The 115,343-nt window shown below is 52.4% G+C and carries 108 protein-coding genes, 1 pseudogene and 1 riboswitch (2 of these 110 only partly in view); of the genes and pseudogenes, 14 read left to right on the forward strand and 95 right to left on the reverse strand.

Features of this window, described 5'->3' with window-relative positions:
• The 15 genes and pseudogenes from ACFOLF_RS00995 to ku form a co-directional block, all read right to left on the reverse strand.
• Positions 1-39: the beginning of a beta-galactosidase trimerization domain-containing protein gene (locus ACFOLF_RS00995; RefSeq protein WP_379113833.1), read on the reverse strand. 456 nt of this gene lie to the left of the window's left edge; the window shows 39 of its 495 coding nt (coding positions 1-39); the start codon lies at positions 37-39; its stop codon lies off the left edge, out of view.
• A gap of 71 nt (positions 40-110) precedes the next feature.
• Positions 111-1,577 (reverse strand): annotated as a pseudogene (locus tag ACFOLF_RS01000) (beta-galactosidase); the annotation flags it as partial.
• A 377-nt stretch (positions 1,578-1,954) separates the two neighbouring features.
• Positions 1,955-3,412 carry a DHA2 family efflux MFS transporter permease subunit gene (locus ACFOLF_RS01005; protein WP_210040789.1) on the reverse strand — a complete coding sequence of 486 codons (1,458 nt, stop codon included), beginning with the start codon at positions 3,410-3,412 and terminating at the stop codon, positions 1,955-1,957.
• A gap of 146 nt (positions 3,413-3,558) precedes the next feature.
• A complete protein-coding gene (locus ACFOLF_RS01010) occupies positions 3,559-4,152 on the reverse strand; it encodes a TetR/AcrR family transcriptional regulator (protein WP_210040787.1) in 594 nt (197 codons plus the stop codon).
• 234 nt (positions 4,153-4,386) lie between these two features.
• The gene (locus tag ACFOLF_RS01015; RefSeq protein ID WP_210040785.1) at positions 4,387-4,863 is read right to left on the reverse strand and encodes a DinB family protein; all 477 of its coding nucleotides are present in this window, start codon (positions 4,861-4,863) and stop codon (positions 4,387-4,389) included.
• Positions 4,864-5,135: 272 nt separating this feature from the next.
• Positions 5,136-6,083 carry a helix-turn-helix transcriptional regulator gene (locus ACFOLF_RS01020; RefSeq protein ID WP_210040783.1) on the reverse strand — a complete coding sequence of 316 codons (948 nt, stop codon included), beginning with the start codon at positions 6,081-6,083 and terminating at the stop codon, positions 5,136-5,138.
• 96 nt (positions 6,084-6,179) lie between these two features.
• Positions 6,180-7,334 (reverse strand): cation:proton antiporter, encoded by a 1,155-nt coding sequence (locus tag ACFOLF_RS01025; protein ID WP_210040781.1) that lies wholly within the window; start codon positions 7,332-7,334, stop codon positions 6,180-6,182.
• Between the two features lie 228 nt (positions 7,335-7,562).
• Entirely contained in the window at positions 7,563-7,811 is a 249-nt protein-coding gene (locus tag ACFOLF_RS01030) for a hypothetical protein (RefSeq protein ID WP_210040778.1), read from the reverse strand.
• An 86-nt stretch (positions 7,812-7,897) separates the two neighbouring features.
• Positions 7,898-8,794: a hypothetical protein gene (locus tag ACFOLF_RS01035; protein ID WP_210040776.1), complete on the reverse strand. Its 897-nt coding sequence runs from the start codon at positions 8,792-8,794 to the stop codon at positions 7,898-7,900.
• Between the two features lie 171 nt (positions 8,795-8,965).
• Complete coding sequence (locus ACFOLF_RS01040; protein ID WP_210040774.1) at positions 8,966-9,307, reverse strand: hypothetical protein; 342 nt, start codon at positions 9,305-9,307, stop codon at positions 8,966-8,968.
• A gap of 37 nt (positions 9,308-9,344) precedes the next feature.
• Positions 9,345-10,661, reverse strand: a complete 1,317-nt coding sequence (locus ACFOLF_RS01045; RefSeq protein ID WP_210040772.1) for a deoxyguanosinetriphosphate triphosphohydrolase family protein — start codon at positions 10,659-10,661, stop codon at positions 9,345-9,347.
• 120 nt (positions 10,662-10,781) lie between these two features.
• Positions 10,782-12,080: a 2-oxoglutarate dehydrogenase complex dihydrolipoyllysine-residue succinyltransferase gene (gene odhB, locus ACFOLF_RS01050; protein ID WP_210040770.1), complete on the reverse strand. Its 1,299-nt coding sequence runs from the start codon at positions 12,078-12,080 to the stop codon at positions 10,782-10,784.
• Positions 12,073-14,997, reverse strand: coding sequence for a 2-oxoglutarate dehydrogenase E1 component (locus ACFOLF_RS01055; RefSeq protein ID WP_210040768.1), 2,925 nt, complete (start codon positions 14,995-14,997; stop codon positions 12,073-12,075). The genes odhB and ACFOLF_RS01055 overlap by 8 nt, the downstream gene beginning before the upstream one ends.
• A gap of 242 nt (positions 14,998-15,239) precedes the next feature.
• Positions 15,240-15,743, reverse strand: coding sequence for a hypothetical protein (locus tag ACFOLF_RS01060; protein WP_210040766.1), 504 nt, complete (start codon positions 15,741-15,743; stop codon positions 15,240-15,242).
• A 268-nt stretch (positions 15,744-16,011) separates the two neighbouring features.
• Positions 16,012-17,103: a non-homologous end joining protein Ku gene (gene ku / locus ACFOLF_RS01065; RefSeq protein ID WP_210040764.1), complete on the reverse strand. Its 1,092-nt coding sequence runs from the start codon at positions 17,101-17,103 to the stop codon at positions 16,012-16,014.
• Positions 17,104-17,375: 272 nt separating this feature from the next.
• Here ku and ACFOLF_RS01070 point away from each other — a divergent pair, with 272 nt between their 5' ends.
• Positions 17,376-18,296 carry a LysR family transcriptional regulator gene (locus ACFOLF_RS01070; protein ID WP_210040762.1) on the forward strand — a complete coding sequence of 307 codons (921 nt, stop codon included), beginning with the start codon at positions 17,376-17,378 and terminating at the stop codon, positions 18,294-18,296.
• On the opposite strand, the gene ACFOLF_RS01075 is transcribed toward ACFOLF_RS01070, so the two are convergent.
• From ACFOLF_RS01075 to ACFOLF_RS01215, 29 genes are all read right to left on the reverse strand, one after another.
• A complete protein-coding gene (locus ACFOLF_RS01075) occupies positions 18,291-19,526 on the reverse strand; it encodes an MFS transporter (RefSeq protein WP_210040760.1) in 1,236 nt (411 codons plus the stop codon). The genes ACFOLF_RS01070 and ACFOLF_RS01075 overlap by 6 nt on opposite strands.
• Before the next feature lie 62 nt (positions 19,527-19,588).
• The gene (locus ACFOLF_RS01080; protein ID WP_210040758.1) at positions 19,589-20,422 is read right to left on the reverse strand and encodes a polysaccharide deacetylase family protein; all 834 of its coding nucleotides are present in this window, start codon (positions 20,420-20,422) and stop codon (positions 19,589-19,591) included.
• A gap of 66 nt (positions 20,423-20,488) precedes the next feature.
• A complete protein-coding gene (locus tag ACFOLF_RS01085) occupies positions 20,489-21,247 on the reverse strand; it encodes an ABC transporter permease (RefSeq protein ID WP_210040757.1) in 759 nt (252 codons plus the stop codon).
• 27 nt (positions 21,248-21,274) lie between these two features.
• The gene (locus ACFOLF_RS01090) at positions 21,275-22,114 is read right to left on the reverse strand and encodes an ABC transporter ATP-binding protein (RefSeq protein WP_210040755.1); all 840 of its coding nucleotides are present in this window, start codon (positions 22,112-22,114) and stop codon (positions 21,275-21,277) included.
• 44 nt (positions 22,115-22,158) lie between these two features.
• Positions 22,159-23,211 (reverse strand): ABC transporter substrate-binding protein, encoded by a 1,053-nt coding sequence (locus ACFOLF_RS01095; protein ID WP_210040753.1) that lies wholly within the window; start codon positions 23,209-23,211, stop codon positions 22,159-22,161.
• A gap of 60 nt (positions 23,212-23,271) precedes the next feature.
• Entirely contained in the window at positions 23,272-23,961 is a 690-nt protein-coding gene (locus ACFOLF_RS01100) for a cysteine hydrolase family protein (RefSeq protein ID WP_210040751.1), read from the reverse strand.
• Positions 23,962-24,302: 341 nt separating this feature from the next.
• Entirely contained in the window at positions 24,303-24,740 is a 438-nt protein-coding gene (locus tag ACFOLF_RS01105) for a disulfide oxidoreductase (RefSeq protein ID WP_210040749.1), read from the reverse strand.
• Entirely contained in the window at positions 24,740-25,453 is a 714-nt protein-coding gene (locus ACFOLF_RS01110; RefSeq protein ID WP_379113835.1) for a DsbA family protein, read from the reverse strand. Before ACFOLF_RS01110 ends, ACFOLF_RS01105 begins: the two co-directional genes overlap by 1 nt.
• Positions 25,454-25,591: 138 nt before the next feature.
• Entirely contained in the window at positions 25,592-26,653 is a 1,062-nt protein-coding gene (locus ACFOLF_RS01115) for an oxidoreductase (RefSeq protein WP_379113837.1), read from the reverse strand.
• Between the two features lie 170 nt (positions 26,654-26,823).
• Positions 26,824-29,250 (reverse strand): bifunctional diguanylate cyclase/phosphodiesterase, encoded by a 2,427-nt coding sequence (locus tag ACFOLF_RS01120; RefSeq protein WP_210040748.1) that lies wholly within the window; start codon positions 29,248-29,250, stop codon positions 26,824-26,826.
• A gap of 214 nt (positions 29,251-29,464) precedes the next feature.
• Positions 29,465-30,595, reverse strand: coding sequence for a response regulator (locus ACFOLF_RS01125; RefSeq protein WP_210040746.1), 1,131 nt, complete (start codon positions 30,593-30,595; stop codon positions 29,465-29,467).
• Positions 30,596-30,740: 145 nt separating this feature from the next.
• A complete protein-coding gene (locus ACFOLF_RS01130) occupies positions 30,741-31,520 on the reverse strand; it encodes a DeoR/GlpR family DNA-binding transcription regulator (protein WP_379113839.1) in 780 nt (259 codons plus the stop codon).
• A complete protein-coding gene (locus tag ACFOLF_RS01135; RefSeq protein WP_210040742.1) occupies positions 31,521-32,945 on the reverse strand; it encodes an ABC transporter substrate-binding protein in 1,425 nt (474 codons plus the stop codon). It abuts the gene before it with no gap.
• Between the two features lie 142 nt (positions 32,946-33,087).
• Complete coding sequence (locus ACFOLF_RS01140; protein WP_210040740.1) at positions 33,088-34,515, reverse strand: MBL fold metallo-hydrolase; 1,428 nt, start codon at positions 34,513-34,515, stop codon at positions 33,088-33,090.
• 69 nt (positions 34,516-34,584) lie between these two features.
• On the reverse strand, positions 34,585-35,445 hold the full coding sequence (locus ACFOLF_RS01145) for an HAD family hydrolase (protein WP_210040738.1): 861 nt from the start codon (positions 35,443-35,445) through the stop codon (positions 34,585-34,587).
• A 45-nt stretch (positions 35,446-35,490) separates the two neighbouring features.
• Positions 35,491-36,384, reverse strand: a complete 894-nt coding sequence (locus tag ACFOLF_RS01150) for a carbohydrate ABC transporter permease (RefSeq protein ID WP_210040736.1) — start codon at positions 36,382-36,384, stop codon at positions 35,491-35,493.
• A 14-nt stretch (positions 36,385-36,398) separates the two neighbouring features.
• Positions 36,399-37,475: a carbohydrate ABC transporter permease gene (locus tag ACFOLF_RS01155; RefSeq protein WP_210040733.1), complete on the reverse strand. Its 1,077-nt coding sequence runs from the start codon at positions 37,473-37,475 to the stop codon at positions 36,399-36,401.
• Between the two features lie 273 nt (positions 37,476-37,748).
• Entirely contained in the window at positions 37,749-39,191 is a 1,443-nt protein-coding gene (locus tag ACFOLF_RS01160) for a nicotinate phosphoribosyltransferase (RefSeq protein WP_210040731.1), read from the reverse strand.
• A 198-nt stretch (positions 39,192-39,389) separates the two neighbouring features.
• The gene (locus tag ACFOLF_RS01165; protein WP_379113841.1) at positions 39,390-39,911 is read right to left on the reverse strand and encodes a hypothetical protein; all 522 of its coding nucleotides are present in this window, start codon (positions 39,909-39,911) and stop codon (positions 39,390-39,392) included.
• A gap of 91 nt (positions 39,912-40,002) precedes the next feature.
• Positions 40,003-41,658, reverse strand: a complete 1,656-nt coding sequence (locus ACFOLF_RS01170) for a nucleoside recognition domain-containing protein (RefSeq protein WP_210040728.1) — start codon at positions 41,656-41,658, stop codon at positions 40,003-40,005.
• Entirely contained in the window at positions 41,652-42,779 is a 1,128-nt protein-coding gene (locus ACFOLF_RS01175; protein ID WP_210040726.1) for an NAD(P)/FAD-dependent oxidoreductase, read from the reverse strand. Before ACFOLF_RS01175 ends, ACFOLF_RS01170 begins: the two co-directional genes overlap by 7 nt.
• Positions 42,780-42,989: 210 nt before the next feature.
• A complete protein-coding gene (locus tag ACFOLF_RS01180; protein ID WP_210040724.1) occupies positions 42,990-43,457 on the reverse strand; it encodes a DUF1572 family protein in 468 nt (155 codons plus the stop codon).
• Positions 43,454-44,488 carry a DUF3500 domain-containing protein gene (locus tag ACFOLF_RS01185; protein ID WP_210040722.1) on the reverse strand — a complete coding sequence of 345 codons (1,035 nt, stop codon included), beginning with the start codon at positions 44,486-44,488 and terminating at the stop codon, positions 43,454-43,456. The genes ACFOLF_RS01180 and ACFOLF_RS01185 overlap by 4 nt, the downstream gene beginning before the upstream one ends.
• 136 nt (positions 44,489-44,624) lie before the next feature.
• Positions 44,625-44,798 (reverse strand): DUF2197 domain-containing protein, encoded by a 174-nt coding sequence (locus tag ACFOLF_RS01190; RefSeq protein WP_210040720.1) that lies wholly within the window; start codon positions 44,796-44,798, stop codon positions 44,625-44,627.
• Between the two features lie 106 nt (positions 44,799-44,904).
• Positions 44,905-45,450, reverse strand: coding sequence for a QcrA and Rieske domain-containing protein (locus tag ACFOLF_RS01195; protein WP_210040718.1), 546 nt, complete (start codon positions 45,448-45,450; stop codon positions 44,905-44,907).
• Positions 45,451-45,601: 151 nt separating this feature from the next.
• Positions 45,602-46,456 (reverse strand): alpha/beta hydrolase, encoded by an 855-nt coding sequence (locus ACFOLF_RS01200; protein WP_210040716.1) that lies wholly within the window; start codon positions 46,454-46,456, stop codon positions 45,602-45,604.
• Between the two features lie 723 nt (positions 46,457-47,179).
• Positions 47,180-47,320 carry a hypothetical protein gene (locus ACFOLF_RS01205; RefSeq protein WP_210040714.1) on the reverse strand — a complete coding sequence of 47 codons (141 nt, stop codon included), beginning with the start codon at positions 47,318-47,320 and terminating at the stop codon, positions 47,180-47,182.
• A 148-nt stretch (positions 47,321-47,468) separates the two neighbouring features.
• Complete coding sequence (locus tag ACFOLF_RS01210; RefSeq protein ID WP_210040712.1) at positions 47,469-48,143, reverse strand: CTP synthase C-terminal region-related (seleno)protein; 675 nt, start codon at positions 48,141-48,143, stop codon at positions 47,469-47,471.
• 120 nt (positions 48,144-48,263) lie between these two features.
• Positions 48,264-49,592, reverse strand: a complete 1,329-nt coding sequence (locus tag ACFOLF_RS01215) for a voltage-gated chloride channel family protein (protein ID WP_210040710.1) — start codon at positions 49,590-49,592, stop codon at positions 48,264-48,266.
• A 286-nt stretch (positions 49,593-49,878) separates the two neighbouring features.
• A riboswitch (Fluoride riboswitch) is annotated at positions 49,879-49,942 on the reverse strand.
• 208 nt (positions 49,943-50,150) lie between these two features.
• On the opposite strand from ACFOLF_RS01215, the gene ACFOLF_RS01220 reads away from it, so the two are divergent.
• The gene (locus tag ACFOLF_RS01220) at positions 50,151-50,306 is read left to right on the forward strand and encodes a DUF1540 domain-containing protein (RefSeq protein ID WP_210040708.1); all 156 of its coding nucleotides are present in this window, start codon (positions 50,151-50,153) and stop codon (positions 50,304-50,306) included.
• A 152-nt stretch (positions 50,307-50,458) separates the two neighbouring features.
• Here the strand turns inward: ACFOLF_RS01220 and ACFOLF_RS01225 are convergent, their stop codons facing one another.
• The 4 genes from ACFOLF_RS01225 to ACFOLF_RS01240 form a co-directional block, all read right to left on the reverse strand.
• The gene (locus ACFOLF_RS01225; protein ID WP_379113843.1) at positions 50,459-51,445 is read right to left on the reverse strand and encodes a D-alanyl-D-alanine carboxypeptidase family protein; all 987 of its coding nucleotides are present in this window, start codon (positions 51,443-51,445) and stop codon (positions 50,459-50,461) included.
• Between the two features lie 213 nt (positions 51,446-51,658).
• Entirely contained in the window at positions 51,659-52,747 is a 1,089-nt protein-coding gene (locus ACFOLF_RS01230; protein WP_379113845.1) for a sensor histidine kinase, read from the reverse strand.
• The gene (locus ACFOLF_RS01235) at positions 52,737-53,432 is read right to left on the reverse strand and encodes a response regulator transcription factor (protein ID WP_210040706.1); all 696 of its coding nucleotides are present in this window, start codon (positions 53,430-53,432) and stop codon (positions 52,737-52,739) included. The genes ACFOLF_RS01230 and ACFOLF_RS01235 overlap by 11 nt, the downstream gene beginning before the upstream one ends.
• A 51-nt stretch (positions 53,433-53,483) precedes the next feature.
• Complete coding sequence (locus ACFOLF_RS01240; RefSeq protein WP_379113849.1) at positions 53,484-55,283, reverse strand: ABC transporter ATP-binding protein; 1,800 nt, start codon at positions 55,281-55,283, stop codon at positions 53,484-53,486.
• Positions 55,284-55,462: 179 nt separating this feature from the next.
• Between ACFOLF_RS01240 and ACFOLF_RS01245 the strand changes: the two genes are divergently transcribed.
• Positions 55,463-55,828 (forward strand): glyoxalase superfamily protein, encoded by a 366-nt coding sequence (locus ACFOLF_RS01245; protein WP_210041017.1) that lies wholly within the window; start codon positions 55,463-55,465, stop codon positions 55,826-55,828.
• Here ACFOLF_RS01245 and ACFOLF_RS01250 read toward each other — a convergent pair.
• A complete protein-coding gene (locus tag ACFOLF_RS01250) occupies positions 55,797-56,795 on the reverse strand; it encodes a serine hydrolase domain-containing protein (RefSeq protein WP_210040704.1) in 999 nt (332 codons plus the stop codon). The two genes, ACFOLF_RS01245 and ACFOLF_RS01250, sit on opposite strands and share 32 nt — an antisense overlap.
• Positions 56,796-57,013: 218 nt before the next feature.
• Between ACFOLF_RS01250 and ACFOLF_RS01255 the strand changes: the two genes are divergently transcribed.
• Positions 57,014-57,793, forward strand: a complete 780-nt coding sequence (locus ACFOLF_RS01255) for an alpha/beta hydrolase (protein WP_210040702.1) — start codon at positions 57,014-57,016, stop codon at positions 57,791-57,793.
• A gap of 57 nt (positions 57,794-57,850) precedes the next feature.
• Here the strand turns inward: ACFOLF_RS01255 and ACFOLF_RS01260 are convergent, their stop codons facing one another.
• Together ACFOLF_RS01260 and ACFOLF_RS01265 are read right to left on the reverse strand one after the other, a co-directional pair.
• The gene (locus ACFOLF_RS01260) at positions 57,851-59,167 is read right to left on the reverse strand and encodes a beta-propeller fold lactonase family protein (protein ID WP_210040700.1); all 1,317 of its coding nucleotides are present in this window, start codon (positions 59,165-59,167) and stop codon (positions 57,851-57,853) included.
• Between the two features lie 183 nt (positions 59,168-59,350).
• The gene (locus ACFOLF_RS01265) at positions 59,351-60,331 is read right to left on the reverse strand and encodes a LysR family transcriptional regulator (protein ID WP_210040698.1); all 981 of its coding nucleotides are present in this window, start codon (positions 60,329-60,331) and stop codon (positions 59,351-59,353) included.
• A gap of 132 nt (positions 60,332-60,463) precedes the next feature.
• On the opposite strand from ACFOLF_RS01265, the gene ACFOLF_RS01270 reads away from it, so the two are divergent.
• The gene (locus ACFOLF_RS01270; protein ID WP_210040696.1) at positions 60,464-62,047 is read left to right on the forward strand and encodes a DHA2 family efflux MFS transporter permease subunit; all 1,584 of its coding nucleotides are present in this window, start codon (positions 60,464-60,466) and stop codon (positions 62,045-62,047) included.
• Positions 62,048-62,184: 137 nt separating this feature from the next.
• Positions 62,185-62,394, forward strand: a complete 210-nt coding sequence (locus tag ACFOLF_RS01275; RefSeq protein WP_210040694.1) for a DNA-binding protein — start codon at positions 62,185-62,187, stop codon at positions 62,392-62,394.
• A gap of 228 nt (positions 62,395-62,622) precedes the next feature.
• Here the strand turns inward: ACFOLF_RS01275 and alr are convergent, their stop codons facing one another.
• The 3 genes from alr to ACFOLF_RS01290 are packed head-to-tail and all read right to left on the reverse strand — an operon-like array spanning position 62,623 to position 66,267.
• Positions 62,623-63,756 carry an alanine racemase gene (alr, locus tag ACFOLF_RS01280; RefSeq protein ID WP_210040692.1) on the reverse strand — a complete coding sequence of 378 codons (1,134 nt, stop codon included), beginning with the start codon at positions 63,754-63,756 and terminating at the stop codon, positions 62,623-62,625.
• Between the two features lie 20 nt (positions 63,757-63,776).
• A complete protein-coding gene (locus ACFOLF_RS01285; RefSeq protein WP_210040690.1) occupies positions 63,777-65,180 on the reverse strand; it encodes a UDP-N-acetylmuramoyl-tripeptide--D-alanyl-D-alanine ligase in 1,404 nt (467 codons plus the stop codon).
• Positions 65,181-65,187: 7 nt separating this feature from the next.
• Positions 65,188-66,267 (reverse strand): D-alanine--D-alanine ligase family protein, encoded by a 1,080-nt coding sequence (locus ACFOLF_RS01290; protein WP_210040688.1) that lies wholly within the window; start codon positions 66,265-66,267, stop codon positions 65,188-65,190.
• Between the two features lie 218 nt (positions 66,268-66,485).
• Between ACFOLF_RS01290 and ACFOLF_RS01295 the strand changes: the two genes are divergently transcribed.
• A complete protein-coding gene (locus tag ACFOLF_RS01295) occupies positions 66,486-67,034 on the forward strand; it encodes an NADPH-dependent FMN reductase (protein ID WP_210040686.1) in 549 nt (182 codons plus the stop codon).
• A 6-nt stretch (positions 67,035-67,040) separates the two neighbouring features.
• On the opposite strand, the gene ACFOLF_RS01300 is transcribed toward ACFOLF_RS01295, so the two are convergent.
• The 13 genes from ACFOLF_RS01300 to ACFOLF_RS01360 all read right to left on the reverse strand — a co-directional run bounded on the left by ACFOLF_RS01300 (position 67,041) and on the right by ACFOLF_RS01360 (position 79,051).
• The gene (locus ACFOLF_RS01300; protein ID WP_210040684.1) at positions 67,041-67,697 is read right to left on the reverse strand and encodes a FusB/FusC family EF-G-binding protein; all 657 of its coding nucleotides are present in this window, start codon (positions 67,695-67,697) and stop codon (positions 67,041-67,043) included.
• A gap of 259 nt (positions 67,698-67,956) precedes the next feature.
• The gene (locus ACFOLF_RS01305; RefSeq protein ID WP_210040681.1) at positions 67,957-68,418 is read right to left on the reverse strand and encodes a nuclear transport factor 2 family protein; all 462 of its coding nucleotides are present in this window, start codon (positions 68,416-68,418) and stop codon (positions 67,957-67,959) included.
• Between the two features lie 267 nt (positions 68,419-68,685).
• Entirely contained in the window at positions 68,686-68,895 is a 210-nt protein-coding gene (locus tag ACFOLF_RS01310) for a hypothetical protein (protein WP_210040679.1), read from the reverse strand.
• Between the two features lie 152 nt (positions 68,896-69,047).
• The gene (uraH, locus tag ACFOLF_RS01315) at positions 69,048-69,410 is read right to left on the reverse strand and encodes a hydroxyisourate hydrolase (RefSeq protein ID WP_210040677.1); all 363 of its coding nucleotides are present in this window, start codon (positions 69,408-69,410) and stop codon (positions 69,048-69,050) included.
• On the reverse strand, positions 69,407-70,435 hold the full coding sequence (pucL, locus tag ACFOLF_RS01320) for a factor-independent urate hydroxylase (protein WP_210040675.1): 1,029 nt from the start codon (positions 70,433-70,435) through the stop codon (positions 69,407-69,409). The genes uraH and pucL overlap by 4 nt, the downstream gene beginning before the upstream one ends.
• A gap of 35 nt (positions 70,436-70,470) precedes the next feature.
• On the reverse strand, positions 70,471-70,980 hold the full coding sequence (gene uraD, locus ACFOLF_RS01325; protein WP_210040672.1) for a 2-oxo-4-hydroxy-4-carboxy-5-ureidoimidazoline decarboxylase: 510 nt from the start codon (positions 70,978-70,980) through the stop codon (positions 70,471-70,473).
• Entirely contained in the window at positions 70,977-71,180 is a 204-nt protein-coding gene (locus tag ACFOLF_RS01330) for a hypothetical protein (protein ID WP_210040670.1), read from the reverse strand. The genes uraD and ACFOLF_RS01330 overlap by 4 nt, the downstream gene beginning before the upstream one ends.
• A gap of 2 nt (positions 71,181-71,182) precedes the next feature.
• Positions 71,183-71,689, reverse strand: coding sequence for a (2Fe-2S)-binding protein (locus ACFOLF_RS01335; RefSeq protein ID WP_210040669.1), 507 nt, complete (start codon positions 71,687-71,689; stop codon positions 71,183-71,185).
• Positions 71,686-74,061 carry a xanthine dehydrogenase subunit D gene (gene pucD, locus ACFOLF_RS01340; protein ID WP_210041016.1) on the reverse strand — a complete coding sequence of 792 codons (2,376 nt, stop codon included), beginning with the start codon at positions 74,059-74,061 and terminating at the stop codon, positions 71,686-71,688. The genes ACFOLF_RS01335 and pucD overlap by 4 nt, the downstream gene beginning before the upstream one ends.
• Before the next feature lie 56 nt (positions 74,062-74,117).
• Complete coding sequence (locus ACFOLF_RS01345) at positions 74,118-75,071, reverse strand: FAD binding domain-containing protein (RefSeq protein ID WP_210040666.1); 954 nt, start codon at positions 75,069-75,071, stop codon at positions 74,118-74,120.
• 174 nt (positions 75,072-75,245) lie between these two features.
• Positions 75,246-75,794 carry a nucleotidyltransferase family protein gene (locus ACFOLF_RS01350; protein ID WP_210040664.1) on the reverse strand — a complete coding sequence of 183 codons (549 nt, stop codon included), beginning with the start codon at positions 75,792-75,794 and terminating at the stop codon, positions 75,246-75,248.
• Positions 75,742-76,812: an XdhC family protein gene (locus tag ACFOLF_RS01355; RefSeq protein ID WP_210040662.1), complete on the reverse strand. Its 1,071-nt coding sequence runs from the start codon at positions 76,810-76,812 to the stop codon at positions 75,742-75,744. The genes ACFOLF_RS01350 and ACFOLF_RS01355 overlap by 53 nt, the downstream gene beginning before the upstream one ends.
• A gap of 283 nt (positions 76,813-77,095) precedes the next feature.
• Complete coding sequence (locus ACFOLF_RS01360; protein WP_210040661.1) at positions 77,096-79,051, reverse strand: ATP-dependent DNA helicase; 1,956 nt, start codon at positions 79,049-79,051, stop codon at positions 77,096-77,098.
• A 192-nt stretch (positions 79,052-79,243) separates the two neighbouring features.
• On the opposite strand from ACFOLF_RS01360, the gene ACFOLF_RS01365 reads away from it, so the two are divergent.
• Positions 79,244-79,888 (forward strand): metal-dependent hydrolase, encoded by a 645-nt coding sequence (locus ACFOLF_RS01365; RefSeq protein ID WP_210040660.1) that lies wholly within the window; start codon positions 79,244-79,246, stop codon positions 79,886-79,888.
• Positions 79,889-79,938: 50 nt separating this feature from the next.
• On the opposite strand, the gene ACFOLF_RS01370 is transcribed toward ACFOLF_RS01365, so the two are convergent.
• From ACFOLF_RS01370 to fabF, 11 genes are all read right to left on the reverse strand, one after another.
• Positions 79,939-80,856: an aminoglycoside phosphotransferase family protein gene (locus ACFOLF_RS01370; protein ID WP_210040659.1), complete on the reverse strand. Its 918-nt coding sequence runs from the start codon at positions 80,854-80,856 to the stop codon at positions 79,939-79,941.
• A 28-nt stretch (positions 80,857-80,884) separates the two neighbouring features.
• Positions 80,885-81,538, reverse strand: a complete 654-nt coding sequence (locus tag ACFOLF_RS01375) for an ABC-2 transporter permease (RefSeq protein WP_210040658.1) — start codon at positions 81,536-81,538, stop codon at positions 80,885-80,887.
• Positions 81,539-81,540: 2 nt separating this feature from the next.
• Entirely contained in the window at positions 81,541-82,395 is an 855-nt protein-coding gene (locus tag ACFOLF_RS01380) for an ABC transporter ATP-binding protein (RefSeq protein WP_210040657.1), read from the reverse strand.
• The gene (locus ACFOLF_RS01385; protein ID WP_210040656.1) at positions 82,392-82,775 is read right to left on the reverse strand and encodes a GntR family transcriptional regulator; all 384 of its coding nucleotides are present in this window, start codon (positions 82,773-82,775) and stop codon (positions 82,392-82,394) included. Before ACFOLF_RS01385 ends, ACFOLF_RS01380 begins: the two co-directional genes overlap by 4 nt.
• Positions 82,776-82,953: 178 nt before the next feature.
• Entirely contained in the window at positions 82,954-83,346 is a 393-nt protein-coding gene (locus ACFOLF_RS01390) for a hypothetical protein (RefSeq protein ID WP_210040655.1), read from the reverse strand.
• Positions 83,347-83,424: 78 nt separating this feature from the next.
• Complete coding sequence (locus ACFOLF_RS01395; RefSeq protein ID WP_210040654.1) at positions 83,425-84,708, reverse strand: DUF4129 domain-containing protein; 1,284 nt, start codon at positions 84,706-84,708, stop codon at positions 83,425-83,427.
• Complete coding sequence (locus tag ACFOLF_RS01400; protein WP_210040653.1) at positions 84,705-85,799, reverse strand: DUF58 domain-containing protein; 1,095 nt, start codon at positions 85,797-85,799, stop codon at positions 84,705-84,707. The genes ACFOLF_RS01395 and ACFOLF_RS01400 overlap by 4 nt, the downstream gene beginning before the upstream one ends.
• Positions 85,800-85,826: 27 nt before the next feature.
• Positions 85,827-86,792 (reverse strand): AAA family ATPase, encoded by a 966-nt coding sequence (locus tag ACFOLF_RS01405; protein WP_210040652.1) that lies wholly within the window; start codon positions 86,790-86,792, stop codon positions 85,827-85,829.
• 65 nt (positions 86,793-86,857) lie between these two features.
• Positions 86,858-87,511, reverse strand: a complete 654-nt coding sequence (locus tag ACFOLF_RS01410; RefSeq protein WP_210040651.1) for a TVP38/TMEM64 family protein — start codon at positions 87,509-87,511, stop codon at positions 86,858-86,860.
• 311 nt (positions 87,512-87,822) lie between these two features.
• Positions 87,823-89,103: a serine--tRNA ligase gene (gene serS / locus ACFOLF_RS01415; RefSeq protein ID WP_210040650.1), complete on the reverse strand. Its 1,281-nt coding sequence runs from the start codon at positions 89,101-89,103 to the stop codon at positions 87,823-87,825.
• A 340-nt stretch (positions 89,104-89,443) separates the two neighbouring features.
• The gene (gene fabF / locus ACFOLF_RS01420; RefSeq protein ID WP_210041014.1) at positions 89,444-90,679 is read right to left on the reverse strand and encodes a beta-ketoacyl-ACP synthase II; all 1,236 of its coding nucleotides are present in this window, start codon (positions 90,677-90,679) and stop codon (positions 89,444-89,446) included.
• Positions 90,680-90,817: 138 nt separating this feature from the next.
• On the opposite strand from fabF, the gene ACFOLF_RS01425 reads away from it, so the two are divergent.
• Complete coding sequence (locus ACFOLF_RS01425; protein ID WP_210040649.1) at positions 90,818-91,669, forward strand: helix-turn-helix transcriptional regulator; 852 nt, start codon at positions 90,818-90,820, stop codon at positions 91,667-91,669.
• Positions 91,670-91,879: 210 nt separating this feature from the next.
• On the opposite strand, the gene ACFOLF_RS01430 is transcribed toward ACFOLF_RS01425, so the two are convergent.
• The 3 genes from ACFOLF_RS01430 to ACFOLF_RS01440 form a co-directional block, all read right to left on the reverse strand.
• Positions 91,880-93,685 carry an ABC transporter ATP-binding protein gene (locus tag ACFOLF_RS01430; RefSeq protein ID WP_210040648.1) on the reverse strand — a complete coding sequence of 602 codons (1,806 nt, stop codon included), beginning with the start codon at positions 93,683-93,685 and terminating at the stop codon, positions 91,880-91,882.
• 96 nt (positions 93,686-93,781) lie between these two features.
• Positions 93,782-95,533, reverse strand: a complete 1,752-nt coding sequence (locus tag ACFOLF_RS01435; protein WP_210040647.1) for an ABC transporter ATP-binding protein — start codon at positions 95,531-95,533, stop codon at positions 93,782-93,784.
• Positions 95,534-95,901: 368 nt separating this feature from the next.
• Positions 95,902-96,435 carry an ADP-heptose synthase gene (locus ACFOLF_RS01440; RefSeq protein ID WP_210040646.1) on the reverse strand — a complete coding sequence of 178 codons (534 nt, stop codon included), beginning with the start codon at positions 96,433-96,435 and terminating at the stop codon, positions 95,902-95,904.
• A 234-nt stretch (positions 96,436-96,669) separates the two neighbouring features.
• Here ACFOLF_RS01440 and ACFOLF_RS01445 point away from each other — a divergent pair, with 234 nt between their 5' ends.
• Positions 96,670-97,659 carry a YpdA family putative bacillithiol disulfide reductase gene (locus tag ACFOLF_RS01445; RefSeq protein WP_210040645.1) on the forward strand — a complete coding sequence of 330 codons (990 nt, stop codon included), beginning with the start codon at positions 96,670-96,672 and terminating at the stop codon, positions 97,657-97,659.
• Between the two features lie 130 nt (positions 97,660-97,789).
• Here ACFOLF_RS01445 and ACFOLF_RS01450 read toward each other — a convergent pair whose 3' ends face one another.
• The 8 genes from ACFOLF_RS01450 to ACFOLF_RS01485 all read right to left on the reverse strand — a co-directional run bounded on the left by ACFOLF_RS01450 (position 97,790) and on the right by ACFOLF_RS01485 (position 107,016).
• Positions 97,790-98,305, reverse strand: coding sequence for a hypothetical protein (locus ACFOLF_RS01450; RefSeq protein ID WP_210040643.1), 516 nt, complete (start codon positions 98,303-98,305; stop codon positions 97,790-97,792).
• A gap of 14 nt (positions 98,306-98,319) precedes the next feature.
• A complete protein-coding gene (locus ACFOLF_RS01455; RefSeq protein WP_210040641.1) occupies positions 98,320-98,613 on the reverse strand; it encodes a hypothetical protein in 294 nt (97 codons plus the stop codon).
• 168 nt (positions 98,614-98,781) lie between these two features.
• Positions 98,782-101,088: a thiamine pyrophosphate-dependent enzyme gene (locus ACFOLF_RS01460; RefSeq protein WP_210040639.1), complete on the reverse strand. Its 2,307-nt coding sequence runs from the start codon at positions 101,086-101,088 to the stop codon at positions 98,782-98,784.
• Positions 101,089-101,124: 36 nt separating this feature from the next.
• Positions 101,125-102,129 (reverse strand): 2-oxoacid:acceptor oxidoreductase family protein, encoded by a 1,005-nt coding sequence (locus ACFOLF_RS01465; protein ID WP_210041012.1) that lies wholly within the window; start codon positions 102,127-102,129, stop codon positions 101,125-101,127.
• A 384-nt stretch (positions 102,130-102,513) separates the two neighbouring features.
• Positions 102,514-103,536 carry a phosphotransferase gene (locus tag ACFOLF_RS01470; RefSeq protein WP_210040637.1) on the reverse strand — a complete coding sequence of 341 codons (1,023 nt, stop codon included), beginning with the start codon at positions 103,534-103,536 and terminating at the stop codon, positions 102,514-102,516.
• 18 nt (positions 103,537-103,554) lie between these two features.
• Positions 103,555-104,220 (reverse strand): MOSC domain-containing protein, encoded by a 666-nt coding sequence (locus ACFOLF_RS01475; RefSeq protein WP_210040635.1) that lies wholly within the window; start codon positions 104,218-104,220, stop codon positions 103,555-103,557.
• A gap of 221 nt (positions 104,221-104,441) precedes the next feature.
• Positions 104,442-106,118, reverse strand: a complete 1,677-nt coding sequence (locus tag ACFOLF_RS01480) for an amino acid permease (RefSeq protein ID WP_379113891.1) — start codon at positions 106,116-106,118, stop codon at positions 104,442-104,444.
• A gap of 316 nt (positions 106,119-106,434) precedes the next feature.
• Positions 106,435-107,016 (reverse strand): TetR/AcrR family transcriptional regulator, encoded by a 582-nt coding sequence (locus ACFOLF_RS01485; RefSeq protein ID WP_210040631.1) that lies wholly within the window; start codon positions 107,014-107,016, stop codon positions 106,435-106,437.
• A gap of 171 nt (positions 107,017-107,187) precedes the next feature.
• Here ACFOLF_RS01485 and ACFOLF_RS01490 point away from each other — a divergent pair, with 171 nt between their 5' ends.
• Together ACFOLF_RS01490 and ACFOLF_RS01495 are read left to right on the forward strand one after the other, a co-directional pair.
• The gene (locus ACFOLF_RS01490) at positions 107,188-107,799 is read left to right on the forward strand and encodes an NAD(P)-dependent oxidoreductase (RefSeq protein WP_379113855.1); all 612 of its coding nucleotides are present in this window, start codon (positions 107,188-107,190) and stop codon (positions 107,797-107,799) included.
• A gap of 26 nt (positions 107,800-107,825) precedes the next feature.
• Positions 107,826-108,458: an NAD(P)-dependent oxidoreductase gene (locus tag ACFOLF_RS01495; RefSeq protein WP_210040627.1), complete on the forward strand. Its 633-nt coding sequence runs from the start codon at positions 107,826-107,828 to the stop codon at positions 108,456-108,458.
• 225 nt (positions 108,459-108,683) lie between these two features.
• Here the strand turns inward: ACFOLF_RS01495 and ACFOLF_RS01500 are convergent, their stop codons facing one another.
• From ACFOLF_RS01500 to ACFOLF_RS01515, 4 genes are all read right to left on the reverse strand, one after another.
• Positions 108,684-109,277: a response regulator gene (locus ACFOLF_RS01500; protein WP_379113857.1), complete on the reverse strand. Its 594-nt coding sequence runs from the start codon at positions 109,275-109,277 to the stop codon at positions 108,684-108,686.
• An 87-nt stretch (positions 109,278-109,364) separates the two neighbouring features.
• The gene (locus ACFOLF_RS01505) at positions 109,365-109,976 is read right to left on the reverse strand and encodes a DUF3298 and DUF4163 domain-containing protein (protein ID WP_210040625.1); all 612 of its coding nucleotides are present in this window, start codon (positions 109,974-109,976) and stop codon (positions 109,365-109,367) included.
• A 91-nt stretch (positions 109,977-110,067) separates the two neighbouring features.
• The gene (locus tag ACFOLF_RS01510) at positions 110,068-110,577 is read right to left on the reverse strand and encodes a GNAT family N-acetyltransferase (RefSeq protein WP_210040623.1); all 510 of its coding nucleotides are present in this window, start codon (positions 110,575-110,577) and stop codon (positions 110,068-110,070) included.
• The gene (locus tag ACFOLF_RS01515; RefSeq protein ID WP_210040621.1) at positions 110,574-111,299 is read right to left on the reverse strand and encodes a phosphonate ABC transporter ATP-binding protein; all 726 of its coding nucleotides are present in this window, start codon (positions 111,297-111,299) and stop codon (positions 110,574-110,576) included. Before ACFOLF_RS01515 ends, ACFOLF_RS01510 begins: the two co-directional genes overlap by 4 nt.
• Before the next feature lie 151 nt (positions 111,300-111,450).
• Here ACFOLF_RS01515 and ACFOLF_RS01520 point away from each other — a divergent pair, with 151 nt between their 5' ends.
• Together ACFOLF_RS01520 and ACFOLF_RS01525 are read left to right on the forward strand one after the other, a co-directional pair.
• Positions 111,451-111,672 (forward strand): hypothetical protein, encoded by a 222-nt coding sequence (locus ACFOLF_RS01520; protein ID WP_210040619.1) that lies wholly within the window; start codon positions 111,451-111,453, stop codon positions 111,670-111,672.
• 153 nt (positions 111,673-111,825) lie between these two features.
• The gene (locus ACFOLF_RS01525) at positions 111,826-112,578 is read left to right on the forward strand and encodes an HAD family hydrolase (RefSeq protein ID WP_210040617.1); all 753 of its coding nucleotides are present in this window, start codon (positions 111,826-111,828) and stop codon (positions 112,576-112,578) included.
• A 114-nt stretch (positions 112,579-112,692) separates the two neighbouring features.
• Here the strand turns inward: ACFOLF_RS01525 and ACFOLF_RS01530 are convergent, their stop codons facing one another.
• Positions 112,693-115,035, reverse strand: coding sequence for a DNA topoisomerase 3 (locus tag ACFOLF_RS01530; protein ID WP_210040615.1), 2,343 nt, complete (start codon positions 115,033-115,035; stop codon positions 112,693-112,695).
• 19 nt (positions 115,036-115,054) lie between these two features.
• Positions 115,055-115,343, reverse strand: partial view of a glucosaminidase domain-containing protein gene (locus ACFOLF_RS01535; RefSeq protein WP_210040613.1) — the 3' end only. It continues 842 nt past the right edge of the window; the window shows 289 of its 1,131 coding nt (coding positions 843-1,131); its start codon lies off the right edge, out of view; its stop codon occupies positions 115,055-115,057.

Here is a 115,343-nt window from a genome sequence, read left to right on the forward strand (position 1 = left end):
CTGCGCTCTCCCGTCATTCCAAGCGATCCTGTTGGACATTTCCGGCTCGAACGCATCCCATTCCTCAATGGAAATTCCGAATACATCCTGAATCGCAGGAAGCCTCCATTTTCAACCACGTCGCATCCATTCACCATTCCGCTCATATAGCTCATCACCAGCTTGCCGCCGCGCTCCACGAACCTGCGCAGCTGCTCCGGCACGCCCGCTTCGAACATGTACAGCATGGGCGCAACAACGATCTCATAGCTGTTCAGATCGGCCAGCGGATGCACCACATCGACAGGAATATTCGCCTCGTAGAGCGGCCGGTAGAAGGCTGTCACTGTCTCGCGGTAAGCAATGTCGAGACTGGCTTTGTTCCAATCGACCAGCCACGTAAGCGTCATATCGAACAGCACGGCGGTTCTTGCCCGGATGCTGCCTTGTCCGATATCTCCCATCGCTTGCAGCTCACGCCCCAATCGATTGACTTCCCGGTATATACGGTTTTCCGTTTCCGTTCCGTGACTGACCAGGGAGCTGTGGAACTTCTCCACCCCGCCGCGGCTCTGACGAATCTGGAAGAACATAACCGCCTCTGCCCCCCGTGCAAGCGCCTGATAGCTCTGCAAACGCATCATTCCGGGGCGCTTCGCCGGATTATAGGCTTTCCAGTTGACGCTGCCTGTCGCCTGCTCCATCAGCATGAACGGCTTCCTTTTCATGCTGCGGAAATAATCATGCTGGAAGGCCGCCCATACCGCATGATCCTTGTGCGGCGGATACGAATCCCAGGCGATCACATCCAGATGAGGCGCCCACTGATGATGAATCTGCCCTTGAAAGTCAAGGGAGTAAAAGTTCGTCGTCACGGGGATCTCCGGCGTGATCCGGACGATCTCTTCTTTCTCTGCCAGAAAGTTGTTCAGGCTGCTGTCCGAGAGGAAGCGCTGATAATCCAGACTGTGGCTTGTATGGGCCATCCCCCCGAGCGGAGGCGTGATTTGCTGCCAATCCGTCCGCTGCAGGCTCCATTGACTGAGCTGCCATGCCTCGTTAAGCCGCTCCAGCGATCCGTACCTGATCTGGAGCCACTCCCGGAAACGTGCAGCGCAGTTCCCGCAGTAGCAGTGGATAATATATTCGTTGTTGATATGCCACAGAATCAGATTGCTTCGGCGTCCATACCGCTCCGCCAAGGCAGCGGCCATTTTGCGTATTTCCCTGTTGTACAAGGGATGATTGGGGCAATAGGCCTGCCGGCTCCAGTGCACCGCTCTCATGCCGTCCTCGCCGACCTTCAGCATAGTCGGCTCTTTCTGGAACATCCAGGCGGGCGGGGCCGCCGTCGGCGTAGCTAATACGATATCGATTCCGCTCCGCTCCAGCGAGTCGAAGACGGCATCCAGGAGGCTGAAATCGTAACGCTCCTCCTCCGGCTGAATCATCCCCCAGCCGAAAACATTAAGCGTGACGGTGTTGACGCCCGCCTCCGTCATCAGACGCACATCACGTTCCAGCATTTCTGCCGGCCACTGCTCGGGATTATAATCTCCGCCGAATCTCAGGCGAAGCTTTGATTTGTTAGTGTCCATCCGCAATCTCCCCTATGAAAAGCGTTCATCCAGTGGCAACAGCCTGCCGGATACCCGCCGCTAAAATGTAAATCCTGGTTTAATGCCGTCTTGAAATTATTCTCCTCTCCAGAATCAACATTAGTTTTTCCCGTCAGGTCTGTATAGTTTTAAGAATGGAAAAAAGTTCTGAAACCGCAGGAAACTCAGTTCTCAATCAGGAAATCGGGTGCGCAAAGCGGAAATGCCGGCATTTTCGTGGGATTTCGAGTAAATACGTGCGGTCGGGGAGAGTGCCAGTCATAGACGGCTGCAGTATGGGGGGACAAAAAAACGGCAGACCAGGACGATAAAAGTCCCGGTCTGCCGCCTCTATTTAAACAATCGTTTGTACGGTATCAGCCCATTTCCATCATTGGAGCCGTTGTTCCGGCACCTTCCACTTTCGGACGTTTGAGCGTAGTAGCCAGCAGCAGGCCGACTAATGCAAGCCCAGCCAGAATCAGATAGGTGTAATGAAAAGCATGTGTCGTGGCATCCGGCATTTGCTTTTCTCCTGCAGCAACATAATGAGTCGTACGGCTTACAATAATTGTCGTAAGACCTGCGACGGAGAAGGATGTCACTACTTGCTGGGCTGCGCTGGTCAGGGAAGTAACCCGGCTGACCAGCTTTTGCGGCGCAGATTGGATCAGATGCGTGTTAAGTGCAAGAAACGACAGCCCCATCCCCATTCCAATTAACGCGCGGGGAATCAGGAATGACCAGGCGCTCTCGGTCGGATCAATGTTGGACACCAGATATGCGCCCAAGGTGACAAAAGCTAACCCGATAATAACGAGCGGACGCGCTCCGATGCGGTCATATAACCGCCCTCCGATCGGCATGAATATACCGGCTGCGATTGCCTGAGGAAGCGTCCATATGCCCGCATGGAAGGCACTCATCCCCATTAATAGCTGCATAAAGTAAGGCACGGTGAAAATCATTCCAAACATGACGAACTGCAGCACCCATTGAACCAGAATTCCACGGGTGAATAAGGATGAACGGAAAACTCTGAGCTCCAGCAGAGGTTCTTTTTTTCTGGTCAATTCAATGTAGATGAACAGCAGAAGGGAAACGACCCCTACCGCTAAACCGATAATGGTTTTGGCAGACGTCCAGCTGGTGCCTCCTTCGCTCAATCCGTAGGAAAGACCTACGAAGGCCAGCGGCCCAAAAATAATCCCCAGCATATCCAGCGAGCTTGAGGATTGCTTCGGGAACTTCGGCAGCAGGATCATCGTCAGAATCAATCCAACAATTCCGACAGGTACGTTAATCAGGAATATCCATTCCCATTTTACATAATCGACGAGGTAACCGGACAGGATGGGACCCAGTGCAGGTGCAAGCAGAATCGGAATCCCCATCATCCCCATAATGGCTCCTACTTTCTCTGGAGGACTGAGCTTGTAGGTCATTGCAAATGCGATCGGTGTGACCATGCCGCCCCCCAGGCCTTGCAGAATCCGGAAGAAAACCAGTTGATCCGAAGTCGTAGCGAATGCGCACAGCACGGAGCCGAGTGTGAACAAAACGAGGGAAATCATAAAGATAAGCTTCGCTCCAAAACGATCCATCATCCAGCCGGACAATGGAATTACAGCTGCCTGCGCGAGGGCATAGCCCGTTACAGTCCACTGGATGACTGCCAATGAACTGTGGAAATCCTCCACCAGTACGGGAATGGCCACATTAACCGCAGTACTGTCCAAAATAACCATAAAAATGCCAATAATAATCGCTATCAACGGTCCTACCAGCTCACGAACAGACTTCACGGGGGTAATGGCTGCTGTTTCTTCGGACATATACAGGAAATCCTCCTCATGACGCTTCTTTGTTTTAAATACTTAATCACATTAACTACTAGCAAATCCATATTGATCATTGCGGCAATGTCCATATTCTTATCATTTCCGGTTAAGCCTATACGGACATGCCTAGGAGACTAGCATCAGTCTTTGTTCATGAAGCTGTCTTCGAAATACTTGCCCAACATAACGGTCAGCGTATCGAATGCCCGATCATAGTCAAAATCGGGGTCCACAATTCTTTGCATGCCCAATCCGTCAAAAACGGAATACATAATCGATGCCACTGCCGATGCGTCTTCCTGGGATAGATGGGTGAACGTCCCGACTATGGAGCCGATCAACATCCGCTTTGTCTGAAGCATTTCCTTTAAAATTGCCGATGTATTGCCCTCACGAAGGCCGATCGCATACAGCTCGTAGCGAAGACGATACCAATTCGGATCTTTCTTCGCGTTCTTTTTGACTTCCTTCAGAATTTTCATCAGGGCATCTATAGTTAACGGCTGATCGGATAATCTCGCCAATTGATTGAAGGAATCACAGTATTTCATGGTTTCGCGGCGGAACACTTCCTCAAATAGCAGATCCTTGCTGGGAAAATAGTAATTGATCAGCCCCTGGGCAACACCGGCGCAGCGCGAAATTTCTTTGGTGGATGCCCGGTCGTAACCATTCTCCGATAACACCTTGTAGGCAGCGACTATTATTTTCTCTCGCTTATCTGGCTCTGACATAGCACTCTCCTTCGTTACATGTGATGAATTTGAATGAACGATCAAACAAATGATAACATGTAATGATGGGAAGCGCAATTTCTGTTTTCACATTTTCGGATCCGACATTCATATCTGTGACGTTATTGCAACAAAAATCTCTTGATTGTATTTCGGGTATAAGATTACATCACTTGTCTGGTGATGTAATCTTGTGCCCGTCTCAATTCATTACGCAGTGAACATATGCTCTTGTTATGACTGCATATGTTGAATGACTTTTAATTGGCTGGAAATAGTACCAAGATGGATCGCTTCATGGAAGAATGCAAAATTATAAAGCTCTCCGGCGGTTTCAAACCGGAACGGCCCCATTTCGAAAGGCGGCTTCAGCAGCTCGTCCAGTTCCCCTGGAGATATCTCGGATATTCTGTGAAGCTGAACGGACAAGTGGTCAATCAGCTCCTCTTTGGATGGCGGCGACAAGGTCCAATCCGAAGGTTGTGTTCCGGAATTAAAGAGAATTTTGATGCTTTCCGGAATTTGCGATGCAGCTCCAAGACCAAGCGTTGAATAGGTGTCCATCCAATATACGATATGTCCGGCATTCCATCTGATGGTGTTGTTGAACCCTTCCGGTTGGACATCGAACAGCTCCTCGGGGATTCCCTGGACCTGCCCGATAACCAGCTGCCGCAAAATCTTGCCTGTGTGAAGAATGGACTGTGTCATGATAAAATTCCTCCCGTTCATATGGTGGGTATTGGTTGTATTTGCAGGATCATCGTAGCCCGGGATCCACTGCCAGAACCATACTTTTCACTGCCATGCGGTGCCAAATTCACTGAAATTCAAGGATTTTCAAGTGAAAAAGGCAACTATAAACCATTTTATGGCGGATTTATTTATGTATATCCAATTCCCTCGTGCCTGAGAAAAATAAACAAGACCCTTTGATTACAAGAGGCCTTGGAGGTGATTTACAGTATATTGGGCATGCAGCGCTATCTGTATTTCGCCATAATTTCGGAGAGCTGCTCTTTCATGACATCAATCAGCTCGGGCGGGTTCTCGACCGTGGCCGCAGTTCCCAGACCGATAAAGAACCTTGCAAAAAACAAAAGGTCATTCTTGGAAATCGGGTCGTCCAGCCATCCCGTACCATCCTCGCGGATATGCAGCTCGAGGCGCCTGCCCAATTCCGTTTCGCATCTCTGAACCCCCTCTTTGCTCAGCTCCACATGAAGACGGGCCGGCATCGGTTCCTGCTGAATGTACGACATCCAATTACCAAGATGGACATGCCGAAGATCAAGCGGATTAACCCCGGTGGGATCATAGTTGGCTGAATGAATCCGGTCGCATCGGAATAACCGGAAATCGCAGCGGAGAAAACAATAAGCCGGGCAGTACCATAACCCATTGCTGGCATATACGCCAACCGGCTGGATTTGACGGCATGACTCCCCTTCCCGCGAATCATACTCGATGCGAAGGACTTTCTGCCGGATGGCTCCATCCAGCAAAATCAACAAATGCGGGGACTCCAGATGCCTCGTCGGCGTTACAAAATCGATCCGGTTCTTCATTTGGTCAATGCGATCCCTCACATCCCCGGACATATACAAATAAAACTTGTTCAGAGCGGAAGAGGATTCCGTCTCGAAAGGCGTGTATAAGTAGTGACGCAGGGCGTGACTGGCAAAAAAGATAGCTACAGCCTCCTCCTCGGTAAACGCGATTGGAGGTAAAATTCTTTCCTTCAATACCTGGTATCCGCCGTGAGGTCCCACCTCGGAATATAACGGAACTCCAAGCTCGCTCAATTCCTGCAAGTCCCTCAATATGGTCCTGGCGGACACCCCAAACTCTTGAGCGAGCTCCTTGACAGTAAACTTCCGCTTCCGGTTGACGGTCATCATTAACTCCATAAGCCGTTTCGATTTGGACATGGTTATCTGCTCCAGCTCCATCATTCATATAATCATGACAATCTATGTCACTATTATAAGCCGCAATTCAAGACAAAGCCAGCTCTGCTGCCAGGGTCAAAGATTGGGTGCTTTCTCACCTGCCGGGAACACCAGCTTGAGCAGCGGCGGCGTAATTAGCGTCGTCAAAATCACCACCATTACGACGGAAGTAAAATACTCCGGCAGCAGCAGACCGGATTCCAGGCCGGCAGCAGCTATGATTAATGCCACCTCTCCCCTCGAAATCATTCCCGTGCCTATCGCAAGCGAGGACCGCGTGTTAAACCCTGTAATACGTGCACCCAATCCCCCACCCGCCAGCTTCGTCAAGGCGGCTACAACAGTAACAACAAGGATAAATATAATTTGACCGCCAAGACCTGCAAAGGTAATATTCAAGCCAATACTGACGAAGAATACGGGAACAAACAACGTATAGGCAATCGGTTCGACCTTTGCTTCCACAGCATGCCTGAATTTGGTTTGCGAAACGGCAATTCCGGCTGCAAAAGCACCAATGATTCCTGCAACCCCCATCAGCTCGGCAAAATAGGAAAAGCCGAAGCAGATCACAAGGGCAGCGCTCATCACAGCCTCGCTGACTCGAAAAGGAGCCAGGAAACGCATAAACAGAGGAACGATAAACCATCCCGCAAATAGGACGATCACAAAAAACAGAAGCTTTTTGGTGAACATAAAGGCAAGGGAGCTATCATCGGCAGTTCCGAGCAGGCTCATCATGACCGCAAGCAGAACAACGACAATCACATCATCGACAACGGCAGCTCCCAGAATCGTAGTTCCTTCTCTTGAGTTCAACTGATTCATCTCTTTCAAGGTCTGGACGGAAATGCTGACAGAAGTCGCGCAAAGCAGCATACCCAGAAACAGTGAATGGGTATTCGACAATCCCATGGCGGCTGCAACGCCATATCCCCCGATAAACGGTAAAATAATGCCTCCAACTGCGACAGCAAACGATGCCTTCCAGTTCTTCCTCAATTGATCCAGATCGGTCTCAAGCCCTGCGATAAACATGAGCAGCAGCACGCCGATTTCAGAAAAATGAGAAATAAATTCATCTGCATGCACCCACCCGAGGACCGCCGGCCCCAGCACAATGCCCGCAAGGAGCTTGCCCAATACAGCAGGTTGACCCAGCCGGACCGACAGATCGCCCGCCACTTTAGTCGATAAAATAATCAACGCCAAGTACAAAATAAACTCCATTCTCCAATCACACCTCTCAAAGCTAGTCTAACCATCAAATCCGGTTTTACAAATCCAGGATGAGGACGAGAACGACAAAAAGAGAGCCTGCATGATACAGGCTCTCATCCATAAAACACAGAAAGAGCCCGTAAGTGACAGGCTCCTCCAAGTCGTTCGTATTCAATTAGCTTCCTACATTGTACACGTTCATATGGACAGCCGCAACTTCTTTTTAACGGATCGCCATTAAAAACCGCTCTTATATTTACGTTGACTGGATGAGCTGTTTTTGGTTTTGTCCTTGTCCTTCTCATCCTGCTGCTCGATATTCAGGTCTTCGAGGGGAATCGGATCCACATTGCGCTCACTCTGAAAACGGTCAAACAAGCTTTCCTTCTCCGTTGGGAACTGCTCCGGATTATCCCGGCCCGGCTGATTGTTATGCTTGAGCTTCTGTTCTTCAATCGCTTTTTTGTCCGCTTCTGTGTTTTCCATTGCCTCTCACCTCGTTTAAGGGTATATATTCCTTTACCTTAAAAAGAGGTGATCCAAACCCGAATATATTTAATGGGATTAAACAACTACTCGTTCAACCGCTGCCGCATCATATCGGCCAGCTCCTCGGTGTTATCCCAGACGAAAGGCTGAAAATGATTGAACATCCCTGCCGGCAGGTTCACAGCATCCCTGCTCTGTACGGTCCAAATGACGGGGATTTGCAAGCCCAGTGCCAATCCGGCTGCGAAATACACCTCTGGCGACTGGCCCGTCAGATCGGCCACAACCAGCTTGCTCTCCGTAATGTTCCTGACATGATAATCGGAGGATTCGCTATCCTGGGCATCGTCGCCAAGCAGTGGGGAATACCCGCATTCTTCAATCCGGGGAAATACCTGCTCCGCCCAATCCGCCCGGTTCACAGTATCATGATCCAGGTATACGAGGCAGGACTTTAATCGTTTCCCGCCCGATAATGCTTCCGCCTTGCTCCATCCTTCCGTTGTCAGCTTGAAGGTCGTCCCGATCCGCTCGATCAGCAGCTCATCCTTCAATCTTTCGATGATGTACACGAGCTCCTGCAAATTAAGCGAATACGTTAAATTGTAGCTGTCCGACAGCCGGTGGATGACAACCGGCTGCAGAGGGCTTTCGGAATGCCTGTACAGGTACTGCAGCAGGCGATCTGCCTTATCTTCTATCGTTACCGGGATCAGCGGTGATTGTTCGATTTTTTCCAAATCCTCGAAAGACAAGGCAACCGCCCCGCCCACATCTGTGGTTTCCCGTATGTAAGCGGACATAATCGGGAACATCTGGCGCTTGACCGCATAGGACAGCGCATGAAATTGCTCATAGCTGTCTTTAGAGAGGCTATAGGAATCGCCTGGAGCGCATGAGCAGTTGGCAAAGCGTTCATATTCGCCGATGAACTGCACATGAACAATTTGATCGCAAAATAAACAACGTTTCATATCCATGGTCATAAACCACCCCTTCCATTTACCTTTCGCACAGTGTAACGGAAAAATGGGGGTTTGGGCGATTAAGCTTTTCTCATGAAATTAGGGCGCCTCTCATTAAGTATAATTATACCAGTGATAACAGGGTCTATTTGCGCTCATCTCTGCCAGATAATGACAGCTGCCAGATTAATTGGCCGCCAGCGGGCGGATTACCGTATTCGTAAACAACCATTTGCCTGCCTGGAATTTCCTGACCAAGCACATGAATGGAAGCTTCGCCTGCTTCGCTTTCCAGCAATCCGCGGAATCCAGCTTCGAGGGATCATTTATAATCGCATGACGAGGCTCTGCCTTCGATTGCCCGGCGAATAATCCGGGAGCGGACAGTCCCTGGGCAACCTGCACATAATCCGTTATAGCCCGCCCAATATTGGGTTCGGGCGAGCTCACAGCTTTCTTCCACCACAGCGTAATCTCCAGAGAAATCCACATATACCGCATCCGCAGATTCCTTTTGCCTCCATGCATCGTAATGCAGAAGCTCCCCGCTTCAATTGAGGATCAATTAATCCATTTCATAAATCGATCCGGAGCGGCTTGCAAAAAACTCGGCATAGACCTTCTCGGCGTAGGCATCGGTCATTCCGGAAATATAGTCGGCGACCATTCGCTCCCATGACCATTTCCCCTTCTGCTGCTGGTAGCTCTCCAGCCAATCCGGGGGCATGATGAGCCGCCCGGTTTCCTCGATTTTGAAGCTGTCCCATAAGCGTTTAATCATGATCTCACTTCGTTTATGCAGACGCTGGACACGAAAATCCTTGATCAAGGTAACCCAGGCCAGTTTCTTGAGTATTTCCATTGTACGCAGCAGCTCCAAATCCTTCTCGCCCTCGCGTACAAACGTAACGCGCTTCCAGCCTGTGGCAGGATCGTCGATAATCCCGACCTGATTGGCAAACCTTCTCACCCAGCGGGCTTTCATCTCCCGTCTTGTACGGGAGGGCTCTCGGTTGCATTCAATATATATCGTCTCCCACTGCTGGACATATTGGCTGAGCACCTGCTTCACCATCTTTTTCATATCGACCTTTTCCCAGCTCATGACTCCGTTCCCGGGATCGTCCACGATCTCTGCGATGACATGCTCGATCAGCCAATCGTCCTCGAACAAATGGCGGTTCATCTGGATTTTCCCTGCACGGATGCCATCCTCGATATCATGTGTGGAATAGGCAATATCATCGCATAAATCCATCAGCTGCGCTTCCAGAGTCGCTTCTCCTTCGGGCATTTGCCACATCTGCCTGAGATAACGAATCCCTTCCCACTCCATACTGTAAACGCCCTTGAGCCGACCTGGATCATCGAGACTGAACGGATATTTATTGGTAGCCAGCAGTACAGCCGCCGTCAGATCCAGGCCGCTCTCGCTTCCCGCACGCTTCTCCAGAAACATCAAAATCCGGAAATTCTGCGCATTTCCTTCATAGCTCAAGCCGCATTCCTTCGTGAGAAGCAAATTCAGCACTTCTTCTCCCTTATGACCGAATGGAGGATGGCCCAGATCATGCGCCAGCGCCGCGCATTCCACCACCTCGGGATCCAGCATTAACCCCGGATGCTCCCTCTTGGCGATCCAGGAATAGCTTTTTCCCAGCCGCCTTGCCACTTCACGGGCTATTTGCGATACCTCCAGCGAATGCGTCAGGCGAGTACGGTAATAATCTCCCGACCCTGCACCGAATACCTGCGATTTTCCCTGCAATCTTCGAAAAGCAGGCGACTGGATCAGCCTGGCGTAATCCTTCTCATACTCATCCCGATCTTCATTGGAATGGATATTCTCAGAATCGTTCAGTCTCAATTTGCGTACGTTCATATCCATCCCCCCAATACTCCTTGCCGATCTTGATAATTTATGATAACAAACCTTACATAGTCAAACAAGCCGACACCCGGCGGTCCGGATATCGGCTTATTTGGGCTGAAGCAACGGTTATTAGCCTTCCAACAGAAGGGATTCCGGATCCTCAAGCAGCTGCTTGAGCGTCACCAGGAAGCGCACCGCTTCCGAACCATCCACGATACGATGGTCGTAGGAGAGCGCAACATACATCATAGGGCGATTGACTGTACGTTCTTCGTCGAGCGCGATTGGACGAAGCTGGATTTTGTGCATGCCCAGAATACCAACCTGAGGCGCATTCAGGATCGGTGTCGAGAGCAGGGAACCGAACACACCGCCATTGGTGATGGTGAAGGTTCCGCCCTGCAGATCATTCAGCGCGAGGCTGTTGGAGCGGGCTTTCTCAGCCAGGCTTCCGATTTGTTTCTCGATTTGAGCAAAGCTCAGCGTATCAGCCTGACGCACAACAGGAACAACGAGACCTTCCTTGGCCGATACAGCAATCCCGATATCATAGTAGTTCTTAACGACAATCTCGTCGCCTTGAATTTCGGCATTCAGCAGCGGGAAAGCCTTCAATGCGCCGACAACAGCCTTGGTGAAGAAGGACATAAAGCCGAGGCCCACATCATGCTTCTTCTGAAAATCCTCTTTCCGTCTTTTGCGGATATCCAGGATGGCAGTCATATCCACTTCGTTAAAGGTCGTCAGCATAGCAGCTGTACGCTGTGCTTCTACCAGCCGGTTGGCAATCGTTACCCGGCGGCGCGACATTTTGCGGCGCTCTACCGGTTTGCCCGGCTCGCTTGCAGGAGCCGCTGCCGCTGCCGGCTGGGCTGCCGCCGGAGCGCTGCTTGCTGCGGCAGGCTTTTGTCCGCCGTCAGCATATGCTTTGACATCCTCTTCGCGAATGCGTCCCAGCGGATCGCTTGGCGTGATGCGGCTCAGATCAATTCCGCGCTCGCGTGCCAGCTTCCTGACCGCTGGCGAAGCATTGTAGGACGAGCTGTCGCCAGCCGATTCCTTATTGGAATCGTTCGCTGGCGCTTCCGCCTTTGGCGCAGCCGCTGCCGGAGCAGGCTCCGGTTTGGCCTCTGGCGCAGCGGGCGCTGCACTTTCCGTCTTGCCGCTATCGCCGGCAGAAGCGGCACCGCCTGCTCCAGCTCCGATAACACCGATCGTTTCGCCAACGCTGACCGTTTCGCCTTCCTGGCGGAGAATCTTCTCCACTACGCCGCTTTGCTCGGCGCTGATTTCCATGTTAACCTTGTCCGTTTCCAGTTCAGCCAGCACATCTCCCTGACCTACCTGGTCCCCTTCTTTAACATGCCACTTGGATATCGTACCTTCTACGATTGACTCGCCCATTTCGGGAATTTTAATATCACTCATCGCCGTTATCCTCCTTCGCGTTAACTGTTAATGTGCCCCGGTTCAAAGCAACCGAAATGATGCGCTGTTGTTCCATGTTATGAATATATTGAAATCCGCTTGCGGGACTGGAGCGTTTCGGCAGGCCGATGAAGCGGACAACCGATTTGCGCGGCGCCCGTGCACGGATACGCGGCTCGATGTAATTCCAGGCTCCCATATTTTGCGGTTCTTCCTGAACCCACATAATTTCCTTCAGGTTCGGGAAACGCGCGATAATACGTTCGACATCCCCTTTGGGGAATGGATACAGCTGCTCTACGCGTGCGATATGGAGCCAGCTCCAATCCGTAGGCTCGGCGGACTCATCATCCTTGCCTGCCTCCAGTGCCGTTGCCAGATCAATCGAAATTTTACCGCTGCACAGAATGAGGCGTTCCACCTTCTTGGGGCTGCCGCCAAGCTCAGGCTGCTCCAGAACAGGCTGGAAGGCGCCTTCGCTCAGCGCTTTCGGATCGGAAGCCACCAGAGAATTACGGATCAGGCTCTTAGGCGCCATAATGATCAATGGCCTTGCTTCCTCGGTATTGGTGATCGCTGCCTGACGACGCAATAAATGAAAATATTGCGCTGCTGATGTCAGGTTGGCGACGGTCCAATTGTCTTCAGCCGCAAGGGACAGGAAACGCTCCAGCCGTGCGCTTGAATGCTCAGGCCCTTGTCCTTCATAACCATGAGGCAGCAGCATGACAAGACTTGAATTCTGCGACCATTTTACCCGTCCTGCTGAGAGGAACTGGTCGATAATGACCTGGGCCGCATTGGCAAAGTCGCCATACTGGGCTTCCCATATCACAAGCGTTTCAGGCGAATAGACGTTGTATCCATAATCAAAGCCGAGTACCGATGCTTCGGAAAGCGGGCTGTTATACACGGCGAAGGAAGCATTCGCTTCGGGCAGTGTATGCAGCGGAGAGTGGGTCGCACCGGTTTGCGGATCATGCAGTACCAGGTTGCGGTGTGCAAAGGTGGCGCGCTCGGAATCCTGTCCGCTAAGGCGAATCGGCTTGCCGTCAGCCAAAATTGTGGCAAAAGCCAGCGTCTCAGCTTGTCCCCAATCCACTTTGCCGCCTTCTTCAAGCGCGTCGGCCCGGCGCATCAGAATACGCTCCAGCTTGTTGTAAACCGTGAAGCCTTCCGGCCACTTCAACAGGTTCGCATTGATCGAGCGGAGCTTGTCAAGCGGCACAGCCGTCTTGATTTCCTTGCTGCGCAGTCTGGCGCTTGCATCCAGTCTTCCCGTCTTGCCCTGTTTATCGTTTTCCTTCACTTCATCCAGGGCCGCCTGCAGGCGGTTCAGACCTTCCTGCTTGGTCTGTTCCAGCTTCTCGTCTGTAACAAGGCCTTTTCCTTTGAGCACATTCTCATAAATCGATACGACACGGGGATGATTACGCTGCTTCTGATAAAGCAGAGGTTGGGTCGTTTCCGGATCATCCGTTTCGTTATGGCCGTATCTGCGGTAGCCGATCATATCGATCAGGAAATCCTTGTGGAACTTGTGGCGGTACTCGCAAGCCATACGTACGGCTGCGATGCAGGCCTCAGGATCATCTGCACTGACATGGACAATCGGAATTTCATAGCCTTTGGCCAGGTCGCTCGCGTAATGCGTCGAGCGCGAGTCGCTGCTCTCGGTTGTAAAGCCGATCCGGTTGTTCACGATAATATGAATCGTACCGCCGTTCTCATACCCCGGCAGCTTCTTGAAATTCAACGTCTCAGCCACGATTCCTTCTCCGGCAAAAGCGGCATCGCCATGAATCAGCACAGCGGCTGCAGCTCCGAAATCAGGCACCGGATAACCCGGCTTCGACCTGTCGTCCTGCGCAGCACGGGTAAAGCCTTCGACAACGGGATTCACATATTCAAGATGACTTGGATTGTTCGCCAGCGAGATGCGCGTTTCTACCGTCTCTCCCGCCTTAACCGAACGGTGGGCGCCAAGATGGTATTTCACGTCTCCTGTCCAGCCGAAGCTGATGCCGATCGAGCCTTCGGATGGAATGAGGTCCTTGTTGGGCGCATGATGAAACTCGGAGAAGATCTTGCCGTACGGCTTGCCGAGCACATGCGTCAGAACATTCAGCCGCCCACGGTGGGCCATCCCCATCAAAATATGCCGGGCACCGTCATGAGCCAGCTCACGCACGATTTCGTCCAGCATGGGAACAAGCATATCATTGCCTTCGATGGAGAACCGCTTCTGTCCAACAAATGCGCGCTGCAGGAAGGTTTCGAACTGCTCGACTTCAATCAGCCGGTTCAGCAGCTCCGTCCGCTCAGTCGCAGTAATCGGCTTGCCCGCCATTCCTGTTTCCGCCTGGCGGTTAAGCCAAATGCGCTCGTTCTCCTCATGAATATGTCCGAATTCAAAACCGAACGACTGCGTATAGGTCTCCTGCAGCTTCTGCAGAGCGTCCCAGCCGTTTTGAATCGATTCCGGCGCTTCTTCCCAAATAAGCGAGGCGGGAATCGCCGCCAGATCCTCCTTGGTCAAACGGTAGGTCTCGGGCTTCAATAAACTCGTATCTGTGCCATTCGTCAGACCCAGCGGATCATTATGCGCCGCCAGATGTCCATATGTGCGAATATTTCGAAACAGTTTCCCGGCGTCGACCACTTTTTTCAAAAACGCAGGATCTGCTGAAGTTATGGTTTGAGCTGCTGCAGCCCCGTTCTTGACAGACTGTTCCTGTGCCGCAGGAGCAGCTGCAGCCGGTGAAGGCGGTCCCCAAAGCTCGAACAGCTCCCTGTAAGATGAATCGACATCATTCGGGTTAATCAGATATTGTTCGTACATTTCCTGGATATAACCCAAATTGGGTCCGTAATAAAACTTCCATGGTGACTGATTGATTTCATGGTCCGTTCTCATTACCGCCTACCTCCGATTATGTTAGATAAATGGTTTAGACTTGCTTCTTTCCCGGTTTTTCAACGTTCACAAGCTCATCCCTACATCATTATACGCAAGTATCAGGTGGGGAACAAATCAAATTCGGTATAGGTATTAATCAAAATCTGTATAGATTCTTAAACTTGCGGCCCGTACAAAAAAAGACCCTGCTGTCGGAGCAAGGGTCCGTTATGAGATATTCTATCCAATTTCGACAATATTTATGGGATATACTGCTGTACGATTTTCACAATTTTGTTATTCTCTATCGTCAAATGGAACGGATAGCCGCCGACGTCGAACGTATCGTTGTCCGCAAAGATTGCCCGCAGCTTGTTGACATCGATCTTTTCGTTCCAGTTAATATCCATCTCATTCACATCACCGGTGCGGTTATAGATCTGCATCAGCACGATGGCATCGCCCGAAACTTCGAATGTACGCAATTTGTCGTTCTCATTCAGGATATAATAACCGTCGGGAGCTCCGTCCAGACCGGAGTCCTTGTTGTGCTCCAGGAATACTTTATTGGCTTCATCGCCTTCGAACCATTGAATGTAGTCGGCGGTGACGTATGTTTTGCCGTTAGCCTGATAGATTTGGTTGATAAAGGCTGCGTGGGTATCCGAGTTTGTCGGCACAGCGTGATAATCATTGTCACCAGCGAAGCTTATCTGCGTCAGCATCAGAAAAGCAACGACGGCAATCAGCATAATCTTACGCATATGTAACACTCCTTTGAAGACAATTTGCGAACCTGTTTCGTTTCACCTGATCCTTCATTCTATATACATGTCTTGGACATTCTATGCGTCTGCTAAACAAATGTTCTTTCATTCACCAGATACCTCCCTGTAATTCAAGCTGCTTATCTATAAGAACGATTCGGCGGGCAGGAAGGTTGCAGAAATAAATAATTTGGAATCACACGCAGCAGCTGTGCTTATAGCTGGTGCCCTTTCATTCGGTGCAAAAGAAGCCCGGCAAGACGGATCAGTCCGCCTTGCGTACGTTCCTGCTCCCTTTCTTTCGGGCTCGCGTCGTTTTGGAAGACTTAGCGTTATCCGTCTTGGACTTCGAAGACTCCGGAACGGTTCGGTTATCGGTTGCTGATTTACGGCTGCTCTTCGCTCCTGATGTTCGTTTGCCTGCTTCTTTGCCAACCGACCCAGCCTTCCCATTCTTGCCCGCATTCCGTTGCCCGGTTTTCGTTATGGCTGTTCTGGATGCCGCCCTGCCCCGGTTTGATTTTCTCTTGGGAGCGGGAGATTCCTGATTCTTCGATTGTTCCCCGTCAGAATCGGTCCCTTTGACGGATTTGGGCTGCTGCAGGCTGGCCTTCAATGCTTCCATCAGGTCTATGACATTGGCAGGCTTCTCTTCCGCCGCAACCTTCACTTCCTTGCCCTTCAGCTTGCCTTCAATCGCATCCATCACACGCCCGCGGAACACATCCTTATATTGACCGGGGTTGAAGCTGCTGCTCAGCTGCCCGATCAGCAGCTTGGCCATATCGAGCTCCCGGTCGTCGATGATGACTTTCTCGGGAAGACTGGGAATCTCGGCTGCCGGTCTGATCTCTTCTTCATAGAACATTGTAACCATTGAGAGCACATTGTCGTCGATCACACGAATCGCGGCCAGACTGCTCTTGGAGCGGATTGTCACATTGGCTATGCCGATTTTATTCGTCGCTTTCAGTGCTTCGACGAGCAGGGAATAAGCATGTTTTCCCGTCTTCTCCGGTGCAAGGTAATAGGTTTTCTGAAAATAAATCGGATCAATCTCCTCCAGATCAATAAAGTCGAGAATCTGGATTTCTCTCGATGCCTCCGAAGCCAGCTTCTCCAGCTCTTCCTTCTCGAACGTGACATAATGCCCGGGCTCATACTCGTACCCCTTCACAATATCGTCCCAGCTCACATCCTCTTTGCATTTGGGGCAGGTACGATGGTACTTGATCGGCAGATTAAAATCTTTATGCAGCATCCGCAGCGGAATATCGTTATCTTTGGTAGCCGTGAACATCTTGACCGGCACATTCACAAGTCCGAAGCTGATTGCGCCCTTCCAGATCGTTTGCAAGGTGAATCCCTCCTCGTTGGCCTTGCCTTGTATTGATTTATAACCGCGATGACTGATGGTCAATCCGGCATATGTTTACAGTCATGCAAAAAAATGCGATCCCGGCCTTGGCCAAAATCGCATTTTGTATGTTCCATGTCAGATTTAATCACATATTCTTGATTAATTCATAGAAAAAACCGAATAAATATGCTATAATGGGGTTCTAATATAAAGATTTCAGCTGATTCCTTGCATTGTATTGACACGATCCTAACACAGGAGGGATTCCGTTGAATATCGTACATCTGGAAACATTTTTGACGGTGAGCGAGTGCAAGAATATCTCGGAAGCCGCCAAACGATTATTCGTTCCTCAGCCTACCGTGTCCAACCGCATCAGATTTATGGAGGAAAGCTTGAGCTGCGAGCTGTTTGTCCGCAGCAAGAAAGGCGTAGAGCTTACCGAACAAGGACGTATCATGCTCCCCTACGCCGAGAATCTGGTCGAGACTTATAATCTCGCCGTGCAGGCGCTGAGCGTCAAACCAAGCCGCAAGGAGTTGAATATCGGCAGCACGCTTCCTTTCACTTTTCCATTCATCCTCGACAAGCTCGAACATTTATACAGTCATAATCCTGAACTCAGTCTGCAGATGCTCAGTGTGGATTCCGGCGATGTCGTCCACTCCCTGAGCCACCGCAATATTGATATGGCTTTTGCAATTCAGACGACCAACCAGAAGGAAGTCGAGGAGCACCAGATCGGCTCCGAAGCGCTGCATTTGGTGCTGTCCACGGACCATCCTCTGGCAGCCAAGGAATTTGTGCCGGAACTGCTTGAGAAAGAACTGGAATTCGTCGTTTATTACCAGACCTATTTCGATATGTTCCAGCATCATCAATTGATGAAGCTGCCCTACAGACGGCGTTTCCTCACCAACCATGCCGGGCTGATCAAGCAGCTTGTCATGAGGATGAACGCCATCTCGTTTCTTCCACTATCTTTTGTATCCAATGAGATCAAGCGCGGCGAGCTGACCTATATTCCGCTGGAGGCGGCCAGTTTTCAGCTGTCCATCCCTTATTACCTGATTTTCCGCAAAAACGAAAAATATTTTGAAGAGATTTTGCTGGGCAAATCGGAATCCTCGCGCAAGAACAGTCAACCATTGCTGAAGTGGCCTCCCAAGCCGGATGCCAGCCGGCTATGAAGCTTCCTCATAAGGCGCCGGGCGCTGAAGTCTGTGCTGTCTCCGATACACAAGACCGGCGCCCAGCAGCAGCAGGCCCATCGTGCCGAATCCCAGCGTCAGCCCGAACACGGTAGTAACTGCGCCGAAGAAAAGCGGATTGGTCAACTGCACAACCCTGTTCGACATTGTCCGGATCGTCATCCCCATGCCCTGTTCTTTGGGCTCGACCGCGTGCGAAACCATAATAAGCGCCATCGGCTGATTGATGCCGGTGCTTGCTCCCCACAGAAACATAACGACAGACAATAATCCGATCCCCGGCTCGAATGCCAGCAGAACCAGACATAACCCGCCCACGACCATGCTGCTCATCATGATCCGATATTGTCCCAGACGATTGATCACGTAACCGGTAACGGGACGGATCAGCAGCGTGGATAGTGCCGAAACGGATAAGATAGCGCCAATAGCAGAATGCGTCAATCCCAGTTTGTCGAGATAGAGCGGGAAAAAGGTGGTCCGCAGATCAACCAGCATGAACATGATCCCGTTCAGAACAATCGCCACCGAGAACGTTTTGTTCCGCTTCATCAAGCCATAGCCGCTCCCGTAGCTCTGGAGCAGCGCCCGCTTCCAGTTCGAACTGCCATCCGCTTCAACCTGCTTCGGCCTGGAGGTATTGGGCAGCAGGACTGTCAGCAGCAGGGCAACTGCATTAATGCTTGTAAATACGATGAAGATTGTGGGGTATCCGCCCCAATCCGAGAGAAAACCGCCCAGTGACGGACCTGCAAGCTGGGCAAGCGAATTGACGAAGGTAAAATTGGACAGGACCTGATTGCTGCGCTTGCGGTCCGCACTTTTGGATACGGAGAGCGAGGCGGCGGTCTGAAGAGCTCCCCAGCTGAGCAGTCCGCCGATCCCATTGATCACCTGTCCAAAAAGCACAAGTCCGATCATTCCCCGCCCGCCGCCGACAATGAACGCGGCGCCGCTTGCCAAGCTTATAATCGAACCATACAATACCGCACGGCGTGTGCCGATTTTATCGATCCAGCTGCCTACCGGCATGGCGAACAGAATCGGCAGCACGGAGTTGAGAGCCATAAATACGCCGATGGCTGCCGCCTGATAGCCCTGGTCAGAGAAGTAAAGCGACATGACCGGTCGAATCATACTGTAGCCGAGCCAATACAGCACGGCCGATATAAAGACGGATAGATATGCAATTGCTGCTGTTTTCTGCATGTCAGACGACCTCCAGGCTCCTGAAGCAAAATCCTGCGAAGATGGCCAAGAGTCCAGGCTTCCTAGCCTTGTTTGAAGGCATCGATAATTTCTCCGCCCTTGGCAAACCACACATCCTCGTGGGAGGCAATATAGCTCAAAGCCTTATCCAAATATTTGATCCGGTGTGGCGCTCCGATCAGGAACGGATGAAGCGCAATACCCATTACACGTCCGCTTGTCCCGCCCTCTTCATAAAGCACATCGAATGTATCGCATATGCGTCTGCAGAAATCCTCAGCGCTGATGCTTGGCATATTGAATAACGGCATGTCGTTCAGCTCGATCGAATAAGGGATGGAATACAACCCGTTATTCATGCGGTAAGGCAGATCGTCATTCACCCAATCGCAGACATATTCCACGCCATGCTGCTTGAGCAGATCGAGCGTATCCCACGTTTCGGCCAGACCAGGCCCAAGCCAGCCGCGCATCGGACTGCCAAGTCCTTCGACAATTGCCCGGGTCTGCTCAATGACCTCGCCCTCCCCTTCCTTCGTGAGCGTGTTCAACAACACTGAATTGGTCATCCCATGCCCCATGAACTCCCAATCCAGCTTGATCGCCTCTTCCATAATGCGGGGATAAAACAATGCCGCTTCACCATTCAGCGCGACCGTTCCTTTGACGCCGTTCTTCTCCAGCACCTCCATAAGCCGCCAGATCCCTACGCGGTTACCGTAATCGCGGCGGGAATAATTGCGGATATCCGGTGATGGAGTGAATTTATCGATGTGAAAATGCTCAATGTTGGGAACGACCCACACGGCCACTCTGGCGCCATTCGGCCACTTCACAGGGGGACGGTCAACAATCGCTTCATATGGAAAAAAGGGAAAAGGATTCATATCGCCCATTGCTGTTCATTCCTTTCTCTTCAAAATCCGCCGCATGCACTTCCTGTAATCCGCGCTGCCGCGTGCTCATCCTTCATGCGCTGCGCCTCTCCACCGGAGGAAATATTTCTCGATCCGCAAAAACAGCAGATTGATCAAATAACCGAGGATGCCCAAGGTGAATATTCCCGCGAACATCTCGGGAACCCGGAATATACGCTGCATATCCAGGATGAAATATCCGATCCCGCTATTGCCCGAGATCATTTCCGCTACAACGGACACAATCAGCGCAATTCCGATGCTGATCCGCATTCCGGTAAGAATGCTTGGCAGCGACGCCGGCAGAACAATCTGCCAGAGCGTCCGGAGTCTTGAAATGCCGAATGTACGCCCGGTGTCGATAAGAACCGGATCGACACCCCTTACCCCGCCGTATGTGTTAAGCAGAACCGGAAATATGCAAGCCAGAAAAATAACAAATATTTTCATTTCATTGCCGATGCCAAGAAACAGAATAGCGATCGGGATATAGGCGGAGCTTGGTATCGGCCGGACAAACTCGGTAATCGGCTCAAGCAGCCGGTAAATAAACCGGTTGGTGCCCATAAGCAGGCCCAGAGGAATGGCGATGACAACCGCTATGCCGAAGCCGGCAAAGATACGTCCCAGACTGGGCAGCAGCTGCTTCAGCAGCTCTCCGCCAAACAGACTCTCGCCCCATGACTTCACAATCAGGCTGATTCTGGGCAGCGAGACAGGATCGACCATTTTGGTAGCCGAAGCCGCCTCCCACACCATCAGCAGAACAACAATCAGCAGGAATCCCGGCCATCGATTCTTCATCGGATTTACTGCCTCCTTTCGCTCCTGTTAATGGGAATCGCCTTTTTCCTGGATAAAGATGCTGGAAAATAATCGCTGGCGCAGCGCGATGAAGCGGTCGTCCTCGCGGGTCTTGATCTGATCGCGCGGATAGGGCAGATTGATCAGCAAATCCTCCTTGAGCGCCGCAGGCGCTTTGCCAAGCGAAATAATATGGCTGGACAAGAACACGGCCTCTTCCACGTCATGGGTGACGAACAAAATCGTAATGCCGAGCTTTTCCCAGAGGCTTAGCAGCAGTTCCTGCAAGATTGCCCGCGTCATGGCATCCACGGCGCTGAATGGCTCATCCATCAGCAGCACCTCCGGCTCGCAGATCAGCGCCCTGGCAATCACGACACGCTGCTGCATGCCGCCGGATAGCTGGGACGGATAATAATGCTCATAGCCTTCCAATCCGACCAGACGGACATATTCCATACATTTCTCGAGGGTTTCCTTCTTGTTCAGCTTCTTGTGGCTTTTGAGGCCGAATTCAATATTCTGGATGACGGTGCGCCAGGGCAGGATTGATTTGGAATACTGCTGGAACACATAGATCATTCCTTTCGGAGGACCGGAAATTTCCCGGCCCCGGAAGACGATTTTACCTTTGGTAGGCAGCTCCAAGCCCGAGATCAGCTTAAGGAGAGTCGACTTTCCGCAGCCCGAAGGCCCGACGATGGACAGGAAGCTGCCCTTGTCGATGCTGTAGGACATGTCGTTGAACACTGTTACCTTGTTGCCGTTCACCGCAAATATTTTATGGATGTTGGCCACTTCAATAATCGTTTCACGCGGCGCCTTTTCCGGAAAAACAGATATTTTCGCAGAGTTCATGGCTGGCATGCTGAATCATCCTCTCATCCGTTGATCTGTTCGATACCCGGCGCTTATTCAACAATGAATGATTTCAAGGCATCGGAGAAAAACTCATCGGTCGTATGCGCCTTCTCCATCTCGCCGCTTTCTACCATCATATCGATGACAGCCTGCCACTTCGCCGGATCCACTTTGTAATTCCAGCCGATCATCGGCATATCCTTGACAAGTGCAGGATCAAGTCCGGTGTAAGCTGCAACCTCCTGCTTCGCACGGGTTTCATCGCCATTGAGGTAATCCATCGCTTCCTTGAGGGAATTTGTGAAGCCCGTAATGATGTCTGGATTATCGGTAATAAATTTACTCTTCGCAAACCATGCGCCAAGCGGCTGTTCAGGTATTGATTCGATGTTCGGCCAGGAAATAACTCTGCCTACTCCTGAGCTTGTCAGCTGAGTTGTATAAGGATCTACGGTTACAACGGCGTCAACCTGCTTGGACTTGAGCGCGTCAGCCTGGCTTGGCGATGGAGTTTCGATAAACTGTACCTTGCTGATATCGACGCCCGCCGCCTTGATTACCTTCTGCACGCTTACGGCATTCTGGCTGTGCAGGGCGGAGATGGCTATCTTCTTGCCCGCCAGATCCTTCACGCTCTGGATCGGCGAATCCTTCAGCACCTGGATGGAGCCGGAATCCGGCGATTGCGCTTTTGCCGTTTCATTCTGGAATATGACCTTCAAATCGAAGCCCCGCTCGATCGCGGTGAATGCCGTGCCGGGAATCGACAATATGATGTCTACATCGCCGGACTGCTGGGCAGAAACTGCGTCGCCGCCGGACTTGAATTCTACCATTTCGACATCCAGACCGTTCTTCTCGAACATGCCCTGCTCCTTGGCGGTATACACATTGGTCAGCCCCGCTATTTTCAATACGCCGACCTTCAGCTTCGTCAATTCAGCCGGCGCGCCTGTGTTTTCCGTTCCCGCCGAAGCTTCCGTTGTTCCTGTGCTGGACGCGTTCGATGCTGAGTTATTGGCATTTCCGCCGCCGCAGGCGCTGAGAATCAACAATAACGCGATCATGCAGCCTGTCATTTGAGCTAATTTCCATTTTTTCATCTGTAACACTCCCCTGTGCAATCATTCTCTTTAGTTTGACGATACTGAGATTCTTCCAAATTAACCCGCCACATCCTGCATATCTTTCATTTCCGACTCCAGCTCCTCAAGCGAGAGGACGGACGCATATTTGGCCTGCATATCGAACAGATTGCTGCAGTGCGCATAATAGGAACGGTCAAAGCAGCAGTCGTCAACGACGAAAGTGGTGTAGCCATGCGAGCAGGCATCCACAGCCGTTGCCCTTACGCAGCCTGAAGTCGATACACCGCAGATGACGAGAGTATCGATTCCTTCCTTCTGCAAATATACCGTCAGCGGAGTCAGAAAGAAGGCGCTCGCCTTGGTCTTGCCCAGCTTCCACTCCTGTTCAAGCGGATGGACGGCTTCGGGAAAGTCGTTGAAGCCCGGCACAACTTCATGCGTGCGCGCCGCCCGTTTGGTTGCCTTGCCGGTATACGGCGTACTGCGCGAGTCGCTGTGCGTGAAGACAATCGGCAGCTGTTTGCTTCGGAACATCCCGATCAAGCGGCTGATTCGCGGCATCGCTTCCCATGAAGCCGGACCGCAGGCGGTCGGAAATTCCTTGATCGCTTCCTCTAGTGTCAGACCCTCGGATCCCGTAAAGCCGTAAGTGACATCGACCACGATCAGAGCCGCTCTGTTTCCCGGCTTCAATTCTGTCTGAAATCCGGCACTGCTGTAGATTGACTGCTCGGATTCGGGAATCATCTTCATCCATTCTCTCATCTATACGCTGCTCCTCTCGGCTTTCGAATGTGGTGAGCTGTTTCTTAAACTAATAGTATGTCATATAACCTTCCTTGCATAATACATATATTCGATTAACGTCATAAGAAAATCGTTTGAAAACCCTATCAAACCCGAAAATCGACTTGATTTTCGCTTGTCTTTCTATTATATCACATATATATAACATAGTAGGTCATGGTAGTATATGTAATGAAGGTGTATCGCCTGGACGACTTCGTCCCGCTTCGGGGATGGATGCCTGTTCTTGGGAATCATCATTTTAACCATAGAAAAAAGCTGCGCATTCGCGCAGCTTCTTCTTCGCCTAAAACGGCTGATTATTCGGTTTCTTCTATTCCGGTTCCCCTGTTTCTTCCCATTAACAAAAACACGGTAATGAGAATAAATGCGGTCAGTGCTAGAATTGGAATCGTGATGAACCCCAGCCAATTGATATAATCAGTGTTGCACGGAATGCCGCTGCTGCAAGGCAGAATATCGGCGAAGCCTGGAACCTTCTGCTCCAGGACATGGTAGATCGAGATGCAGCCCCCCAGAATGGACAAGGGCAGCGCATAACCGATGATTTTCCGGTCATTCAGATAACTGGCCCTGCCCAGCAAGTAAACAAGCGGGTACATGCATATCCGCTGCAGCCAGCACAGTTTGCACGGCTCAAATCCCATAACTTCACTGAAGTACAAGCTTCCGCCGACAGCAACCAGGGATACGACCCAAGCAAAGTATAGACTTAACGCATGTAACCTCGCCTGCATCAAGATTCACCGATTGCGCTGTCGATTGCTTTTTTGAGTGCCTCGTAATTAAATACGTCCTCGAACTTAACCCCGTTAATCAATAGCGTAGGCGTGGCAGTAACTTTAGCATCGTTCTGGGCGAATCTTGTATGCTCGGTTACTTCATCCATATAGGTTTGATTGTCAATATCCTGGCGGAGCTTGTCATAATCGACTTTAATACCCGCCGACTTGGCTAAATCCGTCAGAAAGTCCGGCGTTGCCCATATACTTTGTTCTTCCGCCTTCTGATTCTTGAATAAAGCGTCATAATATTTCCAGAACTCTTCATTGCTCTGATGGAAAACGGCTTGGGCAGCAAGTGCCGCTGTCGTGGAATCCTGATAAATGATCGTATCGTTCATGAAATAAAGCGAGGCTTTACCGGTATCGATATAATCGGTCTTTAACAGCGGCATGATATTCTGCGAGAAATATTGGCAGGAAGGACATTTATAATCGCCGAATTCGACGATTTTGACCGGAGCCTCGGCTTTGCCGAGTATCGGCAATTGATCGTAAGCCACTTCAAGCGGTTTTGCTTTCGGTTGAAAAATAATAGCAACGGCAATCAATGCTATGACGACAACACCTGTAGTCCACATGATAATTTGCATTCGTCTTTGTTTCTTTTTCTTCTCTTGCTCTCTTTTTGCTTTGTTGGATAACTTGATTTCTGATTTGTTCTGCACAGACACCCTCCTAAAAGACACAATTAGATATATTATAACCGATTTTCCTTAAAAATAGCTGAAAATAGAAGGGCTGGATATGAAAGAATAGTGAAATAGGAACGGCTCTGGCCGCTTGTTATTACGGTGGCTGTTAGATCAGCTGCCGACCTCGATCATCCGGCCTTCCCGATGGCTTTGATAAGCCAGTTCAATCATGCGGATCGCCATTCCCGCTTCTTCGGGCTTGACCGCAAGCTCTGCCCCTTCAAGCAGATGATCGCTGATATTCTGATAGAAGTCCTGATAGGCTCCGGGCAGCGTCCGTATCCGGCCTTGCAATTCCAGCGCGCCCATCACAGCATGAAGCTTGCCCCATTGCTCCTCCGGTTCGGCTCCCCAATCCGGCGATCCCGGCGTCTGACCGCCACGCAGCGCTCTCTCCTGCGGATCGACTCCATATTTGACATAAGAACCCTCGGTCCCGTGAACCACGTAACGCGGACCCGGTTCTCTGATCAGCAGCGAGGAACGGAGACTCACCTTCAGACCATCCGCATAACCCAGTCCGATGTCGAAGTAATCATCGGCGATGCCGCCCTCGCGCTGGATGCGGATGTCCGCGGTGATTGTGTCCGGAAGCCCGAATAAAGTAAGCGCCTGATCCATGAAATGAACACCCAGATCATAGACGGTACCGGATCCCTGCACATCACCATCCCGCCATCTCCCCGGATTTACAACCGGGCTGAAGCGATCCCAGCGGAATTCCGCTTCAATCACACGGCCCAGCAGCGACTGGTCCAGAACCTGGCGGAGCGTCATAAAATCGCCATCCCAGCGCCTGTTCTGATAGACGCTGACCACGACATTCTTCTCCCGAGCCAGGGAAATCAGCTCATCGGCTTCGGAAGACGTTGTTGTAAAAGGCTTCTCGACCACGACATGCTTGCCCGCCATAATCGCTTCTTTGGCCAATGCATAATGATTGGTGCTCGGCGTTGTAATGACCACCAGATCGATATCATCATCTGCATATAACTCCTGAACGCTGCCTACTACGGTCACCCAAGGATATTTTTCCTTGGAAGAGGCCCCATTGCGCTGCACCACTTTGGCCAAGCTCATATTCGCGACGTTCGTTATGACAGGAGCGTGAAAGGTGCTGCCCGCATAGCCGAAGCCAACCAGTCCCACCTGTAAGGTTTTCTTGTTCATCATAAGCCTCCTATTTTCCAAGATAGTGAATCACTGCCCTTAATAGTTCTACATCCTCATTCGGAAATCCTTCGGCGGATTGACCAGCCGTTCCAAGGCAATAGCCTCCTCCTTGGCGGATGCCCCGCGGCAGAGGTGGCCATGCAGACAATATGCTCACTTTTTCAAGGGGGTTAGAAACGCAGCGGAACAAAAAACTCCTTCTCCACCTGATGGGCGGATAGCGGACGGCTGAAAAAATACCCCTGAATTTCCTTGCACTGATTATGGGTGAGAATATCCAGCTGATCCTTCGTTTCGATTCCTTCCGCCACCACATCCAGATTCAAATGATGGGCCATGGAGATAATTGTCGCAACGATAGCTTTATCATTGTCATTCTCGGTTATTTCGGAAATAAAAGAACGGTCGATCTTGAGCTTATGGATCGGGAACGTCTTCAAATAACTGAGTGAGCTGTACCCTGTTCCAAAATCATCAAGGCTGATCCGCACACCCAGCATATTCAATTTATTAAGAATATCGATGGATACAATCGGATCCATCATCATGCTCTCCGTAATTTCAAGCTCCAGATACTTAGGCTCAAGCCCCGTCTCAGCAAGCACGGCCTCAATATATTCCACCAGATTGGCCTGATGGAACTGACGGGCTGATAAATTGACCGACACGGGAATCAGCGGTCCGCCATGCTCATGCCATTCGACCATTTGACGGCAGGCTTCATATAGAACCCAGGTGCCAATTTCATGAATCATCCCCGTCTCTTCAGCAATCGGAATAAAGCTGCCCGGCATCATCAGGCCTTTTGAGGAATGATTCCAGCGGACCAAAGCCTCCACACCAATCATGCGGCTGTCTTCCGTACGGATCTGGGGCTGATAATAGACAAGCAGCTCCCGGCGCTCAATGGCTTTTCGCAGCTCCCCCTCCAATTCAATACGATCCATCAAATGCTTGTCCAGCTCCTGCGAATAATAACGGTAACCGTTCTTGCCATGCTTCTTTACCTCATACATCGCCGCGTCGGCCAAGCGCAGCAGCTCCTCACCGCTTTCGCCATGCTCAGGAAAACTGGCTATTCCGATGCTTGCCGATATATAGAAGTCGTTGCCCTTGAGATGGAATGGCTGGCGGAGCAGACTCAAGATCCGTGTGGCCAACAGGTCGGCTGCCTGGTCGGTCTCCGATCGGCAAATAATCGAGAATTCGTCCCCGCCCATACGGGCAATGGTCACCTCCAGATTATCGGCGCCGGCAATAAAGCGCTCACTTAACGCCTTGAGAAACAGATCGCCGTATGTATGTCCCAGTGAATCATTAATAAGCTTGAAGCGGTCAACATCAAGCACGAGCACGGTAAAAGAACCGCTTCGCTTTTTGCATTCCTCGATCGCCTGGTCTAGCATCTGGTTGAACAGTCTGCGGTTAGGCAAGGCTGTCAGTTCATCATGGAAGGCGAGATGCTCGATCAGGCTTTTGTCCCTTTTCTCTTCGGTTATATCCCTCAGGATAACATGGCTCCCCACAATCCTCTCGTCAATAATGACCGGAACCTCGGTTACATGGATTTCCACCTGATGTCCGTTCGAATTCGTTATAACGGTTTCATAACTATCCGGCCGCTCACCGGCTGGTTGACCCGATAATGCTTTGTCCCTCGCCTTCTGCTCTTCAACTGCCTTCAAGCCGATGGCGGATATATGCTTGTTTGTGAATCCCTCTATGACAGCGCCTGCAATTTTGCTTACAGCGGGGTTCATTCCCATAACTTCGCCCTTGGTATTGACGGACAGGATGCCATCTGCATTGTTCTCGTATAAGGACCGGTACCATTGCTCGCTCTCCAGAATGGTCAGATCCTTTTGCCGAAACCGCTTGTTGACCAGAATGCCGAGAAAAGTCAGACCAAGAAGCAGGAACGTGCCTGCTGCGATAATATAGGCGAGCAAAGTCTGATCAATCAGCATCCCGCCGGCGGCGATGTTATCCATTCTCTCGTGAAAATACGCTCCGGCCATACCGGTGTAATGCATGCCCGCGATACCGCCGCCCATTACAAGCGAGCTTCCAAGCTTGAAGAGCAGCGCATAACGGACCGTCTGTTGGCGGAAATAATAGAGCATTCCAAGCGCGGCAGCCGACGCTGTGACGGCAATAATAACTGACAGAACGACCATCCATGGATCGTAACTGATATCGACCGTCATAGCCGCCATTCCGATATAGTGCATGCCGCAGATTCCTGCAGCCATCAATCCTCCTGACAACCATATCTCTTTCCAGCCCATACGCTGCAGGTGCGCGGTAAACAATGCAATCAGCGATACCCCGATGGCCAGCACGACAGAGAGCAGCACCAGCTTGATATCATAGGAAATGCGTATAGGCAGGCGCATGGCAAGCATGCCGACAAAATGCATCGACCAGATGCCAAGACCCATGGAAAAAGCACCGCAAACGAGCCAAAGCAACCGCAGCTTGTCCTTGCTTGTATATATCTTTCCGGTTAGGTCCAAAGCGGAATAAGAGGAGGCCACTGCGATCAAACAGGATAAAATGACAAGAGATTCATGAAAACTGCCATGCATATGATTCATAACGTTAAACTCCCTTACCATCATGATGAGTAATATTTCCCTATAGATGGGTAATATTAGGGTCTTTAGAACTGAGTCTAACGACTTATTTTATTATACATGACGAATCTGAAACATTTTTGAAATACCTGCGGGCATCCCCCCGTCAACGTCAAAAAAGCCTTGGCGCCTGCTTGCGCCAAAGCTCAATGAGCTCCTATTTAGACGGAATATATTACTCCATCGTTTGCTTCCAATTCATATACCATTCACGTACTTCCGTCTTGGGGCTGGCGTCATATTCGCGGCTCAGCATGCCCTGCAGCAATGCGAATTGCTGTTCCAGGGAAAAGCGGTCGCCCGTTTCCTGATACAATTGCATCAGTTCAAAATAAACCTGCTCCTCGGTCAGATTTACCTTCTGAACCTGAAGAAGAAAAGCAATCGCCTCCGAATACCTGCCCTTGGTTTTATAAAAATCAAGCAGTTGATGCCTATGATACTGCCAAATCGCACGCAAGCGGCGTTTCTCCGGCTCTGCCCAAAGAAACTCATGCTCCATCAGGTAATCGCCCCGATACATCGCAAACAGCTTCAAATGAAGCTCCAATGTCGCTTCAGTCAGCATGGGGGCTTGCTCCAGCTGCTTTTCCCACACCAGCACATCCACCTCGACTCCGCCAAGCTCAAGCCGGTAGCCTTCGTCCTGATTGACGATCCGGATCGTCAGATTCTCCTTGACAATGAGCATCCTGATCTGATAGATCGTGGTGTACAGCTGCGTGATGGCTCTCTTCCAATCAATCTCGGCCCACAAATGCTCAAGCAGATGCTGCTTTTGAACTGTTATTCCCTGGTGCTGGAGCAGATAAAGGAATAATTCCTGCGCTTTGAAAGTTTTCCAGCGTACAGCGGCTGCCCCCGGGACCCGGCCTTCGATCAGGAAGGACTTGAAGCAATGAATCATCACTGGCAGCGCGGCATCTGAACGCCTGGCCGAATAGAGGGTCAGCATTCTTCTGACCCGCGCACAGGTCTTGATCAATCGTTCACGCTGGAATGGTTTGATAATATAATCCTGGGCAGTCAGCTCGAATGCTTCAACGGCGTGCTCCTGGTAGGCTGTTACGAACACAATTTGGATATCGGGAGATTCGCCGAGAATTTGTTCTGCGAGCTCCAATCCGCTGATGAAAGGCATATGGATATCCAGAAAAACAGCATCCGGCAAGCCGGCGCGCATGTCCTGGATGACCAGTCGCGGATCCTGGTAGGATCCTATAATTTCGACCTGACCGATGGCCGTAAGCTCGCTCTCCAGAAGCTTCAAAGCCAAGGGGTCATCATCAACCAAAATAACTTTCAAGGATCAAGCTCCTTTCACACGCTCGTTTCGCAATCATTCCTTTCGGATTGTCTTATTTAGTTTCGACGGTTCCTGACATTTTCCTCTAATACTCACGGTGAGATGCGATGGGAGGAAATCATGCTTGGACTTGTCTCGGCTTTAGCTATTCCTCGTTGACTTCGCTGCTGCCGATGATCAGACGGCGGACCGATTCCCGCAGGCTGTCGCGCATGTCCGGAGGGGTGCCTTCATCCGTCACCAGCGTATGGATGCGGCTCAGCTCCATGCCGTAGAGAAAGCCGCTGCGGTTCGCCTTCGACGAATCAGCCATCAGAATCAGCTGATTGCTTTGCTCGACAAGCATCTGCGCGATTTGCAGCGGCTCCCATTTGGAGTAGTACAGCCCTTCAGCGCCAAATCCCATGCAGGAAAACAAGGCTTTGTCAAAGCGGTACTGACGAAGCTCGCAGTGCAGCTTATAGCCGAATGTCTTGCCATCCTCATCCACTTCGCCACCGACCAGATGAACCTTCAATTTCCCCTTTTTCTGAACCAGATTCAAGGTGACCATAGCCGAGTTCGTCACGATGGTCAGATTTTTATTCTCCGGGATGAACCGGGACAGAATCAGCCCGGAAGTGTTTCCGTCGATAAAAACGCTGTCGCCGTCCTCCAGCAGCAGCACGACTTCGCGGGCGATGGCTTCCTTGCGCTCCCGGTTAAGCTGCATCCGGTCATAATAGGGCATATCCCAAGTGGTTTGTTCTTTTCTGACTGCGCCGCCATACGTTCTGCGAAGAAATCCTTTCTCGTCCAAAATACGAAGGTCCCGGCGGATAGTTTCCACCGAGACATTATAAGTTTGGACAAGATCATCCACAGAAACGCTGCCGACTCTACGGACGGCTATCATAATCTCGTTTCTTCTATGGACGGAACCCATTTATTTGAATTCTCCGAGCACCTTGGTCGCATCAGCCTGCGCCTTCTTCACCGCATCTGCCGGAGAAAGCTTGCCGGCGATCATCGCCTGCAGCGCCTCGCCTACGGATGTATCCATTTTGCTGCGCGCAGCGCTCGAAACGTCGATGCGGGCATATGGGAACACTTCGTCAAAAGCTTGCTTCTTCTGCGGGTTATCCGCATAGTTTTGCTTCAGCAAATCGGTTTCCTGCGCGGACTTCGTAGCCGGGAAATAGCCTGTTTTGGCTGCATAGATCGACTGTGCTTCCGATCCCGCGAAATATTTCAAGAACAGCCAGCCTGCAAGCTGCTCTTCCGGAGTGGTTTTGAACAGCACCTGGTTGCCGCCGTACAGCTCTGTTACTTGACCTCCGCTTTTGCCTTGCGGGATCAGGGTGATGCCCCATTGGAATTTATCCTTCACCAGATCAAGCTTGGAGCTTGTACGAGCTGTTGTACCGATTTCCATCGCGGCTCTGCCGTTCGTGAATTCCTGCTCGGTGTCCTCTGCAAGAACAATCGCCTTCTTGTCGATCAGGTTCTTGATCATGGTCGCCAGTTCCACAGCCTCCGGGTTGTCATAGTTCACACCGCTTTGATCCAGCTTGATCGGATCAATGCCATAAGTGCGCAGCCATGTGCGGAACGTACCGCCATTGTTGGCATTGCCCATAACCAGTGCAGGCTTGCCGGTTTTCGCTGTAATATCAAGCGCCATTTTCTCAAATTCCGGCCATGTGGCTGCCGGTTTGTCATAGCCGGCCTGTTTCAGCAAATCAATGTTGTAGTAAACCCCCATTGAGGAGTTCCCGTGCGGCCAGCTCATCGTTTTGCCGTTATACTCCGGAATACGTTGGCGGGCAAGCACACCCGGCATAATGTCGTCCAGATCCGTCTGGCTCAGTCCGTTCACCGGATCGCTGATGTAGTCGTCAAGCGGGACGATTTTGTCCGCCTTCATGTACTCGAGCGTGTCGCTCTCGTACGACATGGCCACAGCCGGGAGGCCTCCGCCCTGCAAAGCGGCACGCACTTTTTTGTTAAGATCGTCATAACTGCCCTGGAATACTTCTCTCACAACGATTTTGCCTTCGTATTCCTTGTTGAAGTCGCTGACGATCTCCTTGATCGCTTCGCCGTATATCGTGGCTTGAATATGCCAGAAATCAATGGTGACGGGGCCATCCTTGCCGAGCTCGATTCCTGCTGATACGCCTGTCGGAGCGTCAGCTGCCGGGACGTCGGCAGCTGGTGCATTTGCTGCCGGAGCATTGGCGGCTGGAGCATTGGCGGCCGGGGCATTGTTATTGGCCGCCGGCGCACCCGCTGAACAGCCTACAGCTGTAATAAGCATCAGGGAGACGATTGATGTTTTCCAATGGCTGAACATTTTACGCAAAATCACATTTACCACTCCTAGGTTTTTGTAATTACGTGTTCTGTCACTTCTGAAAAAATTCGATGGCTTCGAGCTTGCATAGCTGCGAATATCATGCCACCGCTGATTCGTTCGCTGGTACTCATTGTGCGGCAAGGATGCCTTCGTCTTAAATCGTTGTCAGACTGCTGCTTCCAATCAGCTCGGAAAGCTCGAAGCTCTCCCCTGGCGCCGGGTAATATTTGCGGACGCCGCTGCTGTTGAACAGGGTCGGATGCATGCTGTGCAGCGGCACGACCAGCTTCGGTGCGATCGCTGCTGTCAATTCGCTGATTTCCTGCGGTGCGGCATGGCCGCCAGTTGCGCAATAATGGTACCTTACGCCGAACTCGTTCAGCCATCTCAACAGCGTTTCGTCGGTTGGCGTAAGCGGATTGCCATCGGCATGAACATAGACAGAGCCTGAATGGACAGAACCGCTTATCTCCAGCTCCGCGATTAATGGCGTATGCGGATAGGTCAGGTAGACCGCGTAATGAGATTTATCCGCTCCAATATCCTGCAGCTCAATCGTCTCGTAGGGAAGCTCCGCTTCCTTTGCCGGTTGCGGCCCCTGTGACCAAAGCGGCGTACGGAGCAGCCGGATCACATCGCGGCAGGCTTCCAATGCGGGGTGCCCCTCGAGTACCTGCAGCTTCCTTGAGGCTGTGTGCCAGAGAACTGCCGTGCTCTCATCCATGACAAGCTTGCGGCCGGCTTCCTGCGTCCTGATGATCAAATCGGCCACACGCTCTACGTTGCGGGCGAGAATATTGACGTAGACAAGGCCGTCTGTTTCCTGCATGGCGCGGCGGCATTCAAGCGCGACCTCGACTTCAAGCCGATCCTTGGGCTTGCGGAATAAAGTATCCTGGCGAAGCCGGGTGCCTTCCGTAATCAATACATCGATTCCTGTGCTCCGGCAGCGCTCGATGAAGCGGTCCAGCCGATGATGATTCCGGCCGTGGCGGCGCCAGTCGGCGGTGAAGGCGATGCGGTGCTCCGGACCATGAATAATGAAACCGGTCACTCCTGGCGAGTCGTGATCCACTTCAATGAATTCGATGCGGAAGGTGCCGAAGTCCACAACCTGGCCATCCTCGACGATGCGGATATCCGCACGGGTATCCGGATATTCGCCCGCCGCCACGACAGCCTCATGCACGGCGTAAGCGTCGCGGTGCATCCATACCGGAAGGTTGGGGCGAAGCGACGGCAGCAGGGCCATATGATCCTGGTGAATATGGCTTACGAAGCCGTGCAGATTGTCAACATGCGGCATTTCCTCCTTGCCCCAGACCTGGAGCAGTTCCGCTTCACCCAGATCACCCAGGAGATCAGGATCGTACAGGTCGAGCACCGGAGGCGCCATCCTGGTCAGCAAAAAGCTGCGGATGCCGTAATCCGGCCGTACTCTCGTATCTCCGTTGAAGAAACCGCGAGCCATTCCCAGATCGAACACAATGCCGGTGTCTCCACAGCTGTACATAATGTGGACACCGCCGATTGTTGTCAGACCGCCGTAAAAGGTAAGACGCTCCTCTTGCCGCTTGCTCATTCTTCCAACACTCCTTTGATCACCCTTATTTTTATGTTTGTGCCCGGTTATGGGCGTGATGCTTTCGTTCTAGAAGCCGGAGATCGGCTCCGTGCTTTGCTTCGCCTGCTGCCTGACATGCTGCAGCTCAACCAGCATCGCTGCCAGTTCATCAAGCGTGTCCAGCCGGACATCCCATTGCGCAGGCTCCGATGAGGGATAAGGAGACAAGAATACCGTTCGGCCGCCCAGCTTTTGTACCGGGTACAGATCATTCCAGGCATGATCGCCAATCGAGAGGATTTGATCCGCCTGCAGATTCTCCCTGTCCATCAGCTCCTGCATGTACCGTTCAAGACCATTCGGCTTGCCGGCGCCATACACGATTTCATTAAACAGCTTCAGACAATCGAGCGCCGCAATAAATTCACGGCCCGTATTCTCCGGCGAGTTCGTGAGCAATATCCGCGTCCGCACCCCGGTCAGATTCCCGATAGCGTCATACAGATCATGATGGCGTTCGAAGCTTGAGGCGCCCTGCAGCATTTCTTTGCGCACCTGCTGAAACGCCTGCTGGCGCTTCCCTTCGGCAACGCCGTATTTAGCGGCAAAAATACTCACCAGACTCCAGGCATCTCCCGCATAGATGGATGCAGTCCCCGTCTTCCCCGGAGTGACGCCCAGCTCCTCGCCCTGCCAATTCCGAAAGACCGATTTCGGGTCTGTTCCCCGCGTCCATGTATCCGAATCGGGATGATACCAGTCCCCGATGCCGCTTCCATGCCGGCCCTCCAGCATGGAGGCCATATCGTCCAGAAAGACGCTCAAGCTTGCGCTGTGATCGTTGTCCTCAAACAACAGCTCCAAATAACGTTTGTAAAAGGTCCCATCCTGGTACAGCGTACCGTCCAGATCAAAAATCACGATTTCAATATTTTTCAGCCAGTCCATATTTTCCCTCCAGAGCAGTCTCTTGTTGTCTATTCCCATATTAGGTCAACCCTTCAATCCCGTGGATGTAATGCCTTGGTGGAACCATCGCTGGGCAATGAGATACAGCACCACGATCGGCGCGATCGTAAAGGTTGCTGCCGCCATCAAATGATGGTAGTTCGGGCCTTCCTCGCTGACAAAGTAGAGCAAGCCTACCTGCAGCGGTCTCAGCGATTCACTGGATGTAACCAGCAGCGGCCACAGCACGCCATTCCATTTGCCGATAAAGGCCAGCAGCGCTGTCGTAATAAGCGATGGCAGCACAAGCGGAAGCAGCACCGTCCACAGATAACGTCTGTTCGACATCCCGTCCACCTGCGCGGCCTCCCAGTATTCCTTTTGCACCGAGAGAAAGGCCTGTCTGAGCAAAAATATCGTGAAGGCTTCCGCCAGAAACGGCAGCATGATGCCCATATAGCTATCATAGAAGCCCTGCCCGCCGGAGCCTGCCCAATCATTGCCGCCTGCAAGCGGAATATGCCGCATCGTGACAAAGTTCGGAACCAGCGTCACATCGAACGGAATCAGCATCGTGACGACAACCAGCATAAAAATCAGGTTCTTGCCGCGAAAGTTGAAATGCGTGATGGCGAAGGCGATTGGCACACAGACGAGAAGCTGCAGCGCCGTCCCAAGCCCGGCAATAATCACCGTATTGATAAAATAGCGCTGAAACGTCGATTCCGGCTTCATCCAGGCTTCCGGATAATTTTTGAAATTCCATACCTCAGGCAGCATAGTCGGCGGCAGCCGGTTAATTTCCTCCCCGGTCTTCAGCGAAGTCAGGATCATCCAGATAAAAGGAAACACTACACAGCATGCCAACAGCACTACACCGATCAGCACGATCGTCCACATCACCTTCGAGGAACGCCGTGCACCTACCATTCCGTACATTCGTCATTCCTCCATTAATGCATATAATGAACCTTCTTCTCTCCATAGCGCAGCTGCAGCCATGTCAGCCCCAGCAGCAGGATGAACAGCAGCATGGAGACTGCTGATGCGTAACCAACCTGTCCATACACATAGAAGCTTCGGAAGATGTACAAAGGCAGCGACATTGTCGAGCCAAGCGGACCACCCTCGCCGCCCGAGAAGACATAGAATGCATTAAAGGATTCAAATGCCCCGATGACCGATACGATCGTAAGCAAAAACCAGGTCGGAGACAGCAGCGGCAGTGTAATATGACGGATGACGTTCCAGGTGCGCGCGCCATCTATGCGGGCTGCTTCAGTCAGATCATGCGGAATCTGCGTCATGCCGGACAAGAACACCACAATCTGGAAGCCAAGACTGCTCCATATCGAGAACAGGATGACGACGCCAAGGGCCCAGGTCGGGCCTGCGAACGCCGTTGGAATCGATGCCGGCCAGCTGCCGCCAAGCGCGTTCAGCAGCTTGACCAGGATCGGGTCAGGATCCGTGAGCCACTGCTGAGGCGTTCCGCCAAAGAAATTGACGGCCGAATTGGCAAGCCCCACGCTCGGATGGAAGATCCACTTGAACACAATTGCCGCAGCGACTTGAGAAGTAATATAAGGCAGAAAGAAAAGCACGCGCAGCAGCGTTTTTCCTTTGGTTATATGAAACAGCACATAGGAGACGAAGAACGACAGCAGCAGCGTCAGCGGAATCGTACCGATAGCATAGAAGATGGTAACCATGAACGCTTGTCCGACTTCTCCCAGCTGCAAGCCCGACATGGGATCGTTCACGATGAGATCCTCTCTGAAGACGCGCATATAATTGTCGAAGCCCACGAACCGTTCCGGCACATAACCCCATTTCCATAAGCTGATCCACATGCCGAACACAAGGGGCCAATAGCGGAACAGCAGCAGCAGCACCAGTGCCGGCAGGGCATACATCAAGCCTGTCAGGGCTTCTTTTCTTTTCCTTCTCGAACGAGGCTTGACGAGCTTGCGTTCCTGAACCTGTTCGATAGGCTTGGCATCCAAAGCGGCAGCCTCTTTGAAAAGCACGGGGGATTCTCCTCTCTTGGCAGCTTCCTGATTTATCTTACTCCGTTCATTCTAGAGAGAAAGTGTTTGATATGGATTAGAGGCACGTAAAGAGATTGTTGTGAAGTTTACCGTTGTTTACATAAATCGGCATGTTAAAATGTTAAAACGGTCATTTCAGCAGAATAAACGGTTAACTCCGAGGTGAAATCGGTTATTTCACATTATCCATCCGATAAGCTTGCAAAAAAACCCGAGGCGGGCTTGCCTCGGGTTGATCGCATTTATATTCGTTTATCCTTGATGCTTACGGATCAATTCCATCTTCAGCTCCCAGGCCTCGCGGCTGAGGTTAACCCGGAACATCTCGGGATTGAGCTTCCGCAAATACTCCGGCCAGAATAACTGGAGCTGCTCTTCGTGATACGATCGGATATCCTCCAGCTTGGGCAGCGGGTACGCAAGAGCGCCATCCAGAAATATCGGATGCAGCAGCGGCACACTTTCATAATCCCTTACCGTCCGGCTTCTATAGGAATGTACGGGATCAATCAGGTCCAGCGGTTGTCCCTGCAAGATATCCTGCTCGTGGCGCAAAGCGATGTAATCAGCCTCGGCTTTCCCTGTTGCCCTGCTGATAATCCGGTAGATTTCCTTCACTCCGGGATTGGACACTTTATCCGGATTCCCCGATATTTTAATAACCGGCTCGTATTCCCCGTTCTTCTCTCTTGCGACCAGCTTGTATACACCGCCCAATGACGGCTGGTCAGCCGCAGTGATTAACTGGGTCCCTACGCCAAAAACATCTATTTTTGACCCCTGCGCCTTCAGATTCAGGATGATGTTTTCATCAAGATCCCCTGACGCGATGATTTTGACATAAGACAGCCCAGCGTCGTCAAGCATCTCTCTCGATTGTTTGGAAATATAGGCCAGATCTCCGCTGTCGATGCGGATGGATTGGATTTTTTTGCCCATTTGCTCCAGGTGCCTGGCTGTTTTTATGGCATTGGGGACGCCGCTTTTCAACGAGTCGTAGGTATCCACGAGCAAAGAAACCTGATCGGGAATCGCTTCGGCAAATTTGCGGAATGACTCTTCCTCCGTATCATGATCCTGTATCCAGGAGTGGGCATGTGTGCCTTTTGTAGGAATGCCGAACAATTTGCCTGCACGCAGGTTGGAGGTCGCATGGAACCCGGCAATATAAGCCGCCCGCGCCCCCCATATGGCCGCATCTGCTTCCTGGGCCCGCCTGGTGCCAAATTCAAGCAGCGTTTCAGTTGGAGCCACTTGTTTTATCCTGGAGGCTTTGGTGGCGATCAAGGTTTGATAATTCATGAAGTTAAGCAGCGCCGTCTCAAGCAGATGCGCTTCGAAGACTCTCGCTTCGACACGAATCAAGGGTTCATTCGGAAAGACAAGGGTCCCTTCCGCTGCGGCATGGATATGTCCGGTAAATTTGAAACGCCGCAGCTCCTCGAGAAATCCGTCCTGATACTGCTCCTCCTGCTGCTGCAGATACATGATGTCCTCCTCGTCGAACGCTAAATTTTGAATGTAATGAATGATTCGTTCCAGTCCGGCAAAAACCGCATACCCGTTCCCAAAGGGCAATTTGCGGAAGTACGCCTCGAAAACCGCCCTATTGTTCAAGGATCCATGCACCCAATGGGCATACATCATATTGATTTGATATTTATCCGTATGTAAGGTCAAATTCTCATAGTCCAAGCCAATCACTCCCTAACTCCACTATTGTCAACGCAGCCTGCATAAATACATTCCTTAAACAACTACCCGAGGGGCGCGAATTCAAACCATGGATTCCCAAGGGCAGCTGCCCCGATGTAGATATAACAAAACACTTCCCCTCTCAGCTTGGGCCCAAACGAAGGACCCGTACTGGATAAAGAAGTGTTTGGACTTCATCTATGACGAGCGTTCAGAGCTGTCCTGCCGATTCACAGTCACGGCCTGACGCTGGCTTTCAAGGAATTGCTCCGCGCAGCGCCCGACCAGCATGCAGAAGCTTCGATTATGTCCGATAAAGAAGGACGAGAGATCGTAACGGCTCCGCGAAGGCTCATGGATGACCAGCAGCCGGTGGCGCATATAGGCCATGGCAAATTGGACGAATTGCTCCGTTTGCTTCGATTCATGAAAGGTAATATAAGCATACAGCGAATGATCCTCCGGTTCATCAAGCACGCTTACGCCCGCGCAGGAAAACTCGGTGCTGATATTCATTTGCTGAAACAGCATCAATGCCCGGTGCAGCTCCACATCCACTTCAATGCCGTCAAGCAGGGCGGTTTTCTTCGGATGGCGGGAAGGAGGCTTCACAAGCTCCACCCACTCGGCTATTTCTCTTCTTCTGCGGCCCCATCGTTCTCTGGACTGGCCGCTTAAAATAATCTCTTCATTCCCGCTGTCTGTCTGATTGGCTGCCAATATCTTCATTCCCCCTAGCCTTAAGAAGCGGAAGATGCCGCTGCTTTCATTGTACATCCCTGCCGGATAAAAAGAAATTGCCGGTGCTTGATTATCCTATCACCATATACATGATTACAGAGGCCGACACCACGGAAGTGACGGCCTGCTTGCCGGCCATTGAACCGGCGAACCGCCAGCCAAGCTCCTTGCGCACCGTCCACAGCGTCACCAGACAAGCCGTCAGCGTCGAAGCCAGATAGACAAGCACAAGCAGCTGCCCGGCGCTTAGCGTCTGCAGAAACGCGCCATTATCCCGATTGAGCGTCAAGAGCCCATCCTTGCGCAAAATGGAGAAAATAATCCCTCCGGCAGCTTCCTCCGGCAGGTGAAACCATCCAAGCAATGGAGCCGCCAGCCTCGCCAGGCGGTTCATTATCCCAAGCCGCTCCAGCAGCGTGGCCGCCAGGCAGATTCCGATAAAGATGGGCATCGCCTGCATCAGAAATTGCTTGATCACCGAACGGACGCGCCAGCCTACCGCGCGCAGCGAAGGGGGCTGCAGGAAGGTCTTCGTTTCATAGAGCGGCCTGTGAAGCTCTTGACCCTTGCTCCTATTCCAGATCCGGGTGTGCAGCGCTCCAATCACAAACAGCATCGCCAAATAGGGAACAAACAGCCACGGATGACCGCCTGAGCCAAATACAGACAGGGAAGCACCAATCTGATAGCTGCAGGCCGAACCGAAGGCAATCAGGGATACACAGGATTTCCGCGAGCATGCGCTGCAGGCTCTGCTCTGAAATACAGCCACCACATTGCAGCCAAACCCGGAGAGAACAGGAATCAGGTCCCGTCCGCTGAGCCCGATAACACGCAGCCATCCATCCAGTGCATCGGTTATCCGATCCTTCAAGCCGCTCTCTTCAGCGACAGCAACGCTGATCCCGAGCAGCAGCACCACGGGAAAAGCCCACAGGAACGAATACAATCCCAATGAAATCATGCCGTAATCGCCAATCAGCAGAGATTGGATGAAGGCCGGGCTTGCATTCAGAACAGAGCGGAGCGGATCAATCACCTGCCGGTCGGCGATTGGCTGCAGCCATTGGGAACCCAGATAAGCAAGCAGAACAGGCACGGCAAAGAGCAGCAGCGTCGTAAGAAGAGCAAGCGGCCTTCCCAGCAGCGGATGCTCAAACCAGGTATGCTGCGGCGTTATCACCGGCAGCCGGGGCGCAGGCCGCAGTACGGCTTTTTTGCGGACAGGCTTCGCGGTATCGATATATTCCAGCAGCTGCTTTCGTTTCACGACGGTCAAGCTGCGGGAATCGACGCTTAGTACAGGGATGCCGAGCCAGTCCTTGTAGTGCAAAACAAGCTTATGCAGCTCATCGGACGCTTTATCCTCAAAGGTCAGAACCAACAGGGTTCGTTTGTCCTTCAGCATCAGGCTGTCCAGCAATAGAGGCAGCTCGACCTGCGCATGAGTGCCGCGGACAACCAGAACTACTGCATCCGCGCTCTGAATTTCACCAAGCGCCAGCCGGGTGGTGACACTGTCATCCTTCAGCCGGATTCCGGGCAAATCGACCAGATCCAGATCATCTGCAAGCCTGGCCCGCCGGCTGCTCACGGTCGAGCCGCGAAAGTTGGACTCCTCGCCCGTATCCATGCCGGACAAGCCGCGAAACAGCGCCGATTTCCCGGAGGATTCGAAGCCAACCAGAACCGCGCTGCGCCCCTGCTCCTTCACATGCCTCAACACTGGCAATCCTCGCCGCAGCAGGACAAGTCCTCCAGCAGGAGACCCGCTCTGCGGTATTCCTCCAATGGAGCCTTGGAGAGCCCAAGCCCCTCGGCTATAGCTCCAGCCACAACGGCGAAGCGCTGGCGGAATTTATATATGAAACAGAATAGGAGCTCGCCGTGCACGACACCCGGGCCGGACAGAAATAATCCGGGAGTTTGTGTCGATTCATCATATTGGTTAAGCAGCGCATGGCCTTTACCATCCATTTCGAACAAGGATTTCACAAGGCCCAGACTGCTCTTGAAGCCCGTCGCAAGAATGGGGGGATGCGCGGTTTTGACAAAACGCTCCGTTCCCGCTGCATCCTCGCAGCAAATCAGAAACCCGCCATCCTCGGATTCCGCCACCCAATGAACGCTGTGGCCGCTCAATAATTCTACCTGATCCCCGTTCTGAAGCTCATTCAAACGGTCCTTGGTGTAGGGAGACAGCTCCACGCTGGGGTCGCTGCTTCCCCGCTCGCTGAACCGGTCATTGCGGTCAATCAGTGTAACCTTCCTGCCAAGCCGCCCCAGATGAATCAGCGCATCCGCTCCGCTCTCATATCCGCCAATGATTACGAACTCCTCGCCCTCAAGGCCGCTCCACTCGCTGATCAGGCTGCTGTGATAGCAATGCTCGGCCCCTTCGAATCCATCCAATCGGGGATATTGGAATTCGCCTGCCGCCCAGATGACATAACGGCTGAACAATTGACCTTGGGTCGTTTCCAGTACAAACCCGTCCTCCACCGGTGAAACAGCCGTCACATCGATGCCGGTCCGGATCGGAAGCTCTCTGAAGTCCGCCACCGCCTGCAGGTAATCCGCATAATCCTCTCCGGACGGATGTTCGGTTTCCAGCGTGTAGGCAGGCGATGTCTTAAGCGCCACCGCGTTGAGGTCCAACATGCCGTAAGCATTGCCGGTGAACGACGGGGTAATCATGCGCATCTCCTTCGGCCACATCAGGAAGGAGGCGCCCACTTCGCTTCTTTCCAATATGCCAAAACGCTTCACGCCCAAGTCCTTTAACACACAGCCCATTCCAATACCTGCTGCACCCGCTCCAATTATAAGGCAATCGAATTGTTCCATTGATTTGCACCTCTTTTGAATGAACTTCTTGATCATTTGTTTTATATAGTAATTTTTACGATAAAAGGCGATAAAAAAGAGCCGTCAGGCTTCAGCCGCGCATTTATAGGGAGCAGCGCTTAGGCTATATCTCATATAGGCATCTGAATATCCCACTAATATGTAATTATTACGATTATAAAACGAAAATCAATAACAGTCAATTCGTGATTAAATCGAGGTTGACCGGTATTGATCCCTGCGGAACCATTTTGCGAGATATAGAATCTGTCCCATATGCTCGGAATAATGGGCAGCACATTGATGCAGCATGTCCAGGTGAGTCCGCTCTTTATTTCGGACAATTTGTGTTTCCAGCCACTGTTCGGGCCTCATTCCGTGCAATGTCTGGAGGATCAGATTCATATCGTCTTCAATAAGCCGCTTCAGTTCGTCGCATGCCGCAAATACGGGGATCCATTGGATCCCCCGCTCGTATTCCCGATGCAAAATACCTTTGGCGATGCGCTCCTGAACATTGCTGTGAATATGTTGGATGAGTGCCGAAATACTGTGGCTGGCCGGATCAGGCGAGGCATTCACCTCTTCGTCGGTTAGTTGGTCCAGCGCTTTCACGGTGCGCAGCCTGATTTCCCCGAATTTCCCGATCAGCCAGTTTCTATTGAATGCCTCATTCATTTGATTTGCTCCGAATGCCCATTCTCTTGCAGACCGAAGCAAGCGCCATAGTCGGCTGCCTTATCCCGCCAAATCGTATGGATCTGAACCTTGTCCCGGTAGGCGGCGCCTTGCAATCCAGCCAGTTCAATCCATACCCGCGGTCCGTCTATCCGGATATACGATTTGCTGTTCATGACGTCGGATGAGCCATTCCAGCCGATATAGGTTTGATTAATTGCCTCTTCCGACAAGTAGGCTTCCAGCAGCTCCTTGGCGGTATCTGCATGTGCCGCCATGACCCAGGATGCTATGGCATGACCGATCAGGTCCCTCTGTTCCTGAGAAAGCGCCGAAGCGGCTAGTCCCTGCGGTGCTTCGGGAAAATCCCGGTCTTTGCCCGGACCGAGAATAATGTCTCCTATTTCTCCTTCAATTGCCGCGGCTCCAAGCTCCGATGTGCTTAAAGTATTCAGGAATGCGGCGAGCGCGCCGATCCGTCCGGCCATGGCTTCCACCTCCGCTGCATCCGCCTTGAAGGACTGCGGCTCCACACCGACGAACATGGGGGTTGCGCTGGTTTGTTTCCCGTTAAAGACAAGATTAACGGCCAGATGATGACCGGTGATCTGCAGCATCCATGGGGTGTTTGCCGACGGTTTGCCATAAATCGCGATGTAATAAAGCTCGCTGCCCCACTGCATGCCCCCCGCATCCTGCCGCAAATACTCATCGGCCCTGATGATCTCCGTCATTGTTTTATAACCTTCGGCGCTGAGCGCTGCTTCTGCGAGCGCATGGGCCGCCTTGAGACTTTTCCCCTCTAAATCACCCAGCCTCAGCCCATGACGGGCGGCATCTCTGATTGGGAGGTTCGACCATACCGCTGTGCTGGCTTCGTTGAAATCATATTGAAGGGCTTCTAGTTCTTCGGCTGATAATGCAGCCATAAATTCCTCAGCCAAGGCTTCAACAGATTGTGTGGTCGTCCTGCCTGCGCCGCCTTGTTCCCCGTGTGACGAATAAGCCTGTATATTTTTATCTGGAAGCATGTTTGTTTTCTCCCCTCAATGGTCCATTCACATTGGATACCTTGATTGCCGGATAATTTTCTCCGAGGCCTATGAATCTCTTAATCTGAATGAGTACGGTTTCAACAGTTCGTATTGTCGGGCTGCTCGACACCTGTCAAAGAAGCCGTCTGCCAAAATTCAGTCTCGCCTCAAGCTCGACCTTCCATTTGCACTCTTCGCAGCAATGCATGCCCTTCCTGTTTTGCTTCACCTGCTTGAAGATTTTTGTTCCTGCCATCGCTTTGAATTTTTTCTTGCACAGATAACATTGGACTTCATAATCCGCCATGTTTACCAGACTCCTTTTTTGAGAAGTGAGCGGCTTCTGCCTTCGTGATTCTCTCATGATCCGGAACCGCGCTATATTATCCATGATATCACAACCGGTCATGCAATCATGAAGAAATGCTTCCTTTTATCGGTGCCAAAATATCGATATACACTTTACCCTCCGCGACAAGCGCCTCATACGAATCCAATCCCTGCGAAACCACGCCCACTGCGTTACCTTTGTCATCGAATTCGGCGCCATGACAAGGGCACTGGAAGAATAAATTTTTGGAGCCGCCGCGCTTCTCCACCGGAACCGGATCAATCTTACAGCCCAGATGCGTACATACAGGCGACAGAATAAGCAGCCCGCCTTTTGCATCAACCGAGACGTAGACAAAACTTTTGACGGGTTTGGTCACCCAGGCGTCATGGATCGTTGCCTCATAATGGATCTTAATCATGCCCTGAAGGGCCGTTAACTGTCCAAGATCACCGAGTTCAGCCATGTGGCTTGGAATCTCCTGGGAGGCAGGCACTCTATGCTTGAGTGCTCCATAATAAAATAACCCGGTGCTTCCTGCCACCAATCCCGTAATTCCTAACGCTAATTTGCCGGATGTGCTGAGGAAAGCCCTTCTGCTGATCTTTTGCGGAAGCCGTTCATTCATAGTCGTTCGCCTCCCTGGAATAGGTTAACTGGATCTCATCAAGAAGTCCGGTGAATAACAGGCGGAGCTGTTGGTTTTGAACCAGAGTGACAAAAGCCTGTAACACTTACGAGTATCGGAAGACGTTTCCGCATGCGCAGCCATATTTTTTTCACCGGGCTTCCAGAAAATGATGGCTGACCAGAAAATCATCAATCCGCCCCAGCGCCCGCAGGACTTCAACCTCTGCTGCCGTATAATCGAACAGGATAAAAGCGTGCTTCAATTCTGCGTACAAGACCAGCTCCGCTTCATTGCCGGCAGCAGTGTAAGCTTCATAGAAGCGCACCGCATCCTCGGGTATAACGACCTCATCTTCTAATCCATGCATAATCAGCATCGGCGGTTGACCGGCTGCCACATTGTACAGGGGGGACAACGCTTGCGCATGTTTATGCCGTTCCATCCAATTTACCACCGGCTGCCCGCACTCACGCTGCGGAATCATCATCTTCCATTTGCCTGTGAAATCAACGATTCCGTTGCAGTTAACCACCAAATCGACTTTCGCCGAAGTTGCCAGATCCTCTCCAGGCTCATCGCAGCCTGCCAGCGTCGCCATACTCGCGGCCAGATGTCCTCCTGCCGAGTCGCCGGCCACGGCGATCCGGTCTGGATGAATACCAAATTGCAGCGCATGTCCGCGAATATAACGAATCGCGGATTTGCAGTCGGAGATGCATTCCTCCACGCTGCGGGCTGCGCCGTCTTCCTGCAGCTCGCCTTCCTGCGGGAGAAGTCTGTACTGCACGCTGAAGTTCACAGCGCCGCGTCCGGCAAACATCCGGCAATGCCGCCCGAAACGTTCAGGCTCTCCGCTGCTCCAGCCGCCGCCATGAATCCACACGATTGCGGTCCGTTTGTCATGCGCGCTCCAGCTCTCGGGCTTGAACAGAAGGAGCCGAAGCTCATATCCCACGCCGCGCTTATAAATGATTGTATCATTCTTCAGCTCTCTGTCCGGCATAATCGTTCCCCTTCATCGTAAGCAGAATAATATCTGCTCATATTTTACCAGATACATGCAGGAAGTAACGGCTAACGCCGATCTCTGAGGACTGAAGCTTTCTTTATTCCTCCGTTCATCCATGGCTGCTGCTCCTCATCAAGACCGTGTTAGAGTTCACGGATACATTCATTCGGTCTCACCTCTAAAGTATATTTGAGTATCCCTCTAGCTAAACCCCATCCTATTTTTTTCATCTCTAAAAATACGGCCCAGTCCCCGCTGCTTCATTCAATTGTTCGGTGAAAGACTGAGCGCCGATCGGTAGCTCCAGCACGAAAAAACCTTCTTCCGAACTTCGAAGGCTCGATAACCGCCCCTATAAAAAGGAAAAACCTTGCTGCTGCGCTGCTTTGGCGCTTTCATTGCACGACCCTCTTACGCAATCCGCAGGCTCGATAACCGCCCCTATAAAAAGGAAAAACCTTGCTGCAGCACTGTCCCCACCACTAGCATTAATACAGACTGTTGCGCCAAGCCCTGGTTATACTTTGAGAAGTATAACTATCATTAAAGCATACGACAGTTTTCTTCGGCTCCCAGTGATCCCAAGAACCAGCAGCGGCTCTCCCCGTATCGGTCGGCGCACCGGTGAAGACATTTACGACAACATTCTGAAGTTAAGGTCGAATTCGACGACCTTCCGGAGGACTGCGCGGCGATTCCGGTGCCGAGGCTTATCCTTCAGCCAGTCCTGGAGTTGGCCACCTTGACCCCAAGCTGCGCTTCCAGCTCCCGGGAATAAATATTGTTGTTGAAATCTTCGCCGGCGGCGGATTTGACACCGCTGTTCGTCATCCGGATCAAAAATCGGCAAATGATCAACGGTCCGGGTTCCCGCCGTCCGGCCATCCCCTGGAAACGCTGGAAGATGGAAATTCCATGGAGGTCTGAGCATGCTGGAGGATTTACTTTGACACAGGAGAGAGCTTGCTTCACGCGAAGCGGAATGAGGAGTTATGCGGTACCTTTCTTAACGGGATGCGTGTTCCAGAAATGCATCAACAAGGCAATGGGGTGAAACGGGTGTTGAACGAAGCTGGGGAACAAATAAGGTGCCGATATAGAACGGATGCTCCGGCATTTCAATCACACGCGGCTCTCCGCTGCTATCAGATCCGGTTATGAGGAGACCGGCGTTCTCAAGTTCCGTTATGTAGGCGGCATTCAAACCAAAGCTGCATCTGAACGGCTCTGTCACCTCTTCCGTTTGGTAGATGTCATAGACGCGGGAAGTCTTCATGATGATTACTTTCACATCTTGGCCGGCGAGGGAGCAGCTGAGCCTGCTTATGATCAGATTCCTGGCGGCAGGATTCTGCTCTTCATGACCGATATCCTCTATCTGCAAAACATTTCTCGCAAATTCCATCACCATATATTGAAAACCGCCGCATGTTCCAAGAACCGGAACCTGATTCTGCCGCGCATATTGAATCACCTGCAGCACGCCATCCAAGGATTTAGGAACGCCGGGAGCAATCCAATAGCCGTTATAATCATACATCCGATCCTTGACGCCGGTTGACGGGATCCAGTCCATCCTGGCGCTTATTCCTGCCCTTTCGGAGGAATGGACAAGCGCTTCCTGCGCAGCCTGCTGTGAGGGATATGCCGGGTTGAAGTCCCCCACGATACCGATTTTCATTGGATTTCCCTCCTTTATCATTGAAACGGCATTTCGAATCATGATTATTATACCAACGAATTAAAATACTGGTAATGGTCCCGGTTCATTTTCGGATGCCTTGCCTGGTTCAGGCCCTGATTACTTCACCCTTCTGCGGTAAGCAGCGAGCGTTGCATCAGGGTCGGACCCCCTCATTCCAGGCTTGCCTGCACCAATCCGCTGTGACGTGTAGATCCCGGAATGACCGGAGAACAGGTAACCGACAATAGAGGCCAAGAAGATATAGATCATCGCATCGGAGCCAAATAATTCAATGCCGAGAATAAAACAGGCGATGGGTGTATTCGTCGCGCCGCTGAACACGGCAACAAGTCCCAGACCCGCCATGAACGGCAGGCTGATATGCAGCAGGCTTCCAAGCGCATTGCCAAGTGCGGCGCCAATAACGAAGAGCGGCGTCACCTCGCCTCCCTGGAATCCGGCACCGAGCGTGAGCGATGTAAACAAGGTCTTCCATAGAAAAGCCAGTGAGTGAACAGGCTCCGTAAAGGACTGTACGAGCAGCGGAATGCCAAGGCCCAAATAATCGCGGGTACCCGCAGCATAAACAAGCGCGATAATGATCAGTCCGCCGATGAAGCTTTTCAGCGCCGCATGAGGGAACAGCCGCGTGAACAACCGTTTACAGGCATGCGTAAGCTCGCTGAACAGCAGGCTGGTCAGCCCAAACAAAACAGAAGCGGCCAATACCTTCACGATAACGAGCCAGCTGATGCCCGGTACGCCGCTCATTGCGTATTGAACATGATGAATCCCCCATGCCTTGGTGACGAGATCGCCGACGAAGCTTGCCGCAAAGCAGGGCAGCAGCGCCTCGTACCGCAGCATCCCGATGACCGCTACCTCCATGCCAAACACCGCACCGGCAAGCGGTGTCCCGAAGACGGAACCGAACCCTCCGCTGATTCCGCACATCAGCAGGATGGCGCGATCCGTCCGGTTAACCTTAAGCCTCTTCCCCAGCCATTCCGCCATGCTTCCGCCCATTTGCACGGCCGTTCCTTCGCGTCCCGCCGAACCGCCCAGCAAATGGGTAATGACGGTGCCGGCAAGAACGAGCGGAGCCATGCGAAGCGGAATCCTCTCCTGACCGTTGTTGACCTGTTCCAGGATCAGATTGTTCCCCTTGGCAGAGCTGCCGCCAAGACGAAGATAAGCATAGCTCACCAGTGCCCCGCCAAACGGCAGCAGAAACAGCAGCCAGGGCTGACTGATTCTCTCTTCTGTGGCATAGTCCAGCGCAGCCAGAAATAATGCGGAGGCCGATCCTGTCAAAATTCCGATTAACGCGCCGTATAAGACCCATTTCATAAAGCTTCCCGTGAGTACAAAATGCTGCAAGGCCTGGATACGCCCTGCATACCGCTTATAAAAAGAGGATTTGCCGCCTGCTGAACCGTCTTGCATCACATGAACCTCCTGTTGCTGCGCCGCCAGAGAGCGGCGTCTGCCGTATCTTTTGAAATATAAGAAAATATAACACCACTCATACTTTGCTTATATTTCTAAGGGAAGATACTTGCTACGCCGCCAGAGGACGGCGTCTGCCGTATCTTCTTGAAATATAAGAAAATATAACACCACTCATACTTTGCTTATATTTCTAAGGGAAGATACTTGCTACGCTGCCAGAGGACGGCGTCAGCCGTATCTTCTTGCATCCGGACAAAAAAACAGACTCCTACCAGTGTTTCCACCGGTAGGAGTCATCAGCCCGTTAAAGGCGGTTTGCGGCGAACTCCATCGCCGTTAATAGCTGACCTTATTCTATAGCATGTCGGCCGGCTCGGCAAGACCAATTTTGAATAGACTCCGGAAACACAAATTTGCCGGAGCTGCTGCGGGGGCGCCGGAACTAAATTACAATCTCTTCCGTACAGCAAGAAACAATAACTTGGCGGCACAGGTATAAAACAAGCAGGTAAACGCCCATCCTAAATAAATGGACGGGAGGTGAATCAATCCATGGCTAAAGATGTTTTATGTGAAGTAAACTCCTGCAAGCATTGGGCAGCGGGCAACCACTGCAATGCGTCTTCCATCTATGTGGTCAACAACCGGAGCAAACAAGCGAGCAACTCAGAGGAAACAGATTGCAGAACGTTCGAATCCAAACTGTAGATCCGAAATGCGGACAGCCTTTGCCAGAAGGCTGTCCGTTTTCTTCTTGAATTTATCGAGTTTATATTCACCCGTTTCTTCTTCATGCAGGATCTTATGAAGACAGTATTGCCAATGGTGATAATAATTATCAGTGAGAATGGAAATTACTTTTATCGGATCGACGCAATATTCTTTTCGGCCGGGGAACCGGGAATCGCCTTATCCATGGCAAAGCCGTAATTCAGCAGCGTTCTGGCATCATACCATACCCCTGTCGATGTGGAATGCAGCACCACCGCAATCAGGTTGGCGGATTGGCGGCTGGCGGATGCTACAAGGCAGTATCCCGCCATTTCAGTGTAGCCGGTTTTGATTCCGTTAGCGCCATCGTAATAATTCTCATCCGTATTCTGAAGCAGCTTGTTGCGGTTCACGAACGTTTGGGTCTCCTGCCCCGCAGTAACGGAACGCTCGGTCTCGCTGACGATCTGCTTGAACAATTTGTTCTTCCTGGCTTCCTTCGCAATGATTGCAAGATCATAAGCCGTCGTATAGTGATCAGGATCATGCAGACCATGAGGATTGACAAAATGGGACTCCCTGGCTCCCAGCTCCTTCGCCTTTTCGTTCATGAGATCCGCGAAACAACTGATTCCCTCTTCTGCGCTGACCGCCCTGCCCAGCTCCTGACTCGAAACATACCGGGCAATCGTCCGGGCTGCGTCATTGCCTGATGGAAGCATCAAGGCAGAGAGAAGGTCGCGCAGCGAGAGCTGCTGTCCTTCGTAGAGTCCGGCCGAGCTCTCATCCGGCGTTCGAAGCTGTGCCTCATCCCCGACCGTAACGATGGCATCCGGGTCACCTTTCTCCAGCGCGATCAGCGCCGTCAGTATCTTGGTCGTACTTGCCGGATAAAGCTTCATATGCGGATTCTTGCTGTACAGGATCTCCCCCGTCTTCTCGTCCATCAACAAGGCGGCTTCCCCCTGCAGCGTTCCAAGGGACGAACCTCCGCTGTTTAGTCTAAGATTGGACAGTCCATGAACAAGATTGGATGTTTTCTGTCTCATCAATTCCCAATTCGTTAATATCGCATAAGCCATCATGATCAGAATTACGAGCTGAACGGATTTTTTTATCATTGCGGCATTAAGCATGGCCTGCGGGCTCCTCTCCATTTTTCGAAGGGAAGAAATATAGGCCGGCTGTCCGGCAAGGGCGCAGCCGTTTCTTCTTGTAGCCTTAGTATGAAGGCAAGCCATTAATGCCCGGATAAGAAAACATAACGAAAACCTTACGGTTCTCTAAATAAAAATAACAGCTGCATGCCGGGTCATGAGTGCCGGTATGCCGCTGTTAGATGATTAAGCTTATAGCTCCTTGAGCCTTACCGAGAAAACAGTCCGCTCTATATCGCTGCTTACATGAATGCTGCCCTCATGCATCTCCACAATTTGCTTGGCAATGGCAAGCCCCAGGCCCGATCCGCCCGTATGCGTGGAGCGGGATTTCTCCACCCGGTAGAATCGGTCGAAAATATGCGGCAGATCCGATTGCGGAATCTCTTCTCCGTAATTCACGACGTCGATCAGGATATGCCCATTGTTCCGGCTTCCGAAAATATCCAGCACCCTGCCGTCTTTGCCGTACAGGATGGCGTTTGTGATCAGATTCTCGAAGACTCTGCGCAGCCTGTTGCCGTCCGCAAATACATACAGGGCCGGTTCTTCAAAATGCAAACGCGCCGTAATTTGAGCCTGCTCCAGCTGAAGCTGGAACTGCTCGGCCAGCTGATGCAGCATTTCGATCAGATTGATTTTCGCGGCCTGCAGCTTGAACTCATGATTGCGCAGCCGGGTGAATTCGAACAGGTCATGAATAATCTGGCTCATCCGCTCCGATTCCTCATAGGCAAGCGAAATGTAATAACGCAGCTCCACCTCGTCGCGGTACAGATCCTGCTCAATCAACCCCAAATAACCCGTGATCGAGGTAAGGGGAGTACGCAAATCATGCGAAACATTCGTGATCAGCTCATTCTTGGTCTGCTGGGAGCGGCGTTCTTCTTCCAGCGACAGCTGCAGCTGCTCGACGAACCGGTTAATATTGAAGGCAAGCTGGCTCAGATCGCCGCCTTCCTTGACCGGGACTTTATGCGTGAAATCACCGCTTGCGATATGCTGGACATTGGCCATAATCTGTTCCAGGTACTGGGCGCGATAGATCCGTTTATCCCGCTTGAAGAAATAAAAGAGGGAAATAAGAAACAGCGGAAAGAATAAAACAATGAGAATATTCGGAAACCCGATATAATCCCTGATCAAAATATAGAAATCCATTAAATTGGCTTTAAAAAAAACAGTGTCGCGGAGATACGCCGCAGAGAACAGCATAATAAGCAGGACAGCTATAGTTGTCGCAGCGCTCCAGAAGAAGGGAATGACCCATCTAAGCTTCAATTTTGTAGCCGACCCCCCACACGGTGTGAATCAGCTTCTCGCCTTCCATTTCCTTCTCGAGCTTATCTCTCAGCCGGCTCATGTGGACGGTAACGGAATTGTTCGTCTCATAGTATTTTTCTTTCCAGATCATCTCGAAAATATCCTCCGAGCTGAACACCCGCCCCGGCTGGCCGGCCAACAGATGCAGAATGCTGAATTCGATGGGCGTCAGCTTGATGACCCGCCCCTCAAACATGACTTTATGGGTCAGCTTGTCTATTTCCAGGGATTGAACATGAATAATATGATCGGCCTGCTGCTGCTTGGGCTGTGTCTGATAATACGTCCGTCTGAGGAGCGACTTCACGCGCGCCACAAGCTCCAGCGGATTAAACGGCTTGACCATATAATCATCGGCGCCTGTCATCAATCCCGTGATCTTATCCATATCCCCGTCTTTGGCGCTGATCATCAATATCGGCGTCGTTTTGTTCTCGCGGATGCGAAGACAGACGCTGAGCCCGTCGAGGCCAGGCATCATAATATCCAGGATAACCAAATCCACGGGCTCCTCATCCATCAGCTCCAAAGCGCGCAGGCCGTCGCTTGCCTTGATAATGGAGAATCCTTCGTTCATCAGATAGATTTCGATTAATTGGGCGATCTTGGGATCGTCGTCGACGATTAATATTTGTTTGCTCAAAGCGCTCATCCTTTTATGTCAACTTTCTGAACTTCCTTTAAGACGAATGGTCTATACAGAAAGTTTAACATATTCGTCGTGATCATTCAGCCGCAGCTGCTGCGTGGCAAACTCGCGGTACATCACATGCGACTTGAGCAGTTCCTCATGCGTTCCGCTGCCGGTGAGCCGGCCTTTCTCGATAAAGAGTATCTGCTCTGCTTCCACGACGGTTGCCAGCCTGTGGGCGATCACAAGCGTTGTCCGGCCTGCCATCAGATTTTTGAGCGCTTCCTGCACGACGACCTCCGATTTGCTGTCCAGACTGGATGTGGCTTCGTCCAGCATCAGAATCTTCGGATCGCGCAGCAGCGCCCTGGCAATGGCAATACGCTGGCGCTGACCGCCGGAGAGCTTGATTCCCCGCTCTCCCACCTCGGTGTCGTAGCCCTTGGGCAGCTCTCGGATGAAGGTATCGGCATAAGCCATCTTCGCAGCCTGCACCAGCTGCTCCTGGGTCACCTCATGATGGATGCCGTAGCAAATATTTTCACGAATTGTGCCGGCAATCAAGGGACTTTCCTGGGAAACGTAACCGAACTGGCTGCGCCAAGACTGAAGCGAGAACGTCTGAATTTCATCCAAGCCCAACCGGATGGAGCCGGAGGTCGGTTCGTAATACCGTTCCAGCAGCGAGAACAAGGTGGTCTTGCCTCCCCCGCTCGGGCCAACTATCGCCGTCACCGAGCCCGGATTCACCTTGAAGCTGAGGTCGTGAATGACAGGCTCCTCCTGTCCGTAAGCGAAGGATACATGGTCAATGGAAATGACCTGATTCGAGCGCTTGACCTCGATGCCGCTCACATGATCCTCTTCTTCCGTATCGAGAATCTCAATGATGCGTTCCGTGGCTCCGATCGTTTTCTGAAACTGGGTAAAGAAGGTCGTGATCTGGCTCATCGGCATCACGATCTGGATCAGGTACAAAATAAAAGCAACCAGTTCCCCTGCCGACAGCGCGCCCGATGATACGCGTATCCCGCCATATCCGATAATGACGACCAGCAGCATCATCATCACGAAGAACATCAGCGGTGCAATCAAGGCCTGCACCTTCGCTTCGCGCAGGCCAAAGCGGAACAAATTCGTAATGCCCTGCTTGCCGTTCCCATACTCCTTGGCCTCGGCGTTCGAGGATTTGACGAGACGGATTTCCGACAATACCTGGGTCAAAATCGTAGTGAAGGAGGCCGTCTCCTCCTGCAGTCCCTTGGATATTTTGAACATTTGACGTCCCAGCGGCACAAGGAACAAGGCGGCGACCGGAATAACGCCCAGCATGACAGCGGTCATTTTCCAATCCATATAGAACAACACCACAATGGAGCCGATCACGGAGATGATCCCCGTGAAGAAGCCCGTCATATGCTCGGCGATTAAGGATTTGACGACGCCGGTATCATTGGTCATCCGGCTGATCGTCTCCCCTGTGCGGTGGCTGTCGTAGTAGCTTACCTTCAGGATCAGCAGCTTCTTCCACAGCCTGTCGCGCAGCTCGGCCACAACCTTCTGCCCGATCCGGTTGAGCATATAAATGGAGAGGCCGCTGGCAATCGTCTGGACGACGAATATCCCGCCAATGAGACCGATTTGACCGAAGCTCAAATTGCTGATTGAGAAGCCGTCAACGAGATTTTTCGTGAATAAAGGGATAATCAGCCCGACAAGCGTCGCAGACACGCTCATGATGACAGCGATTGTCAGGATCGGGATTGAAGGTTTGGTCTGCCGAATCATCTTGAGAAATAATCTCCAATTTCCCTTGGAAGCCGGAGGCCCGCTTGCCTGGGTGGTGCTTGCTGTTGTTTCCATCGTAAATGACTTCCTTTCTGCCTATAGGGCGGCACGCGAATGTTGAGGTTATGTGATTAAGCTTACATTCGTTTTTTGAACGGAATATGAACACCCTTGACAGTATTTCCGCTTCAGTGCCATGATCGGATGTAGAACCAATACGTTTGGAGGGATCGCAAGTGGCAGACAAGATCACTATGAACCGCGTGACACCGATACTGCGTATTTTCGACGAGGCCAAAGCCAGGGAATTTTATGTGGATTACCTTGGCTTCAAGGTGGAATGGGAACATCGTTTTGAAGAAAATTTTCCGCTTTACATGGAAGTATCATTCGGTGAATGTGTTCTGCACTTGTCCGAGCATCACGGAGACAGCAGCCCGGGCTCGGCGGTACGCATCGCCACGACTCAGCTGAAGGCCTACCACAGCCGGCTGCTTGAGCAGAATTACAAGTACGCCAAGCCGGGAATCGAAGAAACGCCATGGAACACAGCCGAGGTGCGGATCGCCGACCCTTTTGGCAACCGGATTATATTCTATGCTCCCTTGCAAGCGGAATAATCCAATCATGGAGAAGCTGCTTTGCGCAGATGGAGCGGCTTCTTCCCTCCGGTTCCTTGCGAATGGCGGTCACGAGTGCAAGCTCCGGTATAACGAACAGATACTGGCCGCCATATCCCTTGGCAAAATAATAATCGACGCTCCCATTGAGCTCTTTGGGAGAAACCCACCAATGATAGCCATATTCCCCGAAGATTGGCGGCTCATAATGCTGCAAGCCCTGGTGATGCCTTGATGTCGAGCTCTCCACCCAGGAAACCGGGACGAGCTGCTCGTCGTTCCACACCCCGCCCTGCAGATAGAGCTGTCCGAACTTCGCCATATCCTGCGCGCTTATATGGAGGCCCGTCCCTCCCTCATGAATACCGGAGGAGCTGTTCCACCGGGGCCTTATGAAGCCAAGCTTGTCGAACAGATGACGCTTTGCGTAGTCATAAACCGGTTCTCCCGTTGCTTTCCTCAGGATGGCGGACAGCAGATGCGAGCCTCCCGAATTATAGGTAAAAGCTTCGCCAGGCGTATGAGCCATAGGCTGGTCCAATATGAAGGAAACCCAATCCGGGGTGCGTCTCATCTTCCAGTACGGCTTATCAAAATCAGGCCAGTGAAATCCTGGCGTCATGGTGAGCAGATGCTCTATCAGAATTCCGCGCTTGCGGGGATCTTCCGCTGATGCCACTTCTGCAAAATAATCCGCAATGGGCTGCTTCACCCCTTGTATGCAGCCTTCACCGATCGCAATGCCGATAAGAGCGGATAAAATGCTTTTGGTCAGGGAGTAGACGGCCCCGACGCGATCCTCGCCTTTGTCATGCCAGCTCCACGCCGTCCTGCCGTCCAGCAGAACGACTGCATCCTTGATTTTGCCGGACTCCAGATGGGCTGCGGCCCCGGCTTCAAGCCTCCGGAAGGCTTCGGTCGTATGTTGATCCGCTTCCTTCAAGGCAGCGTCACTCGTTATTTGCAAGACAGCTCACTTCCCTGCTTAAGTTTATAATTCCGCTTGTACGATCCATCTGCAGATACGTTATATTATAGGCTGTTTCACCATCCATAACCAAATGAACCAAGGCGTGCCTCACAGCAGCCTTCAAAATGTTACCCTTTTGGAAGGACTTCCGATTTTTATGTGGAACATATAGGGCGTAGCAGGAAAATTTCGATTTTATGGGGGAATGGATTTACATGGCACTTATTCAATGCGATTTTTACTCGGAGGCGCTCGGGCTCAGCACTTCAATGAATGTGATTTTGCCTCAGACGACGTATTCCCAGATTGGCATGGAAACGCAGTCACACGGAAACAAGCACCGGACGCTGCTGCTGCTGCACGGCTTGTCCGACGATCACACCATATGGCTCCGCCGCACCTCCATCGAACGTTATGTTGCGCCGCTTGGCCTTGCCGTCGTTATGCCCGCCGCAGGACGCAGCTTCTATACCAATATGGTCAGCGGTCTGGATTACTGGACCTTTATCAGCGAAGAGCTGCCTGCGCTGGCACGCTCCTTCTTCCCGCTTTCGGACAGGCGGGAGGATAATTTCGTCGCAGGCCTGTCCATGGGCGGCTATGGCGCCTTCAAGCTGGCGCTCAGTCATCCCGATCGTTATGCAGCCGCGGCAAGCTTGTCCGGCGCGCTTGATGTGACCGGCTTTTACAAGGACCGGAACAAAGACCTTGATCTGATTTATGGCAGCGTCGAGCAGCTGCGTGACAGCCCTAATGATTTGTTCAGACTGGCGTCGGATGCCGCGGACCATCAGAACCCTCCCCAGCTCTTCCAATGCTGCGGCACCGAGGACTTTCTCTATCAGGATAATTTGCGTTTCCGCAAGCATGCCGGGGATCTGAAGCTGCCGCTCACCTATGAGGAGGAGCCGGGCAGTCACGATTGGGGCTATTGGGACCGCAAAATCCAGCGGGTGCTGGAGTGGCTCCCCCTTCATGAGCACAGCAACGCTTAAGCTTGCTTCAACATAGCACGGCAGCCAGACCTTCAATCCGGGATTGAAGGTCTTTTTCTACATGAGCATGATAGGCGTGACGGCAATTCCGGACGGGAAGCTGCCCGTAGGCAGAACGGCGACCGGCATATGATTCTGCGTATCGATAACGGCGACATATCCGAAGGTCAGGACGGTTGCGTAAACTTTGGACCCGTCGCTGGTCACGGCCAAATCGCTCAGCTGGCTTCCTTCGGGCAGATCGATCATGGTGAGCATTTCATTGCGTGACAGATTAATCGCCATAATTTCGTCGCTCCCCCGGTTCGCCACATAGGCGAGCGACCCGTCGGGCGTGATGACGATGCTCTGGGGATCACTGCCGGGAATTAATGCGATCGTCTTCACAATCGTTCCGGTCTGGCTGCGAATGACATAAATGCGCTCATAATAAATATCCGTTACATAGATGAATGTGCCGCAGGGGGTAATCGCAAGAGCCGAGGGCTGGCTTCCTTCCGGTAGCTGGAGCATGGAAATCGTGCGTTTTGAAGTATCCAGGACAACGACGGCTCCTGCGCTGATGAGACAGCAGTAAGCGTGTTTCCCGTCCGGCGACACCGCAATATAGGATGGGTCGCAGCCCTCCGGCAGCGGGATCAGCTTGAGTATCGCAAGCGAATTTGTATCGATGATGGCAATGTAATCCGCCACGAGAGTTGAGACATACGCGATTTTCCCGTCTGGAGCAATGGCTGCTCCCAGCGGCACCGCATTGGCGGGGAAATGAATCTCGGCGCGTATGGACTGGGTGAAGGAATCGATCACTTTCACTGTCTTGTCTCCCGGACAGGTCACGTAGACGTTCGAGCCATCAGGGGTGATGGCCACCTGTCTTGGACTGCTGCCGGCGTTCAGCGGCAAGGTCATAATCCTCGTGTCGGTAGAGGTATCGATTACGGTGAGACTGTGCTGGGTATGATTGGCCACATAGGCCAAGCCTTTCTCGTCCCGGTTCGCGGTCCGCACTGCTGGCATTGGATGGATATGAAGCATATTTCCGTCCGCATCCAGCTCAGCCGCCGTGGCTGCAACATCGCGTCCGCCAGGACCCCCGGCGACGATACGAATGCCGAAGCTCTGAAGATCCTGCACCGTATGGCTGATGGCAAATGCGGATTCCTCCTGCTGCGCCGGCGCAAGTGCAACAAGCCGAATCGTGCGCACCTGCTCGCTCCCGAATTCCCCCTCATCCCGGACAGATCCGGAATGGAATCTGTAGCTTTGAATGCCAACCACAGCATGATGCCTTCCCCTGTTAACAGCTCTGATGGCGATCGTTATCGAATTGGGATGATTGCGGTTCAACAGCATTCCTGTATCCAATATCGGCATTCAATCCGCCCTCTCCATGCTTTCATTCTCTATGCTATGAAAGGATAGAAGAATGCGCGAGGGGTATCTCACTATATCACGAAGATAGATTTATTCCGCAAATCAAATTGTGCTTTCCCGGCATGTAGTCCGCTACATTAATCCTTCGCGCATGCAGAAACATCTTCCAACTGCCCCGGAAAATCACCGGGGACGTTCATGCATGACAGTCTGCTTATGCGGCAGTCCGACCAGGTGATTAGCCTTGATCAGAGGCACTGGAGCTGCAGCGGGAGCCTGTGCCCATTTGGTTTTCACCGTATCGTTCAGCATGCGGATAAAGCTGCGCCCTGCGTTGCCGATGAATTTGTCCTTGCGGTAAATCAGGCAAATTTCCTCCTGCGGCCTGGGACCGGAGAGCGGTATCAGCTTAATGTCGCTCAAGCCGAGGATTTCCATGGGCACGCGGGATACAATCGAAGCCCCCACACCGCTGCGGATCAGCTTGATCAGGGAAGAGGAATTGGACGTCTCGATATGCGGCATCAGCTGGAATCCCAGCTTACGGCAGTGCTCGTTCACAAGCTGCCGGCACTGGTGATCGCTCGTGAGCATGACCGTCTTCATATTCTTGATGTCCTCAAAGCCAAGGATATCATGAACGGCATAAGGATGATCAGCCGCAACTGCGAGAATCATTTCATCTTCATACAGCGGCACGGCCATCAAACGCTCGTCAGGAGCCGGGCGCATGGCTATACCCAGATCGGCTTCCGACTGCAGCACCTGATCGACCACCCGCGTGGAACCAAGAATCGCAAGCGATACCTCAGGATAGGCGCTGTGATAATCGGCTACCATCTGACCGAGCAGCAGATCAACCGCCCCCGGAATGACACCGACCCTCAGCCTGCCTCGTTCCTGGGTGCGCATTTCAGAAAAATAATCCTTCACATACTCGATACGCTGAAAAATTTCCTCGCACTGCTCGTACAGCACCTGCCCTGCTTCCGTGATCGCAATCCGCTTGCCAAGCCGGTCAAATAATGGTAGCTCCATCTCTTCTTCCAGCACCTTGATCTGCTGGCTTAACGTAGGCTGGGAGATGCCAATAGACTCCGCTGCTTTGGAGAAATGCAGCTCCTTGCAAAGCGCCCGGAAATATTCCAGCTGTCTCAGTTCCACTTGATCTCTCCTCATTCCCTGATTATAGTCTGTTGCTATTATAATAATAGATATTATCGTATTGATCAATAATAATTCGATCCCTATACTTGTGAATATTCAATTAACACATGGGATCGGGGGAACTTGCCAATGAAAACAGCATCAGAAACAAAGTCAGGCAGCGGGTTTATGCTTCTTATCATCTGTTTGGGCGTATTTATGGTTTATCTGGACAGCACCATCGTCAATACGGCCCTGCCGTCGATTCAGCAATCGTTCGGACTTGGCGTGTCCGGACTGCAGTGGCTCCTGGACATTTATGTACTGGCCTTTGCCTGTATGTTAATGACAGCGGGGACGCTCGGGGATTTGTTCGGCCGAAAAAAACTGTTTATCGCAAGCCTTGCCGGCTTTACTCTCTCTTCAGTAGTATGCGCACTTGCTCCTAATGTCGGGACACTGTTTGCCGGGCGCGTGCTGCAGGGTCTATTCGGTTCAGCAGTCATACCCATGTCCCTCGCGCTTATTACGGTTCTCTATCCGCTGCCGGCTGCCAGAGCCAGAGCCGTCGGATTATGGGCCGGCATCGGCGGGCTCGCGCTGGCGGGAGGACCCATTATTGGCGGGCTGCTGATTGACAGCATCGGCTGGGAAAGTATTTTCTGGATTAACGTTCCGATTGGTATCCTGGCTGTGATCATTCTTGCAATGAAGCTGAAGGTTCAGGAAGTGACAGTCAACAAACGGATTGATTTCATCGGTCAGGTTTTGTTCATCCTCGGAATTGCCGCGCTCACCTTCGCGCTGATTCAGGGCAGCTCCGAAGGCTGGGGCTCCCTCCTCATTATCGGCAGCTTTGCCGTCTCTGTTCTATGTCTTGTCCTGTTCTATCTGTGGGAGCACTCCTGCAGCTATCCCATGCTTCCGCCTGATTTCTTCAGGAACCGGATCTTCATCATGGCATGCCTCGTCAATTTATTGAGCTTCTTTGGAATGTTCGGGGTGATGTTTCTGATGACCCTCTTCTTTCAAACCATCAACCAGCTGACGCCCACCGAAACCGGAATCCGTTTTCTGGCTTTGACAGGCGCCATTATGATTGGCTCTTATGTCACGCCGCGGATCTATTCCCGGATCGGAACCAGGACCACCATTATAATCGGCGCTTTCATGACGGCCGGCGGATTGCTGGGCTTGTTGAATGTGGGACCGGGCAGCGGATTTGCCGCTTACGGATGGCCGATGATGCTTATTGGTCTGGGAGTATCCTTAGCCGGCGCTCCGGCAACGATGGTGCTGCTGTCCTCGGTACCGCTGGAGCGTGCAGGCGCCGCTTCCGGCGCATCGCAAACCTTTCGTCAGGTCGGATCGATATTCGGAATTGCCCTGTCCGGCTCTATACTGCTGTATCGGATGAAAACCGAGGTTCCCGGGGCTTTTGCCGATGCTCCTCTTACCGACGACGCCAAAACAGCGGTTATTTCCACTCTCAGCGGAGGAGATTTTTCCACCATGGCCAAAAGCGGATCCGATGCCAGCCTTACTGGGATGGTACTCGAGCGCATCAGCCCCATATTCGCTCACGGCCTTCACCAGGCTATGCTTGTGGCCGCCGCAGGTGGTATTCTTGCTGCGATATGCACTTTCGCGCTTTATCGTCAAAGCCGCGCCGATGAAGCAAAGGCCGGCGCAGGGAAACCGAATCCTGCCGGGGCCGTTAACGCGGAATCATAAATGGAATTTCATGGATAGTATACTTCTAAACCTGATTGGTAATATGCTACGATAAAGGCAATAAAACGGAGTATTCCATTAATAATAGGGAATTAATCTACTCAACGAAGAAAGGGGATACCAGGATGGAGAAAGATATGAACAGCGAAACTGGACTGGAAAGCAATCTTCCCGATGGTTTAGCCAAACCTGCACGACGGGCGCTCATTGCGGCCGGGTATTTGCGGCTTGAGCAGCTAAGCAAGCTCCGCGAGTCAGATCTGCTCATGCTGCACGGCATGGGGCCCAAGGCGCTGGGTCAGCTCCGCGGCGCCCTGGCCGCCAGGGGCGAAACATTCGCCGAGTGAGCAAACCACCATATAGCTGTCGAAGAAAAAGCAGGCACTCCAAGCAACCTGCTTTTCTCTGCTAGCATATAAATTTATACCATAAATTATTAATGTCATTAAATTATAGACTTGAGCCGGCATCTTGCTTATCCTCTGGCTAATAATCGCAGCAAAAAGAAAGCTCCCCGTCAAAAAGAAGCTTTCTAACAACCAGTCATTCTCCGTCCCACTTGTTCCTGAATGATCCTAATCGATATAAATGCGGGTCACTCTGGTTGTCAACGCAGCCGATATCTCCTGCCCCGCACCTCCCAGATTGGCAGCCAACTCCTCACAGGTGATGCGCTCGCGGCCATTCTCGCCGATTAGCGTAACCTTCGTGCCTACCGCATATTCCCGGGGCAGACGAATCATTATCTGATCCATCCCGATCTTGCCGATTACCGGTACTCTATGTCCGTCAATGATCATTTGTGAATGCCGCAGGCTTTGCGACCATCCGTCGGCGTAACCGATCGGAACCGTTCCCACCCACTCATCCCTGCCTGCCCGGTATGCCTGGTCGTAACCCACATACCCGCCTTTCTTCAGCCGTTTCACCTGGATCAGACTGCTGTACAGGCTTAATGCGGCATCCAGCTTCACAGCGCCCGCTGCTGTCCGGGGGCCAAAGCCATACATGGCCGCTCCGATCCGCACCATATCCATAGCCATCTCCGGAAAGCGCAGCGCCGCAGCACTGTTCGCGCAATGGAAGACATTCACATGAACCTGCGAGCTTGCGACCCAGGCTATCATCTCCCGAAAACGGTCAAATTGTGTCCTCAAGTAACCGGTATCGGTGCCGCCTGCAGTGGCGAAATGGGTAAACACCCCGTCCACGATGATGTCGGATGCGCGCAGCCAAGGGAGCATTTCCTCCCATTCCAGTTTCTCCCGGATTCCGAGCCGGCCAAGACCTGTGTCCATTTTGACATGAACCTTGAGCGAGAAAGGATAGAAGGTATGCATGCATACCCGCCGCATTTCCTTGAACCATGCTGCCGCCGTGACGGTCACCATAAGATCGTATTCAATCGCGATCGGAACCTCCTGCGGCTTGATCGGCGTCAGAATGAGAATCGGCAGCTCGATGCCCTGCTTCCTGAGCTTCAATGCTTCGCTCAAATAAGCAACTCCCAATGTATCGGCTCCGGACCTTACCGCTATTTCAGCCGTTTCCAAAGCGCCGTGACCGTACCCGTCCGCTTTCACGACAGCCATCAGCTTGGCGGATGCAGGCAGGCGCTTTTTGATTGTGCGCAGATTGTCCCCGATGGCCGACAAGTTTACTTCTGCCCACGTGTTCCGATATATCTCCGATGCGACAGTTGTTATCATGGCATACCCCTCCCCTGCCTTCAGCCAGCTTTCAGAACCTGATCCTTCAATAAACTTGAAACAACGTCCTCCAGCTTCAGCGCCCTGGAAGCTTTAATCCAGATCAAGGCATCCTGCTTGAGGATGGTTTTAATATGACGGACCATCTCCTGCTTGTTCGTATAATGAAATACATGGCCTGCATTCATCCTCTTAAGGGCGCTGCGGGCAGTGTGTTCCGATAAGGGACCAAACGTGAATAAATAGTCCAGCTGCTCCGCGTCGGCCAGTGAGCCAAGCTCCTCATGCAGCGAAACTGCCTGCTCGCCCATATCCTGCATATCGCCCAGGACGGCTATTTTTTGCCGGCTGCCCGGAAGGGTATATAACGTCTGCAGTGCTGCAGCTGCGCTTGCGGGATTGGATTTATACGTGTCGTTAATAATGGTGAAATGATCGGTGCGAACGACCTCATTGCGCATTCCTGTCAGCTTGGCCTCAGCCAGTCCCGCTTTCACCGTGCCCAGGTCCATGCCAAGATTGGATGCGACCGCAATCGCGGCAAGAGCATTCACCAGCTGGAAATGTCCTATTAACGGAATAGTTAATGACATTAACAAGTCCTGGGCAATTTTGAAGCTTGTTCCCTCCAAATTCATCTCATGGCAGACGGGGTGATAGTCATTGTGAGCCTCCATCCCGAAGGTCTTGAGGTCATAAGGCCATTCCTGTACACCCAATCCCGTCCGAAGCATAGGATCATCGCCGTTGTAATAAAGGATTCCATCCCGTTTCAAGCCATGAAGGATTTCCAGCTTCGCCTTCAGGATATTCTCTTTGCTGCCCAAATCGCCCAGATGAGCATCACCGATATTCGTAATAATCGCTATATCCGGAAGAGCCAGGGAGGACAGCAGCGCGATTTCGCCAAGTCCGGACATGCCCATCTCCACGACAGCCATCTCGGTATCCTCATTCAGCTCCAGCAGTGTCAGGGGCACACCCAGATGATTGTTCAAATTGCCGAACGTTTTCTGCGTTCTGAACGACTTTGAAAGACAGCCTGCAAGGATATCCTTCGTTGACGTTTTGCCGTTGCTGCCCGTTATCGCGATCACCTTCACCGGCAGCTGCATCCGGTATTCCCTGGCAAGCGCCTGAATCGCCGTAAGCGTATCAGTCACCAGCAGCACCGGAATCCCGCCAATCGGCGGATTGGGCTCAGACTTGTTCCAGAGCATTGCTGCCGCGCCAGCTTCTATCGCCTGCCGGGCAAATTCATGTCCATTGAAGCGCTCGCCCGCAATCGGTATGTAGAGATTACCCTGCTGCAGCGTGCGCGTGTCAATGGAGACTCCCCTAATTTCGACAGCCGCCTGCTCCTGCGGAATCTTGTTCATCGCCCGTACCATAACAGATATTTGCTGAATCGTTTTTTGTATCATCTTCAAATCACTCCCTTGAATACTGTATCAATTGTTTCTCCGCATGGCGGTTGAAGGCATAATCGATCAGCTTCTCTATCAGCTCGGAATAGGTGGTTCCATCAGTCCGCTCCCACATAACCGGATACATGCTGAAGGCTGTAAATCCCGGAAGCGCATTAATTTCATTCACATACAGTCTTCCCGCATCATCGATGAAGAAATCCACGCGCGCCAGTCCCGAGCAGTTCAAGGCCTGATAGGCAAGCTCTGCCGCCTGCCGGAGCTGCCCGGCCAGAGCGTCCGGAATGTCAGCGGGTATGGACATCGTCAGACGGCCGTCAATATATTTGGCATCATAGTCGAAGAAGGCTTTATCCTGAAGGAACTCGCCGGGGACAGAAACCAGCGGGCGTTCATTACCCATTACCGCCACTTGAATTTCTCTTCCCCGCACCTCCTTCTCCACGACGATTTTACGGTCGTAACGGTATGCTTCCTCAATGGCATCTGTCAGCCGCTCCTTGTCCAGACATCTGGTGATGCCAATGCTGGAGCCCAAAGAGGCAGGCTTGATATAGCAGGGAAATCCGATTTCTTCCTCGACCCGGCTCAATATGCTTCCTTGGTCCTCTATCCACTTCATGTGCGGGAAAGTCAGATAATCCGCCTGAGGAAGGCCCGCCGCAGCCAGCACCTCCTTGGTGACAGCCTTATCAAGCGTTAAAGCGGACGCGAGCACACCGTTGCCGACATAGGGCACATTCAGCAGCTCCAGCAGTCCCTGGATCGTGCCATCCTCGCCATTTGCGCCATGCAGCATGGGCAGCACGACTTTTTTGCCTTGCACCGCGAATAAACGGGTCAGAATGCTGCCAATCGATCCAGCCGGCTCTTCCTCGGCAGCTTCGAGAACCAAATCGCTGATTGCAAAATCTTTGCCGGTGAGCTTCCCTTGGCTGCACCAGCAGCCTTCCCGCGTTATATATATGGGGTAAAGATCAAATTTGCTTTCATTTATCGCCTGCATAACGGTATAGGCTGTTTTCAATGAGATCTCATGTTCAACAGATTTTCCTCCGTAGAATACATACAGCAATGTTTTCATATAAAAAAAGCCTCCCGGTTGTCTATCGGTTATCTCGTACTAGCATAACCAAAGAAACTAAAGAGACTCCTAAAAAAAGCTTAAGAAATCATTAAGAAAATGGCACTGTTTATAACATCGGGCTAGGCCAATCAAGGATTCACGTCTATTATAGACGAGCCCGGGTTAGGGAAGGTATGATAATAAACACATCATATCGAGAAAGAAGGAAATACGAGATGAGCCAACGATCCATGAACATATTAGCGATATCCGGCAGCCTTCGCGCCCAATCCTCCAATACCAGACTGCTGCAGGCAGCAGCCGCATTAGCGCCTTCCGGAATGCATTTTACTTTCTACGCAGGGCTCGGCAGCCTGCCTCATTTCAATCCCGAGATCGATACAGACACCCCTCATCCTGCTGTAGCCGAACTGCGGGAGCGGTTGAAGCAGGCGGATGGCGTGATCATCTGTACCCCGGAATATGCAGCCGGAGTGCCGGGATCGCTGAAGAATGCGCTAGACTGGATCGTTTCCTCAGGAGAGTTTATGGACAAGCCGGTATCCGTCATCAGCGCTTCCCCCAACCCGCTTGGCGGAGACAAAGCCTATGCTTCCCTCCTGCTGACGCTGAATATGATGAGCGCCAAAGTAGTAGAGAATGCTTCGATGACCGTTCCGATGATTACAATAAAGCTGAACGCAGCAGGCGAGATAACCGATGCCGCAACATCCGATTCGCTGCGCGATGTTCTTCAGGCGCTTGCTGGGGCAATCCCGGACTAAAGCGTGCTACTTCGCATTCACATCCCGGATAAAACGCTCCAAGCCGCTTGGATCCGTGATGCGGCTGTTGCATTCATGACTTTTGAAACACATATAATTGCCGATTGCCTTGTAATACTCGGGAGAGCCTGAGACTTTTTTTCGGGAAATCGCCGTAACCAGCGCCACTTCTCCAAAACCCTTGCATATGCAGCATAGATCCTTCCTGCAGTTCAGGGAGTATTTCCCTTCAACGCCGATCATTTCGCCTTGATGCTCATAAATCAGATACATCCGGCTCGTCCCGATATCGGGCCATCCGAAATAGGTATAGGAATAATCATGCTGAAGCGAAGGATCCGGCTGCCTGACCTTCTTGTTTTTGGGAAAAAGCTCCCGGACCAGCTGCTCCGTGACCTCCGGAAATGAGATGCGGTAAGCCGCCAGAGCGTCCAGATAATCTTGAAACTCCTGTTCCGTCCGGAGCTTGATGATGAACAGCAGCAGTTCCTTCTGAGTATCGGTCAGCTCCGGGAACGCGGCCAGTATTTTGGTTTCCACGTTATATTTGACCGCCTCAATGACAGAGGCATCAGAACTTGTACGGATTGTCCGGCCGAGATAGGCGGCCTCATTGTTAATGACATTAAATTGATGATTGCGTATAAAAGGCTTCTGCATCATGGTTCCCCTTCCTTGCACTTGCACGCCCTTTCTATTTTCACAAAAATTCAATGATTTATCAATCCCATCCATAAAGAAAAAGAACATAGGCCAGCTGCGCGCACACAGTCTGGTCCATCTCCATTAAAATACCGCTGCCTTTCCCCTGTAAGCATTTGCTGGTGAGAATGAAAAAGACGTTACCCGGCTGATTCCACCCGATAACGTCTTCACTCGTTAAGATTAAAGTGTCTGCGCTGTGCAGTTGTCATAGCGAAAACTAAAGACCAAGCTCGGAGAGGCTGGGATCGTTATCCGGACGCCGCCCCAAAGGCCAGTGATATTTCCGCTCAGCGCAGCTGATAGGCATATCATTGATTGATGCGTAACGGCGCTTATTCAAGCCATTCGCATTAAACTCCCAGTTCTCGTTCCCGTAGGACCGGAACCATTGGCCGCTATCGTCATGCCATTCATATGCGAAGCGTACTGCGATGCGGTTGCCGTTGAATGACCAAAGCTCCTTGATTAGCCGGTAATCCAGCTCTTTATTCCACTTTCTCGTCAGAAAGGCTATGATCTCTGTTCGGCCCACAGGGAATTCGGCCCGGTTCCGCCAGCGGCTGTCTTCAGTGTAGTCCATTGCCACCAGCTGCGGATTACGGGTGTTCCAGTCATCTTCCGCCTTGCGGACTTTTGCAGTTGCCGTTTCCAAAGTAAAGGGCGGCATAATAATTTGCATACAGGTTCTCCTTGTCTGTTGTCATACCGCTTTATCAATGCGTCAACATCACTCGAATTTGAAAAAATCGCTTTTTCACACTGGTCATTTGTACCATTGTATGAAGCTGCGGATAATGTGACACCAATTGACGCGCTGTTTTCAGACAAACTTATACATTCTATAAGGTGAAAAAAAAGCCTGCTTGGCGCATGCAGGCCTCCTCACTATTCATAGAAATCCCATAAGCAAAATTGGCTGACAGCAACCTGTACCATGCTCTTCCAATCAGCCCTGCGGCCCTTCAGCCAGCAGCTGACGTATTTCCTGCAATCTGGCTGCCATCGTCTTCAGCTCAATTGCCAAAAAATCCTCATTGACCTGTTCAAATGCAAGCTGCAGCTGTCTCAGGCTTGCTTCAGCAGCCGGTAGCAGCCCGTAGGCTTGCTCGGTGTGCCCGTAGAAAGGGTGCACCTTCATATCTTGTTCATTGTTCATAATCTCCAATCCCTCCATCCGGTCAGCATTACTCTAACATCCGGATTAAAGGAATGTCCAGTCCTGATAAGGCCGGCAGTTGAAATTCTTACAGGTCAAGAAACCCCGTAACGACGCTGCAATTGCTCCAACAAGCCGGTTCCCCGAAACGGTTAACTGCCCCGGTATGTGCTGTATCCCCCGGGAGCGACCAGAAGCGGAACATGAATCGGCGAACCTGCCTCGTGTACCTGGAAGCGTACCGGAATCTGATCCAGAAACGTCTCGTTTTGCTCCCGCCCCGGTTCACGGCTTGCAAAATAATCTCCAGCCTCAAACACCAGCTGGTATTCGCCAACCGCCAGGTCGCACGCGGCAAGCAGCGGGGCTTCCAGGCGGCCATCCGCATTTGTCTCCACAATCTTAATCAGCACCGGTTCGCTGCCCTCTTGAAGCGACCACAATTGGATACGCATACCCGATGCGGGCAATCCTCGTGAAATATCCAGCACATGCGTTGTCAACCCGCCGCTCATTCTTCAGTCCCCACTGCGCCGTCGGCAGGACGGCCTGCCGTTCCATCCTCTTCGCCGCCGGGCAGAGCCTTCCCCTCTCCCTCATCCGCCAAATCCTCCTGGGTCATGGAGAAGCCCTGAAATCCAAACGGCGGCCGGGCCTCAGTAAATACGCCAGCTTTGGATTGCGGATCCGGCTCAACCACCGTCTCCCAGGTGCGGTTGTTGGACTCGAATCTGATCTCAGCCAGCTGCGGAAACCGCTTCAGCAGCCTTAGTCCGATCTGCACAATCAGATATTGGATCGAAGGCGTCTTATATTCATGAAAAACGTGATGGGCAATATCTCTTACCTGCGCAGCGGAAACATAGCGCCCTTCCCCGGCGTCGAGCGCATCGTCAATATGGGTATACCGCCAATGGATATTGAGAAATACAAATAAAGGCCGATCGTAGCTATCCGGCAGCGTCGTATATTCATCCCGGATAAAACCAAAAAAGGAGCTCCCGCTCACTTTGATCAGCTGCAGATCGGACAAGCTGCTCCAGCCCTCCGTGATCTGAACGCCACGATTGGACCGGGCAAGCTCAAGCTTGGCGCCGGCATGTTCATTATGCGACCGCCTGTACACCAGCCCGCTGTCTTCAAAACCCGCTTCGCCGTTTACCTGCAGCGGTTCGTAAGGAATCCGGTCCGCCGCAATCTCGACCGTGGTGATATGCGTGTATTTCTCCAGAAACCGGCGGCCCAGATAAGCGATAAATCCTTCGGTAGTCGCGTCTTCATAATCACCGGCATGGCGAAGGATGAAATTTTTCATCGAATCTGTCGCAACAACCCATGTATTATCTCCTTCGATAAAAGAACCGAGCAAAAGATCGCTGCTCACGGCAAATGTAATATGATGAGCGAAGATGACATTGGAATCGCCTCTATGGGCGGACTCGGGAATGGCGGAGACAGTCAGCGGTTTGGCATAGGTGCGGTATGCCATCACGTCGCCTTTTCCGTAATAAAGCGTGCGGCCACTGCTTGTTTTCATCATGCATGTCATCCCCTTTCCTTGATGTTGGAGACCTGTTATTTCGCATTTTCCTCGATCAGATCATTCAGACGAAACCAGGCAATCTGGGCGATTTCCCTTAAAGCCTTGGTCCGCTCTTCTTCCTCGGTGTTCATCATCCTCGCATTCATATCCGCAAGAATCTCCTCCTTTGCCTTCCCGCGGACCGCCAGAATATAAGGAAATCCGTATTTTTCAACGTATTTGCCATTTAATTCGGCGAATGCGCCATGCTCTCCTTCAGACAGCTGATTCAAGTCAGCCCCCTGCTGCTCCTTGGCCGAATGCACGCTTACCTGCAGCCTCGTCGCAAGATCGGGATGCGCCTGGATCAGCGCCAGCTTCTTGCGGGACGAGGAGCCGTATACGGCCTGCATCATCGCGTCATGAAGCTCTCTTACCGTATAGAACGGCCTGTTTCTCCATGCCGCCTCGGCCACCCATGGGGAATTCTCGAAAATATCGCCAAGCCTGCGCACGAACAGCTCACGACTGAAAGTATTTAACTGCCAGAGGGAGATTGTCATGACCGGCAACCTTCATGAACGGCATGACCGGTGCAGCTTGAGACGCTAATCTCAACATCGACCCGTCCAAGCGGCGCTACTCCATCCTTACCTGCCAGAAGTGCGCCGAAGGCTGTGCTGCCTGCGGTTATGGCCTGACTTGAAATTTCCATACTTCTGCGCAATAGAGCGCTATGATAATCTCTGTATTCTTCCGCCATTATCATTCTCCCCTTCCCATATCAATCGCGCGCTGAACGGCTCTGAGGATGCCGCCGTAGCCGGTGCATCTGCAAAGATTGCCCGATAATGCCTCTTCCACTTCCGCCGCCGTCGGCGATGGATTGTCTGTGAGCAGCGCGGTCACCGATACAATCATGCCCGGCGTGCAATATCCGCATTGATAGCCACCTTCCTCCAGAAAAGCCTGCTGCACGGGGTGCAGTCCGCCGCGGTCCAGGCCTTCGATTGTCGTGATATGCTTTCCCGAACACTGATATGCCATAGTCAGGCAGGCATTCACCGGATTGCCGTCCATCAGGACCATGCAGGCCCCGCAGCGTCCAATCTCGCAGGAGCGCTTGGTCCCGGTCAGCTGCAGATCCTCCCTGAGCACGGACAAGAGCCTTTTGGACGGATCGACCTTAAGCTCGACCTGCTCATCATTGATCGTACAGTTCAGCGACGGTCCGGCCTGCGGTACCTTTTCCCTCCACGACTGGCCGCTCATCTGCCGCTCACCGCCTTCCGCGCAAAGGAAGGGCGCTCCTGCAGCTCGGACGGATCGATCGGCAGTCTGGTGATCCATCTGCCGACAGCGCCATGGACGGCTGCCGTAATCGCCGGAGCCAAACCTACCGTGCCTATCTCGCCAATGCCCCTTGGTCCGTACTCGTCTCCTTCAGGAAGCTCCTCAATCGGCAGCACTTCAATGCCCCCGCGCATATCGGCCACCGTCGGGATGAGGTACGTATCGAGATTCTTCGCTAGATAGTGCCCCTGATCCATCAGCGAGTTTTCGGAGAGGGTATAACCAAGCGCCATGCTGCTCCCGCCTTCAATCTGGCCCAGATAACCCTGCGGATTCATTACGGGACCGGCTGCAACGGCATGAAATTGATCAAGGACGCGCACCCTTCCTGTCAGTGTGTTAACCTCCACCTTCACCGCCACTGCGCCATAGGAATAGATGAAATGCGCTCCCACCCTGCCGAACGAAGATGTCGGAAAATGAAAACCGGTCTCCGCTGTGAGAGGTTCACCCGCAGTCAGGGCAAGTTCTTTATAGGTGAGGAGCAGCTCTGGAGGTGCTGGTTGAGGCAAAGGCTCAGCGGATACCCCACCGAAGCCTGCCGCATCCGAAGCGGCTCTGCCCGTACACTCCCACTCATTCGCCTTGGCATAGATGCCGCCGGGACCGAGTGCCAGCTGATCGGACGGCAGCCCGAGCGCCTGACCCGCCGCCTCCAGCAGCTTGCCCGTGAAGAGCGGCTGCAGGTTGCGCAGCGATTTCCACATCATGCTCGTCGCCCGCGATGCGGTGCTGGAGCCGCTCCGCGGCACATGATCGGTATCGCCAATGATCAGCCTCAGGTCGCCGGGATCAAATCCGAACTGCTCGATCAGCATCAGCTCAAGCGTGGCAAGCAGCCCCTGCCCGAACTCTTCATAGCCGAAGGCAGCCTCGATCCGCCCGTCCTCCGCAAGGGTGAGCCTTCCTCCCGCAAAGTCGGGGATGCCCACGCCAAGACCCGAGCCATGCATAATGTAAGCCGCCCCCACCCCGGTATGCAGCCAAGGCTCCCGCCTGCGCTCCGTCTCCTGCTTCTCGGCGGAATGCCTATCCCTCCAGATCGATGCTTCCGCCATAGCCTCCCATGCCTGGCGTGCTCCGTCCGTTACGGCAATCGGCTGGCCGAAGGGACCCGGGTCAGCTGGCTCCCGCAAATTTATGCGGCGCAGCTCCCAGGGATCCATGCCCGCGGCCAGGGCCAGCCGGTCCAGCTGACCCTCCAGCGCGAAGACCGCCTGATTTCCTCCGAAGCCGCGGAATTCTCCCGACATCCCGTTATTGGTATAAACGGATATGCTTTGAATATCCGTATGCTCATAGCGGTAGGGGCCAAGCACATGCTCGGTAGCGAAATTCAGCACCTCAGCTCCAAGTGTCGCATAAGGGCCGGTATCCGCCGTTATTTGAACCTCATGCGCCATAATCCGGCCGTTCCCATCGATCCCCGTCTTCATATGGATGGTCATGGGGTGGCGTTTGAGCCCGGCCCGCACCGATTCCCAGCGGGAGTTGTGAATACGGACCGGACGCTTCGCGGCCAGTGCCAGAAGGGCGCCATACGGCTGTACATTCAGCTCGTCTTTGCCGCCGAAGGAGCCGCCGATAGGACTCGATATGACGCGAATCCCGCTCTCCGGCAGTGCGGTGATGCGCGCCAGCTGCAGCCGGTCAAGAAAACCATGCTGCGTTGGCGCATATACAATCAGACGGCCATTCTCGTCAGGAACAAACAGACCGCCTTCCGTTTCCATATAGGTGTGCATCTGCCTTGGCGTTGTATAGGTTTCCTCCACGATATGGCGGCATGCGGCAATTCCGGATGCAATATCGCCATGACTGTAACCGGTGCGATGAAGCACATTGCCATGGGCATGGAGCAGCGGCGTTTCCTCCCGGAGCGCCTGAACGGGATCCCCGATAACCGGCAGCACCTCGTAATCGACCTCAATCAACTGCAGCGCCAGCTCTGCCAGCTCTGCCGTTTCCGCTGCGACCGCTGCGACGGCATCCCCAACGTACCGCACCCGGTCCGTACAGAAGACGGGCTGGTCCTGAACGGCAATGCCGAAAGCATTCAGCCCCGGGACATCCCCGCTTGCAAGCACGGCATGAACGCCGCGCAGCTGTTTGGCTTTATCCATGCGTATTTCAATGATCCTTGCATGGGGATGGGGGCTCCGCAATATACGGCCAACCAGCATTCCCTCTGCGGTCATATCCGTCAGGTAGGCGAGCTTGCCTGTGACCTTGCCCGGACCATCCGGTCTTACCCGCCAGCGCTTGCCGCTGGCCTTGCGGTTTAACAGCATATTCTCCACCGCCTCTGTTTTGGAATCGGTTGTCAGGCAGATCACAACGGAGTACATCACATATATCGGGTATCGCCGTTACTATTCCAGCTGCGCCAGATCCTTGCCGCAATGAGATTGGCAGCCGTTTGCTTGCGGTATGCTGCGGATGCAAAGGCATCGCCAATCGGCTGATATTCAATAAGAATCTGCTCATAAAGGCCGCCAAGAAGCTCCTCATCGACAGATCTGCCCTCCAGCAGCGTTTCAGCCGCATGCAGACGGACAGGGACCATCTGTCCCCCGCCCGCGGCAATGCGGACATCTGACAGCCGGCAGCTTCCATCCATGGCTCCGGTTAACGCCGTTGTTACCAAAGATGGCGTGAAGCTCTCCCTCCGCCCCACTTTCTCATAGGCATAAAAGTAATTTGGCAGCACACCGGAGCTTTCCGTTTCCATGACGGATGGAAATGCTATCTCCCGGATATAGGGCAGCTTAACCTGAAGCAGCAAACTGCCCATTCTGCCGCTTCCGGTTGTTGACCGCTGATTCAGCCACTCTGCAAGCGGCTCCGTAATCAGCCTGCAGCCGTCATGCCAGATCAGCTCGGCTCCATATACAAGAAGAGCAGGAAGAGAATCGCCAATCGCTGACACGATATTTCCGCCGATTGTGGCCAGGTTGCGGATCGAAGGCGCCGCAATGACGCAAGCCGCATCCTGCAGCAGGGGAAAGGTTTCAGCCAGAATCGGATTTCGGCGAACAGCAGACAAGGTGGTGCATGCGCCAATTACAATGGAATCGGAGTGAATGGAGATACCTCTTATGCCGTTTACAGCGCCCAAATCAATCAAATGCTTCGGAGCCTTGGCCTGCCCCGATTCCCACTGGGTGCGAAGCAGCGTTGTGCCTGCCGCAAAGACGGCCTCGCCTCCGTATTTCAGCTTGAGCCTGCAGGCTTCGGCGGCATCCGCCGGCTGCCAGACCAAGGGCGGCTGCATCACATATTCTTCATCTGCCGCCATCATCGCCTCTCCTCCTTCCTCATCTTTGCTGCAGCGTCCTTTGGCTTGAAACGGATCTGATCCAGCCTTGGCCTGCTCCGGCTGGCTTGCCGTTCATGTGGAGTGAATAAACCAATAAATCCCTCATGCAAGGGATTTATCGGGAGCTTAATATGATTGCAGCAGCTTTATATAACATCAGATTATTTCACTTTTATTTGCAGCTCCGACCAGATATTTCTCGCTCTTGCCAGCTCCTCCGGCGTATCCACATCCATAAATGCCCATCCCGCCGTATGCGGGACGATGATCCCGCGGTATTCCGGCGATTGAAAAATAGCCCAGCACCGCAGGCGGGGCTGCCGCCGATACTCCCATTCCCCCCGCCACATAATCGGCATCCGGATTTTTCGCAAATACGGAAATCAGTCTTTTCAATAATGCGGCGGTAATGAACGGCTGATCCGCCAGCGCGACAACAATAGCATCCGGCTCATCGGACAGCAGCGCAGCAAGCCCTTCGCGGATGGAATGCGACATGCCCAAATGAGCCTCCTTGCATGCGACAATCCGGTATTTGGCAAGCGGACTCCTGTAATCCTTCCGGTCATATAACCAAAGCAGCGGATCCTCCGGACGGACAACCACCGTCAATGAATCGAGCCCGCACTGACGCATTTCACGAAGCGCCCGGCTACCGAGTGTTATTCCGGGAGACAGCTCTAGCGACAGCTTCGTCTCTCCCATTCTTTTGCTGGAACCAGCTGCCAAATACAACCCTGCGACTCTGATTGCGAGCAGCCCCTTTCTTGACTGTTATGTCGTATCCTGCCTTGACCGCGATAATTTCGGCGGCAATGCTGACCGCGATTTCCTCCGGCCCTTCGGCGCCGATAGCCAAACCTACAGGCGAATGCACATTGGATGTGATGGCCAATCCTTCACTTAATTGATCTATCCTGGCCCGGGAACCGAGTATTCCCACATATCGCAGCCGGTGCGGCAGCAGCAGCTCCAGCATTTCCCGGTCGCGCTGAAGCTGGTGGCTGCATATCACGGCATAATCTCCGCTGCCCGGATGCAGCTTTTCTATAATGGACTCCGGATTTCCCGAAGCAAATTGTACGTCCTGAAATCGTTTCTCCGTGCACAAGCCGGCCCGCCAATCCGCAACAACAACGCGGAAGCCGATTTTCCGGATCAAATGAACCATAGGAATGGAATCATCGCCAGCACCGAATATGATGACTCGCGGAGGCCGCTTGAACACGGCATCGAAGAATGGTTCAGCGCTCTCCGGAATACCGGACCTGAATGGAATTGCTGCGCCGTCTTCGGGTATTCCAGGCAAACGATACATCAGCGCGTCCCCGCTGAATCTCCGCCTCAGGCAGACATTGCCTCCGCTCTGCACTCTGGCATAGATCGCCGCCATTATGCCTCGCAGCTTGGCAAGAACCGGTTCAAGCAGAACCCGGACGGATCCGCCGCAGCCGACGCTCCCGCCCCATACCGCATCCTCACCGGCATTCAAGTTATAGTCGATGATTTCACAGCTGCCGGCTGCAAGCAGGTCATGAACCCTTTCTTTAAGATCGGATTCCAGACAGCCGGGACTGAGGCTGCCTGTCGTACGTCCATCCTGCCAGAGAATCATGGACGCGCCTGCTTTTCGATAGGCGTGACCCTTCACGCCAATCAACGTAGCCATCACGGCAGGTTCGTCACGATGAACAATTGTCTCAAGGACGGAATAGTTATCCATGCAGCAAACCTCCTCCAAAGATCTTTTCGGACTGCGGAAGTCTTACTGTAATTAGCGAAAGCGGCAGGAAAAACGGTGTAATCCGGATGTTAGGAAAAGGTAAACGGAGATGGGTTTGAAAAAGGAGGTTCAGCTTTTCGTTAATGTTATATTACTTAACATGATAATCCCATTTCGATAATTTTTCAATAGTTATGTTAACTTATATAACACAAAAACAGCCCTTAATCCCTGAATCAGCAGGAACTGGGCTGTCAGAAGATCAAACACGCAACGGCATGTTTTAAAGGATCAGCTCTTCCAGGAGAATGCCTTCGGGCATGACGGACTCGATATACGGTCTAAGCTGGTGAGAGCCGGATGCTTCTTCATACAGAATGGAGACGATGCCGGTATCCGAGCTGGTTCGGATCAAGCGTCCGATCCCCTGTCTCAGGCGAAGCAGCATATAGGGCAGATCCACCTCGTGAAAGGGGTCCTTCGCGCTGCCGCGCTTGGCCATGAAGACCGGATCCTGAGGAGGAAAAGGCAGCGCCCAAATAATCACATTGGACAAGGATGGGCCCGGCACATCAAGCCCCTCCCATAAGCTGACCGCGCACAGAATGCTTGCTTCATCATTCTGGAAGAGGTCAATCAGCCGGCTGATTTCGCCATCCCCTTCAAACAAAAAGGTCATGCCGAACACTTCCGGATAAGTGGCGATCTCCTCTTTGAACTGCTTCAGCTCTTCTCTGGACGGGAATAAAATCAAGGCTCTGCCTTCGGTCCGCTTCAACAGATGAACAGCCGCAGCCATTTTCTCTCCGAATCGGCCGCCAAAGGTCCATGAAGGCGCGAATGCCTTCATATGGGATGCATAATCATAGGGCGATGCCGCCGAGAAGGACAAATACTGCTGAATGCCCAGGCTGTCCGCCACGTAATCGAAGGAACCGTCAACCGACAAGGTAGCCGAGGAGAAGATGATCGGCATATGCGAGTCGAACACATGCTCCTTGAGCACTTCCTTTACCGTTCTGGGCATGATGGACAGCGTCGGGCCGTCTTTGCCCTCGGTGAGCCAGCATATCAGGGAATCCGAGATGAAAAAGAGCGCCAACGCCTTCTGCATCATCTCCAGATGCTCCTCCACAATGCGCAGCTGATAATGGTTCAATACGAATAGCTCGCCTTCGAAAACCAGTTCATCCTCAATCGAGGCGAGCAGCCCCCTGAACTGGTTCACTTCATGCAGCAAAGCGTCATCCAGCAGAATCTGCTTGCGGTCCGAGCCGGGGATGACCAGACTTTTGCGCTGCAGCGCGGCGAACATTCTCTCGCTCTGAAGAATCGCATCGTCGATCAGCAGTGCAAGCGATTCCCGGATTTCATTCTGCAGCAGCCGGATAATCAATTCTTCGAACACATCATGCTTGATCTTGTAGCTGAGCGCCTTCTGGCTGGCTGATTCCAGAAGATGCCCCTCGTCAAAAACAACCGCGCAATGATCGGGCAGCAGCGGCAGCTGTCCTTCGCGTTTGCGGCCTTCGTAAGTCCACACATGCTCCATATAATAATCATGGGAGCAAATAATCAGATCCTGCGAACGGCGGTAATGATCGCGGGAAAGCGTCTGGCCGCAGCGGTGCCTTTTCTCGCAAATAAAGCAATCCTGGAAGGAATCCCAATTGATCTTGTTCCACTGCTCATCACTGAGTGTCGGATAATCCTTGCGGTCTCCATAGGAATGAAAGGTCTGCATGGCCGCAGGCGATTGGACAAATGTCGGGAGCTCCTTGGTGATGTCCTCGAACAATCCCGCTTCGTCATCTCCCACTCTGGCATGCTCAAGCTTGATCAGGCACAGGTACTGATCCGGAGACTTGCCGAGTCTCGCATCGATCGCAAGACCCAGATGCTCTACCAGCTTGGCAATATCGCCTTCCGGCTTCACCAGCTGCTCGATAAGCGACTCATCGGCACAGGCGATCACGGCCGGCTTGCGCATGTAACGCGCATAGCACACCGTATAAAGGAGATAAACAAGCGTCTTCCCCGTACCGACTCCCGCTTCCGCAAAAATCGTCTTCTTGTCGGCAAAAGCCCTCTCTAATTGAAAGGCCATATAAATCTGTTCATCTCTGACTTCAAAGCCGTGCTCCGGCAATATATCGTAAAACACATCCGCGATCCATTCGCCTGCCTGCTGAGCGAAGGAAGAGCGTGACGGGTCATATTCAAAAGGGTATCGTTCCACAGTCTGTTATCCTCCATAAGCAAAATATCATAATGCCGCGCAATAGATAATTATCACATGGCTTGCCCATAAAAACAACCTTGAATGAAATGGCTGCGCGGGGTTTGACGTAATGGAAAAAGCATGTATAATAAACAGGCAAACATACGTTTGCCTTCTATCTTATCCTACACATTAGACACAGGAGGTATTATGAAAGGAACCACCCATCTTACCATCGGCGTCGCCATTGGCGCAGCCGCAGCCGCTTATTATCCTTTTACATTCAAGAATGCCGCGATTTATCTGGCTGTCGCCGCCTTCTCCGCCCTCAGTGCGGATCTCGACGGGACAAGCATGCTAAGCAGCAAGCTCGGGAAGGCGTCCAAGCTGCTTCGGAGCTTTGTATTATGGGGCAGCATCCTGCTGGCGGGAGGGCTCGCCTATATGTATTTCATGTATGACCAGATGCATCCGGAATTAGCCGTGGCATCCATAATTTTGTTCCTGCTTGGCTTCATGACCAAGGAAGGCGTGATCCGAAATGCCATGGTAAGCATAATCGGCGGCGGACTGCTCTATGCGGGCATCCGCTATGAGATGAACTGGCTTATGGGCTTCGGTTTGTTCGTGGCCTGGGTTCCATGGCTGAAGCATAGGGGGATGACCCACACGTTATGGGCGGTGTTGATCTGGGGAGCGATCAGCCGCGGGCTGGAAGCGCAGCTGCAGCTGGAAGGCATTACGATGGTCGCAACTGCCGGCTACCTCTCCCATCTGCTTGCGGACACCTTGACCCCGAGCGGGGTCAAATGGTTTTATCCGCTTTATAAGAAATCCGTCAAGCTACCGGGCTAATTGGGTGAATGCCGGTCGGGGATGCGGCTCGACCGGCGTTAGCTCTGATTTCATTTCAATAAACCGTTGAACAGCTCTCCGCATGCCATCACTTCATGCCAATCGTCCTGACCATCCTCTACAGACCACCAGGCAGAAAGCACACAATGGCATACTCCCCATGAGATCATCCGCTCGCGGTCCAGTTTCAGATGACTGGCAAGCTGATCAATGCGCCTCTCCAGCACCTGCCCTGGATTGTCATGCTTCATCAGATGATTGCGCAAGTAAGCAATCACTTCGAATTCGGCCTCCCCGATCAATCCCTTTGGATCGATGGCGAGCCATGGCTCCCGCTCTGCGGAGAGAATGTTCCCATGATGCAAATCTCCGTGCAGCACCCTTGTTTCCTTCATGCTGGACAGCAGCTGCAGGTAGAGCGCCTCCGCCCTTGCGACAGACCGGTCCGGAAGCGGTCCAGTGCCCCCGTCATAATGGCTGCGCAGGCGTTCAAGTCCCTTGGCCCAATCTGCCAGAGCGGGAAACGGGAACGGCTCGCTTGACGGCTCCGCCGTCCACAGCTTCCGCATCACCTCAGCCGCAATCTCCGTCGCCTTCTCCTCTGTCAGCACACTGGACAGAACGTGACCCGGCCGAAGATCCTCCAGCAGAAGCGCACCTTCGGAAGCGCTGGAATCGATCAGGTTCACCATACCTCTTCCGTTATAATACCGAAGCGCCTCAATCTCGCATAAACCTTCAGCGTGAGGCACACCCAGCTTGACAACCAGCTTCATTCCATCCTTCGCCGTCGCAGGAGCTACATAGTTATAAGATAAATCCGGAAAAGGCTGATGGATCGTAATCTCCCACCGCTTCTCACAGTCTCGTATAAGCGAATCAAGCTGCCCGAGCCAGTTAATCCCTGCATCCCGGTGCACGCCGATTATGGTTTGCCGCCATTTTTCCAGTTGATCCGGCTTTGTCATGAATTGAATCATCTCCTTCCAGTTACCATCAAATATTTCTGCGGTTATAAATAAACAGGGATACCAGCCAGGAGAGCAGCAGCAAGGCCATGCATCCGGCGGCAAGCCAGATCATGGATGCCAGTGTGTTACCGGTGAGCAGTCCGGATATCCGGGATCCCAGGTTGATTCCGGACCACTCCAGCACCCGCAGTGTAATGAGCACAAGCCCGCCTACTGTGAATAGGACAATCAGATCAAGCGTCTGCACGATGCGTGAGCCAAAAGCAAAGAAAAGCGGAAAATAGATGGAATAAAAGATCAAAAGCGCGGCAATGGTCAAAATCGTGGACTGCAGGCTGAACCAGGGCAATTCCCCTTCCGGCAGCAGGAGCGAAGCGGCTATCCGCCAAAAGCAGGTCAGCAGGAAAGCAAAGGCCATAAACATGAATACGCCCGCATACTTGGAAGTCACAATGTCAAATCTCCGCAGAGGAAATGAAGCCAGCATTCGTCCGTTATGATTCCGCTCGTCCATTTTGCTGGACACCACGATCAGAAAATGGCTGAAGATAGCTGCAGGCACAGATAGCGGCAGCCCTTCAAAAGCCCCTAGAGCAAAAAAGAATATGCCGATAAAAATAAAACCAAGTATCAAAAACGGCTTCTGGATTCTCAGATCCTTTACAAGAAGCTGAACCATGACTACCGCACCTCCCGCGTATAAACCATGATATCATCCAGAGAAGGCTGCTCCACCATACAATGATTTTGGAGCATGAAATCGGTAGAATAACGTCCCTTGGCCAATAAGCCTTCAAAACCAAGAGCGTTTTTCTGTAAACCGATAACGTCCAGCTTTTCGGAGTGCAGCAGCTCAAGCGGCCCTTTGACCAGCACATAGCAATCGAGCAAATCCTCTTTCGCGCCGCTGAACTGCAGCTTCCCGCCCTGAACATAAACAATATAGTCGGCAATCCGTTCCAGATCCGAGCTGATATGGGTCGAGAACAGTACCGAGCGTTTGCCGTCCCCGATATACTCACTCAACAGACCGAGCACCTCTCTGCGAAAAACAGGATCCAGGCCTGAAGTGGGCTCATCCATAATGAGCAGCTCCGGTTCATGGGACAAGGCGACCGCCAGGGCGAATTTGGTCCGCATTCCTTTGGACAGCTCGCGCACTTTTCTGCCCTCGGGAATGCCGAACTGCTGCATATAGCGGTGGAAAAGAGCATCGTTCCAGGTCGGGTAAAAGGCCGCCGCGATTTTCTTCATTTCATGTACCTTCAAGTGATTATAGAAAAAGTCCTCATCATACACAAAACCGATTTTGCGTTTTATTTCCCGTTCATGCTCCTTGTACATTAAACCAAACATTCTTACCTCGCCTTGGTCCGGACGGACAAGGTTCATCATCGAGCGGATCAGAGTGGTCTTCCCCGCCCCGTTAGGCCCAATAAGTCCCGTAATATAACCGGTCTCCACATGAAAGCTTAATTCGCTTATGCCGAAATCCCCGTTTCTTTTGGAGAACTGCCTGAATTCAACCGCCGTCATGCTTCACTCTCCTCCCCATAGAAAATTTCGAATAATTGCAGGATTTCCGCTTGTTTCAAGCCCAGGCTCCGGCCTTCCGCAATCACTGCTTTTACTTTCTCCTCCAGCTGCCGGTATTTCACTTCCCTGATGGACTGCTTATTCTTCTCCGATACAAAGGTGCCCTTGCCCGATACGGATGTGACCAGACCCTCCTGCTCAAGCTCGTCATAGGCGCGTTTTGTGGTGATGACGCTGATCTTCAGCGTTTGGGCAAGACTGCGGATGGACGGCAGCAGCTCTCCCTCCTTCAATAGTCCGGTTATTATTTGTTTCTTGATTTGCTCCTTGATTTGCAGGTATATCGGATCTCCGGACGTTAAGGATACGGAGAGATTCATGTATTCACCTCGCATTTTCTGTATATATCGTATATAAACAGTATATATTAACGGCTGCTCTTGTCAATAATTCCGCAAAAAAAACCCTCTATACAACATGCAGCGGAATGCTCTTTCGAGTCGCTCCGCAACATATGCATAAAGGGCTGTCGGTCCTTCAAGCTTCGTCTTAAAACTTTTATTGAAATTGCTGCGTTCCTGATTGTTGGGAAGAAGCATCTAGATTGGACATCGTGCGTTGCACCAGCTGCTCAGCCTGCTGCAGCTGCTGGTGAATATTTTGGATTTGGCGTTTCTGGGCGTCCATTTGCATCTGCAGCTGATTCTCGGCAAGCTGCAGCTCACGGCCAATGCTTTGCAGCTCGAGCACAACCTGATTGACCTGCTGCGAGCGCCCGTCCAGACCTACGTTGCGGAGTGCCTGCTGGGCAAGGATTCTCTCCTGCTCCTGCTGACGCTGAACCTGCTCCTGAAACTGCTGATAGCTAAGCTGCTGACTATTGTTCTGCTGCCCTGGTTGACCCTGCTGGTTGTACATTCCCTGTTGGCCTTGCTGACCTTGATTATCCATAGATGCGAACCCTCCTGTTGGTCTTAACGTCCACATTTAAGGTGTCCCGCCCAATGGATATTTATGTATGAGGTCAGCTTACCGGCCGCCTTTATCCTCGCGCTCCAGGATACGCTGCAGCTCCTGATCCGTAATCTTTTTGCCGCCGTAACGGACTTCGCTGTATGGCTGTGCCAATGGTTCGGAAGGAGCCTTGCCTGCCCGCTGCTCCTGCAGTTCATTGTCCGTTTCCAGCGGCGTGAGGAAGGGCTTGAAGGAATAGCCGGCCTTTACCTGCCTTCCAAGCCTTTGCCGGTACAAATAGCGAAGCCGGGACTCATTATCCTGAAGGTCCCTGTAGCGAATGCGCGGTTCCTTCGATTTGCTGCGAAAAAGTCCGCCAAGGCGGCCTGTCTTGGGAATACTTGCCACCTCATCGACGTAGCCTTGAGCCATATTAATCTTTTCCCGGCCGAAGAGCTTCAGCATCTGCTCCCGAAGCTTCTTTAACCATTCAGGCAAATGACGGAGCTTACGCAGAAGCAGATACAAGACAAAGAGTCCGACCAGCGCAACAATGCCGTACATTATATAATCAACCCAGGGAGGCAGAGTTTTCGCGTCACCCTGCGGCAGTGCCGGCGGCGCGGCTGGAGGCTCCGCTTGTGGCGGAGGTGCATTCTCTGTTCCGCCTCCGGCAAACAGCTGCTGAAGCCAATTCCTGAAAGCATTCCACAACGAGGTAAGTGCCGCCTGGATCTGATACGTAAATACAATCAGCACTGCGACGGCCGCTATGATGCCAACAAGCATACGGTTTTGTTTGCGTACCGTCGGTTCGACGGATGGACGATCGCTTCCGGATAATGACTCGTCATTGACATAGCTGCTGTTGGAAGCAAACAGCGTCAGCATCAAGACAGCAAGACCGAAGACGATCAGCGGGATTTTATAAGGCTGGAACGCCTCCGCCCGGCCAAAAAACAATGAGACAAAAAAATAAACAAAGATCCCGATGATGTAATGACGGGCCTGCAGCCTGAATAGGCGCATGGAGACTGCCATCAGCCCGCCCCTTGAAAGACTTGCCGACAAGACGACCGCGCTGAGCGCTCCTGTCTTTGTGACACCAAACAAGAGCGCACTGCAGGCGCAGCCAATCACAATGCCGACCAACGTGATCATGAAAGGATGCTTGAAGGTAAAGAGACGATTAATGAGAAGTCCTGCCGGATAACCGAGCAAAGCCAGAATAAGCCATAGCCAGCCCGCTTCATTGCCCAGCAGGAAGGCCTGAATGAGAAAAGCCACCGGCAGGAAAAGCAGAAGCTCCACCGCGCCCTGCAGCAGCACTCTGGAGCTGTCGCGAATGTTTCCCGTCACGCTGCATCACCTGCCTGTAATGCGAGCGGCAGCCACTCGACACCATGCCCGCGGCTGCGAAGCCGCTCGACCGCAAGCTCGATCTTGTCGCTCATGAAAGCCGACACGATCACCACATCGCACCGCTCGTCCATTTGCTCCTCAAGCTTGTCGATAAGCAGATAGAAGGGCGTAACACTGGCAATAGCAAGCTTCGCCATCCGCTCAAGCATATACAGCAGATGCTCGCTGCCGCTGCTCATCTCCGTGATCACGGGCAGCCCGGGTATGTCGATATCATGGCCGTTAGTGGCAAAACCCGTCTCAAGTCCCTGCTCTGTGGCGTATTGGACAAGCGCGGCTGCCAGCCTGATTCCCTGCTCGATAAGCGCCGTATTATTCACGATCTCCCACATATCCGCATGGTCTTCCACATTGAGCAGCACCATAAGCCTGTAATCGGCGGTGAAATCCCTTCTGTGGACCTGCATCTTGCTTGACCGCGCAGTTGCATTCCAGTTAATGGACTTCAGCGAATCGCCGGCCTGGTAATCGCGGACGCCTGTCACATAGAACGGATCCTCGACAATCCAGCGGCGTACCGAAATATCACCCTGCCAGCTGCGCGAGGGCAGTTGGATCAGCGAGCGGTCCGCCGGCATGGGATAGACGATCAGCTCCTCCTGCAGCGTTACGGACTTCCACGACCTGAATAATCCGAACAGATCCCCGAAGGTGATGGATGCGCTTGTCAGCCGGTAGCAGCCTCTCTGCACGCACTGCACAGGATGGCGGCGGGTCAGCTGCTTATTCCCCATCAGGCTGAACAAACTCTTGTGGTTCTGATAGAATTGTCCATTGCTTACATCAAAATTAAAAATATTTTCAAACTTCAACCCCGTATGTAGAATCGATTCCACCCGCATCCACGGGACCGGGAGCCATTTGCGGTTCTCCAGACGCTCAATCATCTCAATTTTGTCACCTTCAAAGCAGCTTTTTACACTAAATTCCCTCGCATAGCTCAGCCGTTTCATCCCAAACCGGCGGAATATCCAGCCCTGTATCAGAATAACTGCAGCTGCGCTTAAAATAAACCAATGTATGCCCATCGCTTGCACCTCCCACTGTGGACCGACCTATGCCCGTGTCATAAGCGGCGTATCCGACGGGACCGCAACCGTCTGCAGGAGCGATTCGACCAGCTTCTCCGCTGCTTCGGGACGAAGCCGCTGCGCGCTCCGAAGTGCGATCCGGTGAGCAAGCACCGGAATAGCCATTGCCTTCACATCATCGGGCATCACATAATCTCTGCCTTTCAATGCCGCATAAACCTGACTGGCCTTCAGCAGCGCCTGACTGCCCCGCGGACTGACGCCAAGCGCCGAATCTGCATGTGTTCTGGTTGCTTCGACAATGGCCATCATATAGCGGAGCATGTCCTCGCTGACCCGAACAGACGTATAGGCATTTTGTGCTTCCTGAATATCGGCCGTGCTTGCAATCGGTTTCAACAGATCAAGCGGATTGCCCGACATGAACCGTTTCATGATATCGATCCCTTCCTCCGAGGACGGATATCCCATTTTGACCTTGAACAGAAAACGGTCCAGCTGAGCCTCGGGCAGCGGAAATGTTCCCTGCTGCTCGATTGGATTTTGTGTGGCGATGACGAGAAAAGGACGCTCCAGCACATGGGTCGTCCCGTCAATGCTCACCTGGCGCTCTTCCATACATTCCAGCAGGCTCGACTGCGTCCGCGGCGTTGCCCGGTTGATTTCATCAGCCAGCACGATATTGGTGAACAAGGGGCCCGGCCTGAATTCAAACTCGGAAAGCTTCTGATTATAGAAATGGATCCCGCTCAAATCGGAGGGCAGTAAATCCGGCGTGAACTGGATCCGTTTGAACGAGCAGTCAATGGATTTGGCAAGCGCTTTCGCGAGCAGCGTTTTACCGGTGCCGGGCACATCCTCGAGAAGGACGTGTCCGGATGCAATGATGGCGATCAGCATTTTGTCAATAATCTCTTCTTTGCCGATAATAACCTGGCTGACGTTGTTGCGGATACGATCCGCTAATTGATGAATGGCTTCAATACTCATAGTCGAAGGTGCTCCTCTCTTCTCACCAAAAGGTGGTATGCTCTATTATGCCACATTACAGATCCTTACAGAGGCAAATTTTTCTCTCCCTGGATGGGACTGACGCCGGAATTGACCAATGTATGGCTCTCTTTCCGTTTGGTTCTGTATTGAACGATCGCAAACAGGATCAACAGGACCAGGCAGAAAATGATATACGTAATGGTCAGCCATTTGATATCCGTGCCGGGCATCAATATCGTTGAGCTGATTATGCCAAACAGCCAGATATGGGATAAATTCCCTAATAGCGAAGACCAAATATAAGAAACAGAGCCTATTCTTGAAACAGAGGACATAAAAGATATCAGGTTATTAGGCATGATCGGCAGCGTCCGCAAAAAAATAATCGCCCAGATTCCATAACGCTGGAAGGAATTCTGCCACTTCTCATAACGCTGTATCCGCTTCGACAGCTTGCGGTCCACCCATCCGGAAATGAAATAACGGAACAAATAAAAAATCACAACGGATGCAAATGTTCCTGTCAGCCAGCTCATGACCAGCCCCGCTTCCAATCCAAGCGCGGAAATATAAAGCAAAATAAGCGTTGTAAAAGGAAAAAAACCAAGCAGCCCCTGAATGACAGCCAGCGGTAACGTAACGAGCAGGATACCATAGCCATCCAGTGACGTGACCTCAAGCAACCAGTCAATTCCATCCGAAATAAACTCTCCCATAAACCGATCGCCCCCTTTAAAGAAAACATGCTCAGAACCATAAAATCCATGTTCATAAATCTGACTATTTCCGCAGCTCCGTATCCGCAAGTACTTTCTTCACTATAACACATTCCCGCTCCTTCGTTCATGCCGATCGGACTAAAGTCCTTCCGGGAATAAGATGCAAAGAGTATCGTGAATGACAGCGGAGCCTAATTCTTCCCATAATCTAAGTGAAAGAGGCATGCCAGAAATACTTGTACTCCCCATCAAATTAAAGAAGAGGGGCTTCGCCCAAATGGGTGTCAGCGCCCTCTTCATCCATAGCTTTAACCGGTGATCAACAGCTTGTCAATTCCCTTCATATAGGGCCGAAGCGCTTCAGGGATGACTATGGTACCGTCCTCCTGCTGATGATTTTCAAGGAGTGGAATCAATATTCTCGGGCTGGCCACCATCGTATTGTTGAGCGTGTAGGCAAACTGCAGATTGCCCTGTTCATCCCGGTAGCGGATGCGCGAGCGTCTGGCCTGAAAATCAAGCAGCAGCGATGCAGAATGCGTCTCGCCATAACCGTTCCGGCTGGGCATCCAGGTTTCGATGTCAAATTGCTTGTAGTTTTTCTGCGACAGATCCCCGGTGCAGACGGCGACCACGCGGTAGGGAAGGGCAAGCAGACGGAGCAGCTTCTCCGCATGCGATGTGATGAGACGCAGCATCTGCTCGGCGAGTTCAAGCTCGGCACGGCAGATGACCACCTGCTCCACCTTAGCAAATTGATGCACGCGATATAGACCATGCACGTCGCGTCCGGCCGATCCCACTTCCTTGCGGAAGCAGGGGCTGCAGGCCGCAAGCAGCCTTGGTTCGGCAAGGTCAAGCACTTCCCCGCTGAACAGCGAAATAAGCGGCACCTCCGCCGTTCCCGCCAGCCATTTGTCCTCTCCATCGATGCTGTAGGTCTGATCCCGGTTTCCGGGGAAAAATCCCGACGAGACCAAGGTTTCCTCTTTCACCATCACAGGGATGTCGAACAGCTCAAACCCCTCCTCCTGCAAAAGATCAAGCGCCAGCTGCTGAACGGCCCGATGAAGCAGCAGCCCGGCGTTTTTGAGCACCACCTGACGCGCGCCGCCGACCTTCACCCCACGCTCCGAATCGATCATTTGATGCAGATGGCCAAGCTCGACATGGCTCAATGGCGTAAAAGGAAATACCGTCTCGCCTGTCCGGCGCACCTCCACATTATCTTGGTCGCTAAGGCCGACAGGCGTTTCCGGTGAAACAAAATTAGGAACATCCAGCATAAGCCGCTCGTATTCGGCATCGATGATCCGCAGCTTCGCCTCTCCTTCCTTCAACCGTTGAAGCAGCGCTGCGACGGCAATCTTCTGAGCTTCAGCGTCCGCTATCCGGTTATCCTTCAGCAGCCTCGGCACCTCCTTGGAGCGGGCGTTCCGCTCTGCGCGGAGCCCCTCCATCTCCGTCATCAGCCTTCTTCTTGCTTCATCTGCTTCCAGCAATTCCGCAACATCCAGCTTGATCCCTTTCAGCTTCGCCGTCTCCTGCACCTTCCGAGCCTGTTCCCGAATCGTGCGAATGTCCAACATGGGCAGCACATCCTCTCGCAAAATATAAATAAACGCGCCCCTCCATCCCACATATGGGACGAGGAGCGCGCTCGCGGTGCCACCCAAATTAGCCGGCGCCTGATGCACACGACTCTCTTGATCCGCAGGTAACGGTGCGGTCTCCGGACTACTTAAGGACGCTTGCAGCAACAATGCCGCACAGATTCCGTTCGCAGCGCCTCCGAGTTGGATTCTCTTCATCGGCCTGATCTACGTATACGGTTATTGTTTGCCATTATAACAAAGCAGTCAAAGCAATTGCAATAGAGTGCATGTTTTTCCGCGTATTCCACAGCTGCGCACCTTGTGCCCGCGAAGCTTACTCGTATTTTTTCAGAGCAATAACCGCATTATGTCCGCCGAATCCGAAGGAGTTGGACAATCCGATCGTCAGGCTTGCTTCGCGTGCCGTTTGCGGAACATAGTCCAGATCGCATTCCGGATCCTGCTGCTCAAGGTTAATCGTTGGCGGGATAATGTTCTCCTGCAGGCTCTTGATCAAGGCTATCGCTTCGACTCCGCCTGCTGCCCCCAGCATATGGCCTACCATGGATTTGTTCGCCGTAACCGGAATACGGTAAGCGTCCTCTCCGAATAACTTCTTAATGGCTCTCGTCTCCGAAAGGTCCCCAAGCTCCGTGCTCGTCGCATGAGCGCTGATTACATCCACCTCGCCCGGAGCGATGCCCGCATCCTGCAGTGCTATTCTCATGGCCCGGTAAGCACCCAGCCCCTCGGGATGCGTAGCTACCATGTGGTAAGCGTCGGAGCTTGCGCCATAACCGATGACCTCAGCGTAGATGCGCGCCTCTCTGCGGAGGGCATGGGAGAGCGATTCCATGATCACGATCCCTGCACCCTCCGCCATAACGAAGCCGTCACGGCCCGAGTCGAAGGGTCTGCTTGCCCGCACCGGTTCATCATTGCGCGTCGATACGGCTGTAGCATTGCCGAAGCTCGCGAGCGAAATATCCGTTATTGCCGCTTCCGCTCCACCGGCAATGACGATATCCGCTCCTCCTGTGCGGATGAGACGCGCTGCCTCGCCTATTGCCGTATTTCCCACCGAGCATGCCGTAACAGGGCAAAGCGTCGGACCGACTGCGCCAAACTTGATGCTGATCATCGCCGCTGCCATATTGGCAATCATCATCGGCACCAAGGTCGGGCTGACCCGTTCGGGTCCGCGGCCCTGAAGGACATGATCCTGATCAAGCAGCGTCTGGATTCCGCCAATGCCTGAACCGACATAGACGCCCATCCGCTCCAGATCGACCGCATCCAGCTTGATGCCGGCATCCTCAACAGCCTGCTCCGCCGCCGCTAACGCAAATTGGCAAAAGCGGTCCATACGGCGCGCCTCTTTGCGCCCGAACCGGCCGTCCGCATCAAAATCACGGACCAGTCCGGCGATTTTGGATTTATGTCTGCTCACATCGAATGTATCGATAAGCGTAATGCCCGATTGCCCCTGCTTCATCCGTCCCCAAAAGGTGTTGACATCGTTTCCCAGCGGCGATATTAATCCCATTCCGGTTATGACTACTTGTTCCATTTCCATTTCGGACACCTCTTTCTGGCATTGACTTCCTGCTAGCTTGTATATTGTCACAAACTTTATCCTATTACAAGTTGCTCTTTATTATAGTATAATCACTACCAGTATAAACTTATATTTAAAATGGAGGCTGCCATGAACCGGCAAGCAAGACTTGAAGCCTTATCGGCTTTCCTAAAAACGCAGCGAGCCAAAATTCTTCCCCAGTCTGTCGGTCTTCCCGTCGGAACACGCCGGAGAACGCCAGGCCTCAGGCGGGAGGAGGTCGCCCAGCTGGCTGGCGTCAGCCCTACCTGGTATACCTGGCTGGAGCAGGGGCGTGACATTACCGTATCCGCTTCCGTTCTGGATTGTGTGGCAGCCGCTCTGCAGCTCACCGTCGATGAGCATAAATATTTGTACGCTCTGGCCCTGGACGCAAGTCCAAGCTTCAGCGTGATGAAAGAAGAACGGCCGGAGATCAGCCCTTCCTTGACCCGGATTTTGCAGGAGCTGCGCAGCTGCCCCTCCATTATTTCCGACAGGCGCTGCCAGATTGTAGGCTGGAATGAAGCGGCTTCGCATGTTTTTCTGGATTTTGAGAAAATTCCGTTCGACAAGCGGAATATGATTCAGCTTTTATTTGCGAGAAAGGAATTCCGGAGGCTTGCCGTCAACTGGGAGCATTTTGTCAGCGGCTTTCTAGCCATCTTTCGAGCCTATTACGGCCAGTATGTCGAGGATGAATGGTACGAGCGGTTTCTCGCTGAGATGAAAGAACTGCATCCCGATTTCGAACGTTTATGGGCGCAAAGCCAGGTGAGCTCAGCGCCCGAGGTGCTGATTGAATTCAGGCATGCCAAGGCGGGAAAAATGCTGTTTCATCTGACCTCCCTGCAGGTGCACGGAAGCTCCGATTTGCGCTGCAGCATTTATACTCCTGTTCCCGAGTCGAATACGGAGCTGAAGCTGCAGCGGCTGATGGAAGCCAAGCCGTCAATGACCTGACCCGGAATAGGATAATTCATTGAATCTCCCTGGATACATACCTGTATCGCAAAATACAGACAATGATCCGCACCAGCGTCAGGAAGTATGTTCTCCATTCAAACGAACGTTGCAGCTGCTGTATACAAAAAGCCCCCGCCGCTCTTCCGATGAATGTCTCCATCAGAATATGCGCCGGGGGCGTTTATATCGTTAACATGCCGGATGCTCCTACGCACCTGTCTGCATCGCCAGCGACTGCTGCATATCGAACTGGGTGGTATAGAGCTTGCGGTATAGACCGCCGGCCGCAATCAATTCCTCGTGCGTGCCCTGCTCCGATATGGTTCCATTCTGCACGACCAGAATGAGATCGGCATCTCGGATCGTCGACAGCCGGTGAGCGATAATGAAGGCGGTTCTTCCTTCCAGCACGGTCTGCAGGGCAGCCTGAATGTGCTGCTCGGTTTCTGTATCGACGCTGGAGGTCGCTTCATCCAGGATGAGAATTCGCGGGTCGGACAGCAGGACGCGGCCGAATGCCAGCAGCTGGCGCTGACCGACCGACAGCTTGGAGCCCCGCTCCTCGACCTGCGTTTGATAGCCATCCGCGAACTGCGAGACGAAACGGTCAATGCGCACATTTTCCGCGGCTCTGCGCAGCGCTTCATCGGAAGCGTCCTCATTGCCGTAGCGCAAATTCTCCTCAATCGTACCGGAGAAAATAAATGAATCCTGCAGCACAATGCCCATCTGTCTGCGCAATGAATCCAGCGTAACGCCCTTTACATCCTCGCCATCGATGAGAATCCGGCCTTCTGTCGTATCGTAAAACCGCATCAGCAGATTCACAATTGTACTTTTCCCAGCGCCTGTAGGACCAACCAGCGCAACCCGCTGGCCCGGTTTAATCCGCAAATTGACATCGCGAAGCACCTGAGGCTTGTCGTCCCCGTAGCGGAAGCCCACATTCTCGAAAACGACCTCGCCGCGGATCGGTTTCATCGGCTTCGCGTTCGTCCGATCCGCTACCTCGGGGTCCGTATCCAATATCTCGAAGATTCGCTCAGCCGATGCCATCGCGGAGAGCACCTGGCTGTATACCTTGGACAGCGCGCTGAGCGGCCCCCAGAAGCGCCACAAGTAATTGATGAAAGCCATCAGAAACCCGAGCGTCAGCGCATCGTTCATCACCTCTCTGGCGCCAAACCAGATGACGATGCAGGTACCGATCATGCCGATCATCTCCACAGACGGCCATACGGTGGATTCCAGCGTTATCGCACGCATGAAAGCCTGCTTGTTGTTGCTGTTGAGCTTGTCGAAACGGCGGTTGTTCTCCTTTTGCCTGGAGAAAGCCTGGATGACGCGGATCCCTTGAATCGTCTCGTTGAGATTGCCGTTTATGGCCGACATCGTCTTGCGCGAGCGCGACCAGGAGCCTTCGATTTTCGGCTGCAGGACGACAATAATCAGATACAATAGCGGCATTGTGATAAAAGAAAGCAAAGCCAGCTTCCAGTCCATCCACAGCAGGATGGCGACGATGCCGATCAAATGCGTAAACTCCATTACCATTGTGATCAGACCCCCGTTAATCAGCTCGCCGATGGCATTCGTGTCATTGGTAATCCGGGACATGATCTTGCCTGCCGGCCGGCCGTCGAAGAAACGGAAGGAGAGCGTCTGCAGATGATTAAACAGCTGCTGGCGCAAATCGAACAGAATGCGCTGCCCCGTAAAGTTAATCATGCGCGTATCCAAATACCCGAACAGCCAGCCCAACAGCCGGATTCCCAGCAGGACCCCGCCAATCCAATAAATAATCGTGAAGTCCTTCTTCAGAATTCCTTCATCGATCAAATATCCAAGCAGAAGCGGCTCCGCCAGGCTGAGTGCCATATTAACCAGCACGATCAGGACAACAATGCTCAAAATTCTTTTGTAGGGCAGCAAATATTTGATTAACCGCTTCATGTACTGACGATTAAAGGGCTTTTCCTCCAGCTCGTCGGAATCCCATTCCACCTGACTCATGCGCTCACCCCAAACAATAAATAATGGCATTAATTATTAATATCATAAAATAGAAATAACCGTGTAAATGCTGCAGCGCTAAGCCCGCCTTCAGAATTATGAGCTAACGGAAGCCACTTCCTGCATTTCGAACAACCCGCGGAAAAATCCGCCCCGTTCATACAGTTCCTTGTGGGTGCCCTGCTCCACAATCCGCCCCTTATCCAGCACGATGATGCGGTCGGCCCGCTTCACCGAAGACAGCCGCTGGGCAATAATAAAGGTGGTTCGTCCCTTCATCACTTCGAGCAGCGCCTCATGGATAGCCGACTCCGTTGCGGTATCGACACTGGCTGTCGCTTCATCCAGCACCAAGATCGGAGGGTCCATGAGGATTGCCCGGGCGAGTGCGACCCGCTGGCGCTGACCGCCGGAGAGTCCTACGCCGCGTTCCCCGATCAGAGTGTCATACCCGAACGGCATCGATTCGATAAATTCATGAATCTGCGCTTTGCGCGCCGCCCATTCAATCTGTTCGCCGGTAGCTTCGGGCAGACCGTAAGCGATATTGTCGCGAATCGAGGCCGAGAACAGGAAAGTCTCCTGCGGCACAATGCCGATTTTGCGGCGCAGCCCGTCAAGCTCATAATCCCGGACGTCGATGCCGTCGATCAGCAGTCTTCCTCCGCTCACATCGTAGAAGCGCGACATAAGCGCGATCAGGCTGCTTTTACCGGAGCCCGTAGCTCCAAGCACCGCAACCACCTCTCCCTGATTGATGCTGAGCGATATGTCGTTTAGAACACCAGCTTCCTTCTCCGCGTCCTGATCGGCAAAATGGAAGGATACCGCTTCGAATGACACATTGCCGGTTATCCCCTGCGTATCCGCTCCGCCATCCTTGTTCGTGTCGATATCGGCGGGGGTATCCAGCACTTCAAAAACACGCGGCGCCGCTTTTATCGCCTGCTGCATCACGTTGATCTGCCAGCCCAGCATATTAAGCGGCCAGATGATCCCCCAGGTGTACCATTGAAAAGCCATAAAGGTGCCAAGGGTCATTTTATCGTTGGCCATATAGAGCGCGCCGACGACAATCATAAGCAGGAATGTCACCCCGCCATAAAAGCCCATGAGCGGAAACGCTTTGGCCTCCAGCTTTGCGCGTTCCATATTCGTCTCGAAATTCTGATCGTTCCGCGATTCGAATTTGTTTTTCTCCGTATTCTCGCGGGCGAAGGCCTTCACTACCCGGATTCCGGAGATATTTTCCTGCAGAGTCGTGGTAAGCCGTCCCATCTGCTCGCGGATTTGTCCCCAGGCCGGACCGACTTTCTTGTTGAACCGCAGCAGGGAAAGCACCAGCAGCGGAATAGCCGCCATACTGATCAGCGTAACCTGCCACTGCATCGCCATCATGAAAATAATCGTTCCGATGAACGTGAGCAGGCCGCCGAACATCATCATCGAGCCGAAGCCAATGAAATTCTTGACCGCTTCGATGTCTCCGGTCATTCGCGACATAATCTGTCCGGTCTGGGCTTTGTCGTAATAGCTGAACGATAATTTTTGCAGATGCGTGTACAGCTCCTTCCTGAGCATAAACACCACATTTTGCCCGACAAGCTCCTGAGAGCGGCCCTGTACAAAGCTGCCTACGCTCTTGACCACCTGGATTCCGGCAAGGGCCAGAGTCAGCATCAGGATCAGATTCACATTTCGTTTGTCGATGCCCTTATCGAAAATTTCCCTGAGCAGCCAAGGCGCCACAAGATCGATAAAGGTAGCTAAAATCATGAGCGAAATTGACAATACAATCCATTTGGTACTGGGCCGCAAATACTTCGTCAATCTAAGCCATATTTTCATTTGTCCCTCTCCCTGGGCGCTAGCAGTTACCCGCCCCAGACTATAATAAATTCATCAATCCAATGACGATCTCACATCCCCTGTCATGTTCCGGGCGATAAAAAAGAGACTTCAAGCCATAGTGGCTCAAAGTCTCTTTGTAAGCGCCAGTCAATTGTTACGCAGGAGCTGTAAGCTCAGGCTGCGTGTGACAGGGCATGCAAAAAGGAGGGCCGATGGATCGAGTTTCCTATCCAGTTAAGCTGCTGGTTAAACAATAGGAATTTCATAGCCATCACCCTCCTTTCGTCGTTTACCTATTATTGGAACAACCAAATCTTATCATCTCTTCCAGCTGCTGCGCAAGAGGCTATTGCAAAATAAATTTTTTATATATCCCGGTGCGTTTCCCAGTCTTCCGCTGAGATTCCCTCTTCCACCGCAAACTCGTAATCCTCGATATCATACATTTGAACAGGCACCTCGGCTTCGATCAGCCGGTCCTGGAATTCGAACTGATCGGATAACAGCGGCACATTGAGCTTGAGTGAAGTAAGCAGCAGCTCCGTCTCGATAGGGTCAAACATCTCTCCATAGTGCGCATTATCCACTGCATATACGACCGTAAACTGAATCATATCATTTAGAAGAAGCGGAGAGCTCTCACGCCAGGGCATCTGCAGGGAACGCTCGATTTTTTTGCGGTTGAAGGGGTCCTCGAAAAACTGGATCAGCTCGCCTATTTTCTCTTTGACATGAGCGTCGTCCTGGGGATCGTCCATCACCGGGTCGGTCCCTTCTTTCATTTCGTAGAGCTCCATGATGGTCGAATAAGGAAGGACAAAATCGACCGGCTTGCTGGGTACAAGCAGCTGCCCGTATGTGGCAACCATTACGGCTTCTATTACAAAGCGCTGTCGCATTCTATCACCTCTTCTGCACTTGTCTTCGGTTACTAATTCAGCTTATTATACAACATTCAGCCGCCTGTACACAGAGCTAATTGCCTGTTCGTCCCCCGGAATACGAAGTAATCGTGAACATCCCCCTCCCGGAGGCTGTATCCAGCCTCAACCTGTGCTAAAATGATGCTATCATTCGCAAAAAGGCACCGATTGCTCGTGTTTGCGATTCACAGGGAGGCTCAACCGACTTTTATGAATGAAGAACAAGTGATTATTATCGGCGCAGGCCCATGCGGTCTCGCCGCTGCCATAGAGCTGCAGTCGATCGGGCTTGCACCGCTTGTTATCGAGAAAAGAAATGTCGTCCACTCCATTACGCAATATCCGATAAACATGCATTTCTTCAGCTCCCCGGAGCTGCTGGAAATCGCCGATATCCCCTTTACGACAGCCAATGAGAAGCCTTCACGTCTGGAGGCGCTCAATTATTACCGCAATGTCTCTTTGCGCCGGCAGGTGCGGATCCATGCTTATGAAACGGTGAAAGCCGTTGCTGCACTGGAGAGTGGAGGCTTCGAGCTTCATACGATGGACCGCTATGGTGAAACGATTGTTTACCGGGCCGGCACCGTTATTGTAGCCACCGGCTACTTTGATCATCCCAATCGTCTGGGCATTCCCGGCGAGGAAATGGATAAGGTCAGTCATTTCTTCCACGAGTCCCATCCCTATACCGGCATGCGGGTCGCCATTATCGGGGGCAGCAACTCTGCCATTGACGCTGCGCTGGAGCTTGAAAGAGTCGGAGCACAGGTGACCGTCGTATACCGCGGAGCTTCATATTCGCCCAGCATCAAGCCTTGGGTAAGACCCTCCTTTGAGAGCCTTGTCAACAAGGAACGGATTGGCATGCGCTTCTCCTCCCGCATCATCGAGGTCGGACAGCGTACGGTCACCATAGAAGGGCCTCCAGGAACTCAGCTGGAGCACCTGCCCAATGACTTCGTGCTGGCGATGACCGGCTTTCATCCCGACAGGGCCTTTCTGATCTCCATTGGCGTCACCATTGAGCCTGAAGGTTATCCCACCTTTAACGACAGCACCATGGAGACCAATATCCCCGGAGTTTACCTGGCCGGCGTTGTCGCATCGCGCCGGGAGGCCAATGAAATATTCATCGAAACCGGCCGCTTCCACGGCCGCAAAATCGCCGCTCATCTGATGAAGCTTGGACAAAACTGAAGCTCCTCCGCACTGCCGCTTGATCGTTAAAAAAGCTCACGTTGCAAGGAGAGTGTCTCCAAGTAACGGTGAGCTTTTTCAGCTTCAAATAAACCCATGGACGATCCCGATGATCCCGGCTCGACTTCACTTACATTTCCTCGCGATCCGATCCGGCAAAGGTGATGAGGGTGTCGATTTTTTGCAGGCGCAAATATTCATTGTTCAGCAGGTCGGTCCGGAAATAAGCAAACATATAGACGGCTTCCATAAAGGTCAAGGCGGGGTATACGGCTATATTCTGGTTGGAATACGGATTATCCAGCAGCACCTGCCACTCCCCTTCACGACTTGCTTTACCGATTGACGCCAGCACCTGCCTTTTGGTCTGGATGATGCCCTCGAACTCTTTCCAGATGTACACCCAGGAGGGACTCATGCGGCCCGGCTCCGGAAGGGCGGCCTTGGCATATTGAAGCAGCTCCGCGGCGCGTTCGCCATCTTCATCTCGAAATTCCCGCAAATAAGCACGGAAATCATCCAGAAAACGTCTGACCGCAGTGAATCCTCCGCCAGCCAAATGCTCGCCCAGCCGGGCCGCATCCCTAAAGCTGTTTAGCCCTATCAACTGCTGAAAATGGACATGCTCCGCCGCATTCAAGGCCATGCGCATCCTCCTTTCTAATCTTTATCCTTGAGAACAAATATCAACCCGTCACGATCCAATATCAGCCTGCGCTGACCGTCATTGTTCAGCTTGACGTTGAAGATCTTCAACCGCTCCTCCTTGACTTCAAGCCGGTCCCAGTCCCGCACATCCTCATACCCGGCATCCTGGAGGCCCTGCTGCATCTGCTCCTCCGCTGTCTCCTCATTCTCCCACCACAGCGCGCCGTAGTAATCAAAATGGTACATGTTGCGCAGCTTGCCGCAGGCGATCTCCCCCGTATGCCGGTGCCGAAGCACGATTGGCATTGCTTGCTCCCCCTCTCCCCTGACTTGTTAGAACCTGTGCGGCATAGCCGGACACTGCTGTTTTCTTCTATGCCGGAAACACAACAAACAGGACGCAAGCAGCTTCTTCTGGCTGCGCCCTGCTTGCCGAACCGCAAATCCCCGCAAATTAATTAATGTGATTAATCCTTATAAATACGCATTTTCGTGTTTGGCTTTCAGCCGCATCCAGCGCCGCTCGACCTCGTCTTCGAACGATTTGAGGGCATCGGCATACTCCGGTCTCGTCAAATGCTTCGTCTTGCCCATATTTTTGAGCCAGTCGCCAAGCGGAATCCGTTTCCCCTTGTCCTCGGGATTATAGGTGATTGTCGTAATGCCTTCCTCGATATCGTACAGCGGGAAGAAGCAGGAATTCACCGCTTCATCGATCAGCGTCTGTCCGATTTTCTCCTCCGACAGCCAGTTGAGCGGACAAGTAATAAGAATCTTGCCGTAGACAAGTCCGACATTCTGCGCATAATACTGCGCTTTGGCCGCTTTTCTCAGCAGATCCTGAGGAATGGATTCCGAGCCGGTGAACACATAAGGGATGTTCGTTGCAGCCATAATTTGCGCCGTATCCTTATGGTGGAACAGCTTGCCGCCCTGATGCTTGCCTACGTTGGACGTGGACGTGCGGTGACCCAGCGGCGTTGAATACGATTGCTGAGCGCCTGTATTCATGTAGCCCTCATTGTCGTATTCCAGAATAATCATCTTGTGATTGCGCAGCGCGCTGCCGATTGCCGGCCCCATTCCAATGTCCATGCCTCCGTCGCCGGTAATCATAACGAAAGTAAAATCATCCTGCAGTCCGTAGCTGTCCAGCTCGCCTCTGCGTTTGCGCTCCCAGAACATCTCGACCACGCCGGAAAGCGTTGCCGCTCCGTTCTGGAACAGATTATGGATATACGTGGCTTTATGCGATGAATACGGGAAGCCTGTCGTTACTACCATCGCACAGCCGGTTTGGTAGAGTGCTACTATATCGCCTTCTATGCCTTTGAAGAACAGCTCAAGCCCGGAGAAGATTCCGCAGCCCGGACATGCACCGTGGCCTGGAGCAAGCCGTTTCGGCTTCTTCGTCAGCTGGCGTATCGGGGGAACCTTGACCTTCAGCTTGCCCGTCGCTTCATCGCGGGCAACGGTTATCAATCCTGTCTTGAGATCCTCATATTTCAGCGGCTCCAGCACCCGTTTCGGCGCATTATTCGGATCCCCGGGCGTATGACCGTAATAATCGAAGGGAACAGCCACTTCCTTGGCTGCCGCCGCATCGATAGCAAGCTTGAACATATGATGGCCGTCTTCCGCGTAGAAATCCTTCCCGCCAAGACCGTATATACGGCTGATGACGAGCGTATCGGTCACATGATGCGTGAATAACGCCGCTTTGATTTCGTTCGTCATATTACCGCCATGAGCACCGTAGGAATCGGCCCGGTCGCCGATGGTTACGGCTTTTACGCCTCGCAGCGCTTCGGCGATTTGCTTCGCCGGAAACGGGCGGATCATGTTGGGTGCAACCGATCCTGCCTTGATTCCCTGAGCGCGCAGCTGATCGACCACATCCTTGACAATTTCCGATGCGGAATTCATCAGGAATACCGCTACCTCCGCGTCCTCCATCCGGTACTGGTCGAGAATGGGGTAGTCGCGTCCGGTAAGTACCGCATATTCCTGCCTGATTCTGTCGAATACATCAGCCGCGTTGTACATCGCCACAGACTGCTGATAGCAGTTATTGATATAATCCGGTTCATTCATGTAAGGACCGACTGTAATGGGATTGTTGCGGTCGAGCACCTGATTGTAGCCCTCAGGCGGCTTCTCACCGACGAAAGCATGAACATCGGCGCGGTGGGTGAAGGTTTGGACGCGGCGCTTCTGATGCGACGTGAAATAACCGTCGGACGCGACGAGCACGGGCAGGCGCACCTGCGAGTCCTCGGCGAGCTTCAGCGCCATGATATTCATATCGTAGACCGCCTGCGGGTCGCGGCACATCAGGATCGGCCAGCCCGTATTGAGGGCAAAATACAAATCCGAATGGTCGCCATGGATATCAAGCGGACCGGAAACCGACCGGCAGACGAGATTCATGACCATCGGGAACCGGGTTCCGGATTGAACCGGCATCTGCTCGAGCATATACAGATAACCGTTGGAGCTTGTCGCGTTGAACACGCGGCCTCCGGCAGCCGACGCGCCGTAACAGATGCCGGCGGAGCCGTGCTCGCCGTCCGCGGGAATAAGCTTGATATCATGTTGTCCGTTCGCTTTCATCAAGTCGAGAAATTGCGCAACCTCCGTCGAAGGCGAAATCGGGAAATAGCCCATCACATGATAATTGATCTGATGTGCGGCATATGCCGCCATTTCGTTGCCGGACTCGTAAACCATACGCTGCTCGACAGTTCCCTGGCTGACCTCTTTATTGATTTCAATAGCCATTGTTTCTCTCCTTTCTTGCGCTTAAGCGTGAACCATTCAATTCGCCCAATTGAAGCGGTGCGGCACCCGGTTCTGCTCCCCGTAACCATCCGTCTCCCTTGCGGAAGCAAGCGCTTCCGTCGGACAAGCCACAACACATTTCAGACAGCCCTTGCAGTATTGATAGTCAATGCCCTGCAGGAACATTTGCGGGCGCCCTTTCTTGTCCGGCAGCTCATCCCAGACGAAGCAAAAGTCCGGACAAGCCGTGTCGCAGGCAGCGCAATGAATGCATTTTTCTTCATCAAAATGCGGCATCATGCCCTCGCGGGAAATGCTTAAGTCCTTCAGCACGCTGTTGCCGGGATTGGTGATCATCCCCCCGAGCGGCTGCGTCAAATAACCAAGCGCCGGAATATCCCAGCGGGTCGGCTCCGGCATGGCTGTTCCTTCCGGCAGCGCGAAGGTGTGGAATTGCACCTCGTCGTACCCTCTCTGGAAGGTGCGGAGCGCAGGTTCCACTGCCTGCGGGTATTTCTTCTCCAGCGATTTGCGGATGATGCCCTTCATATGTTCGAAATCAAGAAAGTCGCAGAGACGGAACAATCCGCCAAGCATTCCCATATTTACCCGATTATTCTCTTCGAGCGAAATCCCCGTCGCATCGACAACTGCAATCGTTCCCCCGAGCAGCTTCAATTTTTCCTTGAGCTCCTCCGGTGTCTTGTTTGAGTTGACAAGTACTACACTGTCTTCATAGACGCCGCTGACAACATTGACAGTTTTGGACAAATTCTCATGAAAAATGCCCACAATATGAGGTCGTTCTACGGGTGTTGTGTCCCTGATGTTCGTGCTCAGATCGCAAAATCGAATATGCGCCTTGACCGGAGAACCTTTTTTCTCAGAGCCGTAAGAAGAAAAACTGACCCCATTGAAACCGCTTCCAACAACACCCGCTTCCGCCAGCATCTTTCCTGCCAGGTTTGCGCCCAATCCACCAATTGATTCAAGCCGAATTTCGAAGAAACCGAGATCATTTTGCTCAGGCAGAATTGTCAATTCTCTCACTTCCCTCCTAATTATCTGAAAATATTATAAATTCCCAATAATCAGTATATCACTAGAGGTTATGGACGAATAGTGTCTTTTCACAAAATAGCCACATTAAATGGATTCGGACTTCCAAGCTTTGTGTACGCATTCTCCAGGGTGCGTGGACTTACGGCGCAGCAGAACGGCAGGGGCAGAATATGGGCCATATCTATCTATATGGCAGCAGCCAGGTTGTTCATTCGCAAAAGATGCCCTTCACGAACAAGAAGAAACGGCTGCCGCCGTCCTTATGCAGCGCAGTAAGTTTCTTCCCTCAAAAATATAAGCAAAGCATGGGTCAAATTTTATACTTTCTTATATTTCAAGTAACCAGGCTGCTTGGTGAAAATTTTATCGAACCTGCTGCTGAAGACACTCCGCGAACAAGCGGTCAAGCTTGTCATGGCGGCGGTCGATCCACTCGCAAACAAAAGCGGCGCGGGCAATTTGCCGCTCCCAAATCTCGGGAGAATCAAGACCTTCGGCATAGCGACCGGCAAAATGAAGATACACATCCATCATTCTCAGCTTGATCAGCTCTGGCAGAGCTTCAAGCTCCTGCTCGGATAATCGCACGGCCAAGCCGAAGCCGCGGCAAAACAGCCGCATTCTCTCCATTGCCAGGTCTTCCGCGTCATCCGGAAAATCGGCCAGCACAACGGCCAGCTCCATTGCGGCAGCATCTTTTGTGCAAAATTCAAAGTCAAGCAGTCCCGTAATCGATTCATTACGGGCCAATGCATTTGTAAAGCCGATATCGCCGTGAATCCACTGCTGCGGCAGCCCGGAGAACAAAGGCCTCAGCTCCCTCAAGCGCCGCCTGAGCCCGGCCATCGTTTCCAGTTCTCCGGCACGGCCTCTCAGAACAGGCGAGCGCTCCGTCAGGACAATTATATGTTCATCCGTCATCGCACCGTGGGTTTCTTCAAATTCGTAATACGGTTTATACAGCGGCCTCTCCGCGATTGCCGATTGCCTGAGAGCCAGAATGAGCAATCCGGCTGCACGCCCAAGCTCTTCCACATGGTGGTTGTTATGAACAGTGGGACGCTCGCCCTCAATATAATGATAAAGGGCTCCCAGCTTGCCGTCCTCTGTCATGGTCACGGTCTCAAGACGCTCATTCGGCACCGGCCGCGGCACAAGATACGGCAGCTCTGCCGATTGCAGCTCATGAAGCACATGATGCTCAAGCCGAACAATATCGGGATCGCGATGATTATTATAGATCCGCATAATATATTTGTCCGCTCCCGCATATACCATGCGGGTTGTGTTATTCATTCCGCTTTCTTCCAGAACGGCACGCCAGGGCGCCGGAAATTTATATTGATCAAGAAGTTCCGCAACTGCAGCTTCGTGCTCCTTACCCATTTACCGTGAATCCTCCGTTCAATCCTGAGCAGCTTCGAGCGCCGCCAGCCTACTGCCAATCGTTTCCCGCCAGCTGCCTGACAATTCCTCCAGCGCCAGCAGCCTTCTCATTCCGGCTGCATCCTTCTTGTCGAGATACATGATCCGGTTCGCTTCCGCAATGGTGACCCCGGCGGGATGGCGGCTTGCCAGGACCAGCTCGTCGCCTGCGGCGACAATACCCTCCTGCAGCACGCGAAAGTAAAAGCCGGAATAGCCTGTCTGCTGCACCTGAAGCGGCAGCTTCGGCAGCCCATGCTTGATCCCAAGCTTGAAGCAGGGCTGGCGCGGCTGGCTGACCTGAACGACCGCCTCCCCTGCGCGGACAATATCGCCAATGCATATCGACTGTTCCGTTATCCGGGACACCGTGAAGTTTTCGCCAAATGCCCCTGCCTCGGCATCTTTGCCCCATTCCGAAGCCCAATAGGGATAATGCACGCTGGAATAAACGCAGACCGCCTTATCCTCACCCCCATGATTGATGAGGTCCGCCTGGCCGTCTCCGTCCAGTCCGGTTTTGGCGAGATAAAGAGGTCTGCTTGAAGGCTTCTTGAAAATCCCGGTCTCGACTTCCCTCGATCCGTGCAGCACAGCAACCGGCAGTGCAATGTTAAGCGACAAAAGCTGGCCTATCACAGACATGGTATCCCTCCATCTATCTAACTTTATATACAAAATTATAAGATGAAGGAGAACCGGAAGGCAATCCCGTTTAATTCATGGCATTAATAATAAACTATGCTAATAACAACAATTTCCTTTGAATTATCAGCAATCTAGGACAATATGACCAGGTGTCGAATGCGATCTCATTGTGTTGTTTTGTGCGCTTCCCCGGGAAATGAAGATTCATTTCCGGGAAATTATTGCTGCGGGAATTTTCTTTCTATTCGGATTATTTCCTCTATTGTTCTCCGGTTAAACCGCAAATGTCCTTTTGCCTGGACAGCCGCCAAGGTATGGGATCTCCGGTAGGCAGCCTCCACGCCCGCGATCAGAAGCGCCGCACCGGCGAGCAGCAGGATCAGAACAAAGCCATTCATATAATATAAGGCAATGCCTGCTGACGAGATCAGCCATATTACGGAGACCCTGTCGAGAAAGAGGCCGAGCCGGCCGGGCTGCCATGATTGATGAAGGGCTTGTGATTTGCTCCAGCGCTTGGCGTGTAATTTGAGCGCGATTGGGATGGCATAAGACAGGTGCAGGGCAATGAGACTCGAGCCGACAAGCTGAATAAGCGTTTCATTTTCCAATGATGCACCCTCTGTCAGGCCAAACCCAAGAGAGAGTCCCAGTACCGCTGCTGCGACGGCAATAACAGCTGCCACAGGGGAGCGGAAACGTTCGGAGACTTCAGCCAGCTTCCTGCCCCAGGGAAGCGGAGCGCCGTCACGGGACATTGCGAACAAGCTGCGCACGGAAGCCGTCATCGAGCCCAGCCCGCTCCCCCATCCGGCAAGTGCGATGGCAAGGACCACGATCGTATTTATAGCCCATCCCCAGTTTCCGGCCAGCATGGTCACCACCCAGTGCCCCAACCCGTTATAGCCCGGGAAATCGGAGGTCCCGCCCTGGAACTGGAGCAGCATCATCGAAAATAACACAAAACCGAATATAAACGTATAGACGACCGACAAAAATATCGCCCAAGGCACGCTCGCCCGCGGATCATGGGTCTCTTCGGCAGTCTGGGCAGCAGAGTCGGCACCCAGAAATAACCGCTGCAGCAGCAGCATGCCCAGAACAAGAACAGGCTTATGACCGGATACAGCCGCTGCCTCAGAAGGCGCGACAGGCAGGAATCCATAAAGCATCTCAAGCGGATAAGCGCTCGGCCAGGCAAGGGCAACCAGTCCCGCCAGAACAGCCAGCACACAAAGCACCTGCAGCCAGGCAGCCGCTCTGAATATACCGCTGAGCGCTCCGACTCCCCCCAGCCCCGCAATGGCCTGCGAAAGGATCAGGAGAATCAATATCCCGCAAATCAACCCTGTGGAAGCCTCATAACCGAATCTCGTCTCAACCATCCGGCTTATCCATTGGGTGCATAACACATTCATAGTGACCGTCATAAGCAAATTGCCCGCCAAATGCAGCCAGCCCGCAACAAGACCAAGCCGTTTGCCGCCCGCCGCTTTGGCCCAGTGATAACAGCCTCCGGCTGTCGGGACTTTCGATGCAAAGAAAGCCATCGAGCATGCCGTTGCGATACCGAACAGAGCGAGGATCGGATAGCCGAAACCGACCACTGCCGGTCCGCCGGCCGCAACAGCAGGACCAAGCAGAAAAACAGCCCCCCCGATAACCGAAAGCGTGGAGAAAGAAATTCCGAAAGCCGCAAATCCGCTCAACCGCCGCGTCAATTGCTGGGCATAGCCGATTTGATTAAGCTCATGCTTATCTTGCATAAAGCGAACATAACCGGTTTGGCGATTAAAGGCCTGATGCAGCGGATCGGACAAGCCTCGCTGCGCCAATATGCCGATAACTAAGGCTGCTCCGCACACAGCGACGAACAACAAAAGCCCGAGAATCATAGGTAACAAAGCTTCACCCCCATACTTGACTGTATGAGGACAGCAATCAAATCAGCACCGCAAAGACCGTTCCTCTCCGCTTGGCCCAGCCACCGGGATCGATTAAAACGACTTCCGCAGGACAACGATTCCGTTTATCACTCGATATTTTTATGATGTGACATGATTTTTTTCGGGAATGCTTTTTTTGAGATCAACTTCACCAAAGAACGGCTGAAAATCAGCCGTTCTTTTTGTTTCGCTTCCAGGTTGGATTTTTTGCGAATAATTGATTTATTACGATAACGGACAGTTTTGTTTTAGGCATGCAGGCGCTTCACGGCGTCCTGACCCCGGCCATGATGAGGGGGAGTGCCTGCTCTACCAATATCTCCGCCGGCTCACTTCGGGCTTGTTCACTCCATTGCAAGACGATGCCAAAGACTGACCAACTGATCATCGCAGCCTTGATCTCCGGCTTCCGTGAATGCTGGCTGCCGGGCGATTCAAGGTGCTGCATACATTCCCGAACAATCTCATAAAGCTTCTTCTTGGCGTTTGTTTCGATAGAAGCGGACAACGTCAGCTTGCGATTCAACTGCCGAGTTGTCTCCAAATGCCAGTCACATACAGCCAGCATAAGGCTTCGCACGAGAGCGGAGCCGTCCTCGCCCGGATCGTCGGGAATCCGCCGACGAATCGCTTCCTCCAGCAGCCCACCCAGCGTCTCGTCGAGCAGCTCGAATTTATCCTGAAAATGGCCGTAAAACGTTGCCCGATTCAGTTCGGCCCGATCGGTAATATGTTGAATCGTAATCGAAGAAAACTCTTTCTCGGACAGTAGCTCGATCAGTGCGTTCCGCAGTGACCTTCGCGTTTTTTTGGCGCGTGGGTCGTCTTTGTTTACGTAAGACGTCATCTTTCATCGCTCCCTCTCTGTCTGCTCCGGTGCAATACGTAATCGCCAATTTGGTGAAAATGTCGCTTAGCTTACAAATCGGCGTTTTTGCGCATGGCATTGAGCAAGGGTTGTTGTTTATGATGCTAATTGACAGTTGTCGTGTAGTCAACAGCAATGGAGGGCATACGGATGAAAATTGCGATATTCGGTGCGTCTGGCCGGACGGGACACTTAGTCATGGAAATGTCTTTGCAAGGAGGGCACGACGTCGTCGTATTCGCGAGGCGGCCGGATAACATCCGTCTAAGCCACGAGCGACTCACCGTCATCGAAGGGACGGTCGCGGATCGCGAACGGATCGAGCGCGCTGTCGAAGGAGCGGATGTGGTCATCGAATTAATGGGAGCCGTCAGTGAAGGGACGGTGAACATCATTGCCGCGATGAAAAAACACCGCGTGCAAAGGCTGATCGCCGCTTCTGCTCTGAGCGTGCGGGACCCGATTGATCGCTTCCAGTTGGGGCGCTTGCTGCTTCTTGCGATGGTCAGCACGATTATTCCTCGCAACGTAAGGGAAGTCCGAAGGGCTGCGGAGCTTATTCGCGCCTCCGACCTGGATTGGACATTGGCGAGAGTTCCGATTTTGACTGACAAAACCGGCACCTTTTCGAAGGCCGGCTATTACGGTCATGGAACGGTCGGCATGATGCTGACGAGAGCGGACCTGGCTGCTTTCATGTACAAACAGCTTTTCGACACGAGATTTATCTGTAAAGCTCCCGCTGTCAGCAGCGGACCCTAAAATAACTGTCTATAGGAGGAATTCAGTTGAAATTAACGATTTTTGGAGCATCGGGAAAAACAGGTCAGCTGCTAACACTAAATGCGTTGGAACGAGGCCACACTGTCACGGCTTACGTCCGATCGCCCGAGCGGTTCGAGATTCGGCATGAGCGTCTATCCGTGGTAGTCGGCACATTGGAACAAGACGAGGCGATCGGGCGCGCGATCAATGGTGCCGACGCTGTGGCGGAGTTGGTCGGTGCCGTCAGCGAAGGAACCAAACGGATCGTTACGGCGATGAAACAGCACGGCATTCGTCGCTTGGTCGCAGCGTCCGCGTGCAGCGTTTCCGATCCGAACGATCTCCCTGATGTGGAACTGTCCATGTTGGTTTCGTTCGTGGAAAGTCACCGTATTGAAAATATTTTGGCCGTGCGGAGAGCGGCCGAAATCATTCGCGCCTCGGACCTGGATTGGACGCTGGTTCGTATCCCGGTGTTGAACGACCGCCCAGGCGGTAGTACAGTCAAGGTCGGCTATCCAGGACGCGACGAGGTGACGATCTACTTATCGCGGGCTGATCTCGCTTCCACGATCCTGAGAATACTTGAGACTGACGGGCAGATCCGGCAGGCGCCGGTCGTCAGCAATTCCTTGCAGCCGGCGGGCGGTTGTTAACGTTCCACTCAAACTGTGTCAAATTTGCAATAGGGTTAATTATAAATCCACAGATACTTGTTCCATTGAAGTAAATATTCCCAAATCCAAAACAACCCCTACGCCGTCTTCAGGTCTACCTCCTTCACAAAGAAGGCATCTCAACAGAAGTTGAGATGCCTTCTTTCATAAAATGTGACACTTTATATTAAAAAGCTTTATAGATATGATAATGTGCTCCTTTTCTTAGCTTCCGATCCCTTCGAGTCCGGAATCGGAAGATACCTGCATCTCTGACATGACAAAGCGCTTCACAAGCTCAATATCAAAGGGCTTTGTGAAGAAGGCAAGGACGCCGAGCTGCTTGGCCATATCAATTTTATCGGGGTCGCCGTAAGCCGTTATCATGGCCACTTTGATTGTCGGCCTGAATTTGCGGATTTCCAGCAAGGCCTCGATTCCGTCCATGTCGGGCATTTTCAGATCGAGCAATATAAAATCAATGGGATTCTGCTCCACCTGCTCAATGGCAGTCCTGCCATGAGGCGCTTCGTATACCGTCAATCCTTCAAGCTCAAACAACTCCCTCAGCAGCCGTCTGATTGCCGATTGATCATCAACAATGAGAATGCTGTAGGGGAGTGTGCCCGGCTTTGGCGGCGGCATATCAAGCTCGGCCGCGGTGTCCCCGGAATCGAACAGCGATCCGAACGCGGGCGGATTGTCCGTTCCGATCCGGACCGGCTCAAAGATGGGGCGAATCTTTTTCTTATTCCATCTCCGAATGCAAAAAGCAATAATGGCTGCAGCTACGGGCAGCAATAAAATCAAATAAATCATCGTAGAACTCCTCGTGTAAGCGTTTCTCCTGATTTATTTTCGACATTTATTGCACCAAATCCTGCAAACCCGAGAAAATGATTGGAATCAATCATTTACGTCCATAGAAGCAAGCGGCCCGGTGGGACTAATAATGTCCGTCAAATCGAAAACGGATATCGGAAAGTAAGGAAATCCAAAGGCATAAGGCGTCAGTTCAAAAAGTGAAAAATAAATCACAAGCGCACGGTCGGCAATATAGAATGGCTGATCGGGGCGGATGGATTGGAACGGCTCCAGGGTTTCGATCTGCCGCTCGGCGATTTGTACCTTGATCAGGTCTGATAAGCGCTTGATATAAGAACTCCCCGGCTTGAACAAATCGGCGAGCGAATAGGATCTTCCGGACACCGTGTCAAAGGTAAGCGATTGCTGCAGCGTCAAGCCGTGCGCGCCGCCTGTAAACGCATAATTGAACAGAGACAGGCTGAGCACGTTTTTTTCATTCGTTTTGATTTCAAAATAACCCATCATTTCCGCACGGGGATCCTCCAGCGAACCCTGCTCCGCCACCAGCGCCCTTACAGCGTGCCGTATGGATTCGTTCATGGTGTTGCGCGCGGCCGCATGCTGAACGCCGCTGACGACGGGGACCCACAATTCCGCTTTGGGAAAAGTAACGCGGGACGCATGGATGACTGCCGGAAACTGAAATGCCATATGGACACCTGCCTATTCGGGTTGATGTTCCATTATATGCGCTTTATCCGGTTCCCTTGCTAGTTCCACTTTCCTTCAGCAGAAATGAGCTTTAGTTCCGCAAATTCCGCTTCATCTCATGCCACTCGATACCGCCGTGCCGAGAGGAAGAAATCCCCGCATATTCAAACCCCAAACGCTCATAAAATCCAATCAAACCAGCCTCGCACATCAAAATGATGCTTTCCAGCCTGTCCGCTTCCGCCTGCCGGATAAGCGCATTCATCAAAGCGCTGCCAATTCCTCCGCGCCGGCTTCCGGGATCGACGGCAACGGACAAGATGCACAAGTGCATCCCGCTCTCCTCCGCGCCGTGCTCCCCTTTCACATGGTCTCCTCCGCAATCGTCAGCAGAGGTGCGTACGCCGCAGGCCAAGCCGATCAGCACAGCTCCATCCCATGCCGACAGGAAATAATGGGGAAAATGAAGCTGCCGGTAAGCAAACGCCTCGCTGGTAGCAGCAGCCTCCGCCGGATAACAGGAAAGCTCCAGCCGATGGGCGGCCTCAAGCTCGGGTACCCGGATCGGCCGGATTGGAAGATCATTCACCGCTTTGCTCATATGAGCATTTTTTCCCGTTCGGTCAATCTTCTCCCTTTAACGTCCAGTACCAGTTCTCCGCCGCTTAGACCCAGAATCCGGTCTGCGAACCGTTCAGCCCAGTCACCCTGATGCATGACCGCAATAACAGAAATCCCCTGAATTTTGCACATCCTCTTCAAGTCCGACAGAACCTGCTCCGCCGCGTGTGGATCAAGGCCGGATACCGGCTCGTCGGCAAGCAGCGTTTGGGCACCGTGAACCAATGCCCTTGCGATGGCAATACGCTGCTTCTCTCCCCCGCTCAGCTTCTCCCCCTTCTGCTGCGCTTTCTCAAGCAGTCCCACCTTCTCGATCATATCCATGGCTCCCATATAATCGTCATTGCGGACCATTCCGGTAACTCTGCGCCAGACAGGCGTTTGATAAGCGGATCCGATCAGCACATTCTTCAGCGCCGAACGATTCGGATGCAGCGTGGGCTTCTCCTCCATATATGCCATTTCCCGGCGCACCTTCATCGTTCCCGTAAAACCCTTTTCAAAAATATTGACGCCGTCAACGAAATACGATCCGCTTGTCCACTTCTCGCGCAGAGCCAAACACTTCAGCAGCATGGATTTGCCGCTGCCGCTCGCCCCCTTGACCGCTACGAATTCGCCGGGCTGAATTTCAAAGCTGATACCCGACAGAACCTGCGGGCCGCCTGGTATTTGCTTCGTCAATTGAGATACTCTTATCATGAATGGCGCTCCTTTTCCAAGTTAGCGATTACAAGTCTATCAATCTAGTTTACGGGAAACAAAAAATAGTTTCCATCCGAACAAATGTTTGGTATAATCAAAACAAGAACACATGTTCTAATATCCTATTTTCCCAAGGAGGCTGATCATCATGAACAACTGTGAAAATTATCGATTTATTGAGAGGTACCGTCCTTATCGCGATTTGACCTTCAAATTTTACTCTAATGGCTCTCTCACCATTATTGATAATACCGCAGAGGAGGTGATCACGCCCCGGGAACTCAAGGGTGAGAGCTATGACTTTTATGTCCGCAAACGGCTTGCTTACATCAGACAGGATCTGAGCGCCAAACTGCAGAAATTCGCCTGATGCCATTTAACCCCGCTAATTCATGTCATTTACAGCCCGCGCTAGGATAAGTATCTGTAACGGTTTACAATAATATTCAATTTGACGGCGAATCCATATATGCGGTAGATTGGTTTTACAGCCGAATCATATGGAGAAGGAGCCGTGCCTTTGATGAAGCAACAACTCTTATTTGATCTTGATGACACGCTGATCCATTGCAACCGGTATTTTTATCTTGTCATCGACCAGTTTGCCGATTTTATGTCAACCTGGTTTCGCGGCTATGGAATCCCGAGTGAAACCATTCGGAGCAAGCAAACGGAAATCGATATTGCCGGCGTCCATGCCGTTGGCTTCATGAGCGAGCATTTTCCCCAATCCTTTATTGATACCTACCGTTATTTCACGGAACAGACGGGAAGGGCTCGTTCCGTTATAGAAGAAGATCAGCTGTGGAAGCTGGGCCGAAGCGTCTATGAGCTCGAAGTGGAGCCCTATCCATTTATGGAAGAAACACTGGATACTCTCGCTTCCAATGGTCATGAGCTGCATCTGTACACTGGCGGCGAGATGCTGATTCAGCAGCGTAAAATTCAACAAATGCAGCTGCAGCGTTATTTTGACACCCGCATCTATGTCCGTTCGCATAAGAACATTGACGCGATGGAAGGCATCTTAAGCGAAGGCGGCTTTGAACGCAGCTCCACCTGGATGATCGGAAATTCGCTGCGGACCGATGTTATTCCAGCCCTTACGTCCGGTATCCATGCCATTCATATGAAAAGTGAATCGGAGTGGATCTATAATGTCGTCGGGATTGATGTTGAACCCAAGGGCGCATTCTTCACCCTTCATCAGCTATGTGATGTGCCGGATAAGATCCATGGCTATATACGGCAGCAGGAAAGCGCCGTTAATCTCTGAAGGGAGCGGGACACGGCTGATCCGCTACCTTGACCTGAATAGGCTTGCCTCCACATGAGCGGAATTGTTCATGCCAGGAGACAAGCCTATTTTTAATGAAGCTCTACCGCATGATCAGGAAAGCACAAACTCAATCGTGCCTTTACTTTGATCTGTTAATATCCATTTTCCTGAATTCGTCGTGCCATCCTTGGCTTTGCTTGTTATCTTGCGCGTTTCACCTTTGGCTGCCAGCGCCTTGGCCATCGCTGCCGTGACCGCTCTGCCCTGCTGGTGCTTCCAGATAACAAAGGTGCAGCCTTCCCGGAACCGCAGACAGCCATAGCCTCGTTTACCCTCCACAAGCTGTCCGCCGCAGCCAGGGCGCGGACAATCGGCTATCACTGCAGGAGGTGCCGACGAGGCAGCAGCGGGTTTCGCTTTGGCCTTGGATACAGCCTTGGATGCGGTCTTGGCAACGGATTGCCTGGTACGTGATGCAGCTGCTCTTGCGCTTCCTTCTGCAGCAGCGGATGCTGGCTTTCCGCTGAAAGCATAACGTTTGGGTGTCCGCCCTTTCCCCTTGGTGCCGCCCGAGCTGCCTTCAGCATCTCCAAACAGACTGGACGCTGCTTGCGGCTGATGCCTCACCTTGCCGACGATCATCTCGGCAAACTCCTTCACCTTCTGCATGAACTGTTCATCCGAGGCTTCACCCTTGGAAATCTGGTGCAGACGCTGCTCCCAGCGTCCCGTCATTTCCGGCGAAGCCAGCAGCTCCACGCCCGCTCCGCGTATAAGCTCAATCGCTGCGCAGCCCTTGGTGGTAATATCCAGCCTTTTGCCCGCCGTTACGATGTAGCCGACATATTTCAGCCGTTCAATCGTTGCTGCGCGGGTAGCTGGCGTGCCCAGACCGATTTGCTTCATCGCATCGCGAAGCTCTTCATCCTCAATCGATTTGCCTGCGCTTTCCATGGCTTTGAGCAGCGTACCTTCCGTATATGGCTTTGGAGGCTTTGTCGCCTTCTCGAGCGCAGCAGCCTCGTCACAATGGACCGGAGCATCCGCTTTCACCCCGAAAGGACGGTCCGTGAGAATGAGCTCGTCCTCCTGATCCTCTGTCGGCTCATCCGACTTTTTCTTGCGGCTTTTTTCTTTGGGAGCGCCGCTGTCATCCTGGCCCAGTACGACTCGCCATCCCGGGTCCAACTGTTCCTTCGCGCGGGTGCGAAACAGCTCCTCTTCGACTTCCGTCATCACCTCATGATTGTTGTATACGGCCGGCGGATAATAGTGCGACAGGAAACGGAGTACGATGAGATCGTAAATATTCTGCTCTTCCGTACTGAGCGTCCCTGGGCGTTTCGGTGTTGGCAGTATGGCATGGTGATCCTCTACCTTAGCAGGGTTGCACACGGCTTTGTTTCCTTTATGGACACGGCTGCGGTCCGCTCCCTGCGCAAGCTGCCCGTAAGCGGTTTGTTTGAGCATCTGAAGGACATTGCCCATGACCGGGATATTCTCTTCCGTAACATAATTGGAGCTGGTCCGGGGATATGTAATCACCTTATGTTTCTCGTACAGCGCCTGGGCGATATCCAGCGTTTTCTTCGCCGGGTATCCGTATCTCCCATTCGCTTCGCGCTGCAGCAGCGTCAAATCATACAAGCGGTAAGGATACTCCTTGGTTTCATTCGTCTCATAGCTGACAATCCGCGCCGGTTTACCGCTCACCTTGGCTGCCAGCAGCTCGGCTTTTTCCTTGTTTGTAATCCGATCGCCCTGCCAGAGTCCTTTGTAGCTGAAGTCCGTCTGGCTGAAGCTCGCCTGAACCACAAAATAGGTTTCACTATTAAACGCGGTTATTTCCTTGTGGCGATCGTAGAGAAGCGCCAACACAGGCGTTTGGACGCGTCCAACCGACAGAAGGGTTTTGTGGCGGATTGTAAAAGCCCGCGAGGCATTCATGCCCACCAGCCAGTCAGCCTCGCTGCGCGCCCGTGCTGCCCGCGTGAGCGGATCGTAATCTTGATCATTCCGAAGCGAGTCAAAGCCGCGCCGGATCGTCTCCGGCGTCAAATCCGAAATCCACAGCCGCTCCGTGGGCTGCGACATTTTCAAATACTGCCGGATCAAATGGAAAATGAGCTGCCCTTCGCGCCCGGCGTCGCAGGCATTAACCAGCCGGTCGCTGCGCTTGGCGAGCTCGCCGATCGTTTTCAGTTGATCCCTGGTTTTGGGATTGGGCCAAAGCTTGAAGCGGTCGGGAATAATCGGCAGATCCGCCTCGTTCCATTTTTTATATTTGGGATCGTATTGATCCGGCTCCGCAAGACTGACCAGATGTCCGATCGCCCACGTTATGATATAACGCTCGCCTTCCAGATAGGATCGTTTATTTTGCGCTTTGGGCTCGATAACAGCCGCAATCGTGCGTCCCATATCAGGCTTCTCCGCAATGATTAATGTCTTCAACTAATCCCCTCTTTGCTGCTTAATGGTCGATCTCAACATAACGTATCATGGCCTGCATGATACTGCGGACCCCTTTGGACCAATTGGGATCTTCGGCATATTCACGGTTAATCCAGGTTATCGCATCCTCTTTCTCCGGCCTGTCCTTGCTGATGCGCAGTATGGTCCGCACAGCAATCGCGGTGGATTGCTCGATGGTCGTATTATAATCCTGCCAGCTGTAAAAAACATTAAACGGATTGTTCGCTATTTTCTTCGCCTGTTTATGGGTAGTCGGCACAAAAGCCTGCTCTTGTCCGGTAATCGCA

Origin of the sequence: Paenibacillus sepulcri, assembly GCF_042647105.1 — a bacterium.
GTDB lineage: Bacteria > Bacillota > Bacilli > Paenibacillales > Paenibacillaceae > Paenibacillus_Z > Paenibacillus_Z sepulcri.

What these genes read in the sequence shown, in the direction of transcription:
- ACFOLF_RS01005 (WP_210040789.1), bottom strand. Translation starts at nt 3,412, where the DNA reads ATGTCCGAAGAAACAGCAGCCATTACCCCCGTGAAGTCTGTTCGTGAG.
- ACFOLF_RS01200 (WP_210040716.1), bottom strand. Translation starts at nt 46,456, where the DNA reads ATGCCGGACAGAGAGCTGAAGAATGATACAATCATTTATAAGCGCGGC.
- ACFOLF_RS01115 (WP_379113837.1), bottom strand. Translation starts at nt 26,653, where the DNA reads ATGATGAACAAGAAAACCTTACAGGTGGGACTGGTTGGCTTCGGCTAT.
- ACFOLF_RS01385 (WP_210040656.1), bottom strand. Translation starts at nt 82,775, where the DNA reads ATGAATCTCTCCGTATCCTTAACGTCCGGAGATCCGATATACCTGCAA.
- ACFOLF_RS01440 (WP_210040646.1), bottom strand. Translation starts at nt 96,435, where the DNA reads ATGCGACAGCGCTTTGTAATAGAAGCCGTAATGGTTGCCACATACGGG.
- ACFOLF_RS01405 (WP_210040652.1), bottom strand. Translation starts at nt 86,792, where the DNA reads ATGAGTATTGAAGCCATTCATCAATTAGCGGATCGTATCCGCAACAAC.
- ACFOLF_RS01505 (WP_210040625.1), bottom strand. Translation starts at nt 109,976, where the DNA reads ATGGCATTTCAGTTTCCGGCAGTCATCCATGCGTCCCGCGTTACTTTT.
- ACFOLF_RS01475 (WP_210040635.1), bottom strand. Translation starts at nt 104,220, where the DNA reads ATGTCTGTGATAGGCCAGCTTTTGTCGCTTAACATTGCACTGCCGGTT.
- ACFOLF_RS01485 (WP_210040631.1), bottom strand. Translation starts at nt 107,016, where the DNA reads ATGACGTCTTACGTAAACAAAGACGACCCACGCGCCAAAAAAACGCGA.
- fabF (WP_210041014.1), bottom strand. Translation starts at nt 90,679, where the DNA reads ATGGAACAAGTAGTCATAACCGGAATGGGATTAATATCGCCGCTGGGA.
- ACFOLF_RS01120 (WP_210040748.1), bottom strand. Translation starts at nt 29,250, where the DNA reads ATGAATCATATGCATGGCAGTTTTCATGAATCTCTTGTCATTTTATCC.
- ACFOLF_RS01130 (WP_379113839.1), bottom strand. Translation starts at nt 31,520, where the DNA reads ATGGGTTCCGTCCATAGAAGAAACGAGATTATGATAGCCGTCCGTAGA.
- ACFOLF_RS01460 (WP_210040639.1), bottom strand. Translation starts at nt 101,088, where the DNA reads ATGGCTATTGAAATCAATAAAGAGGTCAGCCAGGGAACTGTCGAGCAG.
- ACFOLF_RS01085 (WP_210040757.1), bottom strand. Translation starts at nt 21,247, where the DNA reads ATGAAGAATCGATGGCCGGGATTCCTGCTGATTGTTGTTCTGCTGATG.
- ACFOLF_RS01090 (WP_210040755.1), bottom strand. Translation starts at nt 22,114, where the DNA reads ATGCCAGCCATGAACTCTGCGAAAATATCTGTTTTTCCGGAAAAGGCG.
- ACFOLF_RS01285 (WP_210040690.1), bottom strand. Translation starts at nt 65,180, where the DNA reads ATGATACAAAAAACGATTCAGCAAATATCTGTTATGGTACGGGCGATG.
- ACFOLF_RS01310 (WP_210040679.1), bottom strand. Translation starts at nt 68,895, where the DNA reads ATGAACAATGAACAAGATATGAAGGTGCACCCTTTCTACGGGCACACC.
- serS (WP_210040650.1), bottom strand. Translation starts at nt 89,103, where the DNA reads ATGTTGGACATTCGCACGATTCGGGAACAGGCTCGGAAGGTGCAGGAG.
- ACFOLF_RS01430 (WP_210040648.1), bottom strand. Translation starts at nt 93,685, where the DNA reads ATGAGTCAGGTGGAATGGGATTCCGACGAGCTGGAGGAAAAGCCCTTT.
- ACFOLF_RS01040 (WP_210040774.1), bottom strand. Translation starts at nt 9,307, where the DNA reads ATGCATGGAGGCAAAAGGAATCTGCGGATGCGGTATATGTGGATTTCT.
- ACFOLF_RS01080 (WP_210040758.1), bottom strand. Translation starts at nt 20,422, where the DNA reads ATGGGCGATATGAATCCTTTTCCCTTTTTTCCATATGAAGCGATTGTT.
- uraD (WP_210040672.1), bottom strand. Translation starts at nt 70,980, where the DNA reads ATGACAATCTCCCTCTGGCAGTTAAATACTTTCAGTCGTGAGCTGTTC.
- ACFOLF_RS01145 (WP_210040738.1), bottom strand. Translation starts at nt 35,445, where the DNA reads ATGGACTGGCTGAAAAATATTGAAATCGTGATTTTTGATCTGGACGGT.
- odhB (WP_210040770.1), bottom strand. Translation starts at nt 12,080, where the DNA reads ATGAGTGATATTAAAATTCCCGAAATGGGCGAGTCAATCGTAGAAGGT.
- ACFOLF_RS01305 (WP_210040681.1), bottom strand. Translation starts at nt 68,418, where the DNA reads ATGCAAATTATTATGCCGCCCTTTACTTTGGAAACGGCAACTGCAAAA.
- ACFOLF_RS01045 (WP_210040772.1), bottom strand. Translation starts at nt 10,661, where the DNA reads ATGAACGTACGCAAATTGAGACTGAACGATTCTGAGAATATCCATTCC.
- ACFOLF_RS01140 (WP_210040740.1), bottom strand. Translation starts at nt 34,515, where the DNA reads ATGAGCAAGCGGCAAGAGGAGCGTCTTACCTTTTACGGCGGTCTGACA.
- ACFOLF_RS01400 (WP_210040653.1), bottom strand. Translation starts at nt 85,799, where the DNA reads ATGGGCATACATTGGTTTATTTTAAGCGCAGCTGCAGTTATTCTGATA.
- ACFOLF_RS01330 (WP_210040670.1), bottom strand. Translation starts at nt 71,180, where the DNA reads ATGGCGGAAGAATACAGAGATTATCATAGCGCTCTATTGCGCAGAAGT.
- ACFOLF_RS01425 (WP_210040649.1), top strand. Translation starts at nt 90,818, where the DNA reads ATGAACCGGCAAGCAAGACTTGAAGCCTTATCGGCTTTCCTAAAAACG.
- ACFOLF_RS01180 (WP_210040724.1), bottom strand. Translation starts at nt 43,457, where the DNA reads ATGAATGAGGCATTCAATAGAAACTGGCTGATCGGGAAATTCGGGGAA.
- ACFOLF_RS01295 (WP_210040686.1), top strand. Translation starts at nt 66,486, where the DNA reads ATGAGCCAACGATCCATGAACATATTAGCGATATCCGGCAGCCTTCGC.
- ACFOLF_RS01500 (WP_379113857.1), bottom strand. Translation starts at nt 109,277, where the DNA reads ATGATTTATTTGATTTTATTGCTGCCCGTAGCTGCAGCCATTATTGCT.
- ACFOLF_RS01365 (WP_210040660.1), top strand. Translation starts at nt 79,244, where the DNA reads ATGAAAGGAACCACCCATCTTACCATCGGCGTCGCCATTGGCGCAGCC.
- ACFOLF_RS01375 (WP_210040658.1), bottom strand. Translation starts at nt 81,538, where the DNA reads ATGGTTCAGCTTCTTGTAAAGGATCTGAGAATCCAGAAGCCGTTTTTG.
- ACFOLF_RS01190 (WP_210040720.1), bottom strand. Translation starts at nt 44,798, where the DNA reads ATGGCGGATTATGAAGTCCAATGTTATCTGTGCAAGAAAAAATTCAAA.
- ACFOLF_RS01455 (WP_210040641.1), bottom strand. Translation starts at nt 98,613, where the DNA reads ATGCCAATCGTGCTTCGGCACCGGCATACGGGGGAGATCGCCTGCGGC.
- ACFOLF_RS01100 (WP_210040751.1), bottom strand. Translation starts at nt 23,961, where the DNA reads ATGAGAGAATGGATGAAGATGATTCCCGAATCCGAGCAGTCAATCTAC.
- ACFOLF_RS01290 (WP_210040688.1), bottom strand. Translation starts at nt 66,267, where the DNA reads ATGAAAACATTGCTGTATGTATTCTACGGAGGAAAATCTGTTGAACAT.
- ACFOLF_RS01345 (WP_210040666.1), bottom strand. Translation starts at nt 75,071, where the DNA reads ATGATGGCGGCAGATGAAGAATATGTGATGCAGCCGCCCTTGGTCTGG.
- ACFOLF_RS01150 (WP_210040736.1), bottom strand. Translation starts at nt 36,384, where the DNA reads ATGTACGGAATGGTAGGTGCACGGCGTTCCTCGAAGGTGATGTGGACG.
- ACFOLF_RS01175 (WP_210040726.1), bottom strand. Translation starts at nt 42,779, where the DNA reads ATGGAACAATTCGATTGCCTTATAATTGGAGCGGGTGCAGCAGGTATT.
- ACFOLF_RS01195 (WP_210040718.1), bottom strand. Translation starts at nt 45,450, where the DNA reads ATGAATGAACGGCTTCCGCAAAAGATCAGCAGAAGGGCTTTCCTCAGC.
- ACFOLF_RS01275 (WP_210040694.1), top strand. Translation starts at nt 62,185, where the DNA reads ATGAACAGCGAAACTGGACTGGAAAGCAATCTTCCCGATGGTTTAGCC.
- ACFOLF_RS01030 (WP_210040778.1), bottom strand. Translation starts at nt 7,811, where the DNA reads ATGGAAAACACAGAAGCGGACAAAAAAGCGATTGAAGAACAGAAGCTC.
- ACFOLF_RS01095 (WP_210040753.1), bottom strand. Translation starts at nt 23,211, where the DNA reads ATGAAAAAATGGAAATTAGCTCAAATGACAGGCTGCATGATCGCGTTA.
- ACFOLF_RS01370 (WP_210040659.1), bottom strand. Translation starts at nt 80,856, where the DNA reads ATGACAAAGCCGGATCAACTGGAAAAATGGCGGCAAACCATAATCGGC.
- ACFOLF_RS01020 (WP_210040783.1), bottom strand. Translation starts at nt 6,083, where the DNA reads ATGTCCAAATCGAAACGGCTTATGGAGTTAATGATGACCGTCAACCGG.
- ACFOLF_RS01055 (WP_210040768.1), bottom strand. Translation starts at nt 14,997, where the DNA reads ATGAGAACGGACCATGAAATCAATCAGTCACCATGGAAGTTTTATTAC.
- ACFOLF_RS01010 (WP_210040787.1), bottom strand. Translation starts at nt 4,152, where the DNA reads ATGTCAGAGCCAGATAAGCGAGAGAAAATAATAGTCGCTGCCTACAAG.
- ACFOLF_RS01490 (WP_379113855.1), top strand. Translation starts at nt 107,188, where the DNA reads ATGAAAATTGCGATATTCGGTGCGTCTGGCCGGACGGGACACTTAGTC.
- ACFOLF_RS01025 (WP_210040781.1), bottom strand. Translation starts at nt 7,334, where the DNA reads ATGGAGTTTATTTTGTACTTGGCGTTGATTATTTTATCGACTAAAGTG.
- ACFOLF_RS01075 (WP_210040760.1), bottom strand. Translation starts at nt 19,526, where the DNA reads ATGCAGAAAACAGCAGCAATTGCATATCTATCCGTCTTTATATCGGCC.
- ACFOLF_RS01245 (WP_210041017.1), top strand. Translation starts at nt 55,463, where the DNA reads ATGAACCGCGTGACACCGATACTGCGTATTTTCGACGAGGCCAAAGCC.
- ACFOLF_RS01185 (WP_210040722.1), bottom strand. Translation starts at nt 44,488, where the DNA reads ATGCTTCCAGATAAAAATATACAGGCTTATTCGTCACACGGGGAACAA.
- ACFOLF_RS01270 (WP_210040696.1), top strand. Translation starts at nt 60,464, where the DNA reads ATGAAAACAGCATCAGAAACAAAGTCAGGCAGCGGGTTTATGCTTCTT.
- alr (WP_210040692.1), bottom strand. Translation starts at nt 63,756, where the DNA reads ATGATAACAACTGTCGCATCGGAGATATATCGGAACACGTGGGCAGAA.
- ACFOLF_RS01480 (WP_379113891.1), bottom strand. Translation starts at nt 106,118, where the DNA reads ATGATTCTCGGGCTTTTGTTGTTCGTCGCTGTGTGCGGAGCAGCCTTA.
- ACFOLF_RS01355 (WP_210040662.1), bottom strand. Translation starts at nt 76,812, where the DNA reads ATGGATAACTATTCCGTCCTTGAGACAATTGTTCATCGTGACGAACCT.
- ACFOLF_RS01060 (WP_210040766.1), bottom strand. Translation starts at nt 15,743, where the DNA reads ATGCGTAAGATTATGCTGATTGCCGTCGTTGCTTTTCTGATGCTGACG.
- ACFOLF_RS01525 (WP_210040617.1), top strand. Translation starts at nt 111,826, where the DNA reads ATGAAGCAACAACTCTTATTTGATCTTGATGACACGCTGATCCATTGC.
- ACFOLF_RS01240 (WP_379113849.1), bottom strand. Translation starts at nt 55,283, where the DNA reads ATGGAAACAACAGCAAGCACCACCCAGGCAAGCGGGCCTCCGGCTTCC.
- ACFOLF_RS01225 (WP_379113843.1), bottom strand. Translation starts at nt 51,445, where the DNA reads ATGCTTAATGCCGCAATGATAAAAAAATCCGTTCAGCTCGTAATTCTG.
- ACFOLF_RS01255 (WP_210040702.1), top strand. Translation starts at nt 57,014, where the DNA reads ATGGCACTTATTCAATGCGATTTTTACTCGGAGGCGCTCGGGCTCAGC.
- ACFOLF_RS01515 (WP_210040621.1), bottom strand. Translation starts at nt 111,299, where the DNA reads ATGATAAGAGTATCTCAATTGACGAAGCAAATACCAGGCGGCCCGCAG.
- ACFOLF_RS01015 (WP_210040785.1), bottom strand. Translation starts at nt 4,863, where the DNA reads ATGACACAGTCCATTCTTCACACAGGCAAGATTTTGCGGCAGCTGGTT.
- uraH (WP_210040677.1), bottom strand. Translation starts at nt 69,410, where the DNA reads ATGAGCGGCGGGTTGACAACGCATGTGCTGGATATTTCACGAGGATTG.
- ACFOLF_RS01260 (WP_210040700.1), bottom strand. Translation starts at nt 59,167, where the DNA reads ATGCCGATATTGGATACAGGAATGCTGTTGAACCGCAATCATCCCAAT.
- ACFOLF_RS01410 (WP_210040651.1), bottom strand. Translation starts at nt 87,511, where the DNA reads ATGGGAGAGTTTATTTCGGATGGAATTGACTGGTTGCTTGAGGTCACG.
- pucL (WP_210040675.1), bottom strand. Translation starts at nt 70,435, where the DNA reads ATGATGAAAACAAGCAGTGGCCGCACGCTTTATTACGGAAAAGGCGAC.
- ACFOLF_RS01105 (WP_210040749.1), bottom strand. Translation starts at nt 24,740, where the DNA reads ATGCAGGCGAGGTTACATGCGTTAAGTCTATACTTTGCTTGGGTCGTA.
- pucD (WP_210041016.1), bottom strand. Translation starts at nt 74,061, where the DNA reads ATGCTGTTAAACCGCAAGGCCAGCGGCAAGCGCTGGCGGGTAAGACCG.
- ACFOLF_RS01470 (WP_210040637.1), bottom strand. Translation starts at nt 103,536, where the DNA reads ATGGGTAAGGAGCACGAAGCTGCAGTTGCGGAACTTCTTGATCAATAT.
- ACFOLF_RS01335 (WP_210040669.1), bottom strand. Translation starts at nt 71,689, where the DNA reads ATGAGCGGCCAGTCGTGGAGGGAAAAGGTACCGCAGGCCGGACCGTCG.
- ACFOLF_RS01450 (WP_210040643.1), bottom strand. Translation starts at nt 98,305, where the DNA reads ATGGCCTTGAATGCGGCGGAGCATGTCCATTTTCAGCAGTTGATAGGG.
- ACFOLF_RS01445 (WP_210040645.1), top strand. Translation starts at nt 96,670, where the DNA reads ATGAATGAAGAACAAGTGATTATTATCGGCGCAGGCCCATGCGGTCTC.
- ACFOLF_RS01510 (WP_210040623.1), bottom strand. Translation starts at nt 110,577, where the DNA reads ATGAGCAAAGCGGTGAATGATCTTCCAATCCGGCCGATCCGGGTACCC.
- ACFOLF_RS01435 (WP_210040647.1), bottom strand. Translation starts at nt 95,533, where the DNA reads ATGAAAATATGGCTTAGATTGACGAAGTATTTGCGGCCCAGTACCAAA.
- ACFOLF_RS01220 (WP_210040708.1), top strand. Translation starts at nt 50,151, where the DNA reads ATGGCTAAAGATGTTTTATGTGAAGTAAACTCCTGCAAGCATTGGGCA.
- ACFOLF_RS01350 (WP_210040664.1), bottom strand. Translation starts at nt 75,794, where the DNA reads ATGGGAGAGACGAAGCTGTCGCTAGAGCTGTCTCCCGGAATAACACTC.
- ACFOLF_RS01035 (WP_210040776.1), bottom strand. Translation starts at nt 8,794, where the DNA reads ATGGATATGAAACGTTGTTTATTTTGCGATCAAATTGTTCATGTGCAG.
- ACFOLF_RS01380 (WP_210040657.1), bottom strand. Translation starts at nt 82,395, where the DNA reads ATGACGGCGGTTGAATTCAGGCAGTTCTCCAAAAGAAACGGGGATTTC.
- ACFOLF_RS01520 (WP_210040619.1), top strand. Translation starts at nt 111,451, where the DNA reads ATGAACAACTGTGAAAATTATCGATTTATTGAGAGGTACCGTCCTTAT.
- ACFOLF_RS01215 (WP_210040710.1), bottom strand. Translation starts at nt 49,592, where the DNA reads ATGCAAGACGGTTCAGCAGGCGGCAAATCCTCTTTTTATAAGCGGTAT.
- ACFOLF_RS01300 (WP_210040684.1), bottom strand. Translation starts at nt 67,697, where the DNA reads ATGATGCAGAAGCCTTTTATACGCAATCATCAATTTAATGTCATTAAC.
- ACFOLF_RS01390 (WP_210040655.1), bottom strand. Translation starts at nt 83,346, where the DNA reads ATGGATAATCAAGGTCAGCAAGGCCAACAGGGAATGTACAACCAGCAG.
- ACFOLF_RS01210 (WP_210040712.1), bottom strand. Translation starts at nt 48,143, where the DNA reads ATGAAAATCGGTATCGTGGGGGACTTCAACCCGGCATATCCCTCACAG.